Genomic DNA, 109,652 nt, shown 5'->3' with positions numbered 1-109,652 from the left:
GGTTTGAGCGTGCGCACGGTGCCGTCGGCGGTGAGCAGGTCCATCGAGCGGACGTGGTTGCCGAAGCTGCCCGCGCTGTGATGGTTCTTGCCGTGGATGTCGCAGGCGATCGCGCCGCCGACGGTGACCTGCCGGGTGCCCGGCAGCACCGGGACCCACAGCCCGACCGGCAGCGCTGCCTTCATCAGCTGGTCGAGGCTCACGCCGGCGTCGACGTCGACGAGCGCGCCGTCCACGTCGATGCTGTGGATGCGGTTGAGCGCGGTCATGTCGATGACCAGGCCGCCGCCGTTCTGTGCGTTGTCGCCGTAGGAGCGGCCCAGCCCGCGGGCGATGACGCCGCGCTGGGGGTCGTCGGCGACGTGGGCGACCGCCTTGGCGATCGCCTCGGGGTCGGGTGTCGACAGCACCTCGGCAACGGTGGGCGCGGTGCGGGCCCAACCGGTGAGCCGCCGGGTCGTGGTCTCGGACATCGTGACGAGGGTACCGCCTCGTCCGCGGCGTCCCGTGGCGCTGCGAAACTCGTGCGCCGTGCCCTCCCGGGGCCGCGGTAGTGTTGACGATCAATGCCAGGCGGGGCGGGAATGCTGCTCAGTGACATCGATTCGTGGAATGTGGGCGCACTGCAATCCTGCACCTCGCCGACAACGGTGACGTCACGATCAGCGGACCCCCGGATGTGCGGCAGGAGCTCAAGTCGGTCGCCGCCGATCTCGAGGCACGGGCCCAGCCCCTGATCCACCACGCCGAGGACGTCGACGCCGACTGCGCCGAGGTGTTGGGCCACATCGACAACGGCGACGTCACCGCCCGCGGTGCGACCGAGGTCCCGTCGGCTCAGGAGGTCGCCGGCCAAGGGCTACGACCCGAACAGGTACCTGATGCTGCTGGAGTTCCCCGACGGGCGCGAACCCCGGGCCGCGGTCGCGGTCGGCAATCCGGACACCGCCGAGCACGTCAGTCAAGCCAGCTTGAAAATCACCGCCCGCTGGATGGTGAAGTTGATGACGGTCGCGGTGCCCTGCGCGATGACGAATGCGATGACCACACCGATCGCCGAGTAGTCGAACACCCGTAGGAACAAGTGGTTGAGGCCGACCTGGATCACGAACGTGGTGATGTACAACGCCCACACGGCGATCAGGCGGGCCTGGCTGGGCGGCGCTTGGAATGTCCAGCGCCGGTTGAGCAGGTACGCCGTCGTCGTGCCTGTGATCCAGCCGAGGGTCTTGGCGAGGTCGGGCTGCATCCCCAGCACGCGGTAGAGCAGCACGTAGAGGCCGAAGTCGACGATCGCGGACAGACCGCCGGTGACGAGGAACCGCCACACCTGCGTGGTAAGCGGCAGCTGGGGTGACATGGGGGGCTCGGTCACCCGGGCAGCTTATGCGGTGTCGTCGTCAGCGCAGCGTCGCGTCCAGTACGCCGCAAGCGCGTCGAGGGCCCTGAGTGCGGCGATGAGCCGATCCCCCCTGCGCCGGTACCGCATGCGCATGCAGCGCGTTGCGCGCGACGCCGAGGTCGCGGCCAGGGTGTGCGACGGCGTAAGCATGGTGCCCGCGGTGAGCCGTCCTGGACGCACCGCGTTGACCGGCAACTCGCGGAGTCCGCGGGCGCCGGGAGGCGGCGATACGGTCACAGGTGTGCAGACCCCGTCCGGTGCGGAGATCACCTTCGACGGTGACGTCGTCGTCAAACTGCACCGGGCGGGGACCGATCCGCGGGCTCTGCGCACGCGGCTGAGGGTGGCCGACGCGTTGCCCGACATCCTGCTGGCGCCGTCGACGGTGGCGCCCGAGCGGGTCGGCGAGCGCTGGCGGAGTCGGTGGCCATGTGTGCAAACCATTGCGCCACAACCGGCTCAACTGCCGTGGGCGGATGCCGGGGGGGTGTTGGCGCGGCTGCACGCCCAGCCGGTCACGGCGCGGCTTTTGCACGGGTGGCCGGCCCGGTTGCGGCGCGTCGTCGAACATGCGCGGCGCACCGAGGTGACCCAATCGGTGCGCCGGGCACTCACGGAACTCCCGCCGGCGGTGTGGCGGGCGGGATCGCCGGACCGTCCGCGCACCTTTGTCCACGGCGACTTCCACCTGGGCCAACTCGGCCGGCGCGGGCCCGGCCGGCCGTGGCTGCTCATCGACGTCGACGATCTCGGGGTGGGCGACCCAGCCTGGGATCTGGCGCGGCCGGCGGGGTTCTGGGCGGCCGGACACCTCCCCGACGAGGACTGGAGCACGTTCCTGGAGGCGTACCGCCAGGGTGGGGGAGCCGCGCTGGCCGATGCACCGGCCGATCCGTGGCCGGTGCTCGACCCGTTCGCGAGGGCAGCGGTGGTCGCGGCGGCAGTTCACCACCCGGAGGATGAACTGCTGGCCGCGGCGTGCGCCCGGATGGTCTAGCTGGAGAAGAACAGCCGCCCGAATCCCTGTTTGCGGTAGTGCTTGCTGCCGCGGCTGCCCCAACCCGGGCCGTAGTTATACCCCGATCGGTAACCGGCGCCGTAGCTCGCCGGCGGAGGTGGCGGGGCTGCCTGCATGAACCGGTTCTCCATCTCGGTGAGCGCTTCGAGTTCTCCCAGATCGAGGAAGATGCCGCGGCAGGTGTCGCACTGCTCGAGGTGGATTCCGTTGCGCTCGTAGGTGCGCATGACGCCCTTGCACTTCGGGCAGACCAGAGTGTTGCCCGGTTCGGGTGAGGAAGAGGAGGTCGGCGGCTGGTATGGCGGAATGCTCATATCCGCATAACGCTGGAAACCCGCCGGAAGTGCCGCAGCAGGCTATTCGCCTCGTAGCCGAACGGCGCCGTGCCGCGGTCCGGAAGTTGTCGACGATCTGTCCGCACTTTGACGGCACTATGTGCTCCCGGCTGAGGAAGGGACTCACACCCAGTACGGCACCCGGGCCCGGTACTGCTTCATCGCGAACGCCGCCATCGTCCACCCGATGACGGTCAGCACGAGCACCACCACCCAGTGCCGCAACTCCTGGTCCGCGCCGAGCAGGGGCGCGCGAACGATGTCGAGGTAGTGCAGCAGCGGGTTGAGTTCGACGATCTTGGCCCACTGCCCGGCGCCCTGCGCCTGCAGCGTGGCCTCGTTCCAGATGATCGGCGTCATGAAGAACAACAGCTGCACAATGCTGTTGAGCAGCGGGCCGATATCCCGATAGCGAGTCGCCAGGATGCCGAAACACAGCGACACCCAGACGCAGTTGAGCATGATCAGCCCCAGCGCCGGAATTACCGCCAGATCCGCCCAATTCCACGGTTTCGGATAGATGATCGCGATGACCACGAAGATGATGATGTTGTGCGCGAACAGGATCATCTGCCGCCACACCAACCGGTACACGTGCACCGACAGCGGCGTCGGCAGCTGTTTGATCAGTCCCTCGTTCGCGATGAACACCTCGGCGCCTTCGAGGATCGACGCGTTGATCAGGTTCCAGACGATCAGGCCCATCGTCACGTACGGAAGGTGTTCGGACAGCTCGAGTTTGAAAAGCTTCGAATACAACAGTCCCATTGCGACAGCCGTCGCACCGGTGGCGATGGTGATCCAGAAGGGCCCGAGTACCGAACGGCGGTAACGCTGTTTGATGTCCTGCCATCCGAGGTGCAGCCAGAGCTCACGCTTGCCGAACCCCTCGCGGAGATCGCGCCACGCCCGCGCAAACGTCTTCGACTGCGCTGACGCCTCATCGAAACTCATGTGCCCGGCCTCCCGAACCTCTCCTCGCGACCAAGACGGCGCAACCGGATCCACTCCCGCAGCCCGGCGGGATCCCGCCGCGACACCAGGAAGTACCAGCCGAACCGCACCCACTCCTGTGGCAGCAGCTTGCGAAGTCCCGGCTGAGACAACAGGTATCCGCGGTTGCGGTAGGTGAAGAAACGTTTGGTCGCATCGTCGGGATACTGCGTGTGCATGCGTCCGCCCAGGATCGGCTTGAATTCGTCAGTGCCGCAAGGATGGACGTAGGTGGCGTCGAGGCAGGTGCCGAACGGCAGGCCCGAGCGCACCAATCGTCGGTGCAGCTCCACCTCGTCGCCGCGCACGAACAGCCGCAGGTCGGGCACGCCGACCGCCTCGATCGTCGAGGCGCGGAACAGTGCACCGTTGAACAGCGAGGCGATCCCCGGTAGCAGGTCCCCGTCGCCGAGTTCGGAGACGCGTCGCCGCCACACCAGCCCCCGGCGCAGCGGGAATGCCAGTCGGGTGGGGTCGGCGATGTCGCAGACCATCGGCGACACCTCAGCCAGACCGTGGCGCTCAGCACAGTTCAGCAGCGTGCCGAGCACCGAGTGGCCCAGCGGCTGTCCGTCGTCGTCAGCCAGCCACAGCCAGTCCGCGCCCTCCGCCAGGGCATGCAGCATGCCGAGCGCGAATCCTCCTGCGCCGCCGAGGTTCCTGCGCGATCCCAGATACGTCGACGGGATCGGCTGTGCCGCCACGAGGTGGCGGACGCGCGAGTCGTCGTCGTTGTCCACCACGATCAATCCGTCGGGCCGTCGCGACTGCGCGCACAGCGCGTCGAGTGATTGCGCCAGCGACTCCGGACGCCGGTGGGTCACGACGACGGCGTAGATCCTCGACGTCATCGCGAAAGCTGATCCGACCCGTCGGGCGCTGGATTCTCCTCGCGCGAGCGCTCGTCGGTGGCTGGATTCTCCTCGCGCGAGCGCTCGTCGGGCGACCAGTCGCCGCGGTGTTCGTCGAGCACTTCGCGCACGTGCCGCGCGGCGTCCTCACCCTCGTACGCCCGCACGACGTCCTCGATGCCGCCGGTCATCTTCACGGTGCCGTGGTCGATCCACATCGCGGTCTTGCACAGCCGTGCGAGGAACTCGTTGGAGTGGCTGGCGAACACCAGGATCCCGGAGCGCTCGACCAGGCTCTGCAGTCGGGACTGGGCCTTCTTCAGGAAGTCGGCGTCCACCGCGCCGATGCCCTCGTCGAGCAGCAGGATCTCCGGATCGATACTGGTGACCACGCCCATCGCCAACCGCACCCGCATACCGGTGGAATACGTGCGCAGCGGCATCGACAGGTAGTCACCGAGCTCGGTGAACTCGGCGATCTCGTCGATCTTGGCCAGCATCTGTTTGCGACTCTGCCCGAGGAACAGACCGCGGATGACGATGTTCTCGTAGCCCGAGATCTCCGGGTCCATCCCGACGCCGAGGTCGAACACCGGCGCCACCCGTCCGGTCACGGTGGCCGAACCCCGCGTCGGCTCGTAGATTCCGGACAGCAACCGCAGCAGCGTCGACTTGCCCGCGCCGTTGTGGCCTACCAGGCCGACCCGGTCGCCGAGTTCCAGCGACATGGTGATCTCGCGCAGGGCCTCGATGACCACGACGTTCGACGCGTTGCGGCCGATGGCGCCGCCGGCCTTGCCGAGGAAAGCCTTCTTCAGGGACCGGGTCTTGGCATCGAAGATCGGGAACTCGACCCACGCGTCACGGGTCTCGATACGGGGAGCCGCCACCGCGGCCCTACAGGTACTGCCCGGTGCCGGGATGCGCGGGACCGCCGCGCTGGCCCTGCACCCCGATGCCGGGTGGTAACGCACCCTGTCGCATCTGTTCGAGCTGGGCCCTGGCAGCCATCTGCTGGGCGAACAGCGCGGTCTGGATTCCGTGGAACAGCCCCTCGAGCCACCCGACCAGCTGTGCCTGCGCGATGCGCAGCTCGGCGTCCGACGGGACGCTGTCCTCGGTGAAGGGCAGCGTCAGCCGTTCGAGTTCCTCCCGCAACTCCGGCGCCAGCCCCTCTTCGAGTTCGTGGATGCTCGTGTGGTGGATCTCGCGCAGCCGGGTGCGGCTGGCGTCGTCGAGAGGAGCGGCCCGCACCTCCTCGAGGAGTTGCTTGATCATGGTGCCGATCCGCATCACCTTCGCCGGTTGTTCGACCAGGTCGGTCAGCGACTTCCCGTCGCCGTCTGCAGTGCCGCCGTTGCCGGAGTCACCGCCGATGATCTCGATGTTGTCGTCGTCGTTGTTCAGCGTCATCTGAGTCGCATTCCCTCTTGAGGCCGTTCTATCGCTGTGACACTAGTCCGTCACGGGGGCGACTCTTGCACGCGACCGCCCGCGGACGTTGCCGGCGGCGCAGCAGGCGAACGGTAAGCGTGTCCGACAGCCAGTCGATTCTGCACGTAACCGCCTCGGGAACGGGTTCGCACACCCGGCACGGCGGTCGGTGCTGCCGTGGGCAAACACCGCGCAGACCCTGCGAAATGCCGGTCAGTGACACGATCCTCGCCGCGATGTCGGTCGATGTGACGGCACGACGGCCAAGCCGCCCGATGCGGCAGTCGTCGCAGCAACCTCAAGGGGATTCGCAGTCAACTCCGAAAGGTCCTGGACTAGTATGGCTCGGCAGGTGTTCCGATCTGGTGCGGCGACGGGCATGCGCACGATCGGGTCCTGATGGACATCGTGTCGGTTTGTGGGATTCACGAACGCTCTAAGGTGGCTGGAATGGCATACGACGTCGCCCGGGTGCGTGGATTGCACCCCTCTCTGGGCGATGGATGGGTGCACTTCGACGCGCAGCACGGGATGCTGCTGCCCGACGCGGTGGCCACGACGGTCTCCACCGCGTTCCGGGGTTCCATGTCGACCACCGAGGGCCCGCATCCGTCGGCGCGACGTAGCACCGCGGTGCTGCATGCGGCCCGCCAGGCGGTCGCCGACCTGGTGAACGGTGATCCGCGCGGTGTGGTCCTCGGCGCCGACCGCGCGCTGCTACTGGCATCGCTGGCCGATGCCGCGTCGTCCCGGGTGGGGCTGGGTTACGAGGTTGTGGTGACCCGACTCGACGACGAGGCCAACATCGCGCCGTGGCTGCGCTCGGCCAATCGGTACGGCGCCAAGATCAAGTGGGCCGAGGTCGACATCGAGACCGGCGAACTACCCGCCTGGCAGTGGGAAGGGCTGATCACCGGGCCGACGCGGCTGGTGGCGATCGCCTCGGCGTCTTCGACGATCGGCACGGTGACCGACCTGCGGGCGGTGACCAAGCTGGTGCACGAGGTCGGCGGTCTGGTGGTCGTCGACCACTCCGCGGCGGCCCCCTACCGGTTGATCGACCTGGAGGAGATCGCCGCCGACGTCGTCGCGCTCAACGCGGTGGCGTGGGGCGGCCCGCCGATCGGCGCGCTGATCTTCCGTGATCCGTCGACCATCGAACAGTTCGGATCGGTGTCGCTGGACCCGTACGCGACCGGACCGGCGCGTCTGGAGGTCGGCGTGCATCAGTTCGGCATGCTCGCCGGGGTGGTGGCCAGCATCGAGTACCTGGCCGGCCTCGACGAGAACGCCACCGGCACTCGGCGCGAGCGTCTGTCGCTGTCCATGCAGTCGGCGACCTCGTACATGAGCAGGTTGTTCGACTACCTGCTGATGTCGCTGCGCTCGTTGCCGCTGGTGATGGTGATCGGTCAGCCAGAGGTCCGCATACCGACGTTGAGTTTCGCGGTCCGCGACGTGCCGGCCGAGAAAGTGGTGCAGCGCCTCGCCGACAACGGTGTGCTGGCCATCGCCAACGCGAACTCCCGGGTGCTCGACGTCATCGGCGTCGAGGACATCGGCGGCGCCGTGACCATCGGGCTGGCGCACTACACGACCGCCGCCGAGGTGGATCAGCTGGTCCGCGCACTGGCGTCGCTGGGCTGAAAGCCGGGCTGAGCGTCGTGTCAGTCCTGCACGCGCAACAGGACTTTGCCCGACACCTCACCCGAGTCGAGCATCTCCTGTGCGGCCTTGGCCTCCTGCACCGGGAACTCCGCACCGATGATCGGGCGCACCCGGCCGTCGGCGACCATCGGCCACACGTTGGCGACCACCTCGGCGACGATGTCGGTCTTACTACCAGGTCCGGCGACCGGACGCGAGCGCAACGCCGTCGCGGTCACGCTGGCGCGTTTGGCGAGCAGCTTGCCGATGTCGAGTTCGGCCTTGGCGCCGCCCTGCATGCCGATGATCACCAGCCGGCCGCCGGTGGCCAGGGCGTCGATGTTCCGGTCGAGGTACGCCGCGCCCATGATGTCGAGGATCACGTCGGCGCCCGTCTCGTCGGTCTCGGCGCGAAGCCGGTCGACGAAGTCCTCTTCGCGGTAGTTGATGGCCACCTCGGCACCCAGTTCCGTGCAGAGTTCGAGCTTGTTGGCCGAACCAGCGGTGACGGCGACCCGGCACCCGAGCGCGTTGGCCACCTGGATGGCGTGGGTGCCGATCCCACTTGCGCCGCCGTGAACCAGCAGCAGTTCACCGGCGGACAGTCCGGCGGTCATCACCACGTTGGACCACACCGTGCACGCCACCTCCGGCAGTGCGGCCGCCTGGGCCAGTTCGACGGATTCGGGAACCGGCATCACCTGGCCCGCCGGAACCGTGACGTTCTCGGCGTATCCGCCGCCTGCCAGCAAAGCGCATACCGGCTGCCCGACAGACCAGCCGGACACCCGGTCGGCGATTTCGGTGATGACGCCGGACACCTCCAGGCCCATGACCTCGCTGGCGCCCTTCGGGGGCGGATACTTACCCGCGGCCTGCAACAGATCGGCGCGGTTGATTCCTGCGGCAACCACATCGATTCGTACCTCACCCGGCTGAAGTGCGCGTTCAGGTACCTCTGTCCAGATCAGCTTTCCTGGGGACTCCGCCACGATCGCGTGCATCACCCAAACCCTACCCGGGGTTACCGTTCGCTTCCCGGGCGCCGCGTGGTGCTTTACCATGAGCGAATGGAGGGGATGATAGGGAGGCGTACGGCGAGTGACATGCCGGGCCTAGACATCGCAGAACAGCGTTCATGGCAAAATTTCTTGGACTCCGCGCTGAGGGTTTACGCCACCTTGAACAAGTCGTTGGTCGAACAGCACCACCTGACGCTCAACGACGTCCGGTTGCTTGACATGCTGGACAAGTCCCCAACGGGGTCGGCTCGCATGGGCGATCTCGCGGAGAAGTTGATGTCGCTGCCCAGTCGGGTGACCCGGCAGATCCGCCGGCTGGAGCTGCAGGGCCTGGTGCGGCGGGGCGCCAGCCCGGACGACGGTCGCGGGGTGCTGGCGTCGATCACCGACGACGGCCGCACCCAGGTCCGTGAGGCGATGGTCACCTACTCGGCGGGTGTGCGGACACTTTTCCTCGGCAGGCTGTCGAGGCCGCAGATCGCGGCGATGGGCGAGAACACCCGTCGGGTGAGTGCGGCCATGCGCGCGAACTCTGCGCCTGCCAGGCTCCGCGGCGTCTAGCACCCACTACGCTGTTCGGCGGTGGCGTGGCAGAGCGGCCTAATGCACTCGCCTTGAAAGCGAGAGTCGGCTAACACCGACCGGGGGTTCAAATCCCTCCGCCACCGCTCTTGACCAGCGATTATGCAGAATCGGTCGCCTCGCCGACGCTGCAGGTGGTGGGAAACCTGCCACATGTTGCCACATGAGTCGGCGGAATTTTCCGGCGTGTCGAGCATCGCGGACAGGTGGAACTGTTCACCTGCGATGGGATCGACACATGGCGAGACTGCCGAACTTCATAACGCGCATCGACGCACAGCCTCAGCCCCAGGCCCCAGCTATGGCGGCTCCGCTCAGCTCCGCGCCCGTCTCCCAGGCTCGTCGGGATGGCGTGATCGGCTCCCGTGACGTCGACAGGCTCGTCGACGACAAGGCGGGCGACGCACCCACGGTCGGCTTCGGATTGGCGTCGACGACACCGACCACCACCTCGTCGCCGGCACCGACGACTCCGCAGAGCTCGCCGCCGCCGGCGACGAATCCGGGCATGAGCGCTACCGGCCTGAACACGAACACGCCTACCAACGGTCGCGCTGGAGTTGAACCGACCGCGTTCGATTCGCCGCAGACCAGGACGTCCTCAGCCGGGCCCACCGCGACGGCTGCGGATACCGGCACCGGCACCCGGCCCGGCACCGGTGTCGGGCACGGTGCGCCGATCGTTCCGCCTATGGGCGGGATCGGCGGCGGGGGCGGCGCGGCATGTCGCCGCGGGCTGACCGTGACGCACCGCGCACCTACAACCCCGAGGAACAGCAGGACGGGTCGGGGCCGGACATCGTGCGGGGTGGGACGATCGCCCAGAAGCGGCCGGAGAGTGCGGCGTAGCAGAATGTTTCGTGACCACGAGAGGGTCACTCATGCCTGCCGACGACGACGTTGCCGACGACGACGACGTTGCCGACGACGACGATGACGTTGCCGACGACGACGCCGTCTCTACCCCGCAGAAGCGGCGCAACGGCGAGCCGGGGTCAGGTGCAGGTGAACGCCCCCGTGCGGAGTCCGCGCAGAGCGTGACGACGGCTCCGAGCGCGTAACGCGGTCCGGTGCCGGTTCCGGGTCGGCGGCCGGACCCTTATCGGGGCGGGTCGACGATGGTGACGTGTCGGCGGGAGGGGTTCTGGGCGACGTTGAGGCCGGCTTGTCGGCATGCCGCGACGCCGGGGGTGGGCTGTTGATCGAGGGGCCAGTCGTGCACACCGGCCTGATCGAAGAGCGCGACGGCGTTGGGTCGAGGTCCGGTGGTGAACCGGGTTTGGTAGCGCAGGCCGCGGAAGCGGTGGTCGTGCAGGGCCGCAGCCCAGGACTGAGGGATGTCGTAGTCGGCGCAGGTGCCGAGCTCACGCGTCGCGCCGTAGGCGGCGGCGTCGTCGTGGCAGCTGTTGGCCAGCCATCGGCCGGCTGGAACCTGCAGCCGTGAGACCTGGGTGTTGTGGGCTGCTTTCCAGGTGACCACACCTTGTTCGACGAGGTCGTGACCGAACCGTTCGCGCAGGGCGGTCTTGGCGTCGTTGGCCAGATAGCAGGTCCCCAGTGGGGCGGCCAGATCGAATCGGCCGGACAGGTCGCAGGAGAACCACCAGGGAGACTTTCCGGCGCCGTGTGCGCGAGTGAAGATGAAGCTGGGTCGCAGTCGCCACTTCGGGAAGCCCGACAGGTCCGGCGGAGGCATCCCGATCGCGGGCTTCTGCCGTGATCGGCTCACCGCCTCCAGCCTTCGGCCGTGTCGCGGGCCATGGCCAGGACCGGTTGCGGATCGCCGCCGTCTCGGAGCCAGTCGCTCGGGCGCTCACCGTCGAGCAGGGCCGAGGGTGCCCGCAGCCACAGCGCCACCATCCACGGGTCGTCGCCGTCGCCGAGGATCCCGAGAACCTCTGCGAGCGACGGCAGGGTGGCGCCGTCGGGCAGGAACTGCCACGCCGGGTACACGGTTGATCCGTCGGCGAGCGGGCAGGCCAGGATGGCGTTCTTGGCGGCCCTCTGGTGGAGGGCTTGACGGGTGATGCCGAGCCAGCGGGTCAGGCCGGCGGTGTCGTAGAACGGACCGGCGATCTCATCGAAGACGTGACTGTGCGGCAGCGCGGCCACCATGGCTTCGGCCAGATCGTCCGGGTCGCCGAAGACCTCCGGATCGATGTTGGCCTCACCGGCCCTGGCCAGGTGCGCGTGCAGACGGGTGTTGACCGCACGCATCACCTGGCGCTCATAGGCCGCGATGTCGGTCATATCCGGATTCTACAAACGTCGCGTCAAGCACGTCAACCAGTGTCCGTCAAGGTCGTCAAGCATTCCCGGTGCCGGTTCCGGGTCGGCGGACAGCTCGGGTGCAGCCTCGCGCAGCGACGAGTAGCGCATCTCAGGACGCCGTCGCGCCGCCGGGCACTACAGGTCGAGGACGAAGCGCAGCGCTTGGTCGATGGCTTGCATCTGTTCTGGGCCGATCAGTCCCCGGCGAGACGACAGTCGTTCGGTGGAGACCGCTCGCAGTTGGTCGCAGCGTGCGTAGGAGGTGTGGTCCAGCCCGCTGTTCGCCGGCTCGAGTTCGACGTGGCTTCGCAGGCCGTAACCAGCGGTCGTGACCGGCACGACGACGACCAGGCCGCCTGGTCCGTTGTTGAGAATGTCGACTGACACCACCACCGCTGGGCGGTCAAAGGCCTGCTCGTGTCCGACTGGCTGGCCGAGGTCGACGTCAAAGACCTCCCCTCGCCAGATCAAGCCAGTGCATCCCAGTCGCGACGCTCGGCCAGGTACTGCTCCCACAGCTCGGGGTCGCTGCGCAGGCGCTGGTAATCCCCGTTGAGCCCCCGCAGGAATTCCTGCCTCTCCAAGGCGTCGATGGCCGCGTGCACGACGTCGACGACGGCGGTTTGACGGGCCTTCGCCAGGGACTGCAGCCGTTCAGAATCGGGGCGGCGAACCCGGACAGTTGTGGTCTCTGCGGCCATGCAACAAGTGTAGACGAATTGTAGACACCCGCCACGGCCGAGTTGTCGCCGGTGCCGGCAGTTCGGCGTCACCGGTTTCCCGCCGGGCACCTCGGCGGGCGCACCTCCTAGAATCGCACCGGATTGGGAGCCGACGGAGGTGCGATGAGAACGCTGGGTGTGGCCGCTGGCGGCGGTCCGGTCGCAGCTACGACACTCCCGTCGGCGTCATACCCACAGAGACCGGGTTTTTGATCGCGTTGCCCTACGGACCCCGTGCCGACTGGGTTCGCAACATTCTGGCGTCCGGTTCGGCGACCGTGTTGACCCAGGGCGTATCGGTTGACGTCGACCGTCCGGCCCTGGTCGCCACCACCGACGTCGCCGAGCTGCTGCCGCCCGGCCAGCTGCGAACGCTTCGCCTCTTCGGGGTCACGAACTGCCTGCAGCTGCGGCGGGCCGGCCAGCACGTGTGAGCGGCAGTCTTCGGCGGTGTGGCGGAGCCGTGTTGGCGCTCGACTAGCTTCCCGGTCCCTGCATGTCGGTCTGGCCGGGTTCCGGTGGGCCGTCGTCGGCCGGTCCCTGCATGTCGGTCTGCCCCGGTTCCGGTGGTGCGTCGCCCGGGCCCTGCATCTCGGTCTGTCCGGGCTCGATCGGAGCGTCCCCGTAGGGGTCGTCGCCGGCGCCGTGGTTCGGGTTGGTGCAGATCGTGCCTTCGCACGGCACCATCGAGCCGTCGCCGTTGGGGTTGGGCATCATCGACACGCTGGTCGTCGGCGTGGTGTCCGGCGCCGGGATGCCCGGGGTGGACTGCGGGGTCGAACCGCTCGGGTTGGCGGTGGTCGCGCCGGCCGGCGGAGTCGTGGCCGGCTCCTCCGACGATCCCGAGCTGCACCCCACCACCACCACAGTCGCGGTGATCGCGGCGAATCCGGCGGTCAACAGTCTGGTGGTCTGCATGGGTCGCCACGCTAACAAAAGGCGGTCGGTCAGCGCCGCACGGTCTCGTAGCTCAGCGGTGCAGCACAGCCGAGAGCTGCGCCCGTGTTTGAGTCGAGAGCTGGTAGCGCGCGGCGATTCCCTCAACGTCGACATGGGCGGTGAGAGTGAGGATTTCGATTCCGACGGGTGACCACGGCTGCGTCATGTAGCCGGTTGCGGAGGTGGTGTCGATGTCGAGAACGGACCTCCCCGGTGCGAGTGCAGGGCCGGCCTCCGTTGGGCAATCCCGGCGCGCCGTAGCCTTCAGCTGGGGTCGGACAGATCGTGGGGCCGAAGCCGCAGAATCCGCACCTTGCTCGGCGGTCGAGTACCCCACTCAGCGCCGACCGCGCCGTTGGCCGGCGTATCTGAACTGACGAGAGACCAGAAGATGGCATATCGCGAACATGAACTCGTCGTCCTGACCCGGCACCTGCCTGCACACGGGCTGATCGCGGGCGATGCAGGGACCGTCGTCGGTGTGTACGGCAACGGCGGCTACGAAGTTGAGTTCACGACCGGGGATGGTCATACTCTCGCCGTGGCGACACTGGCCGAAGCCGATCTTCGCCGCTGCGCCGACCGCGAGATTCTTCACGTCCGCCGCGTGACATAGCAGTTGTTCAACGCAGGGCTTCCGACTCAGAAAACGCGCTCACCAGGGCGTTTTCTGGACTTGATGCAGCGCCGACCGCCGGCGCGCGGACCGCCGGGTCAGCTGTCGGCGAGCGCCTGGATCCGTGGATCAATCGGACGGTGGATCGAGTAGAGCGCGGGCGTCTTTGATCAGCAGCAGCAGGTGCAGCGGGTCGGTCGGTGATGGCTCGAAGTCGAAGTGGGCGTAGAACGCCCGTGCCTGCTCGTGCACCAGCAGTGCCCGCACACCGATGATCTCCGCGGCGGCCACCGCGCGGGTGATCGCATCGCGTAGCAGCGCAGCTCCGAGGCCCTGGCCCTGTTCCTTGCGGTCGATCGCCAGCCGCGACAACAGGATCACCGGCACTGGATTGGGCATGTTGCGCCGCACCCGTCCTGACGTGCCGGCGCGCTCCACAGCAGCCGAGGCCAGCGCGTAGAACCCGACGACGCGGCCGTCGCGGCACGTCACGAAGCACCGGGAGGCACCTTCGACGTGGTTGGCCAGGGCTCGTCCCCGCAGGTAGTCGTCCAGGCTGGGCTCGCCGCTGTCGAACTCGGCGACCAGATCGTGCTCGCTGATCGGCCTGGGCGCGCTGTAGCCGCTCACTCGTCGAAGATCGAGGGCTCCGCGAACAGCGTCCCCAGCCGCGGTTTGTGCGACACCGGCCGGTCCAGCACCGACACGAACTCCGACCAGGCCGGCGCGTCGAGCATGAACAGCCGGCGATCGGCAAGTACGTCGCGGGCATGAGCCAGCGTCGCGGTCACCGTGAAGTTGGTGAGGTCGGTCCCCTCCACTTCGGCGGCACGACGAATCAGCGCGTCTTGCTCAGCCGTCAGGCGCACAGCGAACCGCTCCGTCTTCGTAGCCATGCCATCCATTGTGTGCCTATGAGGCACACAATGCAACGGGTCAGGGCGCAGGTTTACGGCCCCTGCGTCTCCACCCCAGCTCCAGATCCGTTTCCGGCTCAGAAAACGCGCTCACCAGGGCGTTTTCCGGACCTGTTGCGGGAATAGAAATTCTCGTCGGTCATCGCCGAAAAATCGGGGGTGACTGGGCTCTGCCCGGGGAGGGCCCCGAAAATCGGCCTCCGGAGCGACCTCCCCGCAGCGGTGCGGGTGTGGGACGGCGACGTTTCCGCAGGTGGGAAGTATGTCACGTCCTCCACGACGGCGCGAAACGAACCTCGTGGGAGATCTCGCTTTGACCAGCGCGGTTACACCGCGCCGCAAAATGTGTGAAAATCGCGCATATGGATGGGGAGACGCTGGGCGCGCGGATCGTTGAGGCACGCAAGGCTGCCGATCTGACCCAGGAGCACCTCGCCGCCGCCATCGGGGTCGATCGCACCGCTTTCCCGCTGATCGAGAAGGGCAAACGTAAGGTTTCGGCCCTTGAACTGGTGAAACTCGCAGCTGCGCTCGACACCCCACTTGCATGGTTCGTGCGCGATCCACTGCCGATGGTGGTGAGCCGCCGAGCCGAGGCAGGGCCGAGCCACGAGGTCACTGCCCGGCTTGACCGGGAGCTGGAGCTGTTCGCCGGCGACCTCGCCTGGTTGCGGCAGTTCGAGGTGATCGGTTCCCATTCCGATCGGCCTATCTGGCCAACACCGCATTCGGTGGAGTCAGCCGAGACGGTGGCGCGCCAGGTGCGCGAACACCTCGATCTGGGCGCTGAGCCGCTCAACGATGTCGCGGCCATCGCCGAACGGTTCGGCCTGTACTCCTGTTCGCTGGCGTTCGGCGACCGGGGAGCCGACGGTGCGCTCGTCGAGGTCGGCGATGGTATTGCCGCGGCGGTGATCGACGGTGACGCTCGGGTGGGCCGCCGGCGCATGTCAATGGCACATGAGTTGGGTCATTGGTTGTTCGGCGACGCTTATGACTCCAACACCGCTCCCGACACCGAGCAGATGATCACCTCATTCGCGGCGTTCTTCCTGGCGCCCCGCTCGGGTGTGACGGCGCTGTGGAATCAGCACAGAACCCAGATGTTGCGCGAAACTGCGATCCGCGTGGCTGGCACCTACCGGATGTCGTGGTCGGCAGCGGTGCTGCATCTGCACAGACTCCAGCTCATCACCGATGAACAGAAGCGCGGCCTAGAACCATATCGGCCGACAATCGGAGAGTTCGCCAAGCTGGCGATCACTCTGGACACCGATGAGCTGAAGCCTCCCTCTGTGTCTCCGGCACTGGCGGCGGCGATCCTGGCCGCCTATACCGATCTCAGGCTGACCGCGCCGCGCGCGGTGGAGCTGCTGCGCGGCCAGCTGCAGGAGACAGATCTGCCGCCGCGGCGTGCGGAAACCGCCGCCGACTACGCGCGCATGGGGTGAGCGCGACGCCTGCCCGCTGGGTGATGGATACGTCCACGTTCACCCACTTCTGTCGCGCCGGCCATCTGGACATCCTGCGCCGGCTCGCCCCGCAGGGACTGATCCTGATTCCCGACACCGTGATGTCTGAGGTGGAAGCCGGCCGCGACCTGGGCTACGACATCCCGGCGATCAGCGACCTCGACTGGGTGGAGATCGGCGTGTTGACTTCCGAGGAGGAAATCGACCAGCTGCTCATCAAGGCGGATCTACCCGCACACAAAGATGATGCGCCGACCAAGAACCTCGGCGAGTGCGCGGTGCTGGCTTGCGCTGTTCATCGGCAGATGGTCGCAGTGATCGATGATGGTGACGCGAGTGCCGTAGCGCGCTTCCGCGGTGTCCGGTACGTCAACTCGATGTGGATCATCGCCGAGGCCCGCAAGCGCCTCGGCGACGTCGACTCCGAGACCGCCGAGCAGATCTACACCGACCTGCTGGCCACGGAGATGCGGCTGCCTCGGGTCGAGAGCTTCATCGGGTGGGCCTACCGGATGGGTCTGCTGCCGGAGTAGGTGACGGTGCGGGCGGGTCACCCGTGCCGGATCAGCGCCGGTTAGATCGGATCGACGACCCTGATTCAGGAGGGGGTGGTTCAAATGACGCCGCAGCTGGGCGCCGCGATCGAGAGTGCCCGCGAAGCTGCGCAGCTGTCCCAGCGGGCGCTGGCGGATCGCGCGGACATCTCCCAGCCCACGCTCAACCGCATCCTGTCGGGCAAGCGCCCGGCGAAGATGACCGAGATCATCCGGATCGCCGCGGCTCTCGGGTGCACCGTGGCGCAGCTGACGGGACCGGCCGTCTCCGAGGGGGTGTTGTGCGACAGCAGCAGCCCGGATATGGACACGATGCGCCAACAGCTGCTGCACTTCATCGAGCTGGACGCCTACCTCGACAGCCAGGCGATTCCCGCGCCTCGGTGATGCCGGCCGCACATAGAGTCCGGTAAATGCGCGACATCGACGATGCCAGCAAGCGCCGTGCGCTGGCACTGTTCGGAACCGCCGAGCTGGCGGCATTCGAAGTGGGAACCATCCGCGGGCTACAGCAGATTCACGGATACCTGTTTTCCGGGCTCTACGACTTCGCAGGCCAGATCCGATCACGCGACATCAGCAAGGGCGGGTTTCGATTCGCCAGCGCCATCTATCTGCATGAAGCGTTGGGCCAGATCGAGAAGATGCCTGAGTCAACGTTCGAAGAGATCATCGAGAAGTACGCCGAGATGAACGTCGCGCATCCGTTCACCGACGGCAACGGGCGCAGCACACGGATCTGGCTCGATCTGATCCTCAAGAGAAGCCTGGGCAAGTGCGTCGAGTGGGCCGAAGTCGACAAGCACGACTACCTGGAGGCGATGAAGCGCAGCCACGTGAAGACCACCGAGCTGCGCGAACTGCTTCGAGGCGCCCTCACCGACAGGGTCGACGACCGCGACGTCTACGTGAAGGGCGTCGAGCAGTCGTACTACTACGAGGAGCCCGACAACTACAAGGGCTGAAGGCGCTCATCAGCGTCGGCCGGCCCGTTCGGCGAAATCGTCCAGGGCGTCGAGGACTTCGGGTGCGCGCCATGCGCGGTTGCGTGCCCGGTCGGTGAATTCGACGACGATCCCGGCCTCGGCGAGGGGGCCGATGTAGCGGCGTGGATGGTCGGTGGAGATGCCCAGCTCGTCGCGCAGGAGCACACCGTTGATGACCGGGCGGCGAGTCAGCAGGTCGGCGACCTTCCACACCGCCGAGTCTGACCGTGCGGTGATCCGTTCGTTCCAACTTGCCCGGATCTCGCGCAGCTCGGTGATGAGCAGCCGGCCGTTGACGACGGCTCGCTCGCTCGCGTCGGCGAACCGCTCGACGATCGGGGCGATCGTTTCGAACTGGTGGGAGGTATGTCATTTCCCGAACCGGGTTGTGGGAATTTTCATGTCCACATCAGTGAGGCGGATAGAAACAGGCCCCATCCAAACCCGGCCCCATACCGCCTCCCCTGCCATTCGAACTCATGTAGCTCCTGCGCGGGCATATACTCGGCGAACAGGGCTGCCGTGGAAGTGATCTGGGTCGGACCAAAGCATTGGGCAAAGTCAGCGGTATCCATGCTCCACGGAGGCTGGGCGGTGGGGGCTGCGGCGCAGCACCGCTCACCTCGCGCGCGCCGGTAACCCGCCGCTTGAATAGACCCACCACGGCCGGCGTTCGCGGTGAAATCAAAATCCGGCCAAAGGATGCCCTTGAATGACAGCGCACCCACATTGCGGGCTTCCGCACCGACTAGAGCCCGCAGGTTCGCAAACTGAGTGGTCTCGTCACGCAATGCGTCGGCTACACGTTGGTGGATTCGTTCAGCATCACCGAGCGACAGGCCGTGCTCGGACAGCTTGGCCTCGCGTTCGGCATCCTGATTTATCATGCCGTACTTCATGGTCACCAACAGGTACACCTCGAAGTCGAGAACGTGCGCAGAGGCGGCGGTGTGCATACAGCTGACTCCTCCATCATCCCAAATACGGTAGAAACTGGCTCAAGTCACCCCGAAACACCGTAACCGTCCCATCGGGGGACACCCGCATCGCGATGTCTTGCATGAGGCGCGCCGGTAAGACCATTTTCACTCCATCAGGGAGCGTGGCGATCCCCGCTGTTTCGCCAAAAGCTCTTCTAGAAGCCAGGTCCGTGACCTGCGCAGCGTCAAGTTGGCTCAGGTTCAGTGCCGTGATCCGATCGGCCAAGGTCTGGGTTTGGGAGGCGCCTCCGGGTGGCATCGCCGCCACTTCGTCGCCGATCTGGGCGGCGACCAAATCTGGCGTGTAGTTTTCGGCGGGTATGTCGGGTAGCGCGAGGGGGTGACCGACGGTCGGAGCTGAGGTGTGTGGCGTGCGCGCGGTGTCGATCACCTCGTGCGGGATACCGGGCCTGGCGAGATCATCGAGTGCGCCGCGGGCCAGCGCAGCCTCGCCTCCGAACGGGAGCGCGGCCGCCGCAGCGGCGGCATCGAAGGTCTTGCCGCCGAGCCAATACTCAGGGTTCGCGCGGGCGGCCTCGGCGTCGTCGATCACGATCCTCGCGGCGGTGCCGTAAGGATCCTTTGCGGCTTCGAACAGATCTGTGCCGAGGTCTTTCCAGGCGTCTCTGAAGCTCTCTACGCCCTGCTGACCTGTCAGGGATGGACGGCGTCTTCCATGCTGCGCCATGCGTCGCCGAATCCTTCGCCGAATCCGGGTTTGGGCAGCGGCGCGTCCGGCGACAGGGTGGAGGGGAGCAGCGGCTTCTGCGCGGCGGCGACGATGTCATCGAGGCGCTGCTCGATTTGGTCGGCCGGGACGCCGTCCTGCTGCATGAGCTTGCGTGCCAGGTCCTTGAATTTTTCGACCTTGACGGGATCGAGGCGTGGCGCCGAGGCTGCGGGAGCGGGCTGCCCGGCGACCTCGTCGAGGGCGTCGTCGAGAGTCGCGGGCTGTTGTGGGTCGGTCGTCTTGCCCGGCACCAGCATCTCAACCAACGGGGAAGGCGCCGCTTCGCCGGCGCCCGCGGCCGTGTCACCAGCATCGTTAGGCGCCTCGTCGCCGGACGCTCCCGGCGGGCGCAGCAAGTCCTGCCAGGTCTTTGGCCGCTGGCCGGAGTCCGCATCGGTCTTGTGATCGACGAGCTGGATCGACTCGTCTCGGCTTTCCCCTTCGAACCGGATGCCGTCCAACTCGGCAGCCGTGGCCTGCAGCTGCTGGCCGACAAGGGCATCGGTGGCGACGAGTTGTTCAGCGCGCCAGCGGATGTACTCGGCGTGCTCAGCGGCGGCGGTCGCTCGGGCGGCGGCGGTCGCGAGATCGAACTCGCGGGTGTCGGTGACCGAGAGGTCTTCGCCGACCCGGAAGTCGTCGGCCTCGGCCTCAGCGATGGCGTCGAGCACCACGCGGCGGGCTCCGGCGATGTCCTCGCTACCGCGCGCGGCGGCGGCGGCGGCCCGTTGCACATCACCTTGGAGACGCGCCACGCCCAGGTCGGCGGTCACCCGGTTCAGTGCGGCGTCTTTCGCGTCGCCCTCCCACTCGGTGCCACCGGGTGTGGCGATGTTCTGGCGATGCTGCTCGAACGCAGCCTCCGAAGCTTCAGCGGCCCCGCGCCAGCGCAGTGTGGCGTCATCGAGGGCGGTGGTGTCCCAGCTCTGTATCTCTGAGCGGGTCGGTCCGGCCGACGGCGTAGCGGCAGCTGGGCTCACACGGTGGCCGAGATGTCGGCGGCGTTGCTCCTGTCGGTGTCGTCGTAGCCGGCGCTCGCAGCCGACAGGTCACCGGCCTGTCCGGCGATCCGGCCAGCCTGCCGGACACGCAGCGCCGCGGAGGCCGCATCGACCGCGGCGATGCCGGCATCGCTCGGCCGTTCCCGTCGGTCCGCTGACTGATTCGCTGGTGAGTACAACGCCGGCGGTACTAGCACTGGCCGCCGCAGCGGCACGCAGACCGGTGGTGTCGACATTCAGGTCTTTGGCCATCACACCCCCAACGCGCAGAACCCCGAGTCCTTGGCACGTTACCGCACCGTGGAGGGGGTCTGCCACAGCAAATGCAAGCCTTCGAACAGCGCCGGTTGCGGAAAAGGGTCTCAGGCGTGACCCTTTCCTGCCTGGGCGAGGTGACTGCCCGCGATGCCGGCCCTTTCCGCCGGATCGTCGCTGCAGTCGATGCCCGCGGCGCAGCTGAGGCCGAACTGGCAGAGGCGGTGCGCGAGGCGCGACTGGCTCATCGTCGCGGCCGCATTGGGGACCACCCGCGATGCTGCGCAGGAGCGGTCTGCGCAGCCGACAGACCGGAAAGATCAGCCGGCCTGTCTCCAAAACAGAGACAAATCCATTGCCGCGCAGTTGGTTTCACACTGAGGCCGCTGGATTTCTGTCACGTCCTGCTGCACACTGGCCCGGTGCGATGGGACCCCGGGACGCTGACGCTGGAGCTGACGGAGCGGAACGTCTGTGCTCTCATCGACAAACTCGACGACCCGCTATCGAAGCGCACGATCACCAGCCCCTGCCGCCGGATCGCCGTCACCGCCGTTGAGTCTGCCGGCGCCGCTGAGGCTGCCACAGCGCCCGGCACGTTGCCGCTGACCCGCAGCCAGTTGGAGACCCTGGCGACGGTCGGGGCTGAGGTGCGGGTGGCCGGCGTCAGGGTCGTCTCGCTGCCCGACGCTGAGCACTACACGGACAGGCCGGCGGGAGAGATCTATATGCCGACCAGCGGGGAGTACCGGTGACGGCACCCCGACTGTCGTACGGCGAGTACCCGCCACCGCTGACGGCCGCCGAGCTGATCCGGCGCTTGGCTGCACTCCCGCCGGATACCCCGGTGCTGGTCGACGGACCGGCAGCGGCGTTCAGTCCGATCGCGGCGACTCAACTGGTTGAGGTCCAGGAACTCGACCGTGTGCCGGTGCCGGAACTCGGACGATTCGACGCCACCGCTGAAGCTGCACGCAACGTCGCAGATCCGCCGGGAGCGGTTGCCGCACAGCCCATCGGCTCACCGCGAATGGCACTGGTTCTGCGGCGCGAACAGCAGGTCGACGATGAGGACGAAGACGCGGAGAGCGATGACTGACGACGCTCCACCGCCGCCGCCGCCGCCGCGGCCGGGCTGGGCGGAACTCTACGCGCGGCTGGTGGCTGACCTACGGGGAATCGATCGTGGGGTCGTCATCACAGCGGCGCGCGTGCACGGTGAAGGTGAGTTGCAGGTGAAGGTCGCGCCGTCGCAGCCGCAGCTGCAGACACCGCTGCTGGTGCGGATCGCCCACGCCGCGGACGAGGCTGCCCAGACGTGCGAGCTGTGCGGCGCACCGGGTGAGTATCGCCCGATCCAGCCGGCGGGCCGGATCCGCTGTGATGAACACGCAGAGGAGGAGACGCCGTGACCGAAATCGACGGCGGCGTTCCAGAGGATGCCGGCGAGCACGCCGACGCGCTGCGCCGGATCCTGGCTCGGATCCCGCCGCGGTGGGGCCGCCGGATCGACGTCGGGGCCGGCTGGTACCCGCTGATCATCGAGCTGGACGCGGCGCTGGCCGAGATTGATCCGGCCTATGTGTTGTGCCAGGTCAAGGAAAAGGTCGGCGGTCTCCGGTACTACACGCAGGAAACTGACGACCTCACCGTCGAGGGGCGCGACCGCTGCGCCGTCCTGATCGAGGAGGCCGAGAAGCGCAGCGGCGCCACCTGCGAGATGTGTGGCCAGCCGGGATCGCTGCATACCAACGGTCGCCGCTGGTACCGAACCCTGTGTGCCGGGCACGCCGACGAGAAGGGATATTCGAAAGTGTCGCCCGTGGAGCGTGACTCGTGACGGAGCGCCGACCCATCACCGACCTCGCGGCCCATCTGGGCGCGCTGCCGGCCTCCGAGCGGAGTGCGCTTCGAGCCGCGGGAGAGCTGCTGGTTGGGGTGACCGAACGGCCTGACGATGGAGCCGAGGACGCGTCGAGGTTCACGGCACGATGCCTCGGTGTGCCGCATATGGGTATGACGGTGACGGAGGAAGAGATGCTGTCGCCGGTCACGTCTCTGACGACAGCGCTTGCGCTGGCCGACCTAATCGCTGACCACGCTGAGGCGGTCGAGATCGGGCCTGGCATTTACTCCGACCCTCCAGCCTGGACACAGACACAGGTCGGGGACACCCATTTTCATCATCCGGCGGTGCTCCGCGCCGCATTCCCCGCTGGCACCCTGGTCGACACCGCAGCGGTGGTGGATTCGGGTGCGTGAGGCGCACGTCCATCCTCCACAGCTGACCGTTTTCGCGCCCAGGGAACACCGGGCGGATGCCCGCTCAGCCCTGGATCGACTCCTGGCGCGCGCAAGAGAGCTGAACCCGTATCGAGGTCACTCGCTCCGCGCCACCTATGACCGCAATCTGGTGCTCACAGTGATCGACCTGCCCAGGAACCTGACTCGCCACACCGTTGTCGTCAGCGAAGAGGTCTGGCGCGAAATCGAACTCGGCCTCGTAGCGGTGCGTGATCGTACGAGCTGCTCAACGCCCACGGCCTCGGTAGCCGCCGAGGGGTGCTACTGGTCGGCCCGCCAGGCACTGGCAAGTCCGCTGTCTCGGCGGTCATTGCCGCGGAGGTGGTCGGTGCGTTCACCGTCATCTATGTCGAGGCGCGCGCGGGTGAGCATCTCCTGACGGCGGTGGTGGAGGAGGCGCAGCGTCTCGGCGGGCCGGTGCTTCTGGTGCTGGAGGATGTGGATCTGTGGGTGCGGGACCGGGCACGCCACGACGGTGGTGGACTCTCAGAGTTGTTGCAGGCAATGGATATTCAACCGGACGCCCGTATCCTGACCCTGGCCTCAACCAACGATGCTGGGACACTCGACCGGGCCGCATCCGCACTGGTCGCTTCGATTCGATCGTCGAGGTGGGCTACCCCGATCGGGGCGCAGCTGCACGGATCCTCGACACTCTCGTGGCAGGTATCTCCGGCGCGGACGGGATCGATTCGGCCGTCGTGGCCGCCGCGCTGCCGGAGCGGACCAGCGGCAGTGATCTGCGCGAGATCGTCCGGAGGGCCGTCCTGGCCGCTGCGGATGGTGCACCGTTGAGCACCGATGCGCTGCTGGCGGAGGTTGGATCGGGACGGTACCGGGCCGAACTCGGCGGCAACGGTGCGTACCTGTAGATGGTGTCGGACCCGCCCGGGACACTGGGGGAGTGACGCCCAGACCTTCATTCCTCACCGCTGGCGGGCTTCGCGCGGTCCTAGCGACTATCCCAGGAGAGGCGCCCATCCTGGTGCCTGACGCTGACGGCGGCCTGGCGCCAGTCCTCCAGGCAGCTCTGGAAGAGGTCGAGGTGCTGGACACGTACGCGACAGACCCGGTTGCCGCTGAGCGCCGAGCTGCGCTGACCGCGGATCATCCCGAGCTGGCGGCCGACGTGCGACCGCCGCTGACGCTGTTCGGCGGGCCGGTCGAGGCACTGGTGCTGCGGACGAGGTGACATGGTCCGCAATGGCTATTGCGAAAAAGGCGCAACGGCTATAGCGTTGCCGTCGTGACGACACTGCGTACCGCCACCGAGCTGCCACTCCACCGCTACCCGAGTCCGATCGGCACCGTCCAGCGCCACTACCAGCTAGTACCGAGCATGCGGGGGGCGGCGCAGGGTGTCGTCGCCGTGCCAGCTGAGGCTGACACGTTCCTGTTCCCTGCCGACCCTGACGGCGAGATCGCCGATTTCGAGGCGCTGGCCAAGGTACCCGGTGTGATCGACCCGGACGCCGCCCTGTCGGAGCTGGGCTACCGCGTCGCGCACTGATCTCACCGCGCTCGGCGGGTACGGTCGCCTGGTGCGGGTCAGGGTGGAGGTGGAACCTCGCGGGCGGGGCTGGGCGCTGACGGCCCCGGACGCCACCGCAACCGTGGTGAGGACGTACGCGGAAGTGCGGCCGGCAGCTGTGCAGCTAGCCGCCGCTGCCGCCGACATCGCCCCCAGCGCGGTGGACCTGGACCTGACCGTCACGGCCTCCGAGCTGGACGTGCTGGCAGCCGTCGACCGGCTCACCGCTGAGCGCGCTGCGGCTGAGGATGCCGTCGAGCGCGCCGGTCGGACCGCCCGTGAGATCGCCCGACGGCTGCGCGACGCCGGCGTCAGCACCACCGAGATCGCCGCGGTGATGGGCCTCTCGCGGCAGCGGGTGTCGGCGCTCCTGCGGTAGTTACGCGGCACGGTGCGCCGCGATGACGCGAGAGATCTCCTGGCGTTCGATCAACGTGCGTCGACCGAACTTGACCGTCACGAGCTCGCCGCGACGCATCATCCCGTAGAGCGTCGCCTCGCTGACACGCAGCGCCTCAGCTGCCTCGCGAATGGTCAGCAGCTGGGGCTGCTGTTCCGGTGTTTCACTCATGGGCGCAGAATGCACCAGTTCCGAGACATCACCACTACGGGGCGCGAGCTCTGTGCATCGGCGTGTCGTTCCTGCTACCACGGTGTAGTCCGGTGGAGCAGAGGAGGCCGCGGCTGGTGCCCGTTGTCGGGCGAAACTTGCCACACACTTGCCACATCAGCGACCAGCAGCGGTGTCCGCGTGATGTTCGTTGGTAGAGCTCAGTGAAGTAGCGGAGAGTCCGCTACAGTCTCATACTGCCTGTTCGCGCTGCCTTGAAAGCGAGAGACGGCTAACACCGTCCGGGGGTTCAAATCCCTCCGCCACCGCTCTTGCAGAGATTTACTCGCCGGCGAAGTTCGGCGGCCGCTTCTCGAACATCGCGGTCACCGCCTCACCGAGATCCTTCGACGGCAGGAACGCCGAGTTCCACGCCGCGACGTAGCGCAGACTCTCCGAGACCCGGGCGACGCGTTGCTGGTCGAGGACGTCCTTGATGCCGTGCACGGTCAGTGGCGGGTTCGCGGCGATCTGCTCCGCGGTGGCGTGCGCGGCCACCAGCGACGCCTCCGGATCCTCGTGCACCTCGTTGACCAAACCGATCTTCTCGGCGCGCGCGGCGTCGACGTCCTTACCAGTCAGCGCGAGTTCGCGAAGGTGGCCGTCGGTCAGGATCAGCGGCAGTCGCGCCAGCGAGCCCACGTCGGCGACGATCGCCAGCTTCACCTCGCGCACCGAGAACTTGGCGTCGGCGCTCGCGTACCGAATGTCCACCGCGCTGATCAGGTCGACGCCGCCGCCGATGCACCAGCCGTGCACCGACGCGATCGTCGGGGTGCGGCAGTCGGCCACAGCGCTGATCGCGCCCTGCATCTTCTGCAGCCGCTTGTGGAAGTCGGAGCGGGATTTGGCGCCGGCATCCAGCCCGGGCAGTTCGGCGCCCATGGCGGCGAGGTCGAGGCCGTAGCTGAAGTTGCGGCCCGAGCCGGTGAGCACGATCGCGCGCACATCGGGGTCCGCGTCCAGCGAGGTGAACACCTTTGGAAGCTCGGCCCAGAACGCCGGACCCATCGCGTTGCCCTTACCGGGACCGATCAACGTCACCTGCGCCACGTGGCCGTCGACGGCTACGGTCATCGACTCCCATGTATGGCCCATGGTGCTGAGGTTAGCGCCCGATGAGGATGTCGCTCAGCTTGGCCGAGGGCAGCACTTCGCAGATCGCGTCGGCCAGAGTCTTGGCGACGGCGGTGCGCTGGCCGCTCAGCCGGTCACTGCCCTCGGCGACCAGTTCGCCGACGATCGCCAGCTGGGCGTCTTCGGTGAGCCCGCCGTACTCCTTGCAGGTGATCATCGTGGCGTCGGGGATCGGCGGACCGGGTTCGGTGGTCTGGGCGACGGTTCCGGTCACCGTCTGGGTGCAGCCGGCGAGCCACCCCGCGCACAGCAGCGCCGCAATGGTCAGAGTCCTCGCGTGCGTGCCCATCTGGGACACGATAGGTCACCGGCCACGTAACCTGAACGCCATGCGTAGTGACCTGCCGCAGGGCCCGGATTCACCGCCGACCGACGAACTGCGCAGTGCCGAGCTCAGTCTCGGTGTGCTGCATCAGGTCATCCGCCTCATCGCGACCGATGACCTCGGCAAGCAGACACCGTGCCGCGAGTTCGACGTGGCGGAGTTGACCGAGCACCTGGTGCGGTCGACCGCGGTGCTGGGTGGTGCGGCGGGTGCCGAGATGCCGGAGCGCGATCCGTCGGATTCGGTCGAACGTCAGGTAATCCTCGCCGCCCGGTCCGCGCTCGACGTGTGGCACCGTCGCGGTATCGACGGTGCGGTCGACGTCGGCGGCGTCACGATGCCGGCCACCGTCCTGGTGGGCGTCCTGTCGCTCGAATTTCTGGTGCACGCCTGGGATTACGCGACGGCGATCGGGCGCACCGTGCCGGCGCCCGATTCGTTGAGCGAGTACGTGTTCGGCATGACGGAGAAGTTACTCACGCCGCAGGGCCGGAAGCAGGCGGGTTTCGACGATCCGATCGAGGTGCCCGACGACGCCCCGCCGCTGCAGCGGCTGTTGGCGTTCACCGGCCGGCGCGCCGAGGTTAAGACCGGCTCAGGTAGAAGTGCAGGGAGGGCCGCCCCCTAACTGAAGTCGAGGGTGCCCTTCCCGTTCAAGATGTCCATGACGGCGTTGTCGTCGACCTTCTCGAGGTGGTCAATCCAATCCACTTGCAGGCGAAGTCCAAGAAGGCGTTGTTCTCATGCGGTGCTGCGACGGTTACGCGCACACCGTCTTCACCGTAGGGCCGCACCACGAGCCGGTTCTGCGCGGCCTTCTCGACGAAGTCAAGGGTGCGCTCGGCCAGTGGCAGCCACACGAAGTTCGCCTGTGACCGCGGCACGGCGAATCCGGCTTCGCGAAGGGTGCTCGTCACGCGTTCGCGTTCGGCGACGACCTCGTCGGTGCGGGCGAGCAGTTCGTCGGCGGCGTCGAGCGAGGCCACCGCGGCAGCCTGCGACACGTTGGTCGCCGAGAACGGCACGTAGACCTTGCCGAGCGCGGTGACGATGTCGGCGGCGGCGACGGCGTAGCCGACGCGAAGGCCGGCCAAGCCGTAGGCCTTCGAAAAGGTCCGCAACACCACGACGTTCGGATATGACCGGACCAGCCCGAAACTGTCGGGGAGCATGCCGTCGCGGATGTACTCGACGTAGGCCTCGTCCAGCACGATCATGACGTCCGGCGGGACGGCGTCGACGAACCGCTCCAGAGCCTCCGGCTCGACGACGGTGCTGGTCGGGTTGTTCGGATTGCAGACGAAGACCAGCCGGGTGCGGTCACTGATGGCGGCCAGCATCGCGTCGAGGTCGTGGGTGTGGGCGCGCAGCGGCACCTGTACCGGCGTCGCGCCGGCAGTGCGCACCTGCAGCGGGTAGATCTCGAAGCTGCGCCACGCGAAGACGACCTCGTCACCGACCGTCGAGGTGATTTGGATCAGCTGCTGGCACAGGCTGACCGAACCGCAGCTGACGGAGATCTGTTCGGGGGTGAACGATCCGCCGTCGAGGTGCTTGGCGAGGTGCTCACGCAGTTCCAGGTAGCCGTTGTCGGGATAGCGGTTGATCTGGTCGGTTGCCTTCTCGATCGCGGCCCGCACACTGGGCAGCGGGCCGTGCACCGTCTCGTTGCTGGCGATCTTGATGGCACCCGGAACCGTCTTACCCGGCGTGTATGCCGGGATGTCGGCCAACTCGGGGCGGAGGCGGACGGTCACCTGACCAGCATAGGGTGGTGGATCGACCGCTTTGCTTCCACGGGCGCCCGATGTGTAGGCTGTGCGACCGGCGGTAACGTCAGGAGGCGTGCCAGAGCGGCCGAATGGGACTCACTGCTAATGAGTTGTCCCCCTTACCGGGGACCGGAGGTTCAAATCCTCTCGCCTCCGCCGCGGCTGACTCGTCAGCCACGACACAACTGAAACTCAAGCGCCCGTAGCTCAACGGATAGAGCATCTGACTACGGATCAGAAGGTTAGGGGTTCGAATCCCTTCGGGCGCACACAGTCCTTATACCGGGTTTATACCGGGTCGGGCGGCGGCTCACCTTCTACGCGCCCGGTGGAGTGGCGGTGTGGGCGGCTCTTGGTGAGCGCCACAACGCGGGGCTCAGTTGGCAGCTTGGGACCCATGACCCGGCCCGCCGCTGTCCAATCTGTTGCCCTTCTAATGTAATATCGCCCCCACTTTTCCGGGGCCATGCCAGGTGGCCTCATCATGACCGATAATTCGCCTCATGTATCGCCTCAGCTCGCTCGCCGGCGCGGACGGCGGCGCCCTGGGCGGACAGCGCGTCCGTCTCCTGTGGATCTATCTCAGCGCCACCACCTTCCTCTTCCTGTACGGCGTCGTGTTCACGCTGTTTCCGGTCCGCACCGACATCACCTACGGGAACCCGGTCGGCGGGGTCGTCGCGATCGCGCTCGGACTGGCGGCCCTGGCTTCTCTGGCGATCAGACCGCGGCGCTTGATCGGACCGACGCTCGCCGCGATGGCGGCCACCCCGATCGTGATGGCGTTCCATGTCAGCATGACCGCCGAGTACGTCTGCTTGATCGCCCCGATGTTCCTGGCGATGTACCTGCGGGCATTTCACCCCCCGCGCCAGGCCTGGTTGCTGATCGGTGTTCTCACCGCCGCATGCGTGGTCGCTGTCGGGATCGCGCCGGCGCCGCACGTCGGCGTCATCACCTTCCTCATCATCACCGTGGCGATCATCGGAGCTGCCGAATCCTTCGGCCTGCTGATACGCGCGATGTTCACCGCGGCATGCACCGATCCGCTGACCGGCCTGCTCAATCGGGCGGGCTGGGAGATCGGGACAGCGGACCTCATGGCGCGGTGCCGGTCGGCGTCGCTGACCGTCTCGGTCGTCGCGCTCGACATCGACGGACTGAAGGCTTTCAACGACACCTACGGCCACCTTGCCGGGGACCGTCACATCGCGGAGTACGCCCGGCAGTGGAGGCGGCTTGCGCCCCGTGGCGCGGTGCTGGCGAGGCTGGGTGGCGACGAGTTCGGTGCCTGCATCGCGGGTGAGGATGCCGACGTGGTCGCGGGTTTCGTCCGCGACATCCGGCACCGCACCCCTGGAGTGAGCGTGGGCACGGCCGCCGCATCCAGCCGCCACGCTGGCGTCGCCGCCCTGTATGCCCAAGCCGATGCGGCGATGTACCGCAGCCGCGGGCGGCAGGTGCGCGACGCCGGTTCCTACGACGCCGGTTCCCACGACGCCGGTTCCCACGACGCCGAGTCCCACAAGGAACCCGGCGTCGGTGATATGCGGTGTTACAACCGCTCCACCACGTAGGTCGCGGCCTGCTGCGTCATCCCGTTGACCCCGTAGAGCGCGTGCGCGATGCTCGGCTGCCCGCCCGGGGCGCCGTTGCAGATCGTGTCGCCCTCGGCGCACAGCTGCAGCGTCTTCGGCGCGTACAGCGGTCCGATGACGACCGGCGGGGCGCCGAACGTGCCGAGCCACTGCGGAGACGGCAGCCCGAACAGGGTGACGGCCGAGACGTGTTCGGCGACCTCCGCCGCGAGCGGCTGCGGAACGGCATTGCGGTAAGCGGGCGGAACGGCATCGGGCACCGTCGAGGACGTCACGAACCCGGCGACCACGGCCCCCTGGGAGAACCCGCCCAGCACGATGTCGGTGTTCGGGCACGTCGTGGCGGTGGTCTGGACACGGCTCCCGGCGTCGCGGATCCCTTCGACGACGGTCCTGGCCAGATCGTCGCGGGCGTCGAAGTTGTTGGACGCCGCGTAGTTCACCGAGTACACGTTCACGGTTCGAGGGCCGGCCTGCGCGCGCACGGCGTCGACGAACGACTGTCCGACGCCGCCGACACCCGGCCCCTCACCGCTGCCGCGGGCGAAGACGATCTCCACGTCGGGGCACGCCTGAGCGGACGCCGACGGGGCGGCCACTCCCGCCATCGCGGCCCAGGTGGTCACGGCCACTGCGCCGAGGACGCGACCGAATCGACGAACTCTCATGGGGAACTCCTGCTGAACGTAGTGACCCGACGAGAGGCGTGGTTACCCTCGCGGGGGCCCGCCAAACTCCGCGTAATCTCGCACGACATGACGACACCTCCGGTGATCCAGCGCTGGCTAGACCTCGTCGACGACGACAAACGGTGGCGATGTGACGACGCCGCTCCGGTCGACGAGTGATCCATGCGGCTGCTGCTCATCGCCGACACACATGTGCCCAAACGGGCTCGCGACCTGCCCCCGGTGGTGTGGGACGAGGTGGCGCAGGCCGACGTCGTCATCCACGCCGGTGACTGGGTCGAGCCGGGTCTGCTCGACGTGCTCGAGGAGCGCTCGAAGCGGCTGGTGGCGTGTTGGGGCAACAACGACGGCGACGAGTTGCGGCGCCGCCTACCCGAACGCGCGGGCGTCACGCTGGACGGGGTGCGGTTCACCGTCGTGCACGAAACCGGCGTCTCGGGTGGACGCGACGCGCGGATGGCCGAGCTCTACCCGGACACCGACGTGCTCGTGTTCGGGCACAGCCACATCCCGTGGGACACCACGGCTACCACGGGGCTGCGGCTGCTCAACCCGGGTTCGCCGACGGACCGGCGCCGTCAGCCGTACCGCACGTACATGACGGCGACGGTGGCCGACAGGGCGCTGGGCGAAGTGATCTTGCACAGCATCGTCCCCGAGAACCCACGCAGCTGACCGCCCGGCAAGGGTCGTCGACGTCCACGAGATCGCGGCCGCGACGCCATCGTGATCCGCGTGGAAATCCCAAGCCGACGGTCCGTGGGCGGCAGCAGCATCGGCCGGAACGGGTTGATCCAGGACGCGTGGTTGTCCTGGACGTCGCGCGGGCGCGCCGAACGCTGGCTGGCCGACGGCACCGGGCTGACAACCCGCTGCACGCCGGCGGGCAAGGTGACATCATCGCCACCGTGGCCGTCAACCCTCCGCAGTCCATCGCCTACCCGGCGCCCGGTTCGCGCCCGCACCGCGTCGCCGAGGAAAGGCTCGACCCCCACGTCATCGTGTTGTTCGGGGCGACCGGTGATCTGGCGAAACGCAAACTGCTGCCGGGGATGGCGTACCTCGTGCAGTCCGCGCTGGCGCCCAAGATCCGGGTGGTCGGCACGTCACTGGAGGATCTCAGCGGTGACGAGTTCCGGGCGCTGGCACGCGAGGCCGTCGACGCGTTCGGCAGCCACACGCTGACCGACGAGGAGTGGGAGGGCTTCGCCTGCCGGGTCACCTACGTGCCGCAGAGTGCGGGGCCTGAGGCGCTCGCCGCGGCGGTGAAGGCGGCCGAAGGCGAACTCGGCCCCGACACGCGGCGGCTGCACTACCTGTCGGTGCCGCCCAAGGCGGCCAAGGCCGTCATCACCATGCTCAAGGACTCCGGTCTGGTCGAACGTTCCCGGGTGGTGATGGAGAAACCGTTCGGCACCGACCTGGCCAGCGCGGTCGAGCTCAACGCCTTCCTCCACGACACCTTCGAGGAGTCGCAGATCTTTCGTATCGACCACTTCCTCGGCAAGGAGGCGGCGCAGAACATCCTGGCGTTCCGGTTCGCCAACGGCCTGTTCGAGCCGATCTGGAACCGAAACTTCATCGACCACATCCAGATCGACATCCCCGAGAAGCTCGGCCTCGACCAGCGGGCCAACTTCTACGAGAGCACCGGTGCCTACAAGGACATGGTGGTCACCCACCTGTTCCAGGTGATGGCGTTCGTCGTCATGGAGCCGCCGACCGCATTGGAGCCCAGGGCGATCAGCGAGGAGAAGAACAAGGTCTTCCGGTCGATGCTGCCCGTCGACCCGAACAAGGTGATCCGCGGTCAGTACGTCGGCTACCGCGAGGAAGACGGCGTGACACCGGATTCGGAGACCGAGACGTTCATCGCGCTGCAGGTCGGCGTCGACAACTGGCGCTGGGCCGGCGTGCCGATTTATCTGCGCACCGGCAAGAAGATGGCCGAGGGGCAGCGGATCATCTCGATCGCGTTCAAGGAGGCGCCGCGCTCGATGTTCCCGCCCGGGTCGGGCGTCGGGTCCCAGGGGCCCGACCATCTGACGTTCGACCTGGCCGACAACTCGAAGGTGTCGCTGTCGTTCTACGGCAAGCGGCCGGGGCCCGGGATGAAGCTCGACAAGCTGTCCATGCAGTTCTCGACGCAGGAGACCGGCCGCGTCGGCGACGTGCTCGAGGCCTACGAACGGCTGATCCTCGACGCGATGCGCGGAGACCATACCCTGTTCACCACGGCCGAGGGCATCGAATCACTGTGGGACCGTTCGACTCCGCTGCTCGAGGACCCACCGCCGGTGAAGATGTACCAGCCCGGCACCTGGGGGCCCAACGCCGTCCACCAGCTGATCGCGCCGAATGCGTGGCGGTTGCCGTTCGAACGCGAATGGCGGGAGACGAAGCCGGAGTAGGCGCTTCCCTCACACCGGCGCCGGTCTGATGGCAGGGTTGTCGACATGGACTCGAAGCCACCGAGTGCGGCCATCGACGAAGCTCACCGGAATCACCTGAGCACCCTGCCGTTCACCGACCGAAGGGATTTCGACGACGCCGACCGCGGCTTCATCGCCGCGCTCGTTCCGTGCGTCCTCACCGCCGCCGACGGGCGGGTGGTGTGGGACAACGACGCCTACACCTTCCTCGACGGCCAGGAGGCGCCGACGTCGGTGCACCCGAGCCTGTGGCGGCAGTCCCAGCTCGCTGCCAAACAGGGTTTGTACGAAGTAGTCGAGGGCATCTACCAGGTGCGCGGATTGGACCTGTCGAACATCACGTTCGTCGAGGGGGACACCGGCGTCATCGTGATCGACCCGCTGGTGTGCACGGAGACCGCCGCGGCGGCACTCACGCTGTACCGAGCGCACCGCGGCAAGCGCGCCGTCGTCGCCGTCATCTACACCCACAGCCACGTCGACCACTTCGGCGGTGTGCTGGGTGTGACGACCCAGGCCGAGGTCGACGCGGGCACGGTCGCGATCATCGCCCCCGAGCACTTCACCGAACACGCCGTGCAGGAGAACGTCTACGCCGGCACCGCGATGGCCCGCCGCGCCGCTTACATGTACGGCACCGTGCTGGCGCGCGGTGTGCGCGGCCAGGTCGGCTGCGGCCTGGGGCAGGCGCCGTCGACCGGTGAGGTCGCGCTGGTCGTACCGACCGTCGACATCCGCGCGACAGGGGAGACCCACACCGTCGACGGCGTCGAGATCGAGTTCCAGATGGCTCCCGGGACCGAGGCTCCCGCCGAGATGCACTTTTACTTTCCGCAGTTCCGTGCACTGTGTATGGCGGAGAACGCCACCCACAACCTGCACAACCTGCTGACGTTGCGTGGTGCGCTGGTGCGCGACCCGCACGGCTGGGCCGGTTACCTCACCGAGGCCATCGACGCGTTCGCCGACCGCGCCGACGTCGTGTTCGCGTCCCACCACTGGCCGACCTGGGGTCGCGAACGCATCGTGGAGTTCCTGTCTGTGCAACGGGACCTGTACGCCTACCTGCATGACCAGACGCTGCGTCAGCTCAACCAGGGGCACACGGGCATCGAGATCGCGGAGACCTTCGCGCTGCCGCCGGCACTCGAGAAGGCCTGGCACGCCCACGGTTACTACGGTTCGGTCAGCCACAACGTCAAGGCGGTCTACCAGCGCTACATGGGCTGGTTCGACGGCAACCCCGGCCGGCTGTGGCAGCACCCCCCCGCAACGGCCGGACCGCGCTATGTCGAGGCGATGGGCGGGCTGGACCGGGTGGTCGAGTTGGCTCGCGCCGCCTTCAACGGTGGTGATTTCCGTTGGGCAGCAACGTTGCTCGATCACGCCGTGTTCACCGACGAACAGCACACCGGTGCGCGCGCCCTGTACGCCGACACACTGGAACAGCTGGCCTACGGGGCGGAGAACGCCGTCTGGCGCAATTTCTTCCTGTCCGGGGCGACCGAACTGCGTGATGGCAACTTCGGCACCCCCACCCAGTCGACGTCGCCGACGGTGCTGGCGCAGTTGACGCCGGCGCAGATGTTCGACGCGCTCGCGATCAACATCGACGGCCCGGCGGCGTGGGACCTCGACGTGGCGGTGGACGTGACGTTCTCCGACACCGGCGACAACTACCGGCTGACGCTGCGCAACGGAGTCCTGGTCCACCGCAGAGTGCCCGCCGACGGGGCGAGCGCACAGGCCACCATCCGGCTGGCGAACAAGCTGCGGCTGCTCTCCTACGCCGCCGGTGACACTGCCTCGCCCGGCGTCGAGATCACCGGCGACGAGGCGGCGCTGGCGAACATCGTGGCGGTTCTCGACCGGCCGGACCCGAGCTTCCAGATCGTCACGCCGTAGGCGGCTACGGCAGGCCGCCGTCGGCGCGCAGGATCGACCCCGTCGTGAAGCTCGACGCGTCGGACATGAGGAACAGTGCTGCGCCGACGACTTCGGCGGGCTCGCCGGCACGCTCGAGCGCGAGGTGCCCGAAGGGCTTCTCGACGCCCTCCAAGTTCCACGCCTTGCTGATGTCGGTGAGGAACGGCCCGGCCATCAACGTGTTCACCCGCACTGTCGGGCCGAATGCCCTGGCTAGGCCCTCGGTCAGCGCGTTGAGGCCAGCCTTCGCGGCGGCATACGGCAGCATCGTCGGGTCAGGCCGAATGGAGCCGCTCGAGCTGATGTTGACGATGCGTCCACCCCCGTCGGCCACCATCCGCTCACCGACCAGGACCGACAACCGGAACGGCCCCTTGAGGTTGAGGTTCATCACCGCGTCGAACAGCTTCTCGGTGACGCTGCTCAACGAGTCGTACAGCGGTGACATGCCGGCGTTGTTGACCAGCACGTCGAGCTTTCCGAACCGTTCGTACACCGCGTCCACGAGGCCGTCGAGCTGATCCCAGCGCCCGACGTGTACCTGATAGGGCAGCACGGCGCGGCCCGTCGCCGCGGTGATCTCCGCGGCGGTGGCCTCGCACCTCTCGAGCGACCGGCTCGCGATCACGACGTCGGCCCCGCACCGCGCCGCACCGAACGCGATCTGGCGACCGAGGCCGCGGCTGCCCCCGGTCACCAGCACCACCCGGCCGGCCAGGTCGAACAGGTCGTCGGCGTAACCCATGGGCCCATATGGTGTCACGGTGCAACTGCTTTTGGTCAGACATGCGCTGCCGCTGCGTAGCGAACCCGGTCAGGGTTCGGACCCGGACCTCTCCGAAGAGGGCATCGAGCAGGCCAAACGGCTCCCCGACGCGCTCGCGCGGTTCCGGGTCGCGCGACTGATGAGTAGTCCACAGCGGCGCGCCGTGCAGACCGCACAGCCGGTGGCCGACGCACTCGGGCTGCCCGTCGAGGTCGACGAGCGTCTCGCCGAGTACGACCGCGACCTGCCGCTCTACATTCCCATCGAGCAGATCGCGAAGGAGCACCCGCAGGAACTAGAGCGGCTGATGAACGGCAAGCTCCCCGGCGGCGTCGACGAGGACGCGTTCCTGGCCCGGATCTTCGCCGCCGTCGACGACCTCGTGGGGAGCGCTGAGCGCCAGGACACCGTCGCGGTGTTCAGCCACGGTGGGGTGATCAACGCGCTACTGCACGGCGTGCTGCGCACCGAGCGGCTGTTGTCCTTCCACGTCGACTACGCCTCGGTGACGCGGCTGCTGTGGTCGTCGCGAGCGCGCCGACTCGCGGTGGCATCGGTCAACGGGACCGAGCACGTATGGGATCTGCTGCCCCGAAATAGGCGGTGGTAGACATTTTGCCATGACGTCTTCCACCTTCGACGGGCTCGACCTCGGCGCGCTCGACCGCCATCTGCGTTCCGAAGGCATCCCCCGCACCGGTGAGCTGCGCGCCGAGCTGCTCGCGGGCGGCCGCTCCAACCTGACGTTCCTGGTGTTCGATGACGCGTCGAAGTGGGTGTTGCGCCGCCCGCCGCTGCACGGGCTCACCCCGTCGGCGCACGACATGGCCCGCGAATACCGCGTGGTCGCCGCGCTCGCCGACACGGCTGTGCCGGTGGCCGGCGCGGTGACGATGAGCAACGACGACTCGGTGCTCGGCGCCCCGTTCCAGATGGTGCAACACGTCGAGGGCCGGGTAGTGCGCACCGCGGAGGAACTGCAGGCGCTCGGTGACGTGGCGACGCTGCACGGGTGCGTCGACGAGTTGATCCGGGTGTTGGCCGAATTGCACGCGGTGGATCCGACCGCGGTCGGGCTGGGTGATTTCGGCAAACCCAGCGGCTACCTCGAACGTCAGGTCCGGCGGTGGGGGTCGCAGTGGGGACATGTGCGCCTCGAGGACGATCCGCGCGATGCCGACGTGCACAAGCTGCACGCCGAACTCGGCGAACGGGTCCCGGCCGAGAGCCGCGCGTCGATTGTGCACGGCGACTACCGCATCGACAACACGATCCTCGACGCGACCGACGCCACGAAGGTGCGGGCGGTGCTGGACTGGGAGATGTCAACGCTCGGTGATCCGCTCAGCGACGCGGCCCTGATGTGCGTGTACCGCAACCCGATGTTCAACTACGTCCACAGCGACGCGGCGTGGACCTCGGAGCTGCTTCCGACCGGTGACGAGATGGCGCAGCGGTATGCGACGGTGTCAGGCCAGGAACTCGCGCACTGGGGCTTCTACCTGGCGCTGGCGTACTTCAAGCTGGCGATCATCGCCGCGGGTATCGCGTTCCGCGCCCGGATGGGCGGTACCGAGGACAACGTGGGCCAGGCCGTCGCCCCGCTGATCGCAGCGGGCCTAGAAGCCCTCGACTAGCGCATTGCGGCTTTGTAGTTCTTCTTCGCCGCGCGGCGTAGCTGGAACAGCCGCGCCGCGCCTGCGAGGGAGGCGATCAGGCCACCACACACCGCGGCGAGCAGGATCGCCACGCCCAGCGGCAGATTCCAGTGCCAGCCGAGGAAGGCGAATTCGGCGGACTCGGTGTTCTGGGCGATGAAGATCAGCAGCACGATCAGGATGAGCAGACCGACGATCACCGACGTCCAGACGGCGGCGGCGCGGGTGAAGTCGACCTTCTTCACCGCAGGCGGTGTGCGGTCGGCGACCTCGAAGTCGGCCGGGATCGGAGGACCGGGGTTCGCGGGGTCGTAGCGTTCCTGCTCACGCCCCGGGGACGCCCCGTACGGATCGTTGCTCACAGCTCATCATTTCCCGCTACGGGTGTTTGCGAAACACAGATGCCGATCGCGCTGCCGCTGATTCTCGGCGGTGTGGGCCGCCACCCAGACCGTGGTCGACTTTGGTAGCGGGCTACGCACCCGCCGGCAGCGTCGCATACGGTAGGAGGGTGAGTGAAGCCGACCGCTCTGACCTGAAGAACACCTGGCCCGCGGTCCTGACGTGGCGGGCGCACGATGTCGCCCGGATGGAATCCGTCCGTGTGCAGTTGTCGGGTAAGCGCATCAAGGCCTACGGCCGGATCGTCGCCGCTGCCTGCGATGCGCACCCGGCCTTCTCCGCCTCCTACGACCTCGTCACCGACGAACTCGGCGCCACGAAACGGCTCGCGATGACGGTCACGCTGGCCGAGCGGGAACGCCAGGTGTCGTTCGCCCGTGACGAAGAGAACATGTGGCTGGTCCGCGATCAGCAGAACCAGATGAAACGCGCCCCGTTCGACGGCGCGCTGGACGTGGACGTGGTGCTCAGCCCGTTCTTCAACACGCTGCCGATCCGCCGCGCCGGTCTGCACGAGCGCAGCGATTCGATTGTCGTCCCGGTGGTGTACGTCCGGTTGCCCGAATTCTCCGCGGAGGAGGCGTCGATCAGCTACAGCGGCGGCGGGCCGGGCTCCGACGGCATCAAGCTGCAGTCACCGGTCGCCGACACCACGATCATCGTCGACGCCGACGGGTTCATCGTCGACTATCCCGGGTTGGCAGCGCGGATCTGATCACCCCGCCGGCCCGCCCGGCGGCGGCCAGTTCGTCGCGCCAGTTCTCGGCGCCGATCACTGTGGTGATGATCTCGGGGCGGCTGAAACTCTCGTAGCGCATGCGGGCGGCGTGGCCGGAATCGACCAATTCGGCCACCGACCCGTTCCGCGCCAACGCATCGCGGGCGGCGGTGAGCAGTTCGATGCTGCGGTCCAGGGCCGGGACGAGTTCTGGGGAGTTGGCCTCGCACATCGCCCGCACCAGGTCGGGCGCCGTCGCGGCAACCCGGGTGCCGTCCCGGAACGATCCGGCCGCCAGCGCGAACGCCAGCGGCACCTGACCTGCCGTGGCTGCCAGCGCCTCGGCGAGCAGGTGCGGCAGGTGCGAGATCCTGGCGGCGGCCGCGTCGTGTTCGTCCGAGCGGGCAGGCACCACCACCGCATGGCAGTCCAACGCCAGCGTCATCACCTGAGCCCACACCCCGGGATCGACGTGGTCGTCGACGCTGACCACCCACGGCGCGCCGACGAACAGCGCGGCATTGCCGGCCGACCAGCCGGAATGAGCGGTGCCGGCCATGGGATGGCCACCGACGAAGCGCTCCTGCAGGCCGAAGGACCGGACCTTTTTCAGCACAGGACCTTTGACGCTGGTCACATCGGTGAGTGGACAGTGCGGCGCGGTGTGGCGAATGTGTCGGAGCATCAGGCCGAGGGCGGGCGCCGGCACGGCGAGCACGACCAGCGCCGACGTCTCCGCGGCGCGCCCGAGCACCTCCTCGAGGTGGTCGCTGGCGTCGAATCCGTCGAAGCGCGCACCCAGGACACCCTCGACCGAGCGGTTGTATCCGAACACCTCGCGTCCGGCGGCCGCGACCGCGCGCATCACCGAGCCGCCGATGAGGCCCAGGCCCAGAACGCACACCGGTGGTTTCGTCACCGTTCCAGGTTGGCACACGGCGTCGCCGCCGGTGGCCACGCCTGGTCAAAAGCGCTGGTGGGCGACTACCGTAACGCGACATGGGAGCACAGAGTGCGCCGGCACAGGGCACGCCCGACGGGTTCGGCGTGGCCGTCATCCGCGAGGACGGTAAGTGGCGCTGCGCGCCCATGCGGCGGGCTTCCCTCAACAGCCTCTCGGCCGCCGAGAAGGAGCTGTGTGACATCCGCAGTGCCGGCGCGGTGTTCGGGTTGCTCGACATCGACGACGAGTTCTTCGTGATCGTCCGGCCCGCCCCGTCGGGCACTCGGTTGCTTCTCTCGGACGCCACCGCCGCGCTGGACTACGACATCGCCGCCGAGATCCTCGAACAACTCGACGCGGACATCGAACCCGACGACCTCGACGACGTCGACCCGTTCGAGGAGGGCGACCTCGGACTGCTCTCGGACATGGGGCTGCCCGAAGCGGTGCTCAGCGTCATCCTCGATGAAACCGACCTGTACGCCGACGAGCAACTCGGCCGCATCGCCCGCGAGATGGGTTTCGCCGACGAGTTGTCGGCGGTGCTCGACAACCTCAATCGGTGAGCTCCGACGAGCTCCTGATCCGCGCCGCCCTCGACGCCGCGGCGCTCGCCGGTCCGAGGGACGTGCCGATCGGCGCGGTGGTGTTCGGGCCCGGCGGCGCGGAACTGGCCCGGGCTGCGAATGCGCGCGAAGCGCTGGGCGATCCGACCGCGCACGCGGAGGTGCTCGCGTTGCGGGCGGCGGCGGCGGTGCTGGGCGATGGGTGGCGGCTCGAGGGGACGACGCTGGCGGTGACCGTCGAACCGTGCACGATGTGCGCAGGCGCCCTGGTGCTGGCGAGGGTCGCGCGGGTGGTGTTCGGGGCGTGGGAACCCAAGACCGGGGCGGTCGGCTCACTGTGGGACCTGGTGCGAGACCGCCGACTCAACCACCGCCCGGATGTGCGCGGCGGTGTGCTGGCCGACGAGTGCGCGAAACCGCTCGAGGCATTCTTCGCCCGCCAGCGCTGACTTTTTGCCGCCTCCCGCCGAGCGATTAGGGGCTGTGCGGCCCGTTCGGTAAGCTGCCACACGGTGGCGTGTCCGAGCGGCCTAAGGAGCACGCCTCGAAAGCGTGTGACGGGTAACCCCCGTCCGAGGGTTCAAATCCCTCCGCCACCGCCATTCTTTGCCGTGGCCGGTATGACATTCGGTCGGCCCGCCGAAGTACAGGGCGGGTGGACGGCGAACCCGGGGACATCGCGCAATACTGGCCCGGTGTCTGACCGCAATGTGCTCGGCAACCCACTGCAGGAGTGCGGCACGGACCCGTTGACCGGCTTCTACCGTGACGGCTGCTGTTCGACGGGCTCGGAAGACCTCGGCGCGCACACGATCTGCGCCGTCGTCACCGTCGAGTTCCTCGACCATCAGCGCTCGATCGCCAACGACCTGTCCACCCCGCGGCCCGAGTACCGCTTCCCGGGTCTGAATCCTGGCGACCGCTGGTGCGTGACGGCCACCAACTGGCTGCGCGCCTACCAGGACGGGTGCGCCGCGCCGGTGGTACTGGCCGCTACGCACGAACGCACCCTCGACGTGGTGCCGATCGACGCGTTGAAGCGGCACGCGGTCGACGTGCCCGAGGACCCGGGCGGCCTCGAGGATCAGAAGTGAGAGGCGGTGAAGTCCTGTCTCCAGGCGCCGCCCTTGCACATCAGCACCAACCCGTCTGGCGCCTGCGCCACACCGGTGCTGCCCTCGCAGGGCGCACCCTTCGTGCGCACTCCCACGAGCGCGGGCTGGGGCACCCACCTGGACTGCGTAGCGCACACGTAGCTGTTGCCCGCCGCGTCGAGGCCGAACAGATAGTGGATTCCTCCGGGGACGCAGGACCCGCTCGGATCGATGTTGCGGTCCACATACGGCACACACTCCGCGCTGTCGCAGGGGCTCGCCGCAGCCGGCGATGCGGTGAAGAGCGGCGCGGCCAGCACACCGCCGGCCGCTACCAGAACAGCCATCAGTTTCATGGGCTCAGATTGCCCGATTCACCTCCCCGACCGCAGGAAATTGCCCGAGACGGTGATCGCCGGCGCCGACGAGTCGCCGCCGACCACCAGCGTCGCGAACGCGATGTCACCGGCAATCCCCGCGAACCAGCCGTGGGAGACGGTGTCCCCGAACTCTGCCGTCCCGGTCTTCCCGCCGAGGTCCGCGATGTCGGACAGCTCACTGGCGGTGCCCTCGGTGACCGTCGCCCGCATCATCGCCCGCAGCGCATCCACCACGTCGGTAGCCAGTGGTTCGGGCGGGGCGTCGGCGGTGGTCTTCTCACCGAGGACGAGCGTCGGCGTGATCGTCGAGCCGTGGGCGAGGCTGGCCTCGGCCACCGCGAGGCCGAACGGGCTGACCGTGACCGTGCCCTGGCCGATCCCGTTCTCCACGCGCTCGGCGGCGGTCTCCGCGGCGGGCACCCGGCCGGTGACCGTGGTCAGACCCGGGACCACGTAGTCGACGCCGATCCCGAACGCTCGCGCCGTTGTGGACAAGGCATCGGCGGGCAACCGCTCGGCGAGCGCGGCCATCGAGGTGTTGCAGGACCGGGCGAAGGCCGTGGTGAGCGGCACCGTGCCGAGGTCGAACTCGCCGTCGTTGGGGATCGTGCGGTTCTCGATCGTGAGCCGGCCCGGACACGTCACCGGCGTGTCGGGTGTCGCCAGCCCGGCTTCCAGGGCGGCGGCGGTGGTGATCGTCTTGAACGTCGACCCTGGGGGATAGAGCCCGTTGAACGCGATGGCGCCCTCGGCGTCGGCCGCCTCGTTCTGCGCCGCCGCGAGGATGCCACCGTCTGATGGCGACACTGCGACGAGCATGGTGGGTCGCGGCTCGGCGGCCACGGCGGCCTGAGCCAACAGCTGCAGCCGCAGGTCCAAAGAGGTGCGGACGGGGTCGGTCGGTGCGGGCGGGGTAGCGGTCAACCGTTGTGCGGCCGAGCCGTCGACGTCGACCAGGTACACCGACCAGCCGGCGGTTCGGGTGATGCGGTCATGCCATAACTTGGGCAGCTCGGCCATCGCCGGTGAGGACAGCGCGCGGTCCGCGGTCAGCAGGTCGCCCTCTTCGCCGATCGCGACGCCTGGCACGGCGCGCAGCTGGTCGGCGATCGGCCTGAGATCGGCTTCGCGCAACCGGATCACAGTGATGACCTGGTCGTCGTTGGAGTCGAACTGCGCCTGGATCGATTCCGGGGTGATGGTCGGCTCGATCGGGGCGAGCAGTGCGGCGAGCGCGGACGCCGACTCCCGGTGCACGCGGTCGAGGCTGACCAGCCCGACCGTCTGCCACGTCATCAGCGGCTGGCCGGTGCGGTCGAGCACCGGTGTCTGCAACTCGCTGTCCTCGCTGTACTGGAACGCCATCCCCGGCTTCAGATCCGGGTGCAGCAGCGCCGGTGACCACACCAGCCGCCACTCGTCGCCGCTCTGCTCCGCCGTACCGGTCGCCTCGTAACCGAACTCGCGGTCGGGCGCCAGCGTCCACCGGTAGGTCAGGGTCTGATTGCTCTCCTCGCCGTTGACCGGCGCCGGCGACAGCTGCACGGCCGCGTCGGCACCCATGCCGTCGAACATGGCGGCGATGACGGGTTCGGCCGCGGCGGGATCGGAGGTCTGCTGCGCGGCCGACTTCACGTCGCGCCGGCCCAGGGCGTCGGCGAAGGCGTGGAACGGGTCCGCGGGGCTCGGCGACGAGCAGGCCGTCAGGGCGAGGAGAAGTGCGCACACCAGCGCGAGGACGAGTCGCTTCACCACCACATCGTGTCAGTGCCTTAGGCATCGATCTGCCGGTCGTGACACAGTTGTGTCGATCACCACGGGCTTGGTGCCGTTCTCGCACCGGCCTGGCCGCCGAGGAGCGTCGCAGCCTGCGGCTGGCGATCAAACAAGAGGCGGCCGCGGGAACATCGCGCGGTGCCTGGCGACGTTCGGCGAACCGCCCTCAGCGCTGGGGGATCATGCGGCAGCGGCCGAGCTGTCATCGCCCGGATCCGGGTCCCGCTTTTTTTCCCCATCTGGATCTTGGTCTTGATCTTGATCTTGGTTCTGGCCCTCGGACCGCGCGGCGGGCCCAGTCTTCGGTGCATTCTCGTCGCGACTCGTGGAATTCCGGGCGCCGGATCTCAGCTTGACGGTGGCGCGTCCTGCGCCATTCGGGTCCTCGTCCCGCAGGTCCTCGGCAAGCTGCTTCTGGTGTCTAGTGGGAGACGTCTCCCGCGTCGGCGTTGAAGGGAGGGCGTCGACGAAGTTCTCCGCGCCGTCACGCAATGCGTCGGGCAGGGCCTTCGCGGTCTCGACGATCCGTTCGGGCGGTGTGATCAACGAGAATCGCGTCGGCTGGTCAGCGTCCTGGTAGTCGGCGTCCTCGTCGACCCCGACGGTCCGGTAGTCGCGGTCGGTGTAGCCCATGTCGACCAGCAGGCGCAGCGTCGGTTCGACTGCGCCGACGAACGGTTCGACCACCACCGTGGTTCCGGTGACGCGGGCGAGATCGCGGATCGGCTGCAGCAGCGGGAGTTGCTCGGCGCGGATCAGCACGTAGGTGTCGGTGCCGCCCGCGTCGGTCGTGACGACCCTGACCGATTGCGGAGCGGACTCCAGGTCGACGTTGTCGGGTCCCTGGTCGCCATGGAAGTACGCGAATCCAAGGGCGGCGTTGGCCAGTGACAGCGGGTTCGCGTAGGCGGGGAAGTCGGCGATCAGGTCGTATTCGAGGCTCACGAAGGTTTCGTCGTACGGTGACGGCGCCGCCGCGCCGGTGCTGGTGAAGCCGGGGATCCGTAGGCTGGGGAAGCGGGAGTAGATGCCGCCGTTGGGAACGGTCGGGGAGGCGATGAACATGAACGCGATGCCCTCGTCGGCGTCCGGGGCGTCGGGCGCTACCAGCGCGCGCTTGTAGCGCTCGGCGACCAGCGCTCCCTCCGAGTAGCCGACGATGAGCACGGGCCTCTCGGCGGCGTCGACTGCCTCCTCCAGCGGTGCCTGGCCCGCGGCCACACTCGGGTCGACGGGTAGCTGGGCCGGGTACAGGACACCGACGTAGGTCCGGTCCGGTACCAATACCAATGCGCCCTGGAACTTGCTCGGGATTCGCTCGCCGGTCGAATCCTTCCAGCCGCCGACCCCGATCACCGTGGTTGCGGTCGGAATCGTGGCAGCGGTCGCGGTGGTGGCGTGGCCCAGCGCCAGTGCCGTCGACAGGCCCGCGGTGGCACCTGCGACCAGAATCGGTGTGAGCGGCGGTCGCCGCCGTCTGCGATGCTTTGCCACGAGCGAGCCCCCTTGCGAGATATGGTGGCGCCGCCACGGCGCCGGACGAAGGCTACCGCATAGCAAACGCAGCGGCCGTAAGTTACTTGCACAGTGAAAGTACTTGCACAGTGAAAGACGGCGGCCGCCGTGGCTGTGTGACTCTTCTTGATTACGGGCAGGTGACCTCGATCTCGAACGGTTTGGTCACCGGTTGCAGCGGGTTGGCCATGTCGACCCCGGTCGCGTTGCCCTTGATGGTGTAGGTCGTGTCGTCCTTCTCCACCTCGGCGTTGCCCTGGCCGGTGCCCTGCTGGAAGCCGAGCGTGACGCCGTTGACGTTGCCCAGACCGACGGATTGCACCGCGGGCGGGTCGGCTTCGGTCACCACCGCGCCGATCCCGGTGGTGGCCTGACCGATCGCGATGTTGAGGTTGCCGCCCATGGAGGTGCAGGCGACGGTGCCCTGGATGTTCTGCTCCTGACCGTCGATGACGACCCTCGCGGCACCGGGGGCCGAGGTGGCCTCCGCCGATGCGCTAGCCGTGGCGGTGTCGCCGGCGTCCGCGGATGTGGTCGACTCGGAGGAACCGCTGTCCGAGGAACAGCCCGCCAGCGCGGCGACGACGATCGCCGCCCCACCGACACTCACCACGAAACCACGCTTCACACTGTTCTCCTTCTGCTCGCGCGGCCCGTCCGTGGTGGCCGGGCCGTCGAAGAGAAGTATGGTGCGCTCACCTTGCTGCGGTTCGCGATTGGTGGAAAAGGTGACGATCCGACCGGCAGGTTCGCCCGCATGCAGACACTGCGCACCCCGACGAGCGCTTCGCTGACCGCCCTCGATTCGCATCACCCAGCAAGGTTCAGCGACAGCGACCCGATCACGGGTGGGACGGCCCCGATCCTGCGGCGGTCGATGCGCGGTGGCGCCGGAATCGACCATCGTGGAATTCATGGTCCGGCACTGATCCGGTGTTGAATACCCGCGTGCACCAGCAATTCTTCACCGTCGAGGCGCGACTCGCGGGTCAGCGCGGCCGGGTCGGTGTGATCCACACCCCGCACGGAGACATCCGCACCCCCGCATTCATTGCGGTGGGCACCCAGGCCACGGTTAAGGCGGTGTTGCCTGAGACGATGAAATTACTTGGAGCCCAAGCCATCCTGGCCAACGCCTACCATCTGTACCTGCAGCCGGGGCCGGACATCGTCGACGCCGCGGGCGGACTGGGCGCCTTCATGAACTGGCCAGGGCCCACCTTCACCGACAGTGGCGGGTTCCAGGTGATGTCGCTCGGCGTGGGGTTCAAGAAGGTGCTCGCGATGGACACCACACGCGTGCAGACCGACGACATCATCGCCGAGGGAAAAGAACGGCTGGCACACGTCGACGACGACGGCGTGACGTTCCGCTCGCATCTGGACGGCTCCCGTCACCGGTTCACGCCCGAGGTGTCGATCGGCATCCAGCATCAGTTGGGCGCCGACATCATCTTCGCGTTCGACGAGCTCACCACACTCGTCAACACCCGCGGATATCAGGAGCGGTCGGTGCAGCGCACCCATGAGTGGGCGGTGCGGTGCCTGGCTGAACACCGCCGCCTGCGCGCGAAGCGCTCGCACAAACCGTCGCAGGCACTGTTCGGTGTCGTGCAGGGCGCCCAGTACGAGGACCTGCGGCGACACGCCGCGCGCGGGCTGGCTGGCCTGGGCTTCGACGGGTTCGGCATCGGTGGTGCGCTGGAGAAGCAGAACCTCGCCACCATCGTGGGCTGGGTGACCGACGAGCTACCGGAGGACAAACCGCGCCACCTGCTCGGGATCAGCGAACCCGACGACCTGTTCGCCGCCGTCGCCGCCGGCGCCGACACCTTCGACTGTGTGTCGCCCTCGCGGGTGGCCCGCAACGCGGCGGTGTACTCGGCGACCGGACGATACAACATCACGGGGTCGCGCTACCGGCGCGACTTCTCGCCGATCGACGGCGAATGCGACTGCTACACCTGCGCGCACTACACCCGCGCCTACATCCACCACCTGTTCAAGGCCAAGGAGATCCTTGCCTCGACGCTGTGCACGATCCACAACGAGCGTTTCGTCGTCCGTCTCGTCGAGTCGATCCGGGCCGCCATCCTGGCCGGTGAATTCGACGAGCTGCGGGAGCACGTCGTCGGGCGTTACTACGGTTGACCTGCTGACTTGTTGTGCGCCTGCACAATGACAGCCATGACCACCGCGGATGCCCACACGCTGCTCGGCCGGCTGCTCGACCCGGCCAACAGGGCCGATCCGTACCCGCTGTACGCGGATCTGCGCGCCGCCGGCCCGCTGGTGCTGCCCGCGGCCAACCTGGTGGTGTTCTCCACGTTCGCCGACTGTGACGAGGTGCTGCGGCACCCCGCCTCGGCCAGTGACCGGCTGAAGTCGAGCGTCGCGCAGCGGGAGATCGCCGCGGGAGCGGTGGCACGCCCGTTCGGCGCTCCCGGGTTCCTGTTCCTCGATCCGCCGGACCACACGCGGTTGCGCCGGTTGGTCAGCTCGGCGTTCGTACCGAGGGTGGTCAAGGCGCTGGAACCGGAGATCGTGGCGCTGGTGGACTCGCTGCTGGACACGGTGGCGGCCAAGGGGCAGTTCGACGCCGTCGCCGACCTGGCGTATCCGCTCCCGGTGGCGGTGATCTGCCGCCTGCTCGGCGTGCCGCTGGAGCACGAGCCGCAGTTCAGCCGAGCGTCGGCGCTGCTGGCCCAGTCGCTCGACCCGTTCATCACCGTCACCGGTCAGGCGGCGCAGGGATTCGATCAGCGGCGCGAGGCGGCATTGTGGTTGCGGGAGTACCTGCGGGAGCTGATCACACAACGTCGCGCCGAACCGCGAAGCGACCTGATATCCGGGCTGATCGCCGCCGAGGAAGCCGGTGACCAGCTGACCGAGGAAGAGATCGTCGCGACCTGCAACCTGCTGCTGGTGGCCGGGCACGAGACGACGGTAAACCTGATCGCCAACGCGATTCTGGCGATGTTGCGCCATCGTGGTGGGTGGCGTGCCCTGGCGGCGGATCCGCAGCGGGTCTCGGCGGTCGCCGAGGAGACCCTGCGCTACGACCCGCCCGTGCAGCTGGTCGCGCGCATCGCGGCCGAGGAGCTGACGGTCGGCGGGGTGACAGTGCCCAAGGGCGACAGCATGCTGCTGCTGGTGGCGGCCGCGCATCGAGACCCGGACGTGTTCGACCGGGCCGACGAGTTCGACCCCGACCGGACGCAGATCCGGCATCTCGGTTTCGGCAAGGGCCCGCACTTTTGCCTCGGAGCGCCGCTGGCCCGGTTGGAGGCGGCCGTGGCCCTGTCGGCGGTGACGGCCCGCTTCCCGGACGCCCGGTTGGCCGCCGACCCGGTCTACAAGCCGAACCTGACGTTGCGCGGCATGGAGACGCTTCCCGTGGCCATCTAGCGCCGAAACGAACGAGTGGGCGAAAAAGTGCAAGTAGAGCTAACCATTTCGTCGATCTCGGCGGCTAATTCTGGGGATGCCAATGCTGATCGCCGCGGGCCGCGACTTCGTTGAGTAGCTCGTGCTCAGTCCGGGGAAAATATCCACGGCTGTCGCGGCAGCCGGGCCGGGTCGAAACGCGAGAGCAGTTCGTCGAGGTCGCCGGCGGGCCAGCCGAGCGAGTCGGTGATCTGGGCGAACGCGCGCGCCACCCCGATCTCGGCGAGCGTCACGGCCCCGTCGCGTTTGGCGAGGCGGGCGCCGTCTTCGTTGAGCACCAACGGCACGTGCGCGTAGACGGGTTCGGGGTGGCCGAGCAGCCGGGCGAGGTAGGCCTGCCGCGGTGAGGAGCTGAGCAGGTCGTGGCCGCGCACTACCTGGTCGATGCCCGCGGCGGCGTCGTCGACCACCACGGCGAGGTTGTAGGCCGGCACACCGTCTCCGCGGCGGACCACGAAGTCGTCGACGATACCGGTGTAGGTGCCGTGTAGCAGGTCGGTGACCGTGTAGGTGATGACGTCGGTGCGCAACCGAAGCGCGGGTGGCCTGCTGGTCTCATCTCGGCGCGCCTCGCGTTCGGCGTCGGAGAGGTCGCGGCATACCCCTGGATAGGCGCCGTGGGGTGCGTGCGGCGCGCGCGGTGCCTGTGCGATGTCCCGCCTGCTGCAGTAGCACTCGTAGACCAGGCCGGCGGCGACCAGACCGTCGATGACGCTGTCGTACCGGTCGCGGTGGGCGGACTGATAGTCGGCGGGGCCCTCCCAGGTTAGGCCCAGCGCGGCCAGATCGTCGAGTTGGCGGGCCGCGATGCCGGAGTCGGCACGGTAGTCGAGGTCTTCGACACGCATCAGAAAACGTCGGCCGGTGGACCGGGCGAAGAGCCAGGCGAGCACCGCGGTGCGCAGATTGCCGATGTGCAGATCGGCCGACGGGCTCGGCGCGAACCGGCCCGCGGGGGAACGGGTCATGACCGCAATCTTGCCGTCCGAGCGCGTCGGTTCGGGATCCGGCCGGCCTACCCCGTACGCTTACATGTGACCGCCGTGGACACATACATCTGGGGGACGCCGTGGCGAAAGACCTGACTGAAGTCCAACTGCTCACCGAGCTCGAACCGGTCGTGGAGGCCAATCTCAACCGGCATCTGCGGATGCGCAAGGACTGGAACCCGCACGACTACATTCCGTGGTCGGACGGCAAGAATTTCTACGCACTGGGCGGTCAGGACTGGGACCCCGAGCAATCGAAGCTCTCGGAGGTCGCGCAGACCGCGATGGTGCAGAACCTGCTGACCGAGGACAACCTGCCCTCGTATCACCGCGAGATCGCGATGAACTTCAGCCTCGACGGCGCGTGGGGTCAGTGGGTCAACCGCTGGACGGCCGAGGAGAACCGGCACGGCATCGCGCTGCGTGACTACCTGACCGTCACCCGCGCGATCGACCCGGTGGAACTCGAGGAACTGCGCGTCGAGCAGATGACCCGCGGCTTCTCGCCGGGCCAGAACCAGCAGGGTGAGGACAAGCTCTTCGCCCGGAGCTTGTTCGACTCGGTCATCTACGTGACCTTCCAGGAACTCGCCACCCGCGTCTCGCATCGCAACACCGGCAAGGCATGTTCGGAGCCGGTCGCCGACCAGTTGCTTCAGCGTGTCTCGGCCGACGAGAACCTGCACATGATCTTCTACCGCGACGTCTCCGAGGCCGGCTTCGACATCGCCCCCGACCAGGCCATGTATTCGCTGCACCACGTCCTGCGCAACTTCAAGATGCCCGGGTACACCGTCCCCGACTTCCGCCGCAAGGCTGTCGTGATCGCCGTCGGCGGTGTCTACGACCCGCGAATCCACCTCGACGACGTGGTCTTGCCGGTGCTCAAGAAGTGGCGGATCTTCGAGCGCGAGGACTTCACCGGTGAGGCCGCCCGCATGCGCGACGACCTCGGCGTGCTGATGGAGGAACTCGAGGAAACGTGCGAGAAGTTCGAGACCGCCAAGCAACGCCGCCTCGAACGCGAAGCCAAGATGGCCGAGAAGCGGAACGCCAAGAAGTCCGTGTCCGTCTGAGTCAGGCGCCCAGCCCCGGGGCGATGTCGCCGAGGCTGAAGGTAACCGGCTGCTCGAGTTGCGCGTAGGTGCCCGAGCGCGGATCGCGGTCGGGCCGCCAGCGGTTGAACTGGGCGGTGTGGCGGAACCGGTGACCAGCGGCTGAAGCTCGCTGAAGAGCCGGCGCCGGGTGGACATCGGGAGGGTGCCGATCACGCCGACCGAACCCGTCCCACCTGCCCATTGTCCCGCCCATTGTCGCGAGGCGTACCGCCGAGGCGATGACCGTCGTGATCGAGCACCCGCCCGCAAGCCGAAGGCTGAAACGTGTCACCAGGATCACGTAGTATCGAACGTATGTTCGATACTGTGTTCGCGGGGCTGGACGACTCCGCGCTGATCGCTGCGATCGGGCAGTCCGCGCGTGAGGAGGCGCAGGCCGGGGCGCGGAAGTTCGCCGCGATCGCGCAGCTGGCGCATCTGAGCGTCACCGAGGACCAGGAACATGACCACTGGGTCTACGACTCCTGGGCTGCGGCGGCATCCGAGATCGGGGCCGCGTTGAACATCGGACACAAACGGGCATCGGGGCAGATGCGGATCGCGGTCGCGTTGCGCGACCGGCTGCCCCGGATCGCGGCGCTGTACCTGCAGGGCCGGTTGAGCACCCGCCTGATCTGCGAGATCACCTGGCGTACCCGCCTGGTCGAGGACACCCAGCTGCTGGCGCTGCTCGACGCCGCGCTGGCCGGCCAAGCGCAGCGGTGGGGGCCGTTGTCCGACGAACGGTTGACCCGCGCGGTCGACGCGGTGATCAACCGGTATGACCCGGATGCAGTGATCCGCGCCAAACAGGTCCTCACGACCCGCGACTTCCGGATCGGGACGCTGCAGGACCCCGACGCGCTGGTCACGGTCTGGGGTCAGCTGCTCGGCTGTGACGCTGAGGTGCTGTCGGCCCGGATCACCGCGATGCTCAAAGGGGTCTGCGACGACGACCCCCGCACCATCGGCGAGCGGCGCTCATGCGCGGTGGGGGCGATCATCCAGGGCCACGACCGCCTACCCTGCCGGTGCGGATCACCCGACTGCCCGGCGTCAGCACCGACCAGCTCCAATGTCGTCATCACGGTGATCGCCGATCCGGCCGCCGTCGAGGCCGCCCAGAAGCTGATCGCCGCCGAGGACCGCGCACAACAAAGCCAGCAGGCCCACAGAGCCGAGCCCGCCCCCCGACCGTTTCGTCAAGATGAATCATCGGCGCCGGGATCCGACTCGGTAGCCGACCCCCAGCCAAACCCCGAGCCCGACCCGGAAGTGCCTAATCCTCGTCCTTGCGACCAGGACTCGGGCGTGGCACTGCTGCCCGGGGCGACGATCCTGCCGATCGCGGCGTTGGCCGAGGCGATCCGCAACGGCGCGGCGATCAAACAACTCTGGCTACCCGGCGGCGATCCCGAACCGCACTACCGCCCCTCAGCCAAGCTGGCCGCGTTCGTGCGCGCCCGTGACCTGTTCTGCCGATTCCCCGGCTGCACCGTGCCCGCCCAACGCTGCGACATCGACCACGTCGTGCCCTGGCCCCACGGGCCCACCCACGCCTCCAACCTGAACTGCACATGCCGCACCCACCACCTGGGGAAAACGTTCTGGGACGGCTGGCGCGACGAACAGTCACCCGACGGCACCGTGACCTGGACCACCCCAGCCGCCCAGCGCTACACCACCGTGCCGGCAAGCCGACTGTTGTTCCCCCGCTGGAACACCACCACCACCGAGCTACCGCCGCTGACCCCACCCCGCCCGACCCCGACCGCATCACCAAGATGCCGAAACGACGACGCACCCGCGCCGCCCAGAACACCACACGCATCAAAGCCGAACGCAACCACAACGCCGCCGCACGGCGCTCGCCGAGCAAGAGCGCGAGCCCCACCCCGGACTACGGCGACGACCCGCCGCCCTTCTGACACGACCTCGATGACCAAAGCTCCGATGACGTTGTCGGGGTACCCCGGTCTGCGTGAGTATGGAAGCCGTGGATCTCCCCGTCAGACCGCCGCTCGAACCCATGCTCGCCAAGGCGCAGGCCAAAGTGCCCGACCACCCCGGTGTCTGGTCGTACGAACCGAAGTGGGACGGTTTCCGGGCGCTGGTCTTCCGTGACGGCGACGACGTGGTTCTGCTTTCCCGTAGCGGGAAGGACCTCGGCCGCTACTTCCCCGAGGTCCTCGTTTCGGTGCGCGACGAACTCACCCCTCGCTGTGTGCTCGACGGTGAGATCGTCGTGCCGCGTGAGATCGGCGGCCGCACACGGCTGGACTGGGAGTCGCTGAGCCAACGCATCCACCCGGCCGCGTCGCGCATCAAGATGCTCTCCGAACAGACGCCCGCGCATTTCATCGGGTTCGACGCGATCGCCGTCGGGGACGCGTCGCTGATGAAGGAGCCGTTCCGAAATCGGCGCCAGGCTCTGATGGACGCAGTCGAGGAGAAGACGTGGTGCCACGTCACCCGCACCACCGAGGACCCTGCCCTCGGCGCGCGGTGGCTGGAGGAGTTCGAGGGCGCCGGCCTCGACGGGGTGATCGCCAAACGCCTCGACGGGTCGTATCTGCCGGGGAAGCGGGAGATGGTCAAGGTCAAACACGCCCGCGACGCCGACTGTGTGGCCGTCGGATACCGCATCCACAAGAGCGGGGAAGGGATCGGCTCGGTCTTGCTCGGCCTCTACACCGACGGCGGCGATCTTCACATGGTCGGCGGTGCGGCGTCTTTCACCGCCAAGGACCGGCTCAAACTGCTCGCCGAACTGGAACCGCTGCGCGAAGGGGACGAGGTGCGGGAGGGCGATCCGAGCCGGTGGAATTCCGCGGCGGACAAGCGCTGGATACCGGTCCGGCCAGAGAAGGTCGCCGAGGTCGCTTACGACCAGATGGAGGGCAACCCGTTGCAAGGCAGGCGTTTCCGACATGCCGTGAAGTTCCGGCGGTGGCGACCGGACCGAGATCCGGCCAGCTGCACCTTCGATCAGCTGGAGGTCCCGCTCACCTACGACCTCTACGACGTCCTGGAATCCTGATGGCAACGCCGGCAGAGGAAGTCGACGTCGACGGTGTCGCCGTCCGGCTGACCAACCCGGACAAGGTCTACTTCCCCAAGCTCGGTTCGGAAGGCACCAAACGGAAGCTGGTGGAGTACTACCTGTCCGTCAGCAAGCAGATGGTGTCACTGCTGCGAAACCGTCCCGTGCATCTGCAGCGGTTCCCCGACGGGATCGACGGCGAGGAGATCTACCAGAAGCGGGTCCCGCAGAAGCATCCCGACTATCTCGAGACGTGCACCGTGACGTTCCCGTCCGGCCGTACCGCGGACGCGCTGAAGGTCACCCATCCGGCGTCGATCGCCTGGGCGGCGCAGATGGGAACGATCACACTGCATCCGTGGCAGGTGCGCTGTCCCGACGTCGAACATCCCGACGAACTCCGCATAGACCTCGACCCGCAGCCCGGCATGGGTTTTCGGGAGGCCAGCGTGATCGCCGTCGACGTCCTCAAACCGCTGCTCGGTGAACTAGGACTGCTCGGTTATCCGAAGACCTCGGGAGGGCGCGGAATCCACGTGTTCCTGCGAATCAAGGCCGACTGGGATTTCGTCGCGGTGCGGCGCGCGGGGATCGCACTGGCCCGCGAGGTCGAGCGGCGCGCACCTGATGCCGTCACCACCTCGTGGTGGAAGGAGCAGCGCGGCGAGCGGTTGTTCATCGACTACAATCAGAACGCCCGCGACCGCACCTTCGCCTCGGCCTATTCGGCGCGCAAGACGCCGATCGCGACGGTGTCGACACCGCTCACCTGGGCCGAACTCGCCGACGCCGACCCCGACGACTACACGATCACTACCGTGCCGAAATTCCTTGCAACCCGGCCTGATCCGTGGGCGGGAATCGACGACAATCCGCAGTCGATCGAGACGTTGCTGGAAATGGTGGTCGCCGACGAGGAGCGAGGCCTGGGCGATCTGCCGTACCCGCCCAATTACCCCAAGATGCCTGGCGAGCCGCCACGGGTTCAGCCAAGTAAGAAGGTGGCCGCCCACTGGGCCGACGAGGGCAACCGGTTGTGACCCGGGCTGGTTGGACAGTTCGGGTTCGAACTCGACCCGGGGATCACCCGGCTGGAGCGACTGGTGTGAGGGTGAAGGTTCAGGGCCCGGGAGCCAGTGTCACCTTGGCGGTGCGCTCTTGGCCGAACCGGTCGATCCACGTCACATCCACGACGTCGCCAGGGTAGAACCGGTCCAGCGTGTAGGTCAGCGCGGTGGCCGACGTGAGACGGGTTCCATTGATCGCGATAAGCACGTCTCGGTCCATCAGCCCGGCCGCCTCGGCGGGTCCGCCGCGCAGCACCTCCTGAATGAGGACACCCGGCACGTCGCTCGGGGCGGTCCGGACGCCGACGCCGAGCAGCGCGGGTGGTCCGATGTGGACGGTGTCCGACGGCACCCGTGACCGGATCTGGTTCGCCACGCCGATCGCCTCGTTGATCGGGATGGCGAAGCCCTTGCCGCCGGGCCCCATCCGGTAGTTCACCGACGCGGCGGTGGTGATGCCGACGACCTGGCCGGCGCTGTTGACGACCGGTCCGCCCGAATCGCCCGCGCGCACGGGCGCGGCGAACTCGATCAGGCCGGTGAGCTGGTCGGAGGCGCCGGTCAATGAGTCCTCGGCCTCGACCGTGCGGCCGAAGGCGGTGACGGTGCCGTACTCGCGGGTCAACGGCGCGGCGGAGCCCTGCGCGTTGCCGAGGGCGACGACGGGCTCACCGGGTACCAGCGCCGCAGAGTCGCCGATCGGCGCAACCGGCAGACCACCCGCCCCCAGCAACTGGATCACCGCGATATCGCGGCCGCGGTCATAACCGACGAGTTCGGCCGGATACGACCGGCCCGCGACGGTGGCGTTGAGCCGATCGGCGCCCTGGACGACGTGGTAGTTCGTCAGCACTTGGCCGCCTGGATCGAGCACGACACCGGTGCCGGTGCCGATGGCGCTCTGGTAGTCGATCTCGGTGTCGATCCGCGCCACTGCCGGTTCGACGGCTGCCGCCGCCGCGACCGGGTCAGCGGGTACGGCGCTCGAGGTAGCCGGCGCCAACGGACCGACCAGTGTGAGCAGCGCGGCCAGCACGGCCGAGAACACAGACACCCAACGGAGACCAGGCATGCCCATTAATTGCCCTTCGACGGCGTTTTGTAACTTGGGTTCTGCCACATTGTTCGTGATCAGACCGCTCGGTGTCGACGCCAGGGCGCTGACCTCAGTCTTCGACGGCGATTCCGCCGCGCAGACGGCGACGCCGGCGTGCAGATTCGCCCTTGCCGGACGGACGTCGGTTGCGCAGCCGGCCGCCGGCGGGTTCGTCTCGCGCACCTTCGCTCTCCGCTGACTCGGCCGCGCCGCTGTCCCCATCAGCCTCATCAGCCTCATCAGCCTCAGTTGCCTCGGTACCTTCGACGACGGCCTCGTCGGATTCCGAGCGCTCAGCTTCCGCAGTCGCGTCTTCGTCCGCCGTGTCGGTGTTCCCGGTATCCCCGGTGTCGTCCGACTCATCGGCGGCGTTCGCCTTGGCCGCCTTGCGACGGCCGCGACGGGTCTGCGCCTTCGGTTTGAGCGGCTTCGGCGGCGGCGGCGGCATCTCGGCGACGAAGGCCAGGTAGAAGCCGAAGATGCCGAGTAGCGCGATTGCGGCGGCCCCGCCGTAGATGCCGAACAGCCAGGTTCCCGCGGAGTCGAGGTCGAGCCAGACCTCGCTGATCGCGGCGCCCAGAATCAGGGCGCCGGCCAGCGCGTGCAGAGCGATCGACGCAGTGCGCAACCGCAACGCCAGCTCAGGAGTGCCCAAATCGGGGCGGCGGGTGCGCAGCAGCGTGAACACCACGGGCAGCGCGGCGAGGCCGATCAGCGCGCCGGTGACGATCCGCAGCACCGTGCCCAGCGTGTGCGACGTCGACCCGATGAGCTCGAACCATCGGGGCAGGACGAAGAAGAAGTAGAGGACAGCAGCGATGACGGAGAACGATGCGTGCCAGATGACCGCCACCGAGCGCCGCATACTCCTCCTCCAGATTGATGGGCCGGCGGCGCGATCAGCACCTCGGATCGCTGATCGCACCCCGGACCGAGTGCGGAGGATGCGGGATTTGAACCCGCGAGGGCGTTAACCCAACCCGCGTTCCAGGCGAGCGCCATAGGCCACTAGGCGAATCCTCCGCGGGCCATGGTAGCCGACGGGGCCGACGCTCCAGTCGATGATGCGTCCGACGCGGGTACTACACTCACGTCGGACCCCGCGCGGCGTCCATCCTGTGAACTCCCCCAGGGCCGGAAGGCAGCAAGGGTCAACGGGCTCTGGCGGGTGCGCGGGGTCCCCCTTTTCCGCTCTCGGTACCCAGGCGAAAGGCTCGCGGTGTCGTTCCATTCCCTCAGCCGCGACGGCCTGACCGCCGAGCACGAGCGGCAGCAGCGCAATTACACCGAACTGCAGGGCAAGGGTCTGCGCCTGGACCTGACCCGTGGCAAGCCGTCGCCTGCCCAGCTCGACCTGTCGAACGCGCTACTCGGACTCCCCGGCCGGGATACCTACCGCGACAGCGAGGGCACCGACGTCCGCAACTACGGCGGGCTGCACGGTCTGCCGGAACTGCGCGCGATCTTCGGCGAACTGCTCGGCATCCCCGTGCCTAACCTGATCGCGGGCAACAACGCGAGCCTGGAGCTGATGCACGACACCGTGGTGTTCTCGATGCTGCACGGCGGAGTCGACTCGCCGCGGCCCTGGGTCGCCGAGCCGGTCGTCAAGTTCGTGTGCCCGGCGCCCGGCTACGACCGGCACTTCGCGATCACCGAGAACCTCGGCATCGAGATGATCTCCGTGCCGATGCTCGAAGACGGCCCCGACGTCGACCTCATCGAGGAACTCGTCGCCGCCGATCCGGCCATCAAGGGCATGTGGTGCGTTCCGGTGTTCGGCAACCCCACCGGCGTTACCTACTCCTGGGAGGTCGTCCGACGGCTGGTGCAGATGCGTACCGCCGCAAGCGACTTCCGTCTGTTCTGGGACAACGCCTACGCCGTGCACACCCTGACGCCGCACTTCACCCGGCAGGTCGACGTGCTTGGTCTGGCGGCCGCCGCGGGCAACCAGAACCGGCCGCTGGTGTTCGCCTCGACCAGCAAGATCACCTTCGCCGGCGCCGGGGTCAGCTTCCTGGGCGGTTCGGTGGGCAACATCGCCTGGTACCTTCGGCACGCCGGCAAGAAGACGATCGGCCCGGACAAGGTCAACCAGTTGCGACACCTGAAGTTCTTCGGTGACGCCGACGGCGTGCGACTGCACATGCAGCGCCACCGGGAACTGCTGGCGCCCAAGTTCGCGCTCGTCGGTCAGGTCCTCGAGGATCGGCTGGGCGCGTCGAAGATCGCCTCATGGACCGACCCGAAGGGCGGGTACTTCGTCAGCCTCGACGTGTGGCCGGGCACCGCCAGGCGCACGGTCGCGCTGGCCAAGGACGCGGGCATCGCGGTGACCGAAGCCGGGTCGGCTTTCCCGTATCGAAAAGATCCGGATGACAGAAACATCCGGATCGCCCCGTCGTTCCCCTCGGAGGACGACCTGCGGTCGGCCATCGACGGCCTGGCGACGTGTGCGCTGCTGGCCGCCACCGAGTCACTGCTCGGTTGACCGTCGGTCGTAGTCCCTCGGTAGCCTGCTGACCGTGGCGCTCTACCGGAAGTACCGACCGGCGACCTTCGCGGAGGTGGTCGGGCAGGAGCATGTCACCGAGCCGCTGTCGACGGCGCTGTCGGCGGGCCGGATCAACCACGCCTACCTGTTCTCCGGCCCCCGTGGCTGCGGGAAGACGTCGTCGGCGCGCATCCTGGCCCGCTCGCTCAACTGTGAGCAGGGGCCGACTCCGACACCGTGTGGAACGTGCGACTCGTGTGTGGCTCTGGCCCCCAACGGTCCGGGCAACATGGACGTCACCGAACTGGACGCGGCAAGCCACGGCGGTGTGGACGACACCCGTGAACTACGCGACCGGGCGTTCTACGCCCCCGCGCAGTCCCGCTACCGCATCTTCATCGTCGATGAAGCGCACATGGTCACCACGGCGGGCTTCAACGCGTTGCTCAAGATCGTCGAGGAGCCGCCGGAGCACCTGATCTTCGTGTTCGCCACCACCGAACCCGAGAAGGTGCTGCCGACGATCCGTTCGCGCACCCACCACTACCCGTTTCGCCTGTTGGCGCCGAAGACGATGCGCACGCTGCTGGAGCGAATCTGCGCCGACGAGGACGTCACGGTCGACGATGCCGTGTACCCGTTGGTCATCCGCGCCGGTGGCGGTTCGCCCCGCGACACGCTCTCGGTGCTCGACCAGTTGCTGGCCGGCGCGGCGGGCAATCGGGTCGAGTACGGGCGCGCGCTGGCGCTGCTGGGTGCCACCGACGTCGCGCTGATCGACGACGCGGTCGACGCGTTGGCAGCCGGGGATGCCACCGCGCTGTTCGGCGCCGTCGAATCCGTCATCGATGCGGGGCACGATCCGCGACGGTTCGCCGTCGACCTGCTCGAACGGTTCCGCGACCTCATCGTGCTGCAGGCCGTGCCCGACGCCGCCGCCCGCGGGGTGGTCGACGCACCGGGTGACGTGCTGGACCGGATGCGGGAGCAGTCCGCCCGGCTGGGGGCCGCGACGCTCACCCGCTATGCCGAGGTGGTGCACGCCGGGCTGGGGGAGATGCGCGGGGCGACTGCCCCGCGGCTGCTGCTCGAGGTGGTGTGCGCCCGCCTGCTGCTGCCGTCGGCCAGCGACACCGAATCGGCTCTGCTGCAGCGTGTTGAGCGCATCGAGGCCCGCCTCGACATGTCGATCCCTGCGTCGGACATGTCGGTCGCCGCCCGTCCTGCGGAACCCACGAAGACCTTCAGCCGACGGAGTCAGGTGGCCGACGCGCCGGCACCGGCACCGGCCGCTGCCGCTGCGGCGCCCGTCGAGGCCCGCCCGGAGCCGCAGGAGCCGCCGCCGGCCGCGCCCTCACCGCCTCCGGTGCGCCCGCCCGAGGACCCGGTGGTCGGGGCGACCGCGACGACACCTCCTCCGGTCGCCGGTGCACCCAATGCGGCGGCGGTGCGCAGCATGTGGACGACGGTGCGGGAGAAGGTCCGTCAGCGCAGCCGCACCATCGACGTGATGCTGGCCGGCGCGATCGTCCGCGGGGTCCACGGCGACACGCTGGTGCTGAGCCACGAGTCGGCTCCGCTGGCGAGAAGACTTGTAGAGCAACGAAACTCCGACGTCATCCGGGAAGCGCTCAAGGATGCGCTCGGCGTGGACTGGAAGATCCAGTGCGAGGCGGGCGGCGGGCCGGCACCCGTGGTCGCCGAACCGGTGCGTCCGGCTAACGTCGCAGCTCCGCGGCCTCCGGAGGACGACGAGGAGAGCATGCTGGCCGAAGTGGTGCACGAGGGGGCGGGCCCACGTCGGGACCCCGAGGAGGCCGCGCTCGAACTGCTGCAGAACGAACTCGGGGCGCGTCGCATCGAGGGCAGCTAGTCACGCGCGGCAGCGGCGCGAGAAGGGCCCTGCCTACGCCGACCACCACGGCCGCAGCGGCAGCCCGCCGTCGTTGCCGCGCTCGTCCAGTTTGACCGCCAGAACCTGGTGCAGTTGAACGATGTTGGTCTCGAAGCCGAGCCGCGACCCCGCCATGTAAAGGCCCCAAACCTTCGCGGTGCCGAGCCCCACCTCGTCGACGGCCTCGTCCCAGTGCTCGACGAGGTTGCGGCACCAGTCGCGCAAAGTCATCGCGTAGTGGTGGCGCAGGTTCTCCTCGTGCACCACTTCGAACCCGACGTTCTGCGCCTCGGTGATGATGCGGCCGGAGCCGGTGAGCTCCCCGTCGGGGAACACGTAGCGGTCGATGAAACCACCGGCGATCGGCGCGGCCCGGTTGTCCGGTCGGGTGATGCAATGGTTGAGCAGCAACCCACCGGTGACCAGCTTCGACTGCAGGAAACGGAAATACGACGGATAGTTGTGCACGCCGATGTGTTCGGTCAACCCGATCGACGACACCCCGTCGAACCCGATCTCGCGCACGTCGCGGTAGTCGCCGTGCCGGATCTCGGCCAGGTCGGTCAGACCCTGGTCGGCGATCGTCTTCTGCCCCCACAGCGCCTGTTCCTTCGACAACGTGACGCCGACCGCCTTCACGCCGTGTCGGGCGGCGTAGCGGACCATGCCGCCCCATCCGCACCCGACGTCGAGCAGTCGGTCACCGGGCTGCAGGCGCAGCTTCTCGAACACCAAGCGGTACTTGTTCTCCTGCGCCTCCTCCAGGGTCGCGTCGAGGCACGGGTAGCAGGCGCAGGTGTAGGTCATCGAGGGTCCCAGCACCCACTCGTAGAACGTGTTCGACACGTCGTAGTGGTGGTGGATCACCTCGGCGTCACGGTGCTTGCTGTGCCGCAGGCCCTCCGCGATCCGCCGCCACCGCGGCAGCGTCTCTTGTGGCGGCGGGGCGATCGGCTTGAGGTGTTCGAATCCGATCGAGCGCACGATGTTGGCCAGGACCTTGGCTGGAGGACGCTTGAACTGCATCTTCTCGGCGAGCGATCGCAGCAGCTCATACGGGTCACCAGGGTGCACGCCGGTGATTTCGAGGCCACCGGAGACGTAGGCGCGCGCCAGACCGAGATCGCTCGGCGCGGTCACCAAATAGGTGGTGCCCCGCGGCGACTTGAGGTGCACCCCGAGCTGCGCGTCCGTCGGTCCGGCCGTACTTCCGTCGTATGCGCTGAACTTCAACGGTTCGGGGGCCGCGACCAAGATCTCGAGGATCTCCGCCAACGTGAGCTTCCGCCCGGGTACGCGTGTCGTCATAGCTGCCTCCGTAGTGCTCGCACCATCACTCATCGTCTCTGCACCGCTTTGGCATACAGATCCAGCAGACGTGCATCAGGGTCGTACGCCTTCTTGACCGTCCTGTACGTCTCACCCCCGTAGAGTTCCTCGAACTCGTCGCGGGAGTAGTACGCGTCCGAATACAGCGATTTGTGCCCGTCGAGTTCACTGACCTTGCGCTCGATGAGCCTGTTGGTGTGCCCCTCCTCCGGGCCGACCGGCACCGACGACCAAAAGCCGACGTTGACGTAGGTGTGCCGCGGTCGGATGGGATACAGCGGCCAGCTGGTGTCGTCGCGCAGCTGCAACGGGCACAGCCAGATCGGCTCGATCGGCACGTTCTTCAGGAACCAGGTGAGGAACTCGGCGGTGCGTCCGATCGGCACCTCGATGTCCTGGACGACGCGTTCCCGGGGTGGGCGGCCGTTGCGGATCTCGATGCGGTCGGCGATCCCGAATCGCTGGTCGTAGCCGATCAGCTTCCAGTAGAAGCTGCTGCGGCGGTAACGGTGTGGCCAGAATCGCCGGATCTTCGGGTTCTGTGCACCGAATGCCCGTGAGCACCAGAACCAGTCGGTGTCCCAGCGCCACAGGTAGTCGTGGATGGTCAGCCGGTCGCGCTTCTCACCGTCGGGGTGCTGGATCGACCGGTAGTAGATCTGCTGGCCGGTGTAGTCGCTGACCGACCCGGGCATCTCGGTGCGGACACCGACGCACAGGTAGCTCTCCTCGGCGCTGAAGACGACCCCGTCGAGGTAGTCGACCGGTTCGCCGTCGAGACCGCCGGTCTCGACGATGCGGTCCATCACCTCCACCAACTCGGTGAGCGACCGGGAACGCAGATGCCGCAGCGCCACGAACGGTTTGACCGGTTCGAGTTCGATCTTCAACCGAACCGAGTATCCGAGCGTGCCGTAGGAGTTCGGGAACGCATGAAAGAGATCCGGGTGTTGGTCTCGGCTGGCGGTGATGACGTCACCCGCACCGGTCAGGATGTCCATCTCCAGTACCGACTCGTGCGGCAGGCCGTTGCGGAACGAGGTGGACTCGATACCCAACCCGGTCACCGCCCCGCCGAGGGTGATGGTCTTGAGCTGAGGCACCACCAGCGGCGCCAGACCGTGCGGCAGCGTTGCGGCGACGAGATTCTCGTAGGTGCACATACCGGCGACGTCGGCGGTGCGGGCGCCGGGGTCGACCGCGATCACGTCGGTCAGGCCGGATACGTCCAGTCCCTTCGCGGTGCTCTTGGCGCGAGCACGGAATAGGTTGGAGGTGGGTTTGGCCAGACGCACGGTGGCGGCCGGGGGAATTGCCCGGTAGCTGGCGAGTAGCCGCTCCACGCCGTCGGCGTGAGCAGCCTGTGCGTCGGTCGGAGCAACAGACACAGATATACGCTAGTCCGCGGCCGCAGCCGCGGCGACCGCACCGCGACGAAGGAGTGTCACATCATGGGACAGGTCAGCGCGTCGAGCACCGTCATGATCAACGCCGAACCGGCCGCGGTCCTGGCAGCCGTCGCCGACTACCAGACCATCCGGCCCAAGATCCTCTCCGAGCACTATCGCGACTACCGGGTGCTCGAAGGCGGTCAGGGCGCGGGAACCGTCGCCACCTGGAAACTGCAGGCCACCAAGTCCCGCGTGCGTGACGTCAAGGCCACCGTCGACGTCGCCGGCCACACCGTCATCGAGAAGGACGCCAACTCCACACTGGTGACCAACTACACCGTCGCGCCGGCGGGCCCCGGCTCCTCGGTGACGGTCAAGACCTCGTGGACCGGCGCCGGCGGCGTCAAGGGCTTCTTCGAGAAGACGTTCGCGCCGCTGGGCCTGAAGAAGATCCAGGCGCAGGTCCTCGAAAATCTCAAGCGTCAGGTGGAGCAGGGCGCCTGACGCGCCGTTGCGGCACAGCACGCACGAAGCGGCGAGGCTCACGAAACGGCGAGGCGCACGAAACGGCGGGGCTCACGAAACGGCGAGGAAGGCCGCGATGCCGCGCACGACCGCGTCGGCGTAGCGCTGCCTACCTTGGGCCGTCTTCATCACCGCAGAGTCGGCCGGGTTCTTCATGTTGCCCAGTTCCACCAGGATCGACGGGTACTGGGCGAGGTTGAGCCCGGCAATGTCGCTGCGGGGATTCAGGCCACCGGAACCGATGTAGGTCGACGGGACGAAGCCCGATCCCGAGAGTTGATCGCGCATGACGCGGGCGAACTGCACCGCCGGACCGGCTTGCGCCTCGTTGAGCGGGGGTGAGGAGTACAGCACGTGGAAGCCGCGTCCGGTCGACGGCCCGCCGTCGGCGTGGACGGACACGATCGCGTGGGGCCGGATCGAGTTGGCCAGGGCGGCCCGCTCGTCGACGCAGGGGCCCAGCGCGTTGTCGTTGCCGCGCGACATCGCGGTCCGCACCCCCAGCGCGGTCAGGGCCTGGCGGATGCGCAGCGTGGTATCCCACGCGAACGTGTGCTCTGGGTAACCGTCCTCGGTCGACGTCCCGCTTGCCTGACAGTCCTTCGTGCCGCCGCGGCCGGTGGGCACCTGCCTGCTGATCGAAGCGTCGTTGGCGCCGTTGTGACCAGGATCGAGGAAGACGATCTTTCCGGCCATGTTGGCGGGAGCGGCGGAGGCGGGAGCGGCGAACGTCGTCGTGGCGATCATGGAGGCGGCGATGAGCAGGCTGGTGGCGATCGCGGCTCCGACACGCAGGCTGGCAGGCACGGGCGCCACCGTAGCCGGGGCGCGGACTACGCTTGAACCCCGAAGCGCCGGATAGGGGCGACAGAGACCAAGTCGAGACCAAGGCGACATCAACACGCAAGGGGACAGGCATGCAACCCGGTGGCCAGCCCGATATGTCCGCACTGCTTGCGCAGGCTCAGCAGTTGCAGCAGCAACTCATGGAGGCGCAGGAGTCGCTCGCCATCTCCGAGGTGCACGGTCAGGCCGGTGGCGGTCTGGTGCAGGTCACGATGAAGGGCAGCGGCGAGGTCACCGCGGTGGCCATCGACCCCAAGGTCGTCGACCCCGACGACGTCGAGACGCTGCAGGACCTCGTCGTCGGCGCGATCGCCGATGCCGCCAAGCAGGTCACCATCCTCGCGCACGACCGGCTCGGGCCGCTCGCGGGCGGAATGGGCGGCCTGGGCATCCCGGGCCTCTGAGTTGCTGCTGCATGTTTGAGGGCCCCGTACAGGATCTGATCGACGAGCTCGGCAAGCTGCCGGGGATCGGCCCGAAGAGCGCTCAGCGGATCGCGTTTCACCTGTTGAGCGTCGAGCCGCCGGATATCGACCGGTTGACCGCCGTGCTGAACCGGGTTCGCGACGGGGTCAAATTCTGCGAGGTGTGCGGCAACGTCTCCGACGCCGACCGCTGCCGCATCTGTAGCGATCCGCGGCGTGACGCGTCGCTGGTGTGCGTGGTCGAGGAGCCCAAGGACGTGCAGGCCGTCGAGCGCACGCGGGAGTTCCGCGGCCGCTACCACGTGTTGGGCGGGGCGCTGGACCCGTTGAGCGGCGTGGGGCCGGATCAGCTGCGCATCCGTGAGCTGTTGAACCGGATCGGCGAGCGGGTCGACGGTATCGACGTGGCCGAGGTCATCATCGCCACCGATCCGAACACCGAGGGCGAGGCGACTGCCACGTATCTGGTGCGGATGCTGCGCGACATCCCCGGGCTGACCGTCACGCGGATCGCCTCGGGGTTGCCGATGGGCGGCGACCTCGAATTCGCCGACGAGCTCACGCTCGGCCGCGCGTTGGCCGGCCGCCGCGCGATGGCCTGATTTCTTTTCCCCCAAACGAACAAACGGGCGGACTTGTGCGAGTGAATGTCGCCATTTCGTCGATCTCGGCGGGGTGTCAGACCCGTCGACGACCATGCGGCCATGACTGAGGTATTCCTGGGCGCAGAAGCCCTCGGCGGCGGCCTGCCGCGCAGCGAGCTGCGGCGCTGGTATCGCCCGATATTCCGTGGTGTGTACATCCCGAAGAACGCCAACCCGACACTGCGGGACCGGACCTTCGCCGCATGGCTGACGTCGGGACGGGCCGGCATCGTGACCGGGGTCGCCGCATCTGCATGGCACGGCGCGGACTGGGTCGACGATCACGAACCGATCGAGATTCTCGTGCACGAACGACGCAAGCAGGCGGGCCTCTTGGTGCGGATGGACCGCGTCGCCGACGACGAGATGATCATCTCCGACGGTGTGCGACTGGCGACGCGGGCGCGCACCGCCTTCGACCTGGGGCGGTATCAGAAGCGGGCCGTTGCCATGGGTCGGCTCGACGCGCTGATGCGGGCAGCGCCGTTCGAGCCCAAAGACGTCACGGCGTTGATCGACCGCTACGGCCCGGTGCGGGGTGTCCGCCAGTTACGGCAGTTGCTGCCGCTGATCGACCCGGGCGCGGAGTCACTCAAGGAAAGCTGGTTGCGATTGCTGTTGATCGACGACGGGTTCCCGATTCCGCAGACACAGATCCCGGTGACCGACGAAAGCGGCGAACCGTTCGGCTTCGTCGACATGGGGTGGCGAGACCTGCGGTTGGCGGTCGAGTACGACGGCGACCACCACCGGAGGAGCCGGCGGGTGTACGTCAACGACATCCGGCGGTTGGAGAAGATCCGGCGGTGCGGCTGGGAGGTCGTTCGGGTGATCAACGAAGACCACCCCGGCGCGGTGCTCGCCCGCGTGCGGGAGGCGTACAAGCGTCGCGCCGAGATCGACGAAATGCCCGCATCGTCTCGGCCTTCGGCACCCGTTCGTTCGTTTGGGCGACAGGCGGCCGCCTAGGCCCGACGGGGCGCCGCCAGACGTTCCCGCCGCAGCCGCGCCACCTCGTCGAGGTCCAGCGGTGGCAGGTCGCCGACGACCTTGCTCAGCAGGTGGTCGGCCAGCTCGGGGTTGCGGGCCAGGCACGGCCCGTGCAGGTAGCTGGCGACGACGCTGCCCTGCACCGCCCCGTCGAAGCCGTCACCGTCGCGGTTGCCCGCACCCTTCTCGACCCGCGCCAGCGGCGCCGCATCGGTGCCGAGAGTTGTTCCGCCCCTGTGGTTTTCGAAGCCGGTCAGTTTGTCGCGCAGTCCTTCGGCCAACGGCTGGGACACCACTTCGCCGATCGTACGGGCGGGTTGCGGGGTTGTCGTCACGTCGAGCATCCCGACGCCGTCGACCCGTTCACCCGAAGAGGTCTCGTACCAGTGGCCGAGCACCTGGATCGCCGCGCAGATCGCGAGCACCGGAGCCCCGCGCGCGGCGGCCTGCTGCAACCCGGGATAGCGCTGCAGGTGTTTGGTCGCCAGCCGCTGCGCGTAGTCCTCGGCGCCGCCGAGGGTGTAGAGGTCCAGTTCGGCGGGCACCGGATCGGCCAGCGTGATCTCCACGACCTCGGCGGCGATGCCACGCAACCGCAACCGCTGACGCAGCACGACGGAGTTGCCGCCGTCGCCGTAGGTGCCCATCACGTCGGGCAACACCAGCCCGATCCGCACCGTCGAGTCAGCCATGTTGCCCCCGGTCGCGCCGCTCCTGCCCTTTGGCGCCGCGATTCAACCGCCTGTCGAGCTGCAGGAACGCCGTGTAGTTCGCGATCACCTCGACGTGGCCGGGGGGACAGGACTTGATCGCGGCGAGGGTGTCATGCGCCAGTGTGTGCTCGACGCCCGCGTATCCCAGCCGCACCGCCAGGTCGGTGCCGCGTTCCCCGGCGGCCACCACCTGCGTGTCCTCGAAATGCTCGAACCGCACATCCCACAGCCACGACAGATCCTCGCCGTCGGGCACCTGCCCGTTGACCGCGATCACCACCCCGGCGCCGTGTTTGTCGACCATCGACAATGCCTCCTGCCAGCCGGCGGGATTCTTGGCCAGCAGCACCCGCGCCGTGTGGTCACCCACGCGCACCGTCCGGTACCGCCCGGCCACCTCGTCGACAGTTTCGACAGCGGCCACCGCGGCCGCGGGTTCGGCGCCCATGGTCACCGCCGCGGCGACGGCCTGCGCAGCGTTGCCGCGGTTCACCGCACCGGGTAGCGCCAGCGTCATCGGCAGCGAAAGTCCGTCCGGTCCGTGGATATGGGTGTCGTCGTACCACCACTGCGGTGAGGGCCGCTTGAAATCGGTGCCGGTGGAGTACCAGTCGCGGCCGTCGCGGACGATGACTTCCCCAGAGCGTGGGCAGCTCACCGAATCGTTGGCCCAACTCCCGCCGGCGGCCACCCACACCACGCGCGGATGGTCGTATGCCGCCGACGTCATCAGCACGTCGTCACAGTTGGCCACCACGACCGCCGACGGATGGCGGGCCAGACCGCTGCGCAGGGTGCGTTCGATGTGGTTGATCTCGCCGACCCGGTCGAGTTGGTCGCGCGACAGGTTGAGCAGTACGACGACCGACGGATCGACCGCGTCGGACACGTGCGGTACGTGCATCTCGTCGACCTCAAGCGCCGCCAGCGTGGCCGTGCGGTCGGCGGCGAGCGCGGCGACCAACCCGGCGTCCATGTTCGCGCCCTCGGCGTTGGTGGCGACCGCACCGAGGGTGCCCAGCGCGGCCGCGGTCATCCGGGTGGTGGTGGATTTGCCGTTGGTGCCGGTGACGACGACCGTCCGCCGGCCGGCGCCGAGCTGACGCAGGATCGACCGGTCCAGGGTCATCGCGACGAGCCCGCCGATCATCGCGCCCGCACCGCGGCCCGTGACACGTGACGCCCACCGGGCGGCAGCTCCGGCCGCCAGCGCGGCGCGTCCTCGAGGGGTGACCATCCCCGGCAGTTTAGGTGCCCGACACGCGCCGCTGCGATCCGAGATTGTCGGAGGAGCGTGCCACGCTGAGGTGGTGAGCCACGGTTGGGGTAGACCGGCGGTCGATACCGGTACAGGGTGGGCCGTCGTCGATGTCGAGACGTCAGGTTTCCGGCCGGGGCAGGCGCGCATCGTCAGCATGGCCGCACTGGCGGTGCGTCACGACGGCACTGTCGAACGAAGCCTCGCCACGTTGTTGAACCCGGGTGTCGACCCGGGACCCACACACGTGCACGGGCTGACCGCGCAGATGCTCGAGGGTGCGCCCCGCTTCGGCGACGTCGTCGCCGACCTCGCCGAACTGCTGCGCGGTCGCACGCTCGTGGCACATAACGTCGGTTTCGACTACTCGTTCCTGACCGCGGAGGCCGAACTCGTCGGTGCCGAGCTACCCGTCGACTCGGTGATGTGTACGGTTGAACTCGCGCGCCGCCTCTGCCTCGGCACCGAGAACCTGCGGCTGGAGACGCTCGCCGCGCACTGGGGTGTGCCGCAGCTCAAACCGCATGATGCGCTCGACGACGCCCAGGTGCTCGCCCAGATCCTCAAACCGTCGCTGGCCCGCGCCCGCGAGCGCCGGGCCTGGCTGCCCACTCGTCCGGTGAGCCGGCGGCGCTGGCCCAACGGCCGCGTCACCCACGACGACGTGCACCCGCTCAGGTCGGTGGCCGCGCGCATGCCGTGCCCGTACCTCAACCCCGGCCGCTACCTGCCGGGCCGCCCGCCGGTGAAAGGGATGCGGGTGGCGGTGGCGGCCGAGGTCACCCGCACCCACGAGGAACTGATCGAGCGAATCGTCGCGGCCGGGCTGGCCTACACCGACGCCGTCGATCTCGACACCTCACTGGTGGTCTGCAACCAGCCCGACGCCGAACAGGGCAAGGGCTATCAGGCGCAGGAGTACGGCGTCCCGGTGCTCTCGGACGCCGACTTTCTGCGCGCGCTCGACCACGTGGTCGGAGGCACCGGGATCGAGGAGTTTTTCGACGCCACCACGGTGGGCGATCAGTTCGCGCTGTTCTGAGCCGGGACGCATGGGTGCGCCACCGCCAGCCACCTGACTGCTCAGCCGCAGACCCCGTCAGCCCTCGGCGGACCAATTCGGCGGCCCCCAAAGCACTTCGGTTTCGGGCTCGCGACGGCGACAGTCACCCGCGCACGTTCTCCCCGGCGACTACGGCTCGGCGATCTTTGCGATCGGTGCGAGCAGAACTCAGCTGCGGGCGGCGCGGTTCACCGCCGACACCACCGCGCGCAGCGAGGCGGTCGTGATCGACGTCGCGATGCCCACACCCCACACCGTCTTGCCGCCGACGGAGGCCTCGACGTAGGCCGCGGCCTGCGCCTCCTCCCCGGCGGACAGCGCATGCTCGGAGTAGTCCAGCACGCTGATGTCGAAGCCGATCGCGCTCAGCGCGTCGACGAACGCCGCCAGCGGGCCGTTGCCCGCGCCGACGATCTCGCGTTCGACGCCGTCGACCTTCACCACCGCGGTGATCGTGTCGGTGCCCCCGTCGACCTCCGCGGCGTCGACGCGCTGACGCATCCGCTCCAGCGGCCGGACCGGGGACAGGTATTCCTGGGCGAAGACGTCCCACATCTCCTTGGGTGACACCTCCCCGCCCTCCCCGTCGGTGATCTTCTGGATCGCCTGGCTGAACTCGATCTGCAGGCGGCGCGGCAGCACCAGGCCGTGGTCGGCTTTCATGATGTAGGCGACGCCGCCCTTGCCGGACTGAGAGTTCACCCGGATGACCGCCTCGTAGGTGCGCCCGACGTCCTTGGGGTCGATCGGCAGATACGGCACCTGCCAGAGGATGTCGTCGACGTCCTTGTCGGCGGAGTCGGCGTCGAACTTCATCGCGTCCAGGCCTTTGTTGATCGCGTCCTGGTGGCTACCGGAGAACGCCGTGTACACCAGATCGCCGCCGTAAGGGTGACGTTCGTGCACCGGCAGTTGGTTGCAGTACTCGACGGTGCGGCGGATCTCGTCGATGTTGGAGAAGTCGATCTGCGGGTCGACACCACGGCTGAACAGGTTCAGTCCCAGCGTCACCAGGCATACGTTGCCGGTGCGCTCACCGTTGCCGAACAGGCAGCCCTCGATGCGGTCGGCGCCGGCCTGGTAACCCAATTCGGCTGCGGCAACGGCGGTTCCGCGGTCGTTGTGCGGATGCAGGCTCAGGATGATGCTGTCGCGCCGAGCCAGGTGCCGGTTCATCCACTCGATGGAATCGGCGTAGACGTTGGGTGTCGCCATCTCGACGGTGGCGGGCAGGTTGACGATCAGCGGCACCTCGGGGGTGGGTTGCACGACGTCGGCGACCGCGTTGCAGACGTCGACCGCGTACTCGAGTTCGGTGCCCGTGTAGGACTCGGGGGAGTACTCGAACCGCCACAGCGTGTCCGGGTGCTTGGCGGCCTCCTCGACGCACAGGCGGGCGCCGTCGACGGCGATCTTCTTGACCGCCTCGCGGTCGGCACGGAACACGACGCGACGCTGCAGGATCGACGTCGAGTTGTAGAAGTGCACGATTGCGCGCGGCGCACCATGGCACGCCTCGAACGTGCGGGTGATCAGTTCGGGCCGGCACTGCGTCAGCACCTGGATAGTGACGTCGTCGGGAATCGCACCCTGTTCGATGATGTCGCGGACGAAGTCGAAATCGGTCTGGCTGGCTGACGGGAAGCCCACCTCGATCTCCTTGTATCCCATGCGCACCAGCAGGTCGAACATGCGGCGCTTACGGGCGGGGCTCATGGGGTCGATCAGCGCCTGATTGCCGTCCCGCAGGTCGACCGCACACCACATCGGCGCGGTGTCGACCACCTTGTCGGGCCAGGTGCGGTCGAACGGCGCGGGCGGTTCTCCCCCTGGAACTTCACTGGCGAAGCTGCGGTACCGGTTGACCGGCATCGACGAGCCCCGCTGGGCGTTCCACCCCGGCTGGCCGGGATGCGGCGGCCCGGACGGGGTGGTGATGGCGCGGGCGGACGAGTAGGCGTCTGCGGATTCAGAGGTGTTCATGATCGATCGCTCCGGGATTTTGACGAGGGACTCGACCGGCGCATCACGAAAACCCGCGACGGGAAGCCGGTCTGGTCAGACCCCGCCGCGGCGGCCGAGAAGGAGCGCCCGCTGCACAAACATGGTGAGCCCACTGTAGCGTGCCGAGGCCCGCCGCCCCAAATGGCGGTTAGACGGCGGAGTCCGGGAACGCGATGACCGACAGGAACCGGATCGGCAGTTCGACCAGATCGACGGGCCCGTGCGCACCTTCGCCGTCGATCTGCAGCGAGTCGCCCGGATGCAGTCGGTACACCGACCGGCTGTGGCTGTAGTCCATGACGCCTTCCAGCATGTAGATGAACTCGGTGCCCGGGTGCTGGAACAGCGGATATGTCCTGCTCTTCTCCGACAGTGTGACCTCGAGGCACTCCAGCCTCTTGTGTTCACCGCGCAACGAACCCAGCAGCTGGTAGTCGTGGCCCTCCTTGGTTCCGTTGCGCACGATTCGCGCGCCAGTGCCCGCCTTGACGAACGCGGCGGGCCGCTCGACGTCCGCGCCGCGGAACAGGCTGGTGACCGGCACGTCGAGACCCTTGGCCAGCAGGGCCAGCGCCAGCAGGGCCAGCGTGGACAGGCTGCAAGACGTCTGCGCGTTCTCGATCTTGCTCATCATCGCCTTGGAGATACCGACCCGGGCGGCCATCTCCGCGACCGTCAGTCCGTGCTGCTGACGGAGTCGGCGCACGTTGCGCCCGATCGCCGCCTCGAACTCGGTCTCCTCAAGTGGTTCGCGCGGGTCACGCTCGCGTGCGGTGCCGGACCTGTTGCGCAGCAGCGGCACATGGTCCTCGGAGGAGCTCACAGCACCCTGTCTAGCGCATCTCGCCCGCGCCGACGTACGGGTACGGCGTGCGGAGCAGGTCCCCTTCGGCGAAGCGGGACAGCCGGAAGTCGGTCTCGGGAATCCGCGGGTCGGCACTGTGCCCGTCGACGATCAGGTCCGCCACGAGCCGGCCGACCGCCGGCGCGATCTTGAAGCCGTGGCCGCTGAACCCGGCCGCGACGACGAGGCCGTCGAGGCCGGCGCGCGAGATCACCGGGTTCCAGTCGGGGGTGACGTCGTAGCAGCCGGCGTAGCTGCTGGTGATCGAGGCGTCGGGGAATCCGGGGAACCTGGTGCCCACCTTTTCGACGGTGATGTCGACGAAGGCGTCGGTGGCGCGGTCGAGGTAGGCGTCCGGGTCGGCCTCCTGGTCGTCGGACAGGTCGCTGTTGCCGAACAGCAGGGTGCCGTCGGGTTCCGGCCGGATGTACTGCAATGACACCAGGTCGGAGAAGACCGGGCGCGGACCGAGCTCCACGCCGGGGTCGATGAGCACGATCTGCTCGCAGACCACGCGGATCGGCACGTCGATCCCGTGCCGGGCGAGGAACGGCCGGGTCCAGGCGCCGGTCGCGACGACCACGGTCTCGGCCCAGAGTTCTCCGCCGTCGGCGAGCGCCACGCCGGTGACGCGGTCGCCGTGGGTGATCAGGCGGTGGACCGCGGTGCTTTGGCGCACCCGCACGCCGGCCGATCGTGCGGTGACCGCGAACGCCTGCGCGGTCTGGTGCGCGTCGCCGTATCCGCCGCGCGGCTCCCACCCGAACGCGGCGAACGGCGTGAGGTCCGCGAACGGCCACATCCGGGCGACGTCCGCGGCGTCGATCTCCTCGGTCTGGACACCCACGGCGCGCTGCGCGGCGAGACTTTTGCGCATCGAGTCCACGTTCGGTTCGCCCACTCCGACGACGTATCCGGTCTGGCGGAAGCCGATGTCGGTGCCGAAGATCTCCTCGGCTTTCTCGAAAACCTCCAGCCCGACGGTGGCCATTGCGGCCAGTGAGCTGACGCCGTAGTGGCAGCGCACGATGCCACTCGATTTGCCCGTCATGCCGGAACCGACGGTGTGACGTTCGGCGACGATCACATTAGTGACCCCGCGCTCGGCCAGCGCCCAGGCGGCCGCGGCACCCTCGAGGCCGCCGCCGACGATGACGACGTCAGCCGTCTCGCTCATCGGAGCCCGGCTCCGGGGATCCAGTTGGTACCGGCCAGGGGGATGCGCGCCATCGCGGCCGCCTCGATGGTGACGGCCACCAGATCCTCGGGCTCCAGGTGGCAGACGTGGGCCTTGCCGCAGGCGCGGGCGATCGTCTGCGCCTCCATCGTCAGCACCCGCAGGTAGTTCGCCAGCCGCCGGCCCGCCGCGGCCGGATCCAGCCGGGCGGCCAGCTCGGGGTCCTGGGTGGTGATGCCGGCCGGATCGCGGCCGTCCTGGAAGTCGTCGTAGAAGCCTGCGGCACTGCCGATCTTCTCGTACTCGGTGGCGTATCGCGGATGGTTGTCACCGAGCGCGATCAGTGCCGCCGTGCCGATCGCCACCGCGTCCGCGCCCAGTGCGAGCGCCTTGGCCACGTCGGCGCCGGTGCGGATACCGCCGGACACGATCAGTTGTACTGTGCGGTGCACACCGAGTTCCTGCAGCGCCTGCACCGCTTGGGGGATCGCCGCCAGCGTGGGGACGCCGACGTGCTCGATGAACACCTCCTGGGTCGCGGCGGTGCCGCCCTGCATCCCGTCGACGACCACGACGTCTGCGCCGGCGTGCACCGCGAGCTTGACGTCGTAGTAGGTGCGGGTGGCGCCGACCTTGACGTAGATCGGCTTCTCCCAGTCGGTGATCTCACGCAACTCGTTGATCTTGATGGTGAGGTCGTCGGGCCCCGTCCAGTCCGGGTGCCGGCACGCCGACCGCTGGTCGATGCCCTGCGGCAGGGTGCGCATCGATGCGACGCGCTCGGAGATCTTCTGGCCCAACAGCATTCCGCCGCCACCCGGTTTGGCGCCCTGGCCGAGCACCACCTCGATCGCGTCGGCCTTGCGCAGGTCGTCGGGATTCATGCCGTAGCGCGACGGCAGGTACTGGTACACCAGGTGTTTGCTCTGTCCGCGTTCCTCCGGCGTCATGCCGCCGTCACCTGTGGTGGTGGAGGTGCCCACCTCGCTGGCACCGCGGCCCAGCGCCTCCTTGGCGTGGCCCGACAGCGCGCCGAACGACATCCCGGCGATCGTCACGGGGATGTCCAGGTGCAACGGGTATTTGGCGTGCCGAGCGCCCAGCAGCACGTCGGTGGCGCACTTTTCGCGATAGCCCTCCAACGGGTACCGCGACATCGAGGCGCCGAGGAAGAGCAGATCGTCGAAGTGGGGTAGTGCCCGTTTGGCGCCCCACCCGCGGATGTCGTAGACGCCGGTGTCGGCGGCGCGTTGGATCGCGGCGATGGTGGCACGGTCGAAGGTGGCCGATTCGCGCAGTCCCCAGCTGCTCATCAATAGCTCCCTGTGTTGTCGACGTGGAAGTGGTAGAGCTCGCGGGCGGAGCCGTAGCGGGTGTAGGCCGCGGTATCGTCGCCCCCGAATCCGGCTGCCTTGAGCAGCGTTGCGAGCTCCTCGTGGTGTTCGGCGCGCATCTCCTTGGCCACGCAGTCCGCACCCAGCGACGCCACCGGACCGCGCACGTAGAGGCGGGCCTCGTAGATCGAGTCGCCGAGTGCCTGACCTGCCTCACCGCGCACGACCAGCCGGCCCGCCTGGGCCATGAAGGCGCTCATGTGGCCGATGTCGCCGCCGACGACGATGTCGATGCCCTTCATCGAGATCCCGCACCGGGCGGCGGCATTGCCCTCGACGATGAGCAGTCCCCCGTGTCCGGTGGCACCGGCCGACTGGGACGCGCTGCCCTTCACCCACACCGTGCCGCTCATCATGTTCTCGGCGACACCGGTGCCGGCGTTGCCGTCGATGACGACGTCGGCGTGCTGGTTCATCCCCGCGGCGTAATAGCCGACGTGCCCCTCGACCGTCACGCGCACGGGGGCGTCGAGCCCCACGGCGACGTTGTGGGCGCCGTCGGGATTGCGGATCAGGAAGTCCCCGGCCAGATTTTTCCCGTGCAGGGCGGCGTTCACCTCGCGCAGCGTGGTGGTGCGGAGATCGAAGGTCGTCACCGTCAACGCGTCCATGCGTACACCACCTCCGGTTGGGGCTCCCAGATCGCGGCGTGCTCAACGCCGGGCAGTCCCGACAGCGCGCGGTACTCACTGGCCATCGCCACCCAGTCCGCGGTCTCGGCGATCACCGCGGGCTTGCAGGCGATCGCGTCGCGCACGACCGCGAAGGAGTCGCGGTTGGACACCAGCAGGGTGTAGAAGCCGTCGAACGTGGCGCACAGCTCCTTGAGTGCGGTCTCGACGTCACGACCGGCGGCCAGCTGGGTGGCGACGAAACGGGCCCCGACCTCGGTGTCGTTCTCGCTGTCGAACTCCACACCGGACCAGCGAAGTTGGCGCCGGACGGTGGCATGGTTGGCGAACGATCCGTTGTGCACCAGGCACTGGTCGGGTCCCACTGCGTACGGATGCGCACCCGAGGGGGTGACCGCCGACTCGGTGGCCATCCTGGTGTGGCCGACGCCCTGCCAGCCCTGGGCCCCCGACAACTCCCAGGCCTCGGTCAAGCCATGGGGATCCCCGACACCTTTGAGGACCGCCAGGTCGTCGCCGAAACCGGCGACCAACGCCGCGGGAAACGCCGCGCGCGCCGCGGCGAGCAGCGCCTCCGACTCGACCTGCGCGGTGAGCAGGTAGGTGGCGTCGAGGACCGTCACCGACACCGGCACCCCCAGTGCCGTCCCCACTGCCTCGGCCACCGATCCGGGGGATGCGCCGATCTCCAGCAGCGAGACACAGCCGTGGCCGGGCGGCGTCCAGGTGGGGTCACCGTAGACGGCGACACCCGCGGAATCACTTCCCCGGTCGGACATCTCGCACAGCATCCCGGTGAGCAGTTCACCCAGCCGTGGATGGAGTTCGGGGTTGCGCAGGTGCAACCCGACGATCCCACACATGTGTCGCTCGCTTTCGTCGTCAGGGCTTCAGAACGCCGTCAGGTACTGGTCGACCTCCCACGGGCTGACCGTGCCGTGGTAGTCGAAGAACTCGCGTCGTTTGAGGTCGGCGAAGTAGCCCGCGACGCCCGGACCTGCAGCATCGAGGATCCCGGAGACCACGGGATCGCCCGCCAATGCCTCGACCGCGTGCAGCAGGGTCGGCGGCAGTGTCGAGCGACCCTGCACCACCGCGCCGACCTGGCCGGGATCGGCCGAACGCTTGATGCCGTCGATGCCGGCGCCCAGCGCGGCCGCGACCGCCAGGTACGGGTTCGCCGATCCGTCGCCGCCGCGCAGTTCGACGCGTTGGGCGTCGGGTACCCGAATGTAGTGGGTGCGGTCGTTGCCGCCGAAGGTGGCGCTGCGCGGCGCCCACGACGCGCCCGATGCGGTGCTCGTCGCCCCGGTTCGCTTGTAGGAGTTGACCGTCGGGGCGATCACCGACTGCAGCGCACCGGCGTGGTCGAGGATCCCGCCGATGAAGGCGTACGCGGTGTCCGACAGGCCGAGGCCCCGGTCGTCGGAATCGCAGGGGAACACCGGGGTGCCGCCCCTGGTCAGCGACAGGTGGAAGTGCAGGCCGCTACCGGTGCGGTCGCCGAACGGTTTGGGCATGAAGGTCGCCACCATGCCACGCTCAGCGGCGATCATCGACAGCAGGTAGCGCAGGGTGATGACGCGGTCTGCTGTGGTCAGCGCGTCCGCGAACTCGAAGTTCTGCTCGAACTGCCCGTTGCCGTCCTCGTGGTCGTTGGCGTAGTTGGACCAGCCCAACTGGTTCATCGCCGAGGAGATCGCGGTCAGGTGGTCGTACATGCGGGTGACCCCACGGGCGTCGTAGCAGGGCTGGGCGGCGGTGTCGGCGGCGTCGGCCGTGGCGAGGCTGCCGTCGGCGTTGCGGGTGAGCAGGAAGTACTCGACCTCCGCGCCGACCCAGGGCTCGAACCCGGCATCGGCGGCCTGCTCGATGACGGTCTTGAGGATGACGCGGGGTGCGTACGGCCACGGCCTGCCCTCGACATGGGGATCGCAGTGCACGATCGCCAGGCCGTCCTTGACGAACGGAATCGGCGTGAAGGACGCGGTGTCCGGGATCGCGATCAGGTCGGGGTCTTTGGGCTCCTGTCCGATCGCGCCCACCGCGTAACCGGCGAAGCCGACGCCCTCGGTGGCGAGCTGCTCGACAGCTTCGACAGGAACCAGCTTGGCGCAAGGCTTTCCGCGCAGATCGACGAACAGCGCCAGGATGAACCTGGTGCCGGTCTCCTCGGCGAGGACGGCGAGATCGGTCGGCATTCCAGTTACCTCTGTCTCTTAATAAGAATCACAGTATCACTGCAGGAAACTCGACGGACATGCGAGCGCGGCCGGCGCAGAGGTGTGCGCACCCCGCGCCGGCCGCCGTCGGGGTCAGACGGGTTGCATATCGTACGAGGACTCGCGGTGGAACTTGGCGTCGATGCCCTGCTCTTCATCGTCGGGCGAGATGCGGATGCCCACGGTCTTCTTGAGCGCGAAGGCGATGAGGTACGCCACCGCGAACGAGTAGAGCATCACCGCCGCTGCGGCCACGGCCTGCCTCCACAGTTGGTCGATGCCGCCGCCGTAGAACAGGCCGTTGACCCCGTTCGGCATACCCTCGCTGGCGAAGAATCCGATCAGCAGCGTGCCGATCACGCCGCCGACGAGGTGCACCCCGACGACGTCGAGCGAATCGTCATAGCCGAAGCGGGACTTCAGTCCGACCGCGTACACACAGACGGCGCCGGCGATACCGCCGACGAAGATCGCGCCGATCGGCGTGACCGCGCCGCAGGCGGGGGTGATGGCGACCAGCCCGGTGATGGCCCCCGATGCGGCGCCGACGCCGGTGACGTGACCGGTCTTGATCTTCTCGATTGCCAGCCAAGCCAGCACCGCGGCGCAGGTGGCGACGAACGTCGTGACCATGACGATGGCCGCGGAATTGCCGGCGGACAGTGCGGACCCGCCGTTGAACGCATACCAGCCGGCCCACAGCAGGCCGGCGCCGAGCAGGGTCAGCGGCACGTTGTGGGGTTTGCGCAGCTGACCGAACATCGCCGACTTGCCGAGCACGATCGCCACGGCGAGCGCCGCGGCACCGGCGTTGATGTGCACCGCGGTGCCACCGGCGAAGTCGATCGCGCCGAGGGTATTGGCGATCCAGCCGCCGACCGAATTCTCGGTCACCACGCCGTCGAAGGCGAACACCCAGTGCGCGACGGGGAAGTACACCAGCACCGCCCACAGCGTGGCGAAGCCCATCCAGGCGCCGAACTTCATCCGGTCGGCGACCGCGCCGGAGATCAGCGCGACGGTGATCGCGGCAAACAGGGCCTGGAAAACGGCGAAGAGGCTGATCGGCAGGCCGTCGACGGTGGTCATCGGCTCCAGCAGGTCGGTCATGCCGGCGAACTCGGTGAAGCTGCCGACGAACCCTCCGTAGGAGGTGCCGAACACCATCGAGAAGCCGAACAGCACCCACAGCAGCCCGACGGCTGCGACGGCCCCGAAGGTCATCATCATCATGTTGGTCGAGCTCTTCACGGAGACCATGCCGCCGTAGAACAGCGCGAGACCGGGGATCATCAGCGTGAGACCGATGATGCAACACAGCATGAAGGCTGTGGTTCCTGTATCCATGTGAAACCTTTTCTGCAGTAAGCGGCCCACGGCAGGCCGATCACTGGCAGTAACCGATGTTTCCGTTACAAGCGCAGGGCCGTTCGTGTTGCGAGGGCGTTAATTGTGTCCCGGAGCCGAAACCGCTGGGACCATCGAATCGGCCGCGAGGTGAGCCGGCCGAAGTCTCGGCGTGACTCAAAGCGCCGGATTGCCCCACGTGCCGGCGAATGCGACAAGCTCAAGGGGCAATCGCTCCCGGGGCCGGGAGTCGCGCTCGACGACGGCCTCGTCGGCGCGAGAGTAGTCACCGATCCGCCCGATCGCGACGACGGCCAGCGGGATGACTCCCTCGGGGATGCCAAAGCTCTGCCGCGACGCCTCGACGTCGAATCCCGCCATCGGATGGATGATCAGCGACCGGGACACCGCCTCGACGCTCATGGTGGCGATCGCGGCGCCCGCGTCGAGCGCGGCGTAACGCGCGGTCCGTTCGTCGTCTCCTTCGTCGGCGCAGACCAGGATCAGCGCGCTCGCCCCCCGCGCGTAGCTGTTGCCTCGACGTAGCAGCCCGCCGAGCGCCTCGAACGTCGAGTCGCCGCGGCGCCCGACGACGAACCGCACGGGTTGCCGGCCGCCCCAGGATGCCGCCCAGCGCGCGGCCTCCAGCACCGCCGTCAGCTGCTCGTCGTCGAGTTCGGCGGACGGGTCGAAGGCGCGCGGGCTCCAGCGGCCGGCGATGTCGGGGTGGATGGGTACCCGGGTGTGCGCGGTGCGGTCGGACGGCGGGTTGGCCACGCACCGACGCTACCGGGTTGGCCTGCGGCGCGACGGAGGGAAGGACAGGTGCTCGTAGCCCTTATCCTTGGTGGGACTTTTTCCCGTGCGAAAGGCTAGTTCCGTGGCGCTCGTCGTCCAGAAATACGGTGGCTCCTCGGTGTCGGACGCCGAGCGCATCCGCCGCGTCGCCGAACGCATCGTCGAGACCAAGAAGCAGGGCAACGATGTGGTCGTCGTCGTGTCGGCGATGGGTGACACCACCGACGACCTGCTCGACCTGGCGAAGCAGGTGAGTCCGGCGCCGCCCGCACGCGAGCTGGACATGCTGCTCACGGCCGGTGAACGCATCTCCAACGCACTGGTGGCGATGGCGATCGAGTCGCTGGGCGCACAGGCCCGCTCGTTCACCGGCTCCCAGGCCGGTGTGGTCACCACCGGCACCCACGGCAACGCCAAGATCATCGACGTCACCCCGACCCGGCTGCAGTCTGCGCTCGACGACGGCCAGATCGTTCTGGTCGCCGGATTCCAGGGTGTGAGCCAGGACACCAAGGATGTCACCACGCTAGGTCGCGGCGGCTCGGACACCACCGCCGTCGCCGTCGCCGCGGCGCTGGGCGCCGACGTGTGCGAGATCTACACCGACGTCGACGGCGTCTACACCGCCGACCCGCGCATCGTGCCCAACGCCCACAAACTCGACACCGTCAGTTTCGAGGAGATGCTCGAGATGGCGGCGTGCGGCGCCAAGGTGCTCATGCTGCGCTGTGTGGAGTACGCCCGCCGCTACGACCTGCCCATCCATGTGCGGTCGTCGTACTCCGACAAACCCGGCACCATCGTCAAAGGATCGATCGAGGACATCGCCATGGAAGACGCCATCCTGACCGGAGTTGCCCACGACCGCAGTGAGTCGAAGGTCACCGTCGTGGGCCTGCCCGACGTCCCCGGTTACGCCGCCAAGGTGTTCCGCGCGGTCGCCGACGCCGACGTGAACATCGACATGGTGCTGCAGAACATCAGCAAGATCGAGGACGGTAAGACCGACATCACGTTTACGTGTGCGCGCGACAACGCCCCCGGTGCGGTGGAGAAGCTCACCTCGCTGCAGGACGAGATCGGGTTCACCCGCGTGCTCTACGACGACCACATCGGCAAGGTGTCGCTGATCGGCGCAGGAATGCGCAGCCATCCCGGCGTCACCGCGACGTTCTGCGAGGCACTGGCCGAGGTGGGCGTGAACATCGACCTGATCTCCACCTCGGAGATCCGGATCTCGGTGCTGGTGAAGGACACGGAATTGGACAAGGCCGTCGCCGCGTTGCACGAGGCGTTTGGCCTGGGCGGTGACGAAGAGGCAGTCGTCTACGCGGGGACTGGTCGGTAGACCGGGCGAGCGAAGCGACGGGGGATCTGACATGGGGCGAGCGAAGCGACGGGGGATCTGACATGGGGCGAGCGAAGCGACGGGGGATCTGACATGGGGCGAGCGAAGCGACGGGGGATCTGACATGGTTGCGATAGGTGTGGTCGGCGCGACGGGCCAGGTCGGCCAGGTGATGCGCACGCTGCTCGAACGGCGCGACTTCCCGGCGACAAGTGTCCGGTTCTTCGCCTCGCCTCGTTCTGAAGGTAGGAAGCTAGCGTTCCGTGGTCAGCAGATCGAGGTCGAGAACGCCGAGACCGCGGACCCGTCCGGCCTCGACATCGCCCTGTTCTCCGCAGGCGCGACGATGTCGCGCGTGCAGGCGCCGCGGTTCGCCGAGGCCGGCGCCGTCGTCGTCGACAACTCGTCGGCGTGGCGCAAGGACCCCGACGTGCCGCTGGTCGTCAGCGAGGTGAACTTCGAGCGGGATGTCGGACGTCGCGCCCGGTGTCTCAAGCGGGGAATCATCGCCAACCCGAATTGCACGACCATGGCCGCAATGCCGGTGCTCAAGCCGCTGCACGACGAAGCCGGTCTGGTGCGGATGATCGCGTCGACCTACCAGGCCGTCTCCGGTAGCGGGCTGGCCGGCGTCGAGGAACTGTTCCGTCAGGCCAGCGCCGTCGTCTCGGGCAGCCGCGAGTTGGTGCACGACGGTGGCGCCGTCGACTTCCCGGCGCCCGACAAGTACGTCGCCCCTATCGCGTTCAACGTGGTGCCGCTAGCCGGATCGCTGGTCGACGACGGTTCCGGGGAGACCGACGAGGATCAGAAGCTGCGCAACGAGAGCCGCAAGATCCTGGGCATCCCGGACTTGTTGGTCAGCGGGACATGTGTCCGGGTGCCGGTCTACACGGGTCACTCGCTGTCGTTGAACGTGGAGTTCAGGCAACCGCTTTCGGCGCAGCGCGCGACGGAGCTGCTGGCAGGCGCACCCGGTGTGAAGCTGGTCGACGTGCCGACGCCACTGGCCGCCGCGGGCGCCGACGAATCGCTGGTGGGCCGCATCCGCCAGGACCCGGGCGCGCCGGAGGGACGCGGGCTAGCGCTGTTCATCTCCGGCGACAACCTGCGAAAGGGGGCGGCGCTGAACACCGTCCAGATCGCCGAGTTGCTGGCCGCCCAGTTGTGACCCCGTCTCGCCGAAACGAACGTTTGGGCGGGAAAGTACGAGTAATTCTCGCCATTACGTCGATCTCGGCGATGGCTGCGGCGCCCGCCGCGCACGCGCAGCCACCGGCGCCAGCGCCGGGCCCGGTGCTGCAGCCGTTGGCGCCGGGTCAGGTGGTGCGGATCGGGCCGACCGCGGGAACCGGAACCGCGACCCGTGACTACGGGATCGGCGCGACGGACCTGTGTGAGTTCATGGAGTTCCCGAGCGGGATCCTGCAGGTCTGCGGTGACAGCTTCGCCGGCCAGGGAGTCGGCTTCGGGGGCTGGTATTCGCCGATCGCGCTACACGTCGAGACCGACTCGATCCTCGACCCGGCTGGGGTGCGCTACGACGGCGTCACCGGGGTGGACGCCCCCCTGCTGGCCGACCCGGCGCCGGCGGGTTCGTCGCAGCTGCCTGCCGGGGTGGTGCAGATAAACCGCGAGAACTACATGCTGGTCACCACCACCCGCGATCTGCGTCCGGAGAGTTCGCGACTGGTGAAAGCAGAAGCCGGGCAACATAATTGGCGCACAGTACCCGGTTCGGAGCGCGCCGCCGAGCACGCCGAGGGCCGGCAGTCTCAGATCAGCGGTTACTACGATCCGATACCGACTTCCGACTCGCCGAGCGGTTGGGTGTACATCGTGGCCAACGACTTCGACCGCAGCGCACCGGTCGTGCTGTACCGCGTTGCACCGCAGGTGTTCACCGATCGCGACGCGTGGCAGGGCTGGTCTTTCGAGAACGGCTGGGGCCATGCCCCGACGCCGCTGTGGCCAGACCGCATCGGTGAGATGAGCGTGCGGCAGATCGACGGTAAGACGGTGCTGTCCTACTTCAACGCCAGCACCGGGAACATGGAGATGCGGGTGGCCGAAAGCCCGATCGGGCTGGGGGCCGCCCCCGTGACGACGGTGGTCGTGGCGGCGGACTGGCCGGAGCAACCCGAGTTCCTACCGCCGCCGGAGGTCAACCGGTTGGCGCAGCCCTACGGCGGCTATATCTCGCCGGGGTCGACGCTCGAGGAGGTGCGCGTGTTCGTTAGCCAGTGGAACACCACACCACTCGGCGACAATGCGCCCTACCGGGTCATCCAGTTCGCCGTGAATCCGTTCAAGCCGGGGCAGCCGCCGCCCTGGCCACCGCGTTAGGCGACCTGCGTGACGGGGTGGCGGTCGGCCAGGCGGGATCGCCGCCGTGACGTTACGTGAACGCCCGGCCGCGCTGCACCTCACAGCGGATTCACAGCGCGCACACGAACTGCGCATCATGAGTGCCCGCATGATCGGGGCATGACAGAAACACCGTCCAACGCACCGTCCACCGAGCCGCAGACCGGACCCGTCCACACCACCACGCCACCCACCTACGTCGAAACCCGCGAGGAGCGCCGCCGCCCAAACCGCGTCATCACCTTGGCCGCCTGGGTCGGGATCGCGGCGGGCGTCGTGTTCGTCGTCACCGTGGTCTTCTTCTCCGGCTTCATCCTTGGCAGGAGTTCCGACGGCGGTAACCACCGCGGCGGGGGTGCCGGCCACGGTCAGATGATGTTCCACCGCGACGGGCTGCCGCCGATGATGGGTTCGCGCGGGCATTTCGAGCACCCGGGCATGCCGTTCGCGCCGGGTCAGCCCGGTATGCAGACACCGCAGCAGACCCAACCGGGCAACGCCGCCACCACTGCTCCGCCCCGACCGTGATTGGAATCACGCCAAGTATGAGCTGATTCAGTCCAGAAGACGCGTCGGCAACTACGCGAGCTGCCTCCGAATCGAGCCGTGCCGCCGAGGTCAACTCCTGACCCCAAAGAGGGCGCCACGCGGGAACCTTCAACGGCCCTGGGTTGCGGTGTACGCGCCGAACTCCTACGGCCTGCGCATGCCTGGAGACACGTCTGCGGCCCCTCGGGAACGCTCCGGCCGCACTCGGGGCCGGGGCGTCTTGCCGTCTGGGGCGTGGCTGGCATGATCGGAGACCATGAGCATCGAAGTGAAGTACACCGCAGAGTCGACGGCCAGCGGCGGCGGCCGCAACGGCCACGTGAAGTCCAGCGACGACAAGATCGATTTCGACACCCGCCCGCCCAAGGAGGTGGGCGGCAGCGGTGAGGGGGTGAACCCCGAACTGCTCTTCTCGGCCGGTTACGCCGCATGCTTCCTCGGCGCCCTGCGCCTGCAGGCGAAGAACAACGACATCGAGATCGACGACGCTTCGGCGCTCACCGCGCAGGTCGGTTTCGGTCCGGACTCCGAGGGCGGCTTCGGTGTTACCGCGCACCTGATCGGCTACCTGCCCGGGCTCGAGCAGTCCGTCGCCGACGACCTGATGGAGAAGGCGCACGCCGTTTGCCCGTATTCCAAGGCGACTCGCGGCAACATCGACGTGAAGCTGTCGGCGAAGGTCTGATGCCGATGCGGTTCCTCGTGGGCGTCGCCGCGGCCGGTCTGACATTGGCCGTGGCGGCACCCGCGCAGGCCCGCCCGTCGGATCCCGGCGTGGTCAACTACGCCGTCCTGGGGAAGGGCTCGGTGGGCAACATCGTCGGCGCGTCGCTGCGGTGGGAGTCGTTCTTCACCGACCCCGTGCAGAATTTCTACGTCGACAACCCGGCGTGCAACAACTGGGCCGACGTCGGACTGCCCGAGGTCTACAACGACCCCGACCTGGCGTCGTTCAACGGTGCCGTCGCCCAGGAATCACCCACCGACGCCACCCACCTCGTCAAACAGGCGGTCGGGGTGTTCGCCACGCCGGACGCCGCTGAGCGCGCGTACCGCCGTGTCGTCGATCGCACCGCGGGGTGCGCCGGGCAGACCACCGCGATGCACCTCGACAACTTCACCACCCAGGTGTGGACGTTCACCGGCGGTCCGGCCGGCGGCGACTGGGTCAAACAGGAAGCGGGCACCGACCGGCGCTGCTTCACCACCACCCGCAGGCGCGAGAACGTACTCCTGCAAGCAAAAGTCTGCCAATCCGGCAACGGCGGCCCAGCGGTCAACGTGCTGGCTGGCGCCATGCAGAACACGCTGGGGCAATGACGCGGACGGGTGCGAACGACCATGTCACCAAGCTGTCACCCATAAACGAGGTGCACTTGTCGGTCCGCTCTGGAGAATGAGGACGGTAGCGGGGACCGGCCGATCCCCGCGGCTGTCAACCAACTGTCCAGTCAGACGGCCAACTGTCCAGTCAGACGGCCCGGACCTGGGAGGGATGGTGAGATGACCGTTCCGATCACCTTCGACCCGGGGTGCGATGCGCCACCCGAGGTCTTCGTCTCGGCTGCCGAGGCCGCCGAGCACATCACCGCGGACTGTCTGCGCGACGGCCCGGTGGGACGGGTAGGCCTCGAGATCGAGGCGCACTCCTTCGATCTCGCCCACCCGGGTCGGCGCCCCGACTGGCGTGAGGTGACCGATGCGATCGCCGGTGTCCCGGCGCTGCCCGGCGGTAGCAGGATCACCGTCGAACCCGGTGGCGCGGTGGAACTGTCCGGTCCGCCCGCGGACGGTGCGGTGACCGCGATCGCGGCGATGACGTCGGACCGGGCCCTGCTGCGTGCGGCCTTCGCGCAGCAAGGGCTCGGGCTGGCGCTGCTGGGCGCCGATCCGTTGCGCAGGCCGCGCCGGGTCAACCCGGGCGCCCGGTACGCGGCGATGGAGTCCTTCTTCACCGCGAGCGGTACCGGGGCGGCCGGTGCCTTCATGATGACCGCGACCGCGTCGGTGCAGCTCAACCTCGACGCCGGCCCGCGGCGGGGCTGGGCCGACCGGGTCCGCCTGGCGCACGCGCTCGGCCCGACGATGATTGCCGTCACCGCCAATTCGCCACTGCTCGCCGGTCGGTTCTCGGGGTGGCAGAGCAGCAGGCAGTGGGTCTGGGGTGAGCTGGACGAGGCGCGGTGCGGACCGGTGCTCGGAGAACGCGCGGACGACCCGGCCAGCGACTGGGCCCGGTATGCCCTGCGCGCCCCCGTGATGCTGGTGCGCAATCCGGAACCGGTGGCGGTGACGGATTGGGTGCCGTTCGCGGACTGGGCCGACGGGCGCACGCTGCTCGGCGGGCGGCGGCCGACACGCGAGGACCTCACATACCACCTCACCACCCTGTTCCCGCCGGTGCGTCCGCGCCGCTGGCTCGAAATCCGTTATCTGGACGCGGTTTCCGATGCCCTGTGGCCGGCCGTCGCCTTCACGCTGACCACCCTGCTCGACGATCCGGTGGCCGCCGACATCGCCGCCGAAGCCACCGAGTCGGTGGCCACTGCCTGGGACCGGGCCGCTCGTATCGGGCTCGGAGACCGCCGGTTGCGTGCCTCGGCCCTGCGCTGCGTGCAGACCGCAGCCGAACTGGCCCCGGCGCCGGTGATGGAGTCGATGCAGCAGTTGGTGCGTTCGGTCGAAGAAGGCAGATCCCCGGCCGACGACTTCGCCGATCGGGCGGTCGCCCACGGGATCGGTCCGGCCGTACGCCAACTCGCCAAAGGTGAGTCTTGACTGCACCCGATACCCTGGCCGACGAGCTGAGCAGGGCGCGCGACCGCACGTTGCGCCTCGTCGACTTCGACGACGCGGAGCTGCGGCGGCAGTATGACCCGCTGATGAGCCCGCTGGTCTGGGACCTCGCGCACATCGGGCAGCAGGAGGAGTTGTGGCTGCTGCGCGACGGCAACCCCGACCGGCCGGGGATGCTGTCCCCGGGCGTCGAACGTCTCTACGACGCCTTCGTCAACTCACGCGCCAGCCGGGTGAACCTGCCGCTGCTGCCCCCGGCGGACGCCCGCGCGTACTGCCAGACCGTGCGCAACAAGGTGCTCGACACGCTCGGCGCCCTGCCCGACGACGGAGCCCAGGACGGCTTCCGGTTCGCGTTGGTGATCAGCCACGAGAACCAGCACGACGAGACGATGCTCCAGGCGCTGAACCTGCGGACCGGGGCGCCGCTGCTCGCCCCCGGCGCCCCGCTGCCAGCCGGTAGGTCCGGCATCGCGGGCACCTCCGTATCGGTGCCCGGTGGACGGTTCGTCCTCGGGGTCGACGCCGTCACCGAACCACATTCGCTCGACAACGAGCGCCCCGCACACGTCGTCGACCTTCCCGGCTTCCGGATCGGACGGGTACCGGTCACCAACGGCGAGTGGCAGCAGTTCGTCGACGACGGCGGCTACCGCCGGCGGCAATGGTGGTCCGACCCGGGCTGGGCGCACCGCAACGATGCCGGGCTCACCGCGCCGCAGTTCTGGAACGGGGACGGCACCCGCACTCGCTTCGGGCACGTCGAGGAGATCCCCCCGAACGAACCAGTCCAGCACGTCACCTACTTCGAAGCCGAGGCGTACGCGGCGTGGGCCGGGGCGCGGCTGCCCACAGAGATCGAATGGGAGAAGGCTTGCGCCTGGGATCCCGCTGCCGGGCAGCGCCGCCGCTACCCGTGGGGCACGTCGTCGCCCACCGCATACCTGGCCAACCTGGGCGGTGAAGCGTTGCGGCCCGCACCCGTCGGCGCGTATCCGGCCGGGGCGTCGGCGTACGGCGCCGAACAGATGCTCGGGGACGTGTGGGAGTGGACCACCTCGACGCTACGACCCTGGCCGGGCTTCACCCCGATGATCTACGACCGCTACTCCCAGCCGTTCTTCGACGGCACCGGGTCCGGCGACTACCGGGTGCTGCGCGGCGGGTCGTGGGCCGTCGCCCCGGAGATCCTGCGGCCCAGCTTTCGCAACTGGGACCACCCGATCCGACGGCAGATCTTCTCCGGTGTGCGACTGGCGTGGTCCGACGACCAGCAGGGCGTGGGTTGATGTGCCGGCACCTCGGCTGGTTGGGGGCGCCGCGCGCCGTCAGCGCCCTGATGCTCGACCCGCCCTATGGCCTGCTGGTGCAGTCCTACGCACCGCGCCGCCAGAAGCACGGCCTGGTCAACGCCGACGGCTGGGGTGTCGGCTTCTACCCACCCGACATCGGTGAAGGTGCACCGCCTTGCCGATGGCGCAGCGCTGCCCCGCTGTGGGCTGACGCGTCGTTCGCGTCCGTCGCGCCGGCGCTGCGCAGCGAATGCGTCGTCGCGGCGGTCCGGTCGGCCAGCATCGGGATGCCGATCGAGCCGACGGCCTCCGCGCCGTTCACCGACGGGTCGTGGCTGCTATCGCACAACGGCCTCGTCGACCGGGCGGTGCTGCCGCTGTCCGCGCACGCCGAATCGACCGTCGACAGCGCCCTGCTCGCCGCGCTGATCTTCGACCGTGGCCTGGACCGGCTCGGCGAGACGGTCACCGAGGTGGCCGCGCGAGACCCGGGCGCGCGGCTGAACATCTTGGCTGCCAATCGTTGCGAGATGGTCGCCACCACGTGGGGTGACACCCTGTCGGTGTTGCGCACCGGCGACGGGGTGGCGCTGGCGAGCGAACCCTACGACGACGATCCGCGCTGGGAGGACCTCCCGGACCGCCACCTGGTCCACACCGACGGAACCGCCGTGCAGTTGACCGCTCTGAAAGGACCGGCATGACCTTCGCCCTCGCCACGTACCTGGCGGCCGACTCCGCAGCGCAGGCGCTGCGCCGAGATGTATACGACGGACTTAGCGCAACCCCGAAGACCTTGCCCCCCAAGTGGTTCTACGATTCCGTCGGCAGCGACCTGTTCGACCAGATCACCCGGCTGCCGGATTACTACCCGACCCGCGCCGAGGCGCAGATCCTTCGTGAGCACTCCGCCGAGATCGCCGCCACCACCGAAGCCGACACCCTGGTCGAACTGGGCAGCGGCACGTCGGAGAAGACCCGGATGCTGCTGTCGGCGCTGCGCGACCACGGATCGCTTCGCCGGTTCGTCCCGTTCGACGTGGACCCGACCGTCTTGCGCAGCGTCGGGGCCGCGTTGGGAATCGAGTACACCGGCCTCGAGATCGAAGCCGTGTGCGGAGACTTCGAGGAACACCTCGGCAAGATTCCCCGTGGCGGCCGCCGTGTCATCGCGTTCCTCGGGTCGACGATCGGCAACCTCCCCGCTGCGCCCCGTGCATCGTTCCTCGCCGCCCTGGCCGACACCATGGCCCCCGGTGACTCGCTGCTGCTTGGCACCGATCTCGTCAAGGACACCGACCGCCTGGTCCGTGCCTACGACGACAGCCAGGGCGTCACGGCCCGGTTCAACCGCAACGTGCTTGCCGTGGTCAACCGCGAACTCGTCGCCGACTTCGACGTCGAGGCGTTCGCGCACGTCGCCCGCTGGAACGCCGACGAGGAGCGTATCGAGATGTGGTTGCGGGCAACCAGTCCGCAGCGCGTGCAGGTCAACGCGCTCGAACTCACCGTCGACTTCACCGACGGCGAGGAGATGCTCACCGAGGTGTCGTGCAAGTTCCGGCCCGAGGATGTCGCCGCCGAACTCGCCGCCGCGGGCCTGCGCCGCACCCATTTCTGGACCGACCGGGCGGAGGACTTCGGCCTGTCGTTGGCGGTCAAGTGACCGATACCCTCGCCGAGCGCTGGCGTAGGGCACGCCCGCAACCCGCCGGCGTGCACCTCGACAGCGGGGCGTGCTCGCGCCAGGGTTTCGCGGCCATCGACGCCGCCGCGCAGCATGCGCGCCACGAAGCCGAGGTCGGCGGCTACGTCGCGGTGGAGGCGGCGGCGCCGGTGCTGGATGCGGGCCGCGCCGCCGTCGCGGCACTCACCGGGCTGGCGCCCTCCGACGTCATCTTCACCACCGGGGCCAACCACGCCCTCAACCTGCTGCTGAGTTGTTGGACCGGGGACCGGTCGGTGGCGTGTCTGGTCGGGGAGTACGGGCCGAATCTGGCGCTCATGGCAGCCAACGGATTCGGGCTGTCAGCCCTGCCCGTCGACGAACACGGCCGGTTGCGCGTCGGCGCGGCGGCCGAGGCGTTGGCGCGTAAGCGACCGGGTCTGGTGCACCTCACCCCGCTGGGCAGCCACCGCGGCCTCGCGCAACCGCTGGGACCGCTGGCCGAGGTATGCCGGGATCTCGGGCTGCCGCTCGTGGTCGACGCCGCTCAGGCGCTCGGCCACCTCGACTGCACGGTGGCACCTGATGCGATCTACTCGTCGTCGCGGAAATGGCTGGCCGGCCCCCGCGGCGTGGGGGTGCTGGGGGTCCGTCCCCACCTCGCCGACAGGCTGCGGCCGAGATTCCCTCCGTCGGAGTGCGGCCCGCCGCTGACCGTCCTGCAGCAACTGGAATTCGGTGAGTCGAACGCCGCTGCGCGCCTGGGGTTCTCGGTCGCGATCGGCGAGCATCTCGCTGCGGGGGACGGTCACATCAGGGCGCGGCTCGCCGAGGTCGGCCGCCTGACCCGGGCGGCGGTGGGCGACGTTCCCGGGTGGCGCGTGGTCGAACCCGTCGACGAGCCGACCGCCATCACGACGCTCGCCCCGACCGACGGTGCGGACCCGCACGAGGTTCGGGCCTGGCTGATCGCCGAACGGCGCATCGTCACCACCGCGTGTGATCCCCGCCGGGCGCCGCGCGAGCTGACGGTGCCGGTGCTGCGGCTCTCACCGCACGTCGACGTCACCTCGGACGAACTCGACTTGACGGCAGCGGCACTGGCCGACGCGGCGCGCCTCTGAACGCTATTCGGGTTTGTGCGCGGTCAACAGGAACGCCGGGAACTTCAGCCGGCCCTTGTCGTCCTGCTCATAGGGCATCTCCGCAGTCGCATCCCGCATCTGCAGCGCGTTGGCGTGGATGAAGGCGGGGCGGATGTCGTCGACGGTCCAGTGTCGTGACACCGCGTCGCGCAGTTCGGCTTCCTCCACCTCGTGCGGCTTGGCCTCCAGGTGCGGCGGGAAGGCGCCCTTGGCGAAGGCCAGGACGAACAGCACCGCGCCGGGTGCGGCGGCCCGGTGGATCGAGCGGAGGTAGCCCTCGCGGCCCTCGACGGGCAGCGAGTGGAACAGCGTGCTGTCGAGGATGGTGCGGAAACGCCCGTCGTAACCGGTGAACGAGGTGATGTCGGCCTGGGCGAAACTGGCCGAGGCCAGGCCACGTAGCTGCGCAGCCTGGTTGGCGGCGGCGACCGCCGTCGGGCTGATGTCGAGGCCGACGACGGTGTAGCCGTCCTCGGCCAACGCCAGCGACAACTCCGCATGTCCGCACCCGGCGTCGAGCACGTCGCTGCGGAAGCGGCCTGCGCGGTGCAATGCCGCTAGCTCTGGCTGCGGCTCGCCGATGCTCCACGGAGGAGGGCCGCTGAAGGCACCCTCGCCCCGGTATGCGCTGTCCCAATCCATCGCCTCAGACGTCATGGTTCCGACCCTACGCGGGACCGTCCCAGGAGTGCACGGGCTCGTTGCTGTGCATGCGTTGGCAGTACAACCGCAGCATCTCGGCCAACGCGGCCGGCCGTGCCATGCCACGTTCCTGCAGCGCGCGCACCGTCGCAACCTGCCAGGCTGCGCCGTTGCGGCCGGTCTTGGCGCGGCCCTCGATCACCCCGAGATAGCGGTCGCGTACCTCGGCGGCCACCCCCCACCGGCGCAGACCCTCGTCGGCCATCGGAAGCAGCTGTCGCAGGACCAACTCGTCGGGTGTCACCTCGCCGAGCCCGGGCCAGTAGAGCCGTGCGTCCATCCCGCTCTGCGCGGCGTCGCGGAAATTGTGCTCGGCCGCGGCGAAGCTCAACTTCGTCCACAGCGGCCGGTCCTCCTCGGACATGGTGCGCAGCATGCCGTAGTAGAACGCCGAGTTGGCGAGCATGTCGAGGACCGTCGGCCCGGCGGGCAGCACGCGGTTCTCCACCCTCAGGTGGGGTTTGCCGTTCACCACGTCGTATACCGGTCGATTCCACCGGTAGATGGTGCCGTTGTGCAACCGCAGCTCAGAGAGTTTGGGAGTACGGCCGGCAGCCAGTTCGGCGACCGGGTCCTCGTCGGAGACCTCGGGCAGCAGCGACGGGAAGTAGCGGACGTTCTCCTCGAACAGGTCGAAGATCGAGGTGATCCAGCGTTCGCCGAACCAGACCCGCGGCCGCACGCCCTGGGTCTTCAACTCGTCGGGACGGGTGTCGGTAGCCTGGGTGAACAGTTCGATGCGTGTCTCGGCCCACAACTGGTGGCCGAAGAAGTACGGCGAGTTGGCGCCCAGCGCCAGCTGCGGACCCGCGACGACCTGGGCGGCGTTCCAGTTGCGCGCGAAATCGGCCGGTGAGACCTGCAAGTGCAACTGCATGCTCGTACACGCCGACTCCGGGGCGATGGACGCCGCCTGCAGGCTCAGCCGTTCGGGGCCGGCGATGTCGATCAGAATGTCCTCGCCGCGCGCGGTGAAGATGGAGTCGTTGAGCGCCTGATAGCGGATCGACTCGCTCATCCAGTTGCTCGCCAGGTGTTCGGGCATCAGCGTCGGCAGGATGCCGATCATCACGATGTGGGCACCGTCTGAGTCGGCCTTGCCCTCGGCGGCGTTGAGGCTGGCTCGGATCTCGGCCTCCAACTCGAGGGCCGCCCGGCCTGGCAGCGGCCGCGGCGGCACGTTGAATTCGATGTTGTAGGCGCCCAATTCGGTTTGGTACGCCGGATCGGCGATCGACGCGAGCACCTCGGAATTGCTCATCGCCGGCTGGTAGTCCCCGTCGACCAGGTTGCACTCGATCTCCATACCGGTCAGCGGACGTTCGAAATCGAAGCTCGATTGCGCGAGCATCGTCTCGAACACGTCGAGGCACAGCTGCACCTTGCGCCGGTACTCGCGCCGATGCGCCCGGCTGAAGTCCGTGTGCTTCACTTCTTCGCCCACTCCGCCGATGCTAGTGACGCCCACGCGGCTATTCGCTCGATCGGCGACTGCATATCCGGCGCGAATGCGGGTAGCACCGCCTCATGGACATCACCGTGACCTTCATCGGTAACGCCACCACGCTGATCACCACCGATGGGATCACCCTGCTGACCGATCCGAACTTCCTGCACCGCGGCGAGCGCGCGTACCTTGGCTACGGGCTGTTGTCGAGGAGGCTGCACGACCCGGCGCTCGCCATCGACCGGCTGCCCGCCCTCGACGGGGTGCTGCTGTCCCACATGCACGGCGACCACTGGGATCGGGTGGCCCAGAACGGGCTCGACCGCACGCTTGTGGTGATCACGACGCCGCACGCGGCGAAACGGTTGCGCCGCCGCGGGTTCGGCCACTCCGTCGCACTGGACACCTGGCAGCAGCACGCGATCACCAAGGGCGCCACGACCGTCACCGTCACCGCGTTGCCCGGGCGGCACGCGCCGACACCGATCGACCGATTCCTGCCGCCGGTCATGGGATCTATGGTCGAGGTCTCCAATGCGTCCGGCCCGACGCGGCGACTCTACATCTCCGGCGACACTCTGCTCATCGAGGAGCTCGACGAGATTCCCCACCGCTTCCCCGACATCGACGCCGGCCTCCTGCACCTCGGCGGCACCCGACTCCCGTTCGGCAGGCACCTCCCGTTCGGTCTGACGGTGACGATGGACGGTCAGCAGGGGGCCGGCCTCGCCGAACTGCTCCACCTGCCCAATGTCATCCCTGTGCACTTCAACGACTACGGGGTGTTCGCCTCACCGCTGTCGGACTTCCTCACGGAGATGAGGCGGCGCGGCATGGCCGAGCGGGTGATCGAGCTGAACCGCGGCGCCTCGGTCACCGTTTGACCGCTCAGCGGCTCGGCCAGTGCGCCCGGCTGCAACAACGCCGCGGCGCCGATCAACGCGGCGAGTGTCTTGGCCACCGACGTCTCGTCGAGGTCGGTGATGGTGAGCTCCGCGGTCGGGTGCGCGTCGAGCAGTCTGCGCGAGAGGGCGCCGTGGCCCCGCGCCGAGTTCGAGGACCTTGGGGTCGTGGACGTCGCGGCTGGCTGACCTCCCCTGTCGACAGCGGCAAAGGCGGTCACACCGCGGCGGGAGCCGCCACGAAGGCCAAGGACTGGGTTGGGGCAGCGACGCGACGCCCAGCCTCGGCCGGCGCGGACAGGTCGGTGGCGAGCTGGAACAGGCCACTGCCGGCCAAGCCGCAACGTTTGGTTACCGATTCGGCACCTTCCTAGGTGGCTAGAAGCTATTCTCAGCGTCATTGCAGCTAATCGCGAGCTCGACGGGGCTTCGGTGGTAGCTGAAGAAGGAGCAGGCTCATGCTCGAGATAGTCGACAAGGGGTCTTGCAGTGACGCTCACCCCGTGCCGCTGCTCTTCATCCACGGGGCCTGGCATGGCGCCTGGTGCTGGGACGAACACTTCCTGGACTTCTTCGCGGACAACGGCTATCGCGCGCTAGCAATCAGCCTTCGCGGGCATGGAAGCAGCCCGTCCCCAAGACCACTACGTGGCTGTTCCATCGCTGACTATGTCGAAGATGTGCAATCAGTCGCCGACGACCTACCTGCGCGACCCGTGGTAATCGGCCACTCCATGGGGGGTCTCGTCGTCCAAAGGTATCTGGAGTCCCACGCGGCACCCGCAGGCGTGCTGCTCGCTTCGGTTCCCCTGCGGGGAGTCCTCGGAGCCCACCTGAGATTCGTGAGGCGACACCCCTGGCTCGCCACCAAAGGCACGTTCACGGGCAACACCATGCTGGCACTCAACACTCCTGCGCGTGCACGCGAATCAATGTTCTCGGCAGCGACTCCGGAGTCACAGATTGTCCGCCATGTGGCGCGGTTCCAACAAGAGAGCCGACGAGTGGTTTACCGAGACATGACCTTTCGTGCCCTCCCTCGACCGCAGCATGTCTCGGCGCCGCTGCTGGTGTTGGGCGCCGAGTGCGACGGCGTCTTTACTACCGACGAGGTGCGGGCGACGGCATCCGCGTATCACACGGCGGCAGAGATCTTCCCCGACATGGGACACGACATGATGCTCGAGCCAGGGTGGGCCGCGGTCGCTCAACGTATCCATACATGGCTCGGAACGCGCGGTCTGCGAACCCAGGACGACGAACCGGGCCAGCAACTAGCCAGCCAGTAGCTGTGTCACTCGTTTGTCGGTTCGACGCCAGTCCCCGAAGGGGCTGGCACCGAACGCATTTGGTATTTGCGACCTTCAATCGGCCTGGTTCTGCTGGATGCTTTGATGCGGTAACCGCCGCTTGACCAGATGCCGCAGCGTTCATGGCTACAGTGCCGAACCCCCTGACTCGGACAAGTAGAATACTGAACTACCCCGCGTTTGATGCACACCTCCTTCGGGTGGTTGTAGGCGAGGCGGTCGCTGAACCTCGTGGGCTGTCCCAGGGGAATGCCAGATCTGCGTGCCCGTGTGGTCCATGATGGACGACTGAAGACGAGGCGAAGGACGACGCGAAGGAGGACGTGTGGCCGAGTCCCCCCAGTTCGCGGTCGCGATCGACCAGGGCACCACCAGTACCCGGTGCATGATCTTCGACCACGACGGCGCCGAAGTCGGCCGTCACCAGCTCGAACACGAGCAGATCCTGCCGCGGGCCGGCTGGGTGGAGCACAACCCGGTGGAGATCTGGGAACGCACCGCATCGGTGATCCAGTCGGCGCTCAACCGCACCAACCTGTCGTCGAGCGATCTGAGCGCGTTGGGCATTACCAATCAGCGGGAAACTGCGCTGGTGTGGAACCGCCGCACCGGCCGGCCCTACTACAACGCGATCGTGTGGCAAGACACCCGCACCGACCGCATCGCCACGGCGCTCGACCGTGACGGGCGCGGCGACGTGATCCGGTGCAAGGCCGGTCTGCCGCCCGCGACGTACTTCTCCGGCGCCAAGGTCCAGTGGATCCTCGACAACGTCGACGGTGTGCGGGAGGCCGCCGAGAAGGGCGACGCCATCTTCGGCACCGCCGACAGCTGGGTGGTGTGGAACCTCACCGGCGGGCCACGCGGCGGCGTGCACGTCACCGACGTCACCAATGCCAGCCGCACCATGCTGATGAATCTGGAGACGCTGGACTGGGACGACGAGCTGTTGTCCTTCTTCGGCATTCCGCGCCAAATGCTCCCCGAGATAAAACCGTCGTCGTGTCCGGACTGCCACGGCGTCACCCGTGAGGACGGACCGCTCGGCGGTGAGGTACCGATCACCGGGATCCTCGGTGACCAGCAGGCCGCGATGGTCGGGCAGGTGTGCCTGTCGCCGGGGGAGGCCAAGAACACTTACGGCACAGGCAATTTCCTGCTACTCAACACGGGTGAGGACATCGTCCGCTCCGACAACGGCCTGCTCACCACGGTCTGTTATCAGTTCGGTGACGCGAAACCCGTTTACGCGCTCGAGGGTTCGATCGCGGTGACCGGATCGGCGGTGCAGTGGCTGCGCGACCAGCTCGGTATCATCAGCAGCGCCTCGCAAAGTGAGGCGCTGGCGCGGCAGGTGGACGACAACGGCGGCGTGTATTTCGTGCCCGCGTTCTCAGGGCTGTTTGCACCGTACTGGCGGTCGGACGCCCGCGGCGCGATCGTCGGCCTGTCCCGGTTCAACACCAACGCCCACGTCGCGCGCGCCACGCTCGAGGCGATCTGCTACCAGAGCCGCGACGTCGTCGACGCGATGGAGGCCGACTCAGGGGTGCACCTTGAGGTGCTCAAGGTCGACGGTGGTATCACCGCCAACGACCTGTGCATGCAGATCCAGGCTGACGTGCTCGGCGTCGACGTCGTCAGGCCGGTGGTGGCCGAAACCACCGCCCTGGGAGCGGGTTACGCGGCCGGGCTGGCGGTCGGATTCTGGGACGGCGCCGACGATCTGCGCCGCAACTGGCAGGAGGACAAGCGCTGGACGCCGCAGTGGAGCAGCGACCAGCGCGCCGCGGGGTACGCCGGCTGGCGGAAGGCCGTGCAGCGCACCCTCGACTGGGTCGACGTGCTCTAGTTGGAGACCAGCGTGGCGCCTTCGGCGACGCGGAGCGCGGTCATCCGCCACGGACCGCGCGTCGCCAGCACGTAGTAGACGGCGAACGCGACGCCACAACCGATGAACCAGCTGTACTGAGCGGCGCCGGCCATCCCGAACACGACGCCGCCGAGTAGGACGGGGGACATGGCCAGGACCGCCGCCAGCAGGGTGGCGGCCACCGCGGCCCGGTTGTAACCCTTTGTGTACCAGTAATTCGCCGTCTTCGACATCGTGAACAGGTCGTCGACGACGATCTTTTGGTTGCGCACCAGGTAGAAATCGGCGATCAGCACGCCGAACAGCGGGCCGATGAACGCCCCGAGTGTCTCCAGCGTGTAGTGGATGACCTCGGGGTTGCTGTAGAGGTTCCACGGTGTGAGCAGGACCGACCCGACCGCGGCGATCATGCCGCCCATCCGCCAGCTGATTCGCTGTGGGCTCACGTTGGAAAAGTCGAATGCGGGGCTGATGAAGTTGGCGACGATGTTGATCCCGATGGTGGCGATCGAGAATGTCAGCGCACCAAGGACAATCGCGGTCACGCTGTCGATCCGGGCAACGGTCTCGACGGGATCGGTCAGCAGTTCGCCGAACACGGGCACCGTCGCGGCGGCGGTGATCACGACCAGCAGTGAGAACATCAGGAAGTTGACCGGCAGGCCGAGAAAGTTGCCCTTCTTGACCGCTTGGAAGCTCTTGCCGTACCGGGCGAAGTCGCCGAAGTTCAGCATGGGACCGGAGAAGTAGGACACCACGAGCGCGATTGCGCCGAGCATGACGACCAGCGTGGTGCCCTGCTTGTCGCCGCCGAGCGACAGGCTGACGTGCCAGCCGGACTTCCACAGCAGGTAACCGCAGAGGATGAACATCACCACGTAGACGGCCGGCCCGCAGAAGTCGATGAACTTGCGAATCGATTCCATGCCACGCCAGAACACGCACGCCTGTAAAACCCACAGCAGCATGAAGCTGCACCAGCCCAACAGGGACAGGCCCGTGAAACCGTACTGATCGGCGTCGGCGTACGGCGCCAGGCCGGGGAACAGTTTGAGCAGCACAATGTCGAGCGCCGCCGACGCCAGGTAAGTCTGGATGCCGTACCAGGCGACCGCGATGAGACCGCGAATGATCGCCGGGATGTTCGCCCCGAGGACGCCGAAGGAGCTGCGGCACACGACGGGATACGGCACACCGGCCTGCTGGCTGGGCTTGGCGACCAGGTTGCACAGCAGGTTGACGATGACGATGCCCACCAGCAGCGCGATCAGCACCTGCCAGCTGGCCAGTCCGAGGGCGAACAGGCTACCCGCGGTGACGTAGCCGCCGACGCTGTGCACGTCGGACATCCAGAACGCGAAGATGTTGTACGACGACCACGTCTGCTTTCCCAGCGGCGCGAGGTCCTCGTTGGTCAGCCGGGGGTCGTAGCTCTCCTTGATCGCCCCGCTGCCGACGGGATTCCCTGCGGCTTCGACGATGTCGCCCGCGCCGACGACGGCGCTCGGCGGGAGGTCACGGGTCTGTGTCATGGTGCGGTTCCTTGTTCATCCGGGCGAGGCGATGAACGGAACGTAGCTTCGACGTGTTTCACCGTCGTTGCGCCGCAAATATATTTTTGAGTGCCGTCGGCAACATGACCGACTCGTTCCGCCGCTCACCCGTCTGCGATCAGCCGGCTGTCCGGTGGAAGGGCGGCCACCACGGTGTTGAGTCGCTGGTGGTGATCCGTGCTCGTCGGGGGCAGGGGTCGACGTCGCGGTCGAGGAAGGCCTCCAGCATGCGGCCGTGGTCGGCGTGCAACGCGGCCGTTCGGACGGTTCGACTGGCACCGTCAACTGTACGGGTTCGGTGACGTTCCAAGCAGTTTCGAACATATATACCAATCGCGGCATTGCTGACGGACGGGTCATGCCGATGTGGAATTGGCGGCTTTGACGGTGGTGGGAGTGCCAGCCGACACACTCGCCCGGTCAGGGCTATGGGTAACCGTCGACTCTCTGCGCGTCACCGAGCATCAGGGGCCGATCAGACGAACAGGGGTATGGCCCTCGCACCGAACAGCACAGCGACGATCCCCGATATCGCGACCTGATATTGAACCTCGGATGGCGATCGCCGGTGCGCATGGCGGCGACCGAACGTTAACCCGTTAGCCGCTTGCGGTGACTTCGGGGCGGCGTGGCAGCGGCAACAGGCGGTGGTCGCTGGTGAACATACGTCGCACTAACCCGAGGGTGACCACGACGGTGGTGGTGGCCACCGAGCCCAGAACCAGAAACATCACCACGGCCTGCACCAGCACCGCCTGCACCGGAGACACACCGGCCAGGATGAGGCCGGTCATCGCACCGGGCAGAAACACCAGCCCGGTGGCCTTCGTGGTCTCGATCTGCGGCGACAGCGCCGAGCGCAGGGCGGCCCGCACATAGGGCGTGGCCGCCCGCCGCGACGGCTGTCCCAGTGCCAGCCGCGCCTCGACCTCATCACGCTTATCGCGCAACTCATCCACCAGCCGGCGGGCGGCCAGCACCATCGCAGTCATCGAATTACCGACCGTCATCCCGGCGATCGGGACCAACGTCCGCGCCTCCAAAGGAAGGACCCCCAGGCCGAAGACCACCCCGAGCGTGACCACGGCGGCGGCGCCGAACGCGGCAACGGTCAGCAGCATGATCCGCGGCACCTCCGGTGCCCGCCGCCGGGCGACATCACCGGCATAGGCGACCATCGCCGCCGTCCACAGCCACGACCACACCAACGGCCGCCCCGGCTCCAGCAGCAGGGTGAGCGCCGCCCCGACCAGTAGCAACTGCACCAGGGCGCGGGCCGCCGCCCACACGATCTGACGCTCCAGACCCAGCCGCTGCCACAACGACACCACCGCCGCGACCCCGACCAACGCCAACGACGTCGCCAAACCACCGACGCCAACCAGATGGTTCACCACTACACCCCCTCACTATCCGGCGGCCGGGCGACCGGATGGAGGCCGACGCACCGCCCCGCTTCGATGCGCAACACCCGATCCGCAATACGCTGCACCTGCTCAGGGTCATGCGTCACCCACAGCACGGCAATCCCTTTCTGCGCAAGCTCGAGCACTGCCCGCTCCACGACGCCGACAGCCGACTCATCCAGCGCCGAGGTGGGCTCGTCCAGCAGCAGCACGTCGGGCTGGGTGATCAGCGTGCGGGCCAGACAGACTCGCTGCGCCTCACCACCGGACAACGCCGTGGCGTCGCGCGCCAGCCACGACCCGGTCATCCCGACCCACGACAACACCTGTTCCATCTGCCTACGGTCGGCGCCCGGGGACGCGGTGAGCAGGTTCTGGGCGACCGTGCCCGGAAACGGGGTCGGCCGCTGGAACACCATTCCCACCCGTCGCCGCAGGCACAACGGATCCAGACCCGCCACATCCTGGCCCCCGAACAGGACTCGCCCCGATGTCGGCACGTCCAGACGATTGCACAGCCGCAGCAGCGTGGACTTCCCCGAACCCGACGGTCCGAACACCGCCGTCACAGCATCCCCTGGTACAACAGCGGACAACCCATCGAGGGCCCGGACGCCGCTGCGCTCCACCACGACGTCGTCGAACGTGAACCCGGTCGGGCCCACTCGCCCCTCCCTCGATCAGGCCACGCACCGTTCGACAACAAGGTCATCGAATGCGATAGCTAGCGGTCATCGATCTCGTGATCCCATATTATTCGGCAGCATCGCCGCCGGAACTGTAGCAGTGTGCTACGCTCCTGTAGCGAATTGCTACAGGAGGCTGGCATGGGTGAGGTTGCCGATCGTGTCACCCGTGTCGCCGCAGACCTGATCGACAGCGCAGCTGCCGAGGGGGCACGCCAAAGCCGCTCCGCCAAGCAGCAGCTGGACCACTGGGCGCGAGTGGGCCGGGCCGTGTCAAGCCAGCAGACGCTCGCCCGTCGCCGCGTCGAGGCCGCACTGGCGGGCGATGCAGACCTCAACACGTTGAGCGCGGAAGAAGGTGTCGTCTTCAACGCCGAGATCGCCGCGGCGGTCGAGGAGCACCTGGCCGGTAGCCACTACGGGGACCGACTCGCGGCCCATGGCATCACCACCGTCTCCATGAACAGCGCCGGCCAACTCGTCGAGCACCGCCCGGACGGTACCTCCGTGATCCTCGACGAGAGCCCGGCCGCTCGTCACGGATGAACCGACTCGATCTCGTCGTCGGCCCCAACGGCGCCGGGAAGTCAACCTTCGTCACCTTCACGCTCGCGCCGCTGCTCCCCCGCAGCGTCTTTGTTAACGCCGACGAGATCGCCCGCCAACGTTGGCCCGACGACGTGGAGACACATGCCTATGAGGCCGCAGGAATCGCCGCGGCGACCCGGTCCACACTCGTCGCACAACGCCGCTCCTTCATCGCGGAGACAGTGTTCTCACATCCCTCGAAGCTCGACCTCATCACCGCGGCCCACGCCGCCCAGTACACCGTCGTGCTCCACGTATTTATGGTTACGGAGGACCTGTCCGTCGAGCGTGTGCGCCATCGAGTGATCGCCGGCGGCCACAGTGTCCCCGAAGACAAAATCCGGGGCCGGCACCGTCGGCTCTGGGACCTCGTGGAGCGCGCAATGACGCTGTCCGACACCGCGACGGTCTACGACAACAGTCGACGCGAGGGTCCTCGAATCGTCGCCCAGTTCGTCGGTCGCGATATCGTCGGTGCACCGTCGTGGCCGGAGTGGACGCCATCGACGTTTGCGTCTCGCTGGCCCGCGTGAATACTGCATGACACATGGCTCGCCGGCGCCCGCTGCTTCTTCCTCACCGTCTTAGGCCACGAGTCGTCGCCCTCACTCGGCCTGGCGGTATCGAGGCGCACGAAAGGTCTTCGGATCCGGATTTCAGGCTGCTCACCGTCAGCGCCGGAACCCTACCCCCCTGCACTCACCCTGAATGCCCCCGAGCGAGTTCGAGCGGGCGGTCCCACGGGCTGATGGTGACACTCCGTTACCGGATTGTCCTGCCGACCACCCGGCCGGACTCGCGGTCGACGAAGTGGCGACGGGTCATCGGCGGGGCCTCCGTGGCGCTGGCGGCGGCCGAGGTGATCAACAAGCTTGGGTCGTTCTGATGGTCCGGCAGGGAACCCGAACAGGGTGCTGTGTAGGAAGCCGGTACTAGTGCTGGCCATACACTGTTACGACGTGGTGTAGTAGATCTCTGATGGAAGGGTTCACCGAGTGCTGACGCCGAAGATGCGCGCGCGATGGGTACGCGGTGCGCTGGTGGGCGGGTGCTCGGCCGTCGTCACCGTCGGTGCGCACGCCGCCGGGGAAGGCATGCCCCATGGACCCAGCCTGATCGTGGCGGGGTTGATGTGCGCAATCGTGTGGGCCGTCTTGGCCGGTGCGACGATGATTGCCGCACATCTGGCCGCCGCGGTACTTCTCGGTGTCGCGATCACCGCCGTCGAACACCTTTACATCGTCTGTGTTTCGCTGCTGTGCTGGTTGCGGATGTTCGACACGATGCGCCAGCCGGCATCCGCGCGCCTGCAACGTGTCGTCACCCGGGTTCACCTTGTTGCGTCGGTGTTGCGCAGTCCCGGCCTGGGGATGCGCGCTCCACCGTAGGGGCGCCGCGCTGACCGCTTAGCGAAGCTTAAGCGGCGCAGCCGTGAATCTTGAGTCAAGTACGTGGTTGGAGTCGCGAAGAGTTCAGGCGGCGAGCTGAGCCTGCTGGGTGAGTTCGTCGAAAGCGGTTTGGTATGCACGAGTTGCGTTGCGCAACTTGGACGTTCGTGGTGGACTGGGGTCGGTGACCTGGGCGAGCCCGGTGCGTAGCAGGTGGTCGTGGGCGTGGGTGAATAGCAGCGCGTGCTGCAGGCCGGTGTCAGTCACGGTGTAGCGGCGGGTGCGGGGGACGCGTTCGATGAGTCCGTGGGCGCGTAGGCGCCGCAGGTCGTAGGTCATCTGGCCGGCGGTGATGTCCTCGGCGGTCTTGCCGAGCAGGGGCGCGATCAAGGTGCGCAGGTCACGGTTGGTGAACCCGTGGACCAGGAGCCGGTGGACGAGCAAGGCCTGCAGCAGGGCGTGCACCCTGGCGTCGCCGAAGCGCAGTCCGGGGATTCGGGTGTTCTGACAGGTGACGACGGGGGCGGTGAGATCGGTGAACGCCTGGGCGCCCCGGATCGGGTCGTGGCTGATGGTTTGGACGCCGAGCAGGCGCCGGTTGGCGGAAAAGCCGATCTGCCGCAGTTCGGGCAGGCTGGTCAGCCGTTTGGTGACCCGGAAATCGTGGGGGTCGTTGATCGTGGTCTCGGTGCGCAGCGCCCTCCCTTGTTTGTAGTACTGCTTGACCTTGGTGTTCTTGTAGTCCACGTGCAGCGACGGGGTTACCCCGTTGGTGATCACCCGGGTGCGGAACCGTCCCGGGGTCTTGGCGCGGCCCTTGGCGATGACGCGGCGGTCGAAGATCAGCCCGACGTGGTCGGGGCGGCCGATGTCGAGGTTGTCGTGCAGAACCTGCTCAAAGAAGATCCGCCCGACACCGGGCGGTCGAGCATCTGGGTCAGCGAGAACTCGGCCTGCAGGATGGACAGCTCGTAGCGGTAGCCGGCCGCCTCGTCCTCGCTGGTGAACGGGTTGGGCAGGATCGTCAGCCATTTGCGCAGCAGCGCGTCGATCCGCTCGGGTCCGAGGCTGTCGCAGATCGCCTGCAGCCGGTCTACGTCATCGACGGCGGCGAACCCGTTATCCAGGGCCTCGAATCCGATCCCGGCCTTGGCGGCCTGGCGTTTGGCCCACTCGTTGCCGTTGATGCACAGCTTGGCGGTGTAGGGGAAGTACGTGCCGAACTTGATGAAGAACGGGCCGAAATCCTCATCGACGCAATAGAAATAGAAGTAGTTGATGAACGCTGTGGAGCGCACCAGCCAGGCATAGGGTTCCCCGGTGGCGGGTTGTAGCGGCGCTGGGTGCGCCACACCAGCGCCTTCTCCTGCGCCCGGCCCACGAACAACACCCCCTCGGTGCCGGCGAACGCGGCCAGGAACTGCTGGGCGACGTCGTCTTTGCGTTCCTTGCCGAAGGACACCAACTCCAGCCCGCGCGCGGCGATGAAGCCGTGGATGTCGGCGACGAACGCCTTGGTCATCGGATCCATCAATGCCGTCGACGCGTAGTGGTGGCCGCGGTGGCCGACGAAGAAGCCCTGCACCCCGGCGCCATAGGCCAACCGCGGCACCCGCACGTTGAGATACATGCGGTCGATCGACTCCACCTCGAAGATCGTGTGATCGGACAAGACATCGCCGGCACAGCGCGCTACGGTCATCATTGGGCTCCGGTTCGGACGGGCGGCCAGCAGGCCTACCAACCGCGCTATGCGGTTCATACACCCGATCGACACGTTTCGACCAGGGTCTTCATCCCGTCCGGACCGAAGCCCCCAGCGACACCAGCAGCAGCATGCCCGTCGGGATGGGGCGAAGCCCGGCTAGTTCCTTAGCGGCCCTCAACTCTTCTCCAATCGCACCAGGGAGGACCACATCCGCGGTGGTACCTCGCGCCAATCTCGGCGTCACCAAGATTCTGGCGTCATGCGCGCCGTTACGCCCCCTTTGATATCGAAAGAACTTGATTGCGATGAACGCGCCTGAAACTGCACGCAGACGCGGCAACGCGGCAGTGCTGCGCCGGGTTTGGCGAATGCACTTCTGGTTGGCGCTGATTGCCGCTCCCGCTCTGATCGTCCTGGCCTGTTCCCGGTTGGTCATCCTCTACAGCCAACCCCTAGACACCTGGCTCAACCGCGACCTGATGGTTGTCGACCAAGGACGCACGACGGTGTCGCTTGACAACCAGGTCGCCACCGCCCGTGCCCACGTCGGCGCCGAGGACACCCTCGACGCGGTGACCCCGCCCGCCGGCTCTGACCGCTCCACACGGGTCGACTTCCTCACCCCGCAAGCTGCGGCAGCAGAGACCGGTGAAACTGACCTCACTCAGGTCTTCATCGACCCCTACACCGGGCAGTACCTCGGCCAGCGCAGCCAGCTCTCCGGTCTCGTGGGGTGGGCCAACCAGCTGCACCGGATGTTCGGCAACGACGCACCGACACTGCACCTGCCCTCGCTGGGCCATCTCATCGACTCCGAGGCCCACCCGGTCGCGACGATCCCTGTGGGGATCGGGAACCTATGGATCGAACTGACCGCCGTGTGGCTCCTGGTGCTGCTGGCCACCGGCATCTATCTGTGGTGGCCGCGGGCCATCGAGGCGGCCAAGCCCCTGCTCAGACTGGGGTGGCGACCCGGGGGCCGGATCCGGTGGCGTGAGCTGCACGCCCTGACCGGTGTCATCGTCGCCGTGGTTCTGGTCTGCTACGTCCTGTCCGGGATGACCTGGTCACGCTACTGGGGCGAGAACTGGCGGGCGTTCTCCTCGACCGTCGCGCCGTCGACACAGATCGACGCGCCGTCCACACCGGCAAAGATGGGCGACTTCGACCGCCTGGGTCGGCGCAAAGCAGCACCCACAGCAGGAGTCAAATGATCATGTGGCACAACCGGATCACTTTCAAGACAGCCGCAGCTATCGGTGCGTGCGTTTTCGCGCTGGCGGGCTGCACGTCGCGGGACAGCGACGAATCGAGCGAGCCAATGGCTAGAGACGTAGCGATGACCAACCAGTGGGCCAGTGCGGCAGACTCAGGAATGACCGCTCTCTTCGGCAGTTTCACCAACAGCGGCCGACACGACGTGCGTATCGTCAGCGGCACCTCACCGATCGCCGGTCACGTCGAAGTGCACGAGGTCGTCCCCGACACCGCAGGCGGCAAGGCCATGCAACGGAAAGAAGGTGGCCTGGTCGTGCCTGCCGGTGGTTCGCGGGAGCTGATTCCCGGCGGGGACCATCTGATGCTGATGGACCTCAAACAGCCGCTGCAGCCGGGTGCTGACGTGGCGGTGACCGTGGTGTTCGAGGACGGCTCCACCCTCCCGGTGACCGCTCAGGTCCGTGACTTTGCTGGGGGCAATGAGAATTACAGCCCTGGCGGCGGAGGAAACGGAACGTCTCACCACCGTGGCTAGCGGGTCCGTACGCCCCGGCGGCGCCGTGAGCCGGCGGCATCTCCTGTCCGGAGGTGCCGCCGCGCTGGCCGCTACCACGGTCGCGGCAGGGCTGGCTGGATGCACGACCGGCGTGTCCGCCGGTACCGCGGACGGGTTCGGAACAGCTGTCGAACCCTTTCACGGCAGCCACCAGGCCGGAGTGGCCACCGCGCCGCAAGCACACGCCCTATTCATCGCCCTCGACCTCACAACTCCCGCCGGACGAAGCGCCCGAGACAGCCTCACCGCAGTCCTCCGGCTGTGGACCTCCGATGCGGAGAGGCTCACCCAAGGTCAGCCGGCCCTCGCCGACACCGAACCCGAACTCGCCCTCCGGCCCGCGCGGCTGACCGTCACCGTAGGCCTCGGGCCGGCCCTGTTCGACCGCATCGGGTTGTCAAAGCGGCGACCTCGAGGGGCCGCCGAGCTGCCGGCCTTCAGCACCGACCGCCTCGACCCCCGGTGGTGTGGCGGCGACCTGCTCCTGCACCTGTGCGCCGACGACCCCGTCGTCATCGCACACGCCAGCCGCGTGATGCTCAAGAACGTGCGAACGATGACCCGACAACGTTGGCGGCAGAACGGATTCCGCAACGCGCACGGCTCGAACCGCGCCGGTGGCAGCATGCGCAACCTCATGGGACAAGTCGACGGCACCGTCAACATGCACGACGACGCGGCCTTCGAGCGACACGTCTGGGACGACGGAACCGACCAACCCTGGTTCGCCGGCGGCACCATCCTCGTGCTCCGGAGAATCCGCGCCGACATGGACGCATGGGACGAACTCGACCGCGACGCCAAAGAACTCGTCGTCGGGCGGAAACTGGACAGCGGCGCACCCCTGACGGGGCAGAACGAAACAGACGAACCCGATTTCGACGCGAACGTCGCCGGCATCCCCGTCATCGCCCCCAACTCCCACATCGCCCTGGCGCGCCACCGCACCGACGACGAGCAGTTCCTGCGCCGGCCCTACAACTTCGACGACCCACCACCCGCCGGCCACACCACCGACAGCGGACTGCTCTTCGCCGCCTACCAGCGGAAGCCGGCCGACTCATTCGTTCCCGTTCAGCAGCGCCTCGCGGCCGGCGACGGCCTTAACCCCTGGATCAGTACGGTGGGTTCGGCCGTTTTCGCCATCCTGCCCGGCGTCCCGCCGGGCGGATATCTCGGCGACCCTCTGCTCGACCCCTGAGCTCCGGATGCGCGCTCGCCGCCGAAGTTAGACCAACGACATCTCCTTCATTGAGAGGTCGGCTTCGCAGGGGCTTGGCCGACCGGGATGGGGTACCTGGGCGGGGCGCCGTCCTGGATCACCGGCGCCTCTCGTCGGCCACCGCGGGGCCGTGAATCCTTCGGTCAGTTGGCGGACGGTGTCGTCACCAGCGCGAAGTGTCGACGACCGGGCATGGTGGATCCTTCTACGGGCGGGCGCCGCGCGCGGACGTTCCGACATTCCGCCGGTGATGTGTCATCACAGGAGTGTGAGGGTGACTCTAATCGCTCGCGCCCCTATGCGTCCTCGAGCGCTTCTCCGACTTCCTGAGCGACCCGGCTTTGTTCGTTCTGGAGCAGAGCGTGGCCGGTGGCCAGTGCCAGTGCCACTGGCCACTCGATGATCTCGACCGCGGCCATCGCCCCCAAGACGGCGTAGAAGGCCAGCTGTTCCGGCCGGGGAATGCGCACGCGGCCGAGGACAGGGATGTCGAGCGCCAACGTCTGCGCTTGACGTACCCGCCGCACCGCTTCTGCGTGCGTCGTCGCCTGATCACTCGGCATATAGGTCACCTCCGGTGTTGTCTTCGACGCGGTGGTCGGTCTTGCTTTGGGTGGGCAGCAATTTCAGGACCTGGGGAGCGACCGCGGCCGCCACAATGGCGACTGCCGCCGTGCCGAGTGCCTGTGTCCAGCCGACGGGTCCCAGTGGTGTGCAACCCAGGAGCTGACTGACCACCGGAATGCTGATCACCATGCCGAGCGTCGCCAGCGAGCCTAGCGCGGTGGTGACCACCAGCGGGCTGTGCGAGTCGATGAGCGTCTGTCCGAGCTGGGTGGACACCAAGGCGACCAGAGCAACCGTCGAGGCGCGGCGCGGCTGCATGACGAAACCGCTCATCAGCCATGCCGCGGTGGCCGCGGTGGCCGTGGTGGTGCCGCGAATGGCCACCGTCCGCCACAGTGCCGCCTGATCCGGGCCGTGCCCGCTGGCTTCGCCGGATCCGTTCGACGGGCTCACCGCCAGAGCGGCCGCCGGCAACGCGTCGGTCATCATGTTGACCAACAGCAGCTGCCGGGTGTTCAGCGGAGAACGACCGGTCAACGCAGTGCCCGCGATGGCGAACGCCACTTCTCCGGCATTTCCCCCGAGCAGTACCGAGACCGCCGCCTGAACACGGCGCCACAGTTGGCGTCCCTCATCGAGGGCATCGGCCAGCGCGCCGATCCGCCCGTCGAGCAGCATGACGTCAGCCGCGGTCCGAGCTGGATCACTTCCGTGGGAGGCCACGCCGATACCGACGGTCGCCGCGCGAATCGCTGCGGCGTCGTTGGCGCCGTCGCCCACCATGGCGCACACTTGACCCGTGCGTTCGAGCGTCTGCACGATCTGCACCTTGTGTTCCGGCGACATGCGCGCAAAAACGAGTCGGTCGCGGACCGCATTCTCCTGGGCCCGCCGCGGCAGCGCCTCCCATTCCGACCCGCTGATCACCTGGTCGGCGTTCACCGGCATTCCGAGTTCTTCGGCGATCGCCGTGGCGGTGACCGGGTGGTCACCGGTGATGAGTCGTACGCCCACCCGCCGTCGCCGCAGCGTGTCGAGCAGCTCGGCCGAGTCTTCGCGAGGGGTGTCGGACAGGCCCAACAAGCCGACGATCCTGAGCTGTCGGCCGCACAACCCCGCGAACGCGTCGGCGCCATCACTTGCCTGGCGCGCCTGCGCCGCCGAGACTTCGCGGCTGGCGACCGCGATGACTCGGAGGCCGTTCTCGGCCATCTCCTGCACCGTGCGCTGCACCTGCGGATCCGACTCCGCGGCGGCCGCCAGCACCACCTCGGGAGCGCCCTTCAGCGAGAGCACGCGGTCATCGATCGTCGCGGAGAACGGCCTACCGGACCGGAACGGCAGATGCACCGGATCCTGCAGTGGCCCAACTAGTTCAGCCGCGGACGCCACGACTGCCGCGTCCGTCGCGTGTTCGTGCCGCTCGCCGTTCTTCGGTGGGGTGGCGCGCGCGGCGCAGGTCAGCACCTCATCGCGGGTGTAACCGTCGACGGCGTGCACCTGCGACACTCGCAACCGGTTCTCGCTCAGTGTCCCTGTCTTGTCGAAGCACACCACGTCGACCCGTCCCAGCGCCTCGACGGAGCGGGGGGTGCGTACCAGCGCCCCGGCCCGGCTCAGCCGGCGTGCGGACGCCTGCTGCGCCAGCGTCGCCACGAGCGGCAGGCCTTCGGGGACTGCGGCCACCGCGACGGCGATGCCGCTGCCCACCGCCTGGTGAAGTGAGACTCCCCGAAGCAACCCAAGTCCACTGACCAAGCCG

General features: G+C 68.0%; 123 protein-coding genes, 5 tRNA genes, 1 other RNA gene and 4 pseudogenes (2 of these 133 running past the window's edge). 72 read left to right on the top strand and 61 right to left on the bottom strand.

Annotated elements, in window-relative coordinates:
- On the bottom strand, window positions 1–473 hold the start of the coding sequence (locus G6N07_RS17410; RefSeq protein ID WP_085192046.1) for a decaprenylphosphoryl-beta-D-ribose oxidase. 898 nt of this gene lie to the left of the window's left edge; the window shows 473 of its 1,371 coding nt (coding positions 1–473); its start codon is at window positions 471–473; its stop codon lies beyond the left edge, outside the window.
- Between the two features lie 488 nt (window positions 474–961).
- The gene (locus tag G6N07_RS17405; protein WP_085192048.1) at window positions 962–1,360 is read right to left on the bottom strand and encodes a GtrA family protein; all 399 of its coding nucleotides are present in this window, start codon (window positions 1,358–1,360) and stop codon (window positions 962–964) included.
- 283 nt (window positions 1,361–1,643) lie between these two features.
- Here G6N07_RS17405 and G6N07_RS17400 point away from each other — a divergent pair, with 283 nt between their 5' ends.
- Entirely contained in the window at window positions 1,644–2,399 is a 756-nt protein-coding gene (locus tag G6N07_RS17400) for a phosphotransferase family protein (RefSeq protein WP_085192106.1), read from the top strand.
- Here the strand turns inward: G6N07_RS17400 and G6N07_RS17395 are convergent.
- The 5 genes from G6N07_RS17395 to G6N07_RS17375 form a co-directional block, all read right to left on the bottom strand.
- The gene (locus G6N07_RS17395; RefSeq protein ID WP_085192049.1) at window positions 2,396–2,734 is read right to left on the bottom strand and encodes a TFIIB-type zinc ribbon-containing protein; all 339 of its coding nucleotides are present in this window, start codon (window positions 2,732–2,734) and stop codon (window positions 2,396–2,398) included. The two genes, G6N07_RS17400 and G6N07_RS17395, sit on opposite strands and share 4 nt — an antisense overlap.
- 144 nt (window positions 2,735–2,878) lie before the next feature.
- Window positions 2,879–3,709 carry a galactan export ABC transporter permease subunit Wzm/RfbD gene (gene wzm, locus G6N07_RS17390; RefSeq protein WP_085192050.1) on the bottom strand — a complete coding sequence of 277 codons (831 nt, stop codon included), beginning with the start codon at window positions 3,707–3,709 and terminating at the stop codon, window positions 2,879–2,881.
- Window positions 3,706–4,599 carry a galactofuranosyltransferase GlfT1 gene (gene glfT1, locus G6N07_RS17385; RefSeq protein ID WP_085192051.1) on the bottom strand — a complete coding sequence of 298 codons (894 nt, stop codon included), beginning with the start codon at window positions 4,597–4,599 and terminating at the stop codon, window positions 3,706–3,708. Before glfT1 ends, wzm begins: the two co-directional genes overlap by 4 nt.
- Window positions 4,596–5,489, bottom strand: coding sequence for a galactan export ABC transporter ATP-binding subunit Wzt/RfbE (gene wzt / locus G6N07_RS17380; protein WP_085192052.1), 894 nt, complete (start codon window positions 5,487–5,489; stop codon window positions 4,596–4,598). Before wzt ends, glfT1 begins: the two co-directional genes overlap by 4 nt.
- 7 nt (window positions 5,490–5,496) lie before the next feature.
- Window positions 5,497–6,012, bottom strand: a complete 516-nt coding sequence (locus tag G6N07_RS17375) for a bacterial proteasome activator family protein (RefSeq protein ID WP_085192053.1) — start codon at window positions 6,010–6,012, stop codon at window positions 5,497–5,499.
- A gap of 471 nt (window positions 6,013–6,483) precedes the next feature.
- Between G6N07_RS17375 and G6N07_RS17370 the strand changes: the two genes are divergently transcribed.
- Entirely contained in the window at window positions 6,484–7,680 is a 1,197-nt protein-coding gene (locus G6N07_RS17370; RefSeq protein WP_085192054.1) for a cysteine desulfurase-like protein, read from the top strand.
- Window positions 7,681–7,700: 20 nt separating this feature from the next.
- Here G6N07_RS17370 and G6N07_RS17365 read toward each other — a convergent pair whose 3' ends face one another.
- Entirely contained in the window at window positions 7,701–8,684 is a 984-nt protein-coding gene (locus G6N07_RS17365; RefSeq protein ID WP_085192055.1) for an NAD(P)H-quinone oxidoreductase, read from the bottom strand.
- Between the two features lie 66 nt (window positions 8,685–8,750).
- Here G6N07_RS17365 and G6N07_RS17360 point away from each other — a divergent pair, with 66 nt between their 5' ends.
- Together G6N07_RS17360 and G6N07_RS17355 are read left to right on the top strand one after the other, a co-directional pair.
- Window positions 8,751–9,263: a MarR family winged helix-turn-helix transcriptional regulator gene (locus G6N07_RS17360; RefSeq protein WP_085192056.1), complete on the top strand. Its 513-nt coding sequence runs from the start codon at window positions 8,751–8,753 to the stop codon at window positions 9,261–9,263.
- Between the two features lie 20 nt (window positions 9,264–9,283).
- Window positions 9,284–9,370, top strand: a tRNA-Ser gene (locus G6N07_RS17355).
- 196 nt (window positions 9,371–9,566) lie between these two features.
- Here the strand turns inward: G6N07_RS17355 and G6N07_RS17350 are convergent.
- The gene (locus tag G6N07_RS17350; protein ID WP_133055557.1) at window positions 9,567–9,821 is read right to left on the bottom strand and encodes a hypothetical protein; all 255 of its coding nucleotides are present in this window, start codon (window positions 9,819–9,821) and stop codon (window positions 9,567–9,569) included.
- A 186-nt stretch (window positions 9,822–10,007) separates the two neighbouring features.
- Between G6N07_RS17350 and G6N07_RS20755 the strand changes: the two genes are divergently transcribed.
- Entirely contained in the window at window positions 10,008–10,133 is a 126-nt protein-coding gene (locus G6N07_RS20755; protein WP_263858047.1) for a hypothetical protein, read from the top strand.
- Window positions 10,134–10,165: 32 nt separating this feature from the next.
- Window positions 10,166–10,345 (top strand): hypothetical protein, encoded by a 180-nt coding sequence (locus G6N07_RS17345; RefSeq protein ID WP_085192058.1) that lies wholly within the window; start codon window positions 10,166–10,168, stop codon window positions 10,343–10,345.
- A 38-nt stretch (window positions 10,346–10,383) separates the two neighbouring features.
- On the opposite strand, the gene G6N07_RS17340 is transcribed toward G6N07_RS17345, so the two are convergent.
- The 4 genes from G6N07_RS17340 to G6N07_RS17325 form a co-directional block, all read right to left on the bottom strand.
- On the bottom strand, window positions 10,384–11,013 hold the full coding sequence (locus tag G6N07_RS17340; protein ID WP_235849846.1) for an RES family NAD+ phosphorylase: 630 nt from the start codon (window positions 11,011–11,013) through the stop codon (window positions 10,384–10,386).
- Window positions 11,010–11,534: a hypothetical protein gene (locus G6N07_RS17335; protein ID WP_085192060.1), complete on the bottom strand. Its 525-nt coding sequence runs from the start codon at window positions 11,532–11,534 to the stop codon at window positions 11,010–11,012. Before G6N07_RS17335 ends, G6N07_RS17340 begins: the two co-directional genes overlap by 4 nt.
- A 156-nt stretch (window positions 11,535–11,690) precedes the next feature.
- The gene (locus G6N07_RS17330; protein WP_235849848.1) at window positions 11,691–12,071 is read right to left on the bottom strand and encodes a type II toxin-antitoxin system PemK/MazF family toxin; all 381 of its coding nucleotides are present in this window, start codon (window positions 12,069–12,071) and stop codon (window positions 11,691–11,693) included.
- Window positions 12,023–12,256, bottom strand: coding sequence for a hypothetical protein (locus tag G6N07_RS17325; protein ID WP_085192062.1), 234 nt, complete (start codon window positions 12,254–12,256; stop codon window positions 12,023–12,025). Before G6N07_RS17325 ends, G6N07_RS17330 begins: the two co-directional genes overlap by 49 nt.
- 230 nt (window positions 12,257–12,486) lie before the next feature.
- Between G6N07_RS17325 and G6N07_RS17320 the strand changes: the two genes are divergently transcribed.
- Complete coding sequence (locus tag G6N07_RS17320; RefSeq protein WP_085192063.1) at window positions 12,487–12,711, top strand: hypothetical protein; 225 nt, start codon at window positions 12,487–12,489, stop codon at window positions 12,709–12,711.
- Between the two features lie 43 nt (window positions 12,712–12,754).
- On the opposite strand, the gene G6N07_RS17315 is transcribed toward G6N07_RS17320, so the two are convergent.
- A complete protein-coding gene (locus G6N07_RS17315) occupies window positions 12,755–13,195 on the bottom strand; it encodes a hypothetical protein (protein WP_085192064.1) in 441 nt (146 codons plus the stop codon).
- Window positions 13,196–13,571: 376 nt separating this feature from the next.
- Between G6N07_RS17315 and G6N07_RS17310 the strand changes: the two genes are divergently transcribed.
- Window positions 13,572–13,832 (top strand): DUF4926 domain-containing protein, encoded by a 261-nt coding sequence (locus tag G6N07_RS17310; RefSeq protein WP_235849855.1) that lies wholly within the window; start codon window positions 13,572–13,574, stop codon window positions 13,830–13,832.
- Window positions 13,833–13,961: 129 nt separating this feature from the next.
- Here the strand turns inward: G6N07_RS17310 and G6N07_RS17305 are convergent, their stop codons facing one another.
- Window positions 13,962–14,462, bottom strand: coding sequence for a GNAT family N-acetyltransferase (locus G6N07_RS17305; RefSeq protein WP_085192066.1), 501 nt, complete (start codon window positions 14,460–14,462; stop codon window positions 13,962–13,964).
- A pseudogene (locus G6N07_RS17300) lies at window positions 14,459–14,764 on the bottom strand (type II toxin-antitoxin system TacA family antitoxin); the annotation flags it as partial. The pseudogene G6N07_RS17300 and the gene G6N07_RS17305, both read right to left, overlap by 4 nt.
- A 347-nt stretch (window positions 14,765–15,111) precedes the next feature.
- Here G6N07_RS17300 and G6N07_RS17295 point away from each other — a divergent pair.
- The 4 genes from G6N07_RS17295 (at window position 15,112) to fic (ending at window position 17,740) form a co-directional block, all read left to right on the top strand.
- A complete protein-coding gene (locus tag G6N07_RS17295; protein WP_085192067.1) occupies window positions 15,112–16,200 on the top strand; it encodes a helix-turn-helix domain-containing protein in 1,089 nt (362 codons plus the stop codon).
- Window positions 16,197–16,754, top strand: a complete 558-nt coding sequence (locus G6N07_RS17290; RefSeq protein WP_085192068.1) for a PIN domain-containing protein — start codon at window positions 16,197–16,199, stop codon at window positions 16,752–16,754. Before G6N07_RS17295 ends, G6N07_RS17290 begins: the two co-directional genes overlap by 4 nt.
- 84 nt (window positions 16,755–16,838) lie before the next feature.
- Window positions 16,839–17,162: a type II toxin-antitoxin system RelB family anti-toxin gene (locus G6N07_RS17285; RefSeq protein WP_085192069.1), complete on the top strand. Its 324-nt coding sequence runs from the start codon at window positions 16,839–16,841 to the stop codon at window positions 17,160–17,162.
- A 26-nt stretch (window positions 17,163–17,188) separates the two neighbouring features.
- Window positions 17,189–17,740, top strand: a complete 552-nt coding sequence (fic, locus tag G6N07_RS17280; protein ID WP_085192070.1) for a protein adenylyltransferase Fic — start codon at window positions 17,189–17,191, stop codon at window positions 17,738–17,740.
- Between the two features lie 9 nt (window positions 17,741–17,749).
- Here the strand turns inward: fic and G6N07_RS17275 are convergent, their stop codons facing one another.
- The 5 genes from G6N07_RS17275 to G6N07_RS17255 form a co-directional block, all read right to left on the bottom strand.
- Complete coding sequence (locus tag G6N07_RS17275; protein ID WP_085192071.1) at window positions 17,750–17,974, bottom strand: hypothetical protein; 225 nt, start codon at window positions 17,972–17,974, stop codon at window positions 17,750–17,752.
- Window positions 17,975–18,159: 185 nt separating this feature from the next.
- Window positions 18,160–18,717 (bottom strand): hypothetical protein, encoded by a 558-nt coding sequence (locus G6N07_RS17270; protein WP_085192072.1) that lies wholly within the window; start codon window positions 18,715–18,717, stop codon window positions 18,160–18,162.
- A gap of 16 nt (window positions 18,718–18,733) precedes the next feature.
- Window positions 18,734–19,429 carry a hypothetical protein gene (locus G6N07_RS17265; RefSeq protein ID WP_085192073.1) on the bottom strand — a complete coding sequence of 232 codons (696 nt, stop codon included), beginning with the start codon at window positions 19,427–19,429 and terminating at the stop codon, window positions 18,734–18,736.
- On the bottom strand, window positions 19,396–20,451 hold the full coding sequence (locus G6N07_RS19850) for a hypothetical protein (RefSeq protein WP_179960001.1): 1,056 nt from the start codon (window positions 20,449–20,451) through the stop codon (window positions 19,396–19,398). The genes G6N07_RS17265 and G6N07_RS19850 overlap by 34 nt, the downstream gene beginning before the upstream one ends.
- On the bottom strand, window positions 20,448–20,651 hold the full coding sequence (locus G6N07_RS17255; RefSeq protein WP_163784241.1) for a hypothetical protein: 204 nt from the start codon (window positions 20,649–20,651) through the stop codon (window positions 20,448–20,450). Before G6N07_RS17255 ends, G6N07_RS19850 begins: the two co-directional genes overlap by 4 nt.
- Before the next feature lie 498 nt (window positions 20,652–21,149).
- Here G6N07_RS17255 and G6N07_RS17250 point away from each other — a divergent pair, with 498 nt between their 5' ends.
- The 10 genes and pseudogenes from G6N07_RS17250 to G6N07_RS17215 all read left to right on the top strand — a co-directional run bounded on the left by G6N07_RS17250 (window position 21,150) and on the right by G6N07_RS17215 (window position 24,941).
- Window positions 21,150–21,482: a hypothetical protein gene (locus tag G6N07_RS17250; RefSeq protein ID WP_085192075.1), complete on the top strand. Its 333-nt coding sequence runs from the start codon at window positions 21,150–21,152 to the stop codon at window positions 21,480–21,482.
- Entirely contained in the window at window positions 21,479–21,826 is a 348-nt protein-coding gene (locus G6N07_RS17245; RefSeq protein ID WP_235849857.1) for a hypothetical protein, read from the top strand. The genes G6N07_RS17250 and G6N07_RS17245 overlap by 4 nt, the downstream gene beginning before the upstream one ends.
- Window positions 21,819–22,139 carry a hypothetical protein gene (locus G6N07_RS17240; RefSeq protein WP_085192076.1) on the top strand — a complete coding sequence of 107 codons (321 nt, stop codon included), beginning with the start codon at window positions 21,819–21,821 and terminating at the stop codon, window positions 22,137–22,139. The genes G6N07_RS17245 and G6N07_RS17240 overlap by 8 nt, the downstream gene beginning before the upstream one ends.
- Entirely contained in the window at window positions 22,136–22,567 is a 432-nt protein-coding gene (locus tag G6N07_RS17235; protein WP_085192077.1) for a hypothetical protein, read from the top strand. The genes G6N07_RS17240 and G6N07_RS17235 overlap by 4 nt, the downstream gene beginning before the upstream one ends.
- Window positions 22,564–22,989: a hypothetical protein gene (locus G6N07_RS20570; RefSeq protein WP_235849859.1), complete on the top strand. Its 426-nt coding sequence runs from the start codon at window positions 22,564–22,566 to the stop codon at window positions 22,987–22,989. Before G6N07_RS17235 ends, G6N07_RS20570 begins: the two co-directional genes overlap by 4 nt.
- A 300-nt stretch (window positions 22,990–23,289) precedes the next feature.
- A pseudogene (locus G6N07_RS20565) lies at window positions 23,290–23,550 on the top strand (AAA family ATPase); the annotation flags it as partial.
- 92 nt (window positions 23,551–23,642) lie between these two features.
- Window positions 23,643–23,903, top strand: coding sequence for a hypothetical protein (locus tag G6N07_RS20560; protein WP_235849863.1), 261 nt, complete (start codon window positions 23,643–23,645; stop codon window positions 23,901–23,903).
- Between the two features lie 113 nt (window positions 23,904–24,016).
- The gene (locus G6N07_RS17225) at window positions 24,017–24,223 is read left to right on the top strand and encodes a type 1 glutamine amidotransferase family protein (protein WP_085192078.1); all 207 of its coding nucleotides are present in this window, start codon (window positions 24,017–24,019) and stop codon (window positions 24,221–24,223) included.
- A gap of 54 nt (window positions 24,224–24,277) precedes the next feature.
- Entirely contained in the window at window positions 24,278–24,541 is a 264-nt protein-coding gene (locus G6N07_RS17220) for a hypothetical protein (RefSeq protein ID WP_085192079.1), read from the top strand.
- A gap of 31 nt (window positions 24,542–24,572) precedes the next feature.
- Complete coding sequence (locus tag G6N07_RS17215; protein ID WP_133055559.1) at window positions 24,573–24,941, top strand: hypothetical protein; 369 nt, start codon at window positions 24,573–24,575, stop codon at window positions 24,939–24,941.
- Here G6N07_RS17215 and G6N07_RS17210 read toward each other — a convergent pair whose 3' ends face one another.
- The 3 genes from G6N07_RS17210 to G6N07_RS17200 form a co-directional block, all read right to left on the bottom strand.
- Complete coding sequence (locus G6N07_RS17210) at window positions 24,942–25,133, bottom strand: helix-turn-helix domain-containing protein (protein WP_085192081.1); 192 nt, start codon at window positions 25,131–25,133, stop codon at window positions 24,942–24,944. It abuts the gene before it with no gap.
- Window positions 25,134–25,454: 321 nt separating this feature from the next.
- On the bottom strand, window positions 25,455–26,270 hold the full coding sequence (locus G6N07_RS17205; RefSeq protein WP_085192082.1) for a crotonase/enoyl-CoA hydratase family protein: 816 nt from the start codon (window positions 26,268–26,270) through the stop codon (window positions 25,455–25,457).
- Between the two features lie 10 nt (window positions 26,271–26,280).
- Window positions 26,281–26,598 carry a hypothetical protein gene (locus G6N07_RS17200; protein WP_235849860.1) on the bottom strand — a complete coding sequence of 106 codons (318 nt, stop codon included), beginning with the start codon at window positions 26,596–26,598 and terminating at the stop codon, window positions 26,281–26,283.
- 40 nt (window positions 26,599–26,638) lie between these two features.
- Between G6N07_RS17200 and G6N07_RS17195 the strand changes: the two genes are divergently transcribed.
- Window positions 26,639–27,262 carry a TIGR03086 family metal-binding protein gene (locus G6N07_RS17195; RefSeq protein WP_085192084.1) on the top strand — a complete coding sequence of 208 codons (624 nt, stop codon included), beginning with the start codon at window positions 26,639–26,641 and terminating at the stop codon, window positions 27,260–27,262.
- Window positions 27,263–27,287: 25 nt separating this feature from the next.
- On the opposite strand, the gene hisC is transcribed toward G6N07_RS17195, so the two are convergent.
- Window positions 27,288–28,391, bottom strand: a complete 1,104-nt coding sequence (gene hisC, locus G6N07_RS17190) for a histidinol-phosphate transaminase (protein ID WP_085192085.1) — start codon at window positions 28,389–28,391, stop codon at window positions 27,288–27,290.
- 82 nt (window positions 28,392–28,473) lie between these two features.
- Between hisC and G6N07_RS17185 the strand changes: the two genes are divergently transcribed.
- The 3 genes from G6N07_RS17185 (at window position 28,474) to G6N07_RS17175 (ending at window position 29,983) form a co-directional block, all read left to right on the top strand.
- Window positions 28,474–28,562, top strand: a tRNA-Ser gene (locus G6N07_RS17185).
- Between the two features lie 40 nt (window positions 28,563–28,602).
- Window positions 28,603–28,675: transfer RNA gene (locus G6N07_RS17180), tRNA-Arg, on the top strand.
- A 234-nt stretch (window positions 28,676–28,909) separates the two neighbouring features.
- On the top strand, window positions 28,910–29,983 hold the full coding sequence (locus G6N07_RS17175; RefSeq protein WP_085192086.1) for a GGDEF domain-containing protein: 1,074 nt from the start codon (window positions 28,910–28,912) through the stop codon (window positions 29,981–29,983).
- On the opposite strand, the gene G6N07_RS17170 is transcribed toward G6N07_RS17175, so the two are convergent.
- Window positions 29,962–30,672: a cutinase family protein gene (locus G6N07_RS17170; protein ID WP_085192087.1), complete on the bottom strand. Its 711-nt coding sequence runs from the start codon at window positions 30,670–30,672 to the stop codon at window positions 29,962–29,964. The two genes, G6N07_RS17175 and G6N07_RS17170, sit on opposite strands and share 22 nt — an antisense overlap.
- A gap of 183 nt (window positions 30,673–30,855) precedes the next feature.
- Between G6N07_RS17170 and G6N07_RS17160 the strand changes: the two genes are divergently transcribed.
- The 3 genes from G6N07_RS17160 (at window position 30,856) to G6N07_RS17150 (ending at window position 35,030) form a co-directional block, all read left to right on the top strand.
- Window positions 30,856–31,368: a metallophosphoesterase family protein gene (locus G6N07_RS17160; protein ID WP_085192088.1), complete on the top strand. Its 513-nt coding sequence runs from the start codon at window positions 30,856–30,858 to the stop codon at window positions 31,366–31,368.
- 233 nt (window positions 31,369–31,601) lie between these two features.
- Window positions 31,602–33,104: a glucose-6-phosphate dehydrogenase gene (gene zwf, locus G6N07_RS17155; RefSeq protein WP_085192109.1), complete on the top strand. Its 1,503-nt coding sequence runs from the start codon at window positions 31,602–31,604 to the stop codon at window positions 33,102–33,104.
- A 45-nt stretch (window positions 33,105–33,149) separates the two neighbouring features.
- Window positions 33,150–35,030, top strand: a complete 1,881-nt coding sequence (locus G6N07_RS17150; RefSeq protein WP_085192089.1) for an alkyl/aryl-sulfatase — start codon at window positions 33,150–33,152, stop codon at window positions 35,028–35,030.
- Between the two features lie 4 nt (window positions 35,031–35,034).
- Here G6N07_RS17150 and G6N07_RS17145 read toward each other — a convergent pair whose 3' ends face one another.
- Window positions 35,035–35,796 carry an SDR family NAD(P)-dependent oxidoreductase gene (locus G6N07_RS17145; protein ID WP_085192090.1) on the bottom strand — a complete coding sequence of 254 codons (762 nt, stop codon included), beginning with the start codon at window positions 35,794–35,796 and terminating at the stop codon, window positions 35,035–35,037.
- Window positions 35,797–35,815: 19 nt separating this feature from the next.
- Here G6N07_RS17145 and G6N07_RS17140 point away from each other — a divergent pair, with 19 nt between their 5' ends.
- Window positions 35,816–36,427: a histidine phosphatase family protein gene (locus G6N07_RS17140; RefSeq protein WP_085192110.1), complete on the top strand. Its 612-nt coding sequence runs from the start codon at window positions 35,816–35,818 to the stop codon at window positions 36,425–36,427.
- A 10-nt stretch (window positions 36,428–36,437) separates the two neighbouring features.
- Window positions 36,438–37,454 (top strand): phosphotransferase family protein, encoded by a 1,017-nt coding sequence (locus G6N07_RS17135; RefSeq protein WP_085192091.1) that lies wholly within the window; start codon window positions 36,438–36,440, stop codon window positions 37,452–37,454.
- On the opposite strand, the gene G6N07_RS17130 is transcribed toward G6N07_RS17135, so the two are convergent.
- The gene (locus G6N07_RS17130) at window positions 37,451–37,762 is read right to left on the bottom strand and encodes a LapA family protein (RefSeq protein WP_235849861.1); all 312 of its coding nucleotides are present in this window, start codon (window positions 37,760–37,762) and stop codon (window positions 37,451–37,453) included. The genes G6N07_RS17135 and G6N07_RS17130 overlap by 4 nt on opposite strands.
- Before the next feature lie 224 nt (window positions 37,763–37,986).
- Here G6N07_RS17130 and G6N07_RS17125 point away from each other — a divergent pair, with 224 nt between their 5' ends.
- Complete coding sequence (locus G6N07_RS17125; protein WP_085192093.1) at window positions 37,987–38,592, top strand: putative glycolipid-binding domain-containing protein; 606 nt, start codon at window positions 37,987–37,989, stop codon at window positions 38,590–38,592.
- On the opposite strand, the gene G6N07_RS17120 is transcribed toward G6N07_RS17125, so the two are convergent.
- Window positions 38,555–39,499, bottom strand: coding sequence for a prephenate dehydrogenase (locus G6N07_RS17120; protein WP_099050266.1), 945 nt, complete (start codon window positions 39,497–39,499; stop codon window positions 38,555–38,557). The genes G6N07_RS17125 and G6N07_RS17120 overlap by 38 nt on opposite strands.
- A 95-nt stretch (window positions 39,500–39,594) precedes the next feature.
- On the opposite strand from G6N07_RS17120, the gene G6N07_RS17115 reads away from it, so the two are divergent.
- The 4 genes from G6N07_RS17115 to G6N07_RS17100 all read left to right on the top strand — a co-directional run bounded on the left by G6N07_RS17115 (window position 39,595) and on the right by G6N07_RS17100 (window position 41,198).
- Window positions 39,595–40,104, top strand: coding sequence for a tRNA adenosine deaminase-associated protein (locus tag G6N07_RS17115; RefSeq protein WP_085192095.1), 510 nt, complete (start codon window positions 39,595–39,597; stop codon window positions 40,102–40,104).
- Window positions 40,101–40,553, top strand: coding sequence for a nucleoside deaminase (locus G6N07_RS17110; protein ID WP_085192096.1), 453 nt, complete (start codon window positions 40,101–40,103; stop codon window positions 40,551–40,553). The genes G6N07_RS17115 and G6N07_RS17110 overlap by 4 nt, the downstream gene beginning before the upstream one ends.
- 62 nt (window positions 40,554–40,615) lie before the next feature.
- Window positions 40,616–40,706 (top strand) — tRNA-Ser (locus G6N07_RS17105).
- 93 nt (window positions 40,707–40,799) lie between these two features.
- Entirely contained in the window at window positions 40,800–41,198 is a 399-nt protein-coding gene (locus G6N07_RS17100; RefSeq protein WP_085192097.1) for a DUF2237 family protein, read from the top strand.
- On the opposite strand, the gene G6N07_RS17095 is transcribed toward G6N07_RS17100, so the two are convergent.
- From G6N07_RS17095 to G6N07_RS17080, 4 genes are all read right to left on the bottom strand, one after another.
- A complete protein-coding gene (locus G6N07_RS17095; RefSeq protein WP_085192098.1) occupies window positions 41,189–41,554 on the bottom strand; it encodes a hypothetical protein in 366 nt (121 codons plus the stop codon). The two genes, G6N07_RS17100 and G6N07_RS17095, sit on opposite strands and share 10 nt — an antisense overlap.
- An 18-nt stretch (window positions 41,555–41,572) precedes the next feature.
- Entirely contained in the window at window positions 41,573–43,330 is a 1,758-nt protein-coding gene (locus G6N07_RS17090) for a penicillin-binding transpeptidase domain-containing protein (protein ID WP_085192111.1), read from the bottom strand.
- Window positions 43,331–43,534: 204 nt separating this feature from the next.
- Window positions 43,535–44,848, bottom strand: a complete 1,314-nt coding sequence (locus tag G6N07_RS17085; RefSeq protein WP_099050265.1) for a PE-PPE domain-containing protein — start codon at window positions 44,846–44,848, stop codon at window positions 43,535–43,537.
- 151 nt (window positions 44,849–44,999) lie between these two features.
- Window positions 45,000–45,497 carry a lipoprotein LpqH gene (locus tag G6N07_RS17080; RefSeq protein ID WP_165756772.1) on the bottom strand — a complete coding sequence of 166 codons (498 nt, stop codon included), beginning with the start codon at window positions 45,495–45,497 and terminating at the stop codon, window positions 45,000–45,002.
- Between the two features lie 320 nt (window positions 45,498–45,817).
- Here G6N07_RS17080 and tgt point away from each other — a divergent pair, with 320 nt between their 5' ends.
- A complete protein-coding gene (tgt, locus tag G6N07_RS17075) occupies window positions 45,818–47,020 on the top strand; it encodes a tRNA guanosine(34) transglycosylase Tgt (RefSeq protein WP_085192113.1) in 1,203 nt (400 codons plus the stop codon).
- 27 nt (window positions 47,021–47,047) lie between these two features.
- A complete protein-coding gene (locus tag G6N07_RS17070) occupies window positions 47,048–48,277 on the top strand; it encodes a cytochrome P450 (RefSeq protein WP_085192100.1) in 1,230 nt (409 codons plus the stop codon).
- Between the two features lie 125 nt (window positions 48,278–48,402).
- On the opposite strand, the gene gluQRS is transcribed toward G6N07_RS17070, so the two are convergent.
- Window positions 48,403–49,284 carry a tRNA glutamyl-Q(34) synthetase GluQRS gene (gene gluQRS, locus G6N07_RS17065; protein WP_085192101.1) on the bottom strand — a complete coding sequence of 294 codons (882 nt, stop codon included), beginning with the start codon at window positions 49,282–49,284 and terminating at the stop codon, window positions 48,403–48,405.
- A gap of 101 nt (window positions 49,285–49,385) precedes the next feature.
- On the opposite strand from gluQRS, the gene G6N07_RS17060 reads away from it, so the two are divergent.
- Entirely contained in the window at window positions 49,386–50,381 is a 996-nt protein-coding gene (locus G6N07_RS17060) for an acyl-ACP desaturase (RefSeq protein ID WP_085192102.1), read from the top strand.
- Between the two features lies 1 nt (window position 50,382).
- Here the strand turns inward: G6N07_RS17060 and ligC are convergent.
- Window positions 50,383–50,517: pseudogene (gene ligC, locus G6N07_RS21100) on the bottom strand (ATP-dependent DNA ligase); the annotation flags it as partial.
- Window positions 50,518–50,717: 200 nt separating this feature from the next.
- Between ligC and G6N07_RS17050 the strand changes: the two are divergent.
- From G6N07_RS17050 to ligD, 3 genes and pseudogenes are all read left to right on the top strand, one after another.
- Window positions 50,718–52,330, top strand: a pseudogene (locus tag G6N07_RS17050) (DUF222 domain-containing protein).
- 59 nt (window positions 52,331–52,389) lie between these two features.
- Window positions 52,390–53,442: an ATP-dependent DNA ligase gene (locus tag G6N07_RS17045; RefSeq protein ID WP_085191944.1), complete on the top strand. Its 1,053-nt coding sequence runs from the start codon at window positions 52,390–52,392 to the stop codon at window positions 53,440–53,442.
- A complete protein-coding gene (gene ligD, locus G6N07_RS17040) occupies window positions 53,442–54,485 on the top strand; it encodes a non-homologous end-joining DNA ligase (RefSeq protein WP_085191942.1) in 1,044 nt (347 codons plus the stop codon). The genes G6N07_RS17045 and ligD overlap by 1 nt, the downstream gene beginning before the upstream one ends.
- Before the next feature lie 79 nt (window positions 54,486–54,564).
- Here the strand turns inward: ligD and G6N07_RS17035 are convergent, their stop codons facing one another.
- The 3 genes from G6N07_RS17035 to G6N07_RS17025 all read right to left on the bottom strand — a co-directional run bounded on the left by G6N07_RS17035 (window position 54,565) and on the right by G6N07_RS17025 (window position 56,631).
- Entirely contained in the window at window positions 54,565–55,590 is a 1,026-nt protein-coding gene (locus G6N07_RS17035; protein WP_085191941.1) for a S1C family serine protease, read from the bottom strand.
- An 88-nt stretch (window positions 55,591–55,678) separates the two neighbouring features.
- Window positions 55,679–56,473 (bottom strand): lipid uptake coordinator LucA, encoded by a 795-nt coding sequence (locus G6N07_RS17030; protein ID WP_085191939.1) that lies wholly within the window; start codon window positions 56,471–56,473, stop codon window positions 55,679–55,681.
- A 73-nt stretch (window positions 56,474–56,546) separates the two neighbouring features.
- Window positions 56,547–56,631 (bottom strand) — tRNA-Ser (locus G6N07_RS17025).
- Window positions 56,632–56,699: 68 nt separating this feature from the next.
- Between G6N07_RS17025 and ffs the strand changes: the two genes are divergently transcribed.
- From ffs to G6N07_RS17010, 3 genes are all read left to right on the top strand, one after another.
- Window positions 56,700–56,796: signal recognition particle sRNA small type (ffs, locus tag G6N07_RS17020), an RNA gene on the top strand.
- A gap of 31 nt (window positions 56,797–56,827) precedes the next feature.
- Window positions 56,828–58,102, top strand: a complete 1,275-nt coding sequence (locus G6N07_RS17015; protein ID WP_085191937.1) for an aspartate aminotransferase type Ic — start codon at window positions 56,828–56,830, stop codon at window positions 58,100–58,102.
- 34 nt (window positions 58,103–58,136) lie between these two features.
- On the top strand, window positions 58,137–59,978 hold the full coding sequence (locus tag G6N07_RS17010; protein ID WP_085191935.1) for a DNA polymerase III subunits gamma/tau: 1,842 nt from the start codon (window positions 58,137–58,139) through the stop codon (window positions 59,976–59,978).
- 33 nt (window positions 59,979–60,011) lie between these two features.
- On the opposite strand, the gene G6N07_RS17005 is transcribed toward G6N07_RS17010, so the two are convergent.
- Both G6N07_RS17005 and G6N07_RS17000 read right to left on the bottom strand, forming a co-directional pair.
- The gene (locus G6N07_RS17005) at window positions 60,012–61,307 is read right to left on the bottom strand and encodes a class I SAM-dependent methyltransferase (RefSeq protein ID WP_085191933.1); all 1,296 of its coding nucleotides are present in this window, start codon (window positions 61,305–61,307) and stop codon (window positions 60,012–60,014) included.
- Window positions 61,308–61,336: 29 nt separating this feature from the next.
- Window positions 61,337–62,716, bottom strand: coding sequence for an FAD-binding oxidoreductase (locus G6N07_RS17000; RefSeq protein WP_085191931.1), 1,380 nt, complete (start codon window positions 62,714–62,716; stop codon window positions 61,337–61,339).
- Window positions 62,717–62,779: 63 nt separating this feature from the next.
- On the opposite strand from G6N07_RS17000, the gene G6N07_RS16995 reads away from it, so the two are divergent.
- The gene (locus G6N07_RS16995; RefSeq protein WP_085191929.1) at window positions 62,780–63,223 is read left to right on the top strand and encodes an SRPBCC family protein; all 444 of its coding nucleotides are present in this window, start codon (window positions 62,780–62,782) and stop codon (window positions 63,221–63,223) included.
- A gap of 72 nt (window positions 63,224–63,295) precedes the next feature.
- Here G6N07_RS16995 and G6N07_RS16990 read toward each other — a convergent pair whose 3' ends face one another.
- A complete protein-coding gene (locus tag G6N07_RS16990) occupies window positions 63,296–64,051 on the bottom strand; it encodes an Rv3717 family N-acetylmuramoyl-L-alanine amidase (protein WP_085191952.1) in 756 nt (251 codons plus the stop codon).
- Between the two features lie 110 nt (window positions 64,052–64,161).
- Between G6N07_RS16990 and G6N07_RS16985 the strand changes: the two genes are divergently transcribed.
- The 3 genes from G6N07_RS16985 (at window position 64,162) to G6N07_RS16975 (ending at window position 66,128) form a co-directional block, all read left to right on the top strand.
- Complete coding sequence (locus G6N07_RS16985; RefSeq protein WP_085191927.1) at window positions 64,162–64,494, top strand: YbaB/EbfC family nucleoid-associated protein; 333 nt, start codon at window positions 64,162–64,164, stop codon at window positions 64,492–64,494.
- 11 nt (window positions 64,495–64,505) lie between these two features.
- On the top strand, window positions 64,506–65,117 hold the full coding sequence (recR, locus tag G6N07_RS16980) for a recombination mediator RecR (RefSeq protein WP_085191925.1): 612 nt from the start codon (window positions 64,506–64,508) through the stop codon (window positions 65,115–65,117).
- Between the two features lie 102 nt (window positions 65,118–65,219).
- Window positions 65,220–66,128 (top strand): type IV toxin-antitoxin system AbiEi family antitoxin, encoded by a 909-nt coding sequence (locus G6N07_RS16975; RefSeq protein WP_085191923.1) that lies wholly within the window; start codon window positions 65,220–65,222, stop codon window positions 66,126–66,128.
- Here the strand turns inward: G6N07_RS16975 and G6N07_RS16970 are convergent.
- Window positions 66,125–66,841 (bottom strand): type 1 glutamine amidotransferase, encoded by a 717-nt coding sequence (locus tag G6N07_RS16970; protein ID WP_085191921.1) that lies wholly within the window; start codon window positions 66,839–66,841, stop codon window positions 66,125–66,127. The two genes, G6N07_RS16975 and G6N07_RS16970, sit on opposite strands and share 4 nt — an antisense overlap.
- On the bottom strand, window positions 66,834–68,099 hold the full coding sequence (locus G6N07_RS16965) for a Mur ligase family protein (protein ID WP_085191919.1): 1,266 nt from the start codon (window positions 68,097–68,099) through the stop codon (window positions 66,834–66,836). The genes G6N07_RS16970 and G6N07_RS16965 overlap by 8 nt, the downstream gene beginning before the upstream one ends.
- 70 nt (window positions 68,100–68,169) lie before the next feature.
- Here G6N07_RS16965 and G6N07_RS16960 point away from each other — a divergent pair, with 70 nt between their 5' ends.
- Window positions 68,170–69,162, top strand: coding sequence for a DEDDh family exonuclease (locus tag G6N07_RS16960; protein WP_085191917.1), 993 nt, complete (start codon window positions 68,170–68,172; stop codon window positions 69,160–69,162).
- Window positions 69,163–69,351: 189 nt separating this feature from the next.
- On the opposite strand, the gene leuA is transcribed toward G6N07_RS16960, so the two are convergent.
- The 9 genes from leuA to G6N07_RS16915 form a co-directional block, all read right to left on the bottom strand.
- Window positions 69,352–71,166: a 2-isopropylmalate synthase gene (leuA, locus tag G6N07_RS16955; RefSeq protein WP_085191915.1), complete on the bottom strand. Its 1,815-nt coding sequence runs from the start codon at window positions 71,164–71,166 to the stop codon at window positions 69,352–69,354.
- Window positions 71,167–71,335: 169 nt separating this feature from the next.
- Window positions 71,336–72,010 carry a type II toxin-antitoxin system RelB family anti-toxin gene (locus G6N07_RS16950; RefSeq protein WP_163784239.1) on the bottom strand — a complete coding sequence of 225 codons (675 nt, stop codon included), beginning with the start codon at window positions 72,008–72,010 and terminating at the stop codon, window positions 71,336–71,338.
- A 10-nt stretch (window positions 72,011–72,020) separates the two neighbouring features.
- Window positions 72,021–73,208, bottom strand: a complete 1,188-nt coding sequence (locus G6N07_RS16945; protein WP_085191911.1) for an NAD(P)/FAD-dependent oxidoreductase — start codon at window positions 73,206–73,208, stop codon at window positions 72,021–72,023.
- Window positions 73,205–74,521: an FMN-binding glutamate synthase family protein gene (locus tag G6N07_RS16940; protein ID WP_085191909.1), complete on the bottom strand. Its 1,317-nt coding sequence runs from the start codon at window positions 74,519–74,521 to the stop codon at window positions 73,205–73,207. Before G6N07_RS16940 ends, G6N07_RS16945 begins: the two co-directional genes overlap by 4 nt.
- Window positions 74,521–75,213: a protein glxC gene (locus G6N07_RS16935; protein ID WP_085191907.1), complete on the bottom strand. Its 693-nt coding sequence runs from the start codon at window positions 75,211–75,213 to the stop codon at window positions 74,521–74,523. The genes G6N07_RS16940 and G6N07_RS16935 overlap by 1 nt, the downstream gene beginning before the upstream one ends.
- Entirely contained in the window at window positions 75,201–76,097 is an 897-nt protein-coding gene (locus G6N07_RS16930; protein ID WP_085191905.1) for a class II glutamine amidotransferase domain-containing protein, read from the bottom strand. The genes G6N07_RS16935 and G6N07_RS16930 overlap by 13 nt, the downstream gene beginning before the upstream one ends.
- A 27-nt stretch (window positions 76,098–76,124) precedes the next feature.
- Window positions 76,125–77,435: a type III glutamate--ammonia ligase gene (gene glnT / locus G6N07_RS16925; protein WP_085191903.1), complete on the bottom strand. Its 1,311-nt coding sequence runs from the start codon at window positions 77,433–77,435 to the stop codon at window positions 76,125–76,127.
- A gap of 114 nt (window positions 77,436–77,549) precedes the next feature.
- Window positions 77,550–78,803 carry an ammonium transporter gene (locus G6N07_RS16920; RefSeq protein WP_085191901.1) on the bottom strand — a complete coding sequence of 418 codons (1,254 nt, stop codon included), beginning with the start codon at window positions 78,801–78,803 and terminating at the stop codon, window positions 77,550–77,552.
- A gap of 177 nt (window positions 78,804–78,980) precedes the next feature.
- Window positions 78,981–79,580, bottom strand: a complete 600-nt coding sequence (locus tag G6N07_RS16915) for a nitroreductase family protein (protein ID WP_085191899.1) — start codon at window positions 79,578–79,580, stop codon at window positions 78,981–78,983.
- 103 nt (window positions 79,581–79,683) lie between these two features.
- On the opposite strand from G6N07_RS16915, the gene G6N07_RS16910 reads away from it, so the two are divergent.
- From G6N07_RS16910 to egtE, 11 genes are all read left to right on the top strand, one after another.
- Window positions 79,684–80,949, top strand: a complete 1,266-nt coding sequence (locus G6N07_RS16910; RefSeq protein WP_085191897.1) for an aspartate kinase — start codon at window positions 79,684–79,686, stop codon at window positions 80,947–80,949.
- A 124-nt stretch (window positions 80,950–81,073) separates the two neighbouring features.
- Window positions 81,074–82,120, top strand: a complete 1,047-nt coding sequence (locus tag G6N07_RS16905; protein ID WP_085191895.1) for an aspartate-semialdehyde dehydrogenase — start codon at window positions 81,074–81,076, stop codon at window positions 82,118–82,120.
- Between the two features lie 71 nt (window positions 82,121–82,191).
- Window positions 82,192–83,295, top strand: a complete 1,104-nt coding sequence (locus G6N07_RS16900) for a DUF4185 domain-containing protein (RefSeq protein ID WP_179960000.1) — start codon at window positions 82,192–82,194, stop codon at window positions 83,293–83,295.
- 141 nt (window positions 83,296–83,436) lie between these two features.
- The gene (locus G6N07_RS16895; RefSeq protein ID WP_085191893.1) at window positions 83,437–83,844 is read left to right on the top strand and encodes a hypothetical protein; all 408 of its coding nucleotides are present in this window, start codon (window positions 83,437–83,439) and stop codon (window positions 83,842–83,844) included.
- A gap of 277 nt (window positions 83,845–84,121) precedes the next feature.
- Complete coding sequence (locus G6N07_RS16890) at window positions 84,122–84,550, top strand: organic hydroperoxide resistance protein (protein WP_085191891.1); 429 nt, start codon at window positions 84,122–84,124, stop codon at window positions 84,548–84,550.
- A 5-nt stretch (window positions 84,551–84,555) separates the two neighbouring features.
- Window positions 84,556–85,185 carry a sensor domain-containing protein gene (locus G6N07_RS16885; RefSeq protein WP_085191948.1) on the top strand — a complete coding sequence of 210 codons (630 nt, stop codon included), beginning with the start codon at window positions 84,556–84,558 and terminating at the stop codon, window positions 85,183–85,185.
- A 183-nt stretch (window positions 85,186–85,368) separates the two neighbouring features.
- Window positions 85,369–86,643: an ergothioneine biosynthesis glutamate--cysteine ligase EgtA gene (gene egtA / locus G6N07_RS16880; protein ID WP_085191890.1), complete on the top strand. Its 1,275-nt coding sequence runs from the start codon at window positions 85,369–85,371 to the stop codon at window positions 86,641–86,643.
- The gene (gene egtB, locus G6N07_RS16875; protein ID WP_085191888.1) at window positions 86,640–87,950 is read left to right on the top strand and encodes an ergothioneine biosynthesis protein EgtB; all 1,311 of its coding nucleotides are present in this window, start codon (window positions 86,640–86,642) and stop codon (window positions 87,948–87,950) included. Before egtA ends, egtB begins: the two co-directional genes overlap by 4 nt.
- Window positions 87,950–88,657: an ergothioneine biosynthesis protein EgtC gene (gene egtC, locus G6N07_RS16870; RefSeq protein ID WP_085191886.1), complete on the top strand. Its 708-nt coding sequence runs from the start codon at window positions 87,950–87,952 to the stop codon at window positions 88,655–88,657. Before egtB ends, egtC begins: the two co-directional genes overlap by 1 nt.
- A complete protein-coding gene (egtD, locus tag G6N07_RS16865) occupies window positions 88,654–89,619 on the top strand; it encodes an L-histidine N(alpha)-methyltransferase (RefSeq protein WP_085191884.1) in 966 nt (321 codons plus the stop codon). Before egtC ends, egtD begins: the two co-directional genes overlap by 4 nt.
- Window positions 89,616–90,743, top strand: a complete 1,128-nt coding sequence (gene egtE, locus G6N07_RS16860) for an ergothioneine biosynthesis PLP-dependent enzyme EgtE (RefSeq protein WP_085191882.1) — start codon at window positions 89,616–89,618, stop codon at window positions 90,741–90,743. The genes egtD and egtE overlap by 4 nt, the downstream gene beginning before the upstream one ends.
- Window positions 90,744–90,746: 3 nt before the next feature.
- Here egtE and G6N07_RS16855 read toward each other — a convergent pair whose 3' ends face one another.
- The gene (locus G6N07_RS16855) at window positions 90,747–91,421 is read right to left on the bottom strand and encodes a class I SAM-dependent methyltransferase (RefSeq protein WP_085191880.1); all 675 of its coding nucleotides are present in this window, start codon (window positions 91,419–91,421) and stop codon (window positions 90,747–90,749) included.
- Window positions 91,422–91,431: 10 nt separating this feature from the next.
- A complete protein-coding gene (locus tag G6N07_RS16850) occupies window positions 91,432–92,910 on the bottom strand; it encodes a glutamate-cysteine ligase family protein (RefSeq protein WP_085191878.1) in 1,479 nt (492 codons plus the stop codon).
- A gap of 83 nt (window positions 92,911–92,993) precedes the next feature.
- On the opposite strand from G6N07_RS16850, the gene G6N07_RS16845 reads away from it, so the two are divergent.
- From G6N07_RS16845 to glpK, 3 genes are all read left to right on the top strand, one after another.
- Window positions 92,994–93,797 carry an MBL fold metallo-hydrolase gene (locus G6N07_RS16845; RefSeq protein WP_085191876.1) on the top strand — a complete coding sequence of 268 codons (804 nt, stop codon included), beginning with the start codon at window positions 92,994–92,996 and terminating at the stop codon, window positions 93,795–93,797.
- 476 nt (window positions 93,798–94,273) lie between these two features.
- Window positions 94,274–95,104 carry an alpha/beta hydrolase gene (locus tag G6N07_RS16835; RefSeq protein WP_085191874.1) on the top strand — a complete coding sequence of 277 codons (831 nt, stop codon included), beginning with the start codon at window positions 94,274–94,276 and terminating at the stop codon, window positions 95,102–95,104.
- Between the two features lie 346 nt (window positions 95,105–95,450).
- Window positions 95,451–96,977, top strand: coding sequence for a glycerol kinase GlpK (gene glpK, locus G6N07_RS16830; protein ID WP_085191872.1), 1,527 nt, complete (start codon window positions 95,451–95,453; stop codon window positions 96,975–96,977).
- On the opposite strand, the gene G6N07_RS16825 is transcribed toward glpK, so the two are convergent.
- The 3 genes from G6N07_RS16825 to G6N07_RS16810 all read right to left on the bottom strand — a co-directional run bounded on the left by G6N07_RS16825 (window position 96,974) and on the right by G6N07_RS16810 (window position 100,622).
- Window positions 96,974–98,530, bottom strand: coding sequence for an NCS1 family nucleobase:cation symporter-1 (locus tag G6N07_RS16825; RefSeq protein ID WP_085191870.1), 1,557 nt, complete (start codon window positions 98,528–98,530; stop codon window positions 96,974–96,976). The genes glpK and G6N07_RS16825 overlap by 4 nt on opposite strands.
- A gap of 620 nt (window positions 98,531–99,150) precedes the next feature.
- Entirely contained in the window at window positions 99,151–99,945 is a 795-nt protein-coding gene (locus G6N07_RS16815; RefSeq protein WP_085191946.1) for an ABC transporter permease, read from the bottom strand.
- A gap of 2 nt (window positions 99,946–99,947) precedes the next feature.
- Entirely contained in the window at window positions 99,948–100,622 is a 675-nt protein-coding gene (locus G6N07_RS16810; protein ID WP_085191868.1) for an ABC transporter ATP-binding protein, read from the bottom strand.
- A gap of 162 nt (window positions 100,623–100,784) precedes the next feature.
- On the opposite strand from G6N07_RS16810, the gene G6N07_RS16805 reads away from it, so the two are divergent.
- From G6N07_RS16805 to G6N07_RS16790, 4 genes are all read left to right on the top strand, one after another.
- The gene (locus G6N07_RS16805) at window positions 100,785–101,189 is read left to right on the top strand and encodes a TA system antitoxin ParD family protein (RefSeq protein WP_085191866.1); all 405 of its coding nucleotides are present in this window, start codon (window positions 100,785–100,787) and stop codon (window positions 101,187–101,189) included.
- Window positions 101,186–101,764: an ATPase gene (locus tag G6N07_RS16800; RefSeq protein ID WP_085191864.1), complete on the top strand. Its 579-nt coding sequence runs from the start codon at window positions 101,186–101,188 to the stop codon at window positions 101,762–101,764. Before G6N07_RS16805 ends, G6N07_RS16800 begins: the two co-directional genes overlap by 4 nt.
- Before the next feature lie 215 nt (window positions 101,765–101,979).
- Entirely contained in the window at window positions 101,980–102,117 is a 138-nt protein-coding gene (locus G6N07_RS16795) for a hypothetical protein (RefSeq protein WP_163784237.1), read from the top strand.
- 109 nt (window positions 102,118–102,226) lie between these two features.
- A complete protein-coding gene (locus tag G6N07_RS16790) occupies window positions 102,227–102,619 on the top strand; it encodes a hypothetical protein (protein ID WP_085191862.1) in 393 nt (130 codons plus the stop codon).
- Between the two features lie 84 nt (window positions 102,620–102,703).
- On the opposite strand, the gene G6N07_RS20550 is transcribed toward G6N07_RS16790, so the two are convergent.
- Both G6N07_RS20550 and G6N07_RS20545 read right to left on the bottom strand, forming a co-directional pair.
- Complete coding sequence (locus G6N07_RS20550; RefSeq protein ID WP_244949077.1) at window positions 102,704–103,399, bottom strand: hypothetical protein; 696 nt, start codon at window positions 103,397–103,399, stop codon at window positions 102,704–102,706.
- 62 nt (window positions 103,400–103,461) lie between these two features.
- Window positions 103,462–103,971 (bottom strand): hypothetical protein, encoded by a 510-nt coding sequence (locus G6N07_RS20545; RefSeq protein WP_244949076.1) that lies wholly within the window; start codon window positions 103,969–103,971, stop codon window positions 103,462–103,464.
- Here G6N07_RS20545 and G6N07_RS20540 point away from each other — a divergent pair.
- The 4 genes from G6N07_RS20540 to G6N07_RS16770 all read left to right on the top strand — a co-directional run bounded on the left by G6N07_RS20540 (window position 103,963) and on the right by G6N07_RS16770 (window position 107,302).
- Window positions 103,963–104,169, top strand: coding sequence for a hypothetical protein (locus G6N07_RS20540; RefSeq protein WP_244949075.1), 207 nt, complete (start codon window positions 103,963–103,965; stop codon window positions 104,167–104,169). The genes G6N07_RS20545 and G6N07_RS20540 overlap by 9 nt on opposite strands.
- A 463-nt stretch (window positions 104,170–104,632) precedes the next feature.
- The gene (locus tag G6N07_RS16780) at window positions 104,633–105,541 is read left to right on the top strand and encodes a PepSY-associated TM helix domain-containing protein (protein ID WP_085188212.1); all 909 of its coding nucleotides are present in this window, start codon (window positions 104,633–104,635) and stop codon (window positions 105,539–105,541) included.
- The gene (locus G6N07_RS16775) at window positions 105,538–106,080 is read left to right on the top strand and encodes a copper chaperone PCu(A)C (RefSeq protein ID WP_404822143.1); all 543 of its coding nucleotides are present in this window, start codon (window positions 105,538–105,540) and stop codon (window positions 106,078–106,080) included. Before G6N07_RS16780 ends, G6N07_RS16775 begins: the two co-directional genes overlap by 4 nt.
- Entirely contained in the window at window positions 106,073–107,302 is a 1,230-nt protein-coding gene (locus G6N07_RS16770) for a Dyp-type peroxidase (protein ID WP_235849551.1), read from the top strand. Before G6N07_RS16775 ends, G6N07_RS16770 begins: the two co-directional genes overlap by 8 nt.
- Window positions 107,303–107,619: 317 nt before the next feature.
- Here G6N07_RS16770 and G6N07_RS16765 read toward each other — a convergent pair whose 3' ends face one another.
- Window positions 107,620–107,886 (bottom strand): hypothetical protein, encoded by a 267-nt coding sequence (locus G6N07_RS16765; RefSeq protein ID WP_085188216.1) that lies wholly within the window; start codon window positions 107,884–107,886, stop codon window positions 107,620–107,622.
- Window positions 107,876–109,652, bottom strand: partial view of a cation-translocating P-type ATPase gene (locus G6N07_RS16760; RefSeq protein WP_235849552.1) — the final stretch only. Its footprint extends 2,618 nt past the window's final position; the window shows 1,777 of its 4,395 coding nt (coding positions 2,619–4,395); its start codon lies beyond the right edge, outside the window; it ends in the stop codon at window positions 107,876–107,878. The genes G6N07_RS16765 and G6N07_RS16760 overlap by 11 nt, the downstream gene beginning before the upstream one ends.

It is taken from the genome of Mycolicibacterium doricum (assembly GCF_010728155.1).
GTDB lineage: Bacteria > Actinomycetota > Actinomycetes > Mycobacteriales > Mycobacteriaceae > Mycobacterium > Mycobacterium doricum.
Note: the sequence above shows the minus strand (reverse complement) of the source record. Positions and strands in the feature narration are given on the sequence as shown.

Excerpts from the sequence above, each read along its gene's own strand:
- G6N07_RS17405 (WP_085192048.1), bottom strand. The coding sequence starts at position 1,360 with ATGTCACCCCAGCTGCCGCTTACCACGCAGGTGTGGCGGTTCCTCGTC.
- G6N07_RS17395 (WP_085192049.1), bottom strand. The coding sequence starts at position 2,734 with ATGAGCATTCCGCCATACCAGCCGCCGACCTCCTCTTCCTCACCCGAA.
- wzm (WP_085192050.1), bottom strand. The coding sequence starts at position 3,709 with ATGAGTTTCGATGAGGCGTCAGCGCAGTCGAAGACGTTTGCGCGGGCG.
- glfT1 (WP_085192051.1), bottom strand. The coding sequence starts at position 4,599 with ATGACGTCGAGGATCTACGCCGTCGTCGTGACCCACCGGCGTCCGGAG.
- G6N07_RS17375 (WP_085192053.1), bottom strand. The coding sequence starts at position 6,012 with ATGACGCTGAACAACGACGACGACAACATCGAGATCATCGGCGGTGAC.
- G6N07_RS17370 (WP_085192054.1), top strand. The coding sequence starts at position 6,484 with ATGGCATACGACGTCGCCCGGGTGCGTGGATTGCACCCCTCTCTGGGC.
- G6N07_RS17365 (WP_085192055.1), bottom strand. The coding sequence starts at position 8,684 with ATGCACGCGATCGTGGCGGAGTCCCCAGGAAAGCTGATCTGGACAGAG.
- G6N07_RS17360 (WP_085192056.1), top strand. The coding sequence starts at position 8,751 with ATGGAGGGGATGATAGGGAGGCGTACGGCGAGTGACATGCCGGGCCTA.
- G6N07_RS20755 (WP_263858047.1), top strand. The coding sequence starts at position 10,008 with ATGTCGCCGCGGGCTGACCGTGACGCACCGCGCACCTACAACCCCGAG.
- G6N07_RS17345 (WP_085192058.1), top strand. The coding sequence starts at position 10,166 with ATGCCTGCCGACGACGACGTTGCCGACGACGACGACGTTGCCGACGAC.
- G6N07_RS17335 (WP_085192060.1), bottom strand. The coding sequence starts at position 11,534 with ATGACCGACATCGCGGCCTATGAGCGCCAGGTGATGCGTGCGGTCAAC.
- G6N07_RS17325 (WP_085192062.1), bottom strand. The coding sequence starts at position 12,256 with ATGGCCGCAGAGACCACAACTGTCCGGGTTCGCCGCCCCGATTCTGAA.
- G6N07_RS17315 (WP_085192064.1), bottom strand. The coding sequence starts at position 13,195 with ATGCAGACCACCAGACTGTTGACCGCCGGATTCGCCGCGATCACCGCG.
- G6N07_RS17295 (WP_085192067.1), top strand. The coding sequence starts at position 15,112 with ATGGATGGGGAGACGCTGGGCGCGCGGATCGTTGAGGCACGCAAGGCT.
- G6N07_RS17285 (WP_085192069.1), top strand. The coding sequence starts at position 16,839 with ATGACGCCGCAGCTGGGCGCCGCGATCGAGAGTGCCCGCGAAGCTGCG.
- fic (WP_085192070.1), top strand. The coding sequence starts at position 17,189 with ATGCGCGACATCGACGATGCCAGCAAGCGCCGTGCGCTGGCACTGTTC.
- G6N07_RS17270 (WP_085192072.1), bottom strand. The coding sequence starts at position 18,717 with ATGCACACCGCCGCCTCTGCGCACGTTCTCGACTTCGAGGTGTACCTG.
- G6N07_RS17265 (WP_085192073.1), bottom strand. The coding sequence starts at position 19,429 with ATGGCGCAGCATGGAAGACGCCGTCCATCCCTGACAGGTCAGCAGGGC.
- G6N07_RS17240 (WP_085192076.1), top strand. The coding sequence starts at position 21,819 with ATGACTGACGACGCTCCACCGCCGCCGCCGCCGCCGCGGCCGGGCTGG.
- G6N07_RS17210 (WP_085192081.1), bottom strand. The coding sequence starts at position 25,133 with ATGAGTGAAACACCGGAACAGCAGCCCCAGCTGCTGACCATTCGCGAG.
- G6N07_RS17205 (WP_085192082.1), bottom strand. The coding sequence starts at position 26,270 with ATGGGCCATACATGGGAGTCGATGACCGTAGCCGTCGACGGCCACGTG.
- G6N07_RS17200 (WP_235849860.1), bottom strand. The coding sequence starts at position 26,598 with ATGGGCACGCACGCGAGGACTCTGACCATTGCGGCGCTGCTGTGCGCG.
- G6N07_RS17195 (WP_085192084.1), top strand. The coding sequence starts at position 26,639 with ATGCGTAGTGACCTGCCGCAGGGCCCGGATTCACCGCCGACCGACGAA.
- G6N07_RS17175 (WP_085192086.1), top strand. The coding sequence starts at position 28,910 with ATGTATCGCCTCAGCTCGCTCGCCGGCGCGGACGGCGGCGCCCTGGGC.
- G6N07_RS17170 (WP_085192087.1), bottom strand. The coding sequence starts at position 30,672 with ATGAGAGTTCGTCGATTCGGTCGCGTCCTCGGCGCAGTGGCCGTGACC.
- G6N07_RS17160 (WP_085192088.1), top strand. The coding sequence starts at position 30,856 with ATGCGGCTGCTGCTCATCGCCGACACACATGTGCCCAAACGGGCTCGC.
- G6N07_RS17150 (WP_085192089.1), top strand. The coding sequence starts at position 33,150 with ATGGACTCGAAGCCACCGAGTGCGGCCATCGACGAAGCTCACCGGAAT.
- G6N07_RS17145 (WP_085192090.1), bottom strand. The coding sequence starts at position 35,796 with ATGGGTTACGCCGACGACCTGTTCGACCTGGCCGGCCGGGTGGTGCTG.
- G6N07_RS17135 (WP_085192091.1), top strand. The coding sequence starts at position 36,438 with ATGACGTCTTCCACCTTCGACGGGCTCGACCTCGGCGCGCTCGACCGC.
- G6N07_RS17115 (WP_085192095.1), top strand. The coding sequence starts at position 39,595 with ATGGGAGCACAGAGTGCGCCGGCACAGGGCACGCCCGACGGGTTCGGC.
- G6N07_RS17095 (WP_085192098.1), bottom strand. The coding sequence starts at position 41,554 with ATGAAACTGATGGCTGTTCTGGTAGCGGCCGGCGGTGTGCTGGCCGCG.
- G6N07_RS17070 (WP_085192100.1), top strand. The coding sequence starts at position 47,048 with ATGACAGCCATGACCACCGCGGATGCCCACACGCTGCTCGGCCGGCTG.
- gluQRS (WP_085192101.1), bottom strand. The coding sequence starts at position 49,284 with ATGACCCGTTCCCCCGCGGGCCGGTTCGCGCCGAGCCCGTCGGCCGAT.
- G6N07_RS17045 (WP_085191944.1), top strand. The coding sequence starts at position 52,390 with ATGGAAGCCGTGGATCTCCCCGTCAGACCGCCGCTCGAACCCATGCTC.
- ligD (WP_085191942.1), top strand. The coding sequence starts at position 53,442 with ATGGCAACGCCGGCAGAGGAAGTCGACGTCGACGGTGTCGCCGTCCGG.
- G6N07_RS17035 (WP_085191941.1), bottom strand. The coding sequence starts at position 55,590 with ATGGGCATGCCTGGTCTCCGTTGGGTGTCTGTGTTCTCGGCCGTGCTG.
- G6N07_RS17030 (WP_085191939.1), bottom strand. The coding sequence starts at position 56,473 with ATGCGGCGCTCGGTGGCGGTCATCTGGCACGCATCGTTCTCCGTCATC.
- G6N07_RS17005 (WP_085191933.1), bottom strand. The coding sequence starts at position 61,307 with ATGACGACACGCGTACCCGGGCGGAAGCTCACGTTGGCGGAGATCCTC.
- G6N07_RS16995 (WP_085191929.1), top strand. The coding sequence starts at position 62,780 with ATGGGACAGGTCAGCGCGTCGAGCACCGTCATGATCAACGCCGAACCG.
- G6N07_RS16985 (WP_085191927.1), top strand. The coding sequence starts at position 64,162 with ATGCAACCCGGTGGCCAGCCCGATATGTCCGCACTGCTTGCGCAGGCT.
- recR (WP_085191925.1), top strand. The coding sequence starts at position 64,506 with ATGTTTGAGGGCCCCGTACAGGATCTGATCGACGAGCTCGGCAAGCTG.
- G6N07_RS16975 (WP_085191923.1), top strand. The coding sequence starts at position 65,220 with ATGACTGAGGTATTCCTGGGCGCAGAAGCCCTCGGCGGCGGCCTGCCG.
- G6N07_RS16970 (WP_085191921.1), bottom strand. The coding sequence starts at position 66,841 with ATGGCTGACTCGACGGTGCGGATCGGGCTGGTGTTGCCCGACGTGATG.
- G6N07_RS16965 (WP_085191919.1), bottom strand. The coding sequence starts at position 68,099 with ATGGTCACCCCTCGAGGACGCGCCGCGCTGGCGGCCGGAGCTGCCGCC.
- leuA (WP_085191915.1), bottom strand. The coding sequence starts at position 71,166 with ATGAACACCTCTGAATCCGCAGACGCCTACTCGTCCGCCCGCGCCATC.
- G6N07_RS16945 (WP_085191911.1), bottom strand. The coding sequence starts at position 73,208 with ATGAGCGAGACGGCTGACGTCGTCATCGTCGGCGGCGGCCTCGAGGGT.
- G6N07_RS16940 (WP_085191909.1), bottom strand. The coding sequence starts at position 74,521 with ATGAGCAGCTGGGGACTGCGCGAATCGGCCACCTTCGACCGTGCCACC.
- G6N07_RS16935 (WP_085191907.1), bottom strand. The coding sequence starts at position 75,213 with ATGGACGCGTTGACGGTGACGACCTTCGATCTCCGCACCACCACGCTG.
- G6N07_RS16930 (WP_085191905.1), bottom strand. The coding sequence starts at position 76,097 with ATGTGTGGGATCGTCGGGTTGCACCTGCGCAACCCCGAACTCCATCCA.
- glnT (WP_085191903.1), bottom strand. The coding sequence starts at position 77,435 with ATGCCGACCGATCTCGCCGTCCTCGCCGAGGAGACCGGCACCAGGTTC.
- G6N07_RS16920 (WP_085191901.1), bottom strand. The coding sequence starts at position 78,803 with ATGGATACAGGAACCACAGCCTTCATGCTGTGTTGCATCATCGGTCTC.
- G6N07_RS16905 (WP_085191895.1), top strand. The coding sequence starts at position 81,074 with ATGGTTGCGATAGGTGTGGTCGGCGCGACGGGCCAGGTCGGCCAGGTG.
- G6N07_RS16900 (WP_179960000.1), top strand. The coding sequence starts at position 82,192 with ATGGCTGCGGCGCCCGCCGCGCACGCGCAGCCACCGGCGCCAGCGCCG.
- G6N07_RS16895 (WP_085191893.1), top strand. The coding sequence starts at position 83,437 with ATGACAGAAACACCGTCCAACGCACCGTCCACCGAGCCGCAGACCGGA.
- G6N07_RS16890 (WP_085191891.1), top strand. The coding sequence starts at position 84,122 with ATGAGCATCGAAGTGAAGTACACCGCAGAGTCGACGGCCAGCGGCGGC.
- G6N07_RS16885 (WP_085191948.1), top strand. The coding sequence starts at position 84,556 with ATGCGGTTCCTCGTGGGCGTCGCCGCGGCCGGTCTGACATTGGCCGTG.
- egtA (WP_085191890.1), top strand. The coding sequence starts at position 85,369 with ATGACCGTTCCGATCACCTTCGACCCGGGGTGCGATGCGCCACCCGAG.
- egtC (WP_085191886.1), top strand. The coding sequence starts at position 87,950 with ATGTGCCGGCACCTCGGCTGGTTGGGGGCGCCGCGCGCCGTCAGCGCC.
- egtD (WP_085191884.1), top strand. The coding sequence starts at position 88,654 with ATGACCTTCGCCCTCGCCACGTACCTGGCGGCCGACTCCGCAGCGCAG.
- G6N07_RS16855 (WP_085191880.1), bottom strand. The coding sequence starts at position 91,421 with ATGACGTCTGAGGCGATGGATTGGGACAGCGCATACCGGGGCGAGGGT.
- G6N07_RS16845 (WP_085191876.1), top strand. The coding sequence starts at position 92,994 with ATGGACATCACCGTGACCTTCATCGGTAACGCCACCACGCTGATCACC.
- G6N07_RS16835 (WP_085191874.1), top strand. The coding sequence starts at position 94,274 with ATGCTCGAGATAGTCGACAAGGGGTCTTGCAGTGACGCTCACCCCGTG.
- G6N07_RS16825 (WP_085191870.1), bottom strand. The coding sequence starts at position 98,530 with ATGACACAGACCCGTGACCTCCCGCCGAGCGCCGTCGTCGGCGCGGGC.
- G6N07_RS16805 (WP_085191866.1), top strand. The coding sequence starts at position 100,785 with ATGGGTGAGGTTGCCGATCGTGTCACCCGTGTCGCCGCAGACCTGATC.
- G6N07_RS16800 (WP_085191864.1), top strand. The coding sequence starts at position 101,186 with ATGAACCGACTCGATCTCGTCGTCGGCCCCAACGGCGCCGGGAAGTCA.
- G6N07_RS16795 (WP_163784237.1), top strand. The coding sequence starts at position 101,980 with ATGGTGACACTCCGTTACCGGATTGTCCTGCCGACCACCCGGCCGGAC.
- G6N07_RS16780 (WP_085188212.1), top strand. The coding sequence starts at position 104,633 with ATGAACGCGCCTGAAACTGCACGCAGACGCGGCAACGCGGCAGTGCTG.
- G6N07_RS16775 (WP_404822143.1), top strand. The coding sequence starts at position 105,538 with ATGATCATGTGGCACAACCGGATCACTTTCAAGACAGCCGCAGCTATC.
- G6N07_RS16765 (WP_085188216.1), bottom strand. The coding sequence starts at position 107,886 with ATGCCGAGTGATCAGGCGACGACGCACGCAGAAGCGGTGCGGCGGGTA.